This is a genomic window from Raoultibacter massiliensis, from assembly GCF_900199545.1.
GTDB lineage: Bacteria > Actinomycetota > Coriobacteriia > Coriobacteriales > Eggerthellaceae > Raoultibacter > Raoultibacter massiliensis.
This window is the reverse complement of the sequence record NZ_LT962671.1, coordinates 995,002-1,109,404: the sequence shown is the minus strand read 5'-3', so window position 1 is coordinate 1,109,404 and position 114,403 is coordinate 995,002. Positions and strand designations below refer to the sequence as shown.

General features: G+C 59.0%; 107 protein-coding genes and 5 tRNA genes (2 of these 112 running past the window's edge). 85 read left to right on the top strand and 27 right to left on the bottom strand.

All coding sequences use genetic code 11. From position 1 onward, the window contains the following. The 13 genes from rplS to C1719_RS08885 all read left to right on the top strand — a co-directional run. A protein-coding gene (gene rplS, locus C1719_RS08950) for a 50S ribosomal protein L19 (RefSeq protein ID WP_102374786.1) crosses the window boundary here: on the top strand, positions 1–13 show its end. The gene continues 335 nt to the left of window position 1, outside the view; 13 of the gene's 348 nt are visible here — the last part of the coding sequence; the start codon falls outside the window, past its left edge; it ends in the stop codon at positions 11–13. Positions 14–193: 180 nt separating this feature from the next. After that, the gene (locus C1719_RS08945; RefSeq protein WP_102374785.1) at positions 194–973 is read left to right on the top strand and encodes a ribonuclease HII; all 780 of its coding nucleotides are present in this window, start codon (positions 194–196) and stop codon (positions 971–973) included. Positions 974–1,284: 311 nt separating this feature from the next. After that, entirely contained in the window at positions 1,285–1,806 is a 522-nt protein-coding gene (locus C1719_RS08940; protein ID WP_102374784.1) for a YraN family protein, read from the top strand. A gap of 12 nt (positions 1,807–1,818) precedes the next feature. Beyond that, complete coding sequence (locus C1719_RS08935) at positions 1,819–3,309, top strand: YifB family Mg chelatase-like AAA ATPase (protein WP_102374783.1); 1,491 nt, start codon at positions 1,819–1,821, stop codon at positions 3,307–3,309. A gap of 15 nt (positions 3,310–3,324) precedes the next feature. Next, positions 3,325–4,398 (top strand): DNA-processing protein DprA, encoded by a 1,074-nt coding sequence (dprA, locus tag C1719_RS08930; protein ID WP_102374782.1) that lies wholly within the window; start codon positions 3,325–3,327, stop codon positions 4,396–4,398. Positions 4,399–4,426: 28 nt separating this feature from the next. Next, positions 4,427–5,785 (top strand): methylenetetrahydrofolate--tRNA-(uracil(54)-C(5))-methyltransferase (FADH(2)-oxidizing) TrmFO, encoded by a 1,359-nt coding sequence (trmFO, locus tag C1719_RS08925; protein ID WP_102376006.1) that lies wholly within the window; start codon positions 4,427–4,429, stop codon positions 5,783–5,785. Further along, entirely contained in the window at positions 5,778–6,719 is a 942-nt protein-coding gene (locus C1719_RS08920) for a tyrosine recombinase (RefSeq protein ID WP_102374781.1), read from the top strand. Before trmFO ends, C1719_RS08920 begins: the two co-directional genes overlap by 8 nt. A gap of 125 nt (positions 6,720–6,844) precedes the next feature. Then, positions 6,845–7,414, top strand: a complete 570-nt coding sequence (locus C1719_RS08915; protein WP_102374780.1) for a TetR/AcrR family transcriptional regulator — start codon at positions 6,845–6,847, stop codon at positions 7,412–7,414. A gap of 7 nt (positions 7,415–7,421) precedes the next feature. After that, entirely contained in the window at positions 7,422–7,910 is a 489-nt protein-coding gene (locus C1719_RS08910) for a hypothetical protein (protein WP_102374779.1), read from the top strand. 74 nt (positions 7,911–7,984) lie between these two features. Next, positions 7,985–8,650 carry a response regulator transcription factor gene (locus C1719_RS08905; protein ID WP_102374778.1) on the top strand — a complete coding sequence of 222 codons (666 nt, stop codon included), beginning with the start codon at positions 7,985–7,987 and terminating at the stop codon, positions 8,648–8,650. A gap of 9 nt (positions 8,651–8,659) precedes the next feature. Next, on the top strand, positions 8,660–9,697 hold the full coding sequence (locus C1719_RS08900; protein WP_102374777.1) for a sensor histidine kinase: 1,038 nt from the start codon (positions 8,660–8,662) through the stop codon (positions 9,695–9,697). A gap of 280 nt (positions 9,698–9,977) precedes the next feature. Continuing rightward, positions 9,978–10,817 (top strand): ABC transporter ATP-binding protein, encoded by an 840-nt coding sequence (locus tag C1719_RS08890; RefSeq protein WP_102374775.1) that lies wholly within the window; start codon positions 9,978–9,980, stop codon positions 10,815–10,817. Further along, the gene (locus C1719_RS08885; protein ID WP_102374774.1) at positions 10,807–12,957 is read left to right on the top strand and encodes an FtsX-like permease family protein; all 2,151 of its coding nucleotides are present in this window, start codon (positions 10,807–10,809) and stop codon (positions 12,955–12,957) included. Before C1719_RS08890 ends, C1719_RS08885 begins: the two co-directional genes overlap by 11 nt. Positions 12,958–13,101: 144 nt before the next feature. Here C1719_RS08885 and C1719_RS08880 read toward each other — a convergent pair whose 3' ends face one another. Beyond that, positions 13,102–13,446, bottom strand: coding sequence for a nitrous oxide-stimulated promoter family protein (locus C1719_RS08880; protein ID WP_102374773.1), 345 nt, complete (start codon positions 13,444–13,446; stop codon positions 13,102–13,104). Positions 13,447–13,783: 337 nt separating this feature from the next. Here C1719_RS08880 and uvrA point away from each other — a divergent pair, with 337 nt between their 5' ends. From uvrA to C1719_RS08855, 4 genes are all read left to right on the top strand, one after another. After that, on the top strand, positions 13,784–16,699 hold the full coding sequence (gene uvrA / locus C1719_RS08875; RefSeq protein ID WP_102374772.1) for an excinuclease ABC subunit UvrA: 2,916 nt from the start codon (positions 13,784–13,786) through the stop codon (positions 16,697–16,699). Between the two features lie 300 nt (positions 16,700–16,999). Continuing rightward, a complete protein-coding gene (locus tag C1719_RS08865) occupies positions 17,000–18,514 on the top strand; it encodes a GNAT family N-acetyltransferase (protein WP_342745910.1) in 1,515 nt (504 codons plus the stop codon). 141 nt (positions 18,515–18,655) lie between these two features. Next, entirely contained in the window at positions 18,656–19,240 is a 585-nt protein-coding gene (locus tag C1719_RS08860) for a GNAT family N-acetyltransferase (RefSeq protein ID WP_245874453.1), read from the top strand. Between the two features lie 95 nt (positions 19,241–19,335). Further along, positions 19,336–20,307 (top strand): metallophosphoesterase family protein, encoded by a 972-nt coding sequence (locus C1719_RS08855; RefSeq protein WP_102374769.1) that lies wholly within the window; start codon positions 19,336–19,338, stop codon positions 20,305–20,307. A 62-nt stretch (positions 20,308–20,369) separates the two neighbouring features. Here the strand turns inward: C1719_RS08855 and C1719_RS08850 are convergent, their stop codons facing one another. From C1719_RS08850 to gdhA, 3 genes are all read right to left on the bottom strand, one after another. Next, positions 20,370–21,017: a GNAT family N-acetyltransferase gene (locus tag C1719_RS08850; protein ID WP_102374768.1), complete on the bottom strand. Its 648-nt coding sequence runs from the start codon at positions 21,015–21,017 to the stop codon at positions 20,370–20,372. Between the two features lie 27 nt (positions 21,018–21,044). Beyond that, positions 21,045–21,845, bottom strand: coding sequence for a glycoside hydrolase family 25 protein (locus tag C1719_RS08845; RefSeq protein WP_102374767.1), 801 nt, complete (start codon positions 21,843–21,845; stop codon positions 21,045–21,047). A gap of 211 nt (positions 21,846–22,056) precedes the next feature. Then, positions 22,057–23,388 carry an NADP-specific glutamate dehydrogenase gene (gene gdhA, locus C1719_RS08840; RefSeq protein WP_102374766.1) on the bottom strand — a complete coding sequence of 444 codons (1,332 nt, stop codon included), beginning with the start codon at positions 23,386–23,388 and terminating at the stop codon, positions 22,057–22,059. Positions 23,389–23,680: 292 nt separating this feature from the next. Between gdhA and C1719_RS08835 the strand changes: the two genes are divergently transcribed. The 17 genes from C1719_RS08835 to C1719_RS08755 all read left to right on the top strand — a co-directional run bounded on the left by C1719_RS08835 (position 23,681) and on the right by C1719_RS08755 (position 41,951). Beyond that, positions 23,681–24,886 (top strand): Fic family protein, encoded by a 1,206-nt coding sequence (locus C1719_RS08835; RefSeq protein ID WP_102374765.1) that lies wholly within the window; start codon positions 23,681–23,683, stop codon positions 24,884–24,886. A gap of 228 nt (positions 24,887–25,114) precedes the next feature. Next, positions 25,115–27,625 (top strand): molybdopterin-dependent oxidoreductase, encoded by a 2,511-nt coding sequence (locus C1719_RS08830; protein ID WP_102374764.1) that lies wholly within the window; start codon positions 25,115–25,117, stop codon positions 27,623–27,625. Positions 27,626–27,635: 10 nt separating this feature from the next. Beyond that, complete coding sequence (locus C1719_RS08825) at positions 27,636–28,214, top strand: 4Fe-4S dicluster domain-containing protein (protein WP_102374763.1); 579 nt, start codon at positions 27,636–27,638, stop codon at positions 28,212–28,214. Positions 28,215–28,381: 167 nt separating this feature from the next. Continuing rightward, the gene (locus C1719_RS08820; RefSeq protein WP_102374762.1) at positions 28,382–29,047 is read left to right on the top strand and encodes a TorD/DmsD family molecular chaperone; all 666 of its coding nucleotides are present in this window, start codon (positions 28,382–28,384) and stop codon (positions 29,045–29,047) included. Between the two features lie 175 nt (positions 29,048–29,222). Continuing rightward, positions 29,223–31,244 carry an excinuclease ABC subunit UvrC gene (gene uvrC, locus C1719_RS08815; protein WP_102374761.1) on the top strand — a complete coding sequence of 674 codons (2,022 nt, stop codon included), beginning with the start codon at positions 29,223–29,225 and terminating at the stop codon, positions 31,242–31,244. Between the two features lie 42 nt (positions 31,245–31,286). Further along, positions 31,287–32,237 carry an RNase adapter RapZ gene (gene rapZ / locus C1719_RS08810; protein WP_102374760.1) on the top strand — a complete coding sequence of 317 codons (951 nt, stop codon included), beginning with the start codon at positions 31,287–31,289 and terminating at the stop codon, positions 32,235–32,237. Continuing rightward, the gene (locus tag C1719_RS08805) at positions 32,234–33,358 is read left to right on the top strand and encodes a gluconeogenesis factor YvcK family protein (protein ID WP_102374759.1); all 1,125 of its coding nucleotides are present in this window, start codon (positions 32,234–32,236) and stop codon (positions 33,356–33,358) included. The genes rapZ and C1719_RS08805 overlap by 4 nt, the downstream gene beginning before the upstream one ends. Next, positions 33,337–34,266 carry a DNA-binding protein WhiA gene (whiA, locus tag C1719_RS08800; protein WP_102374758.1) on the top strand — a complete coding sequence of 310 codons (930 nt, stop codon included), beginning with the start codon at positions 33,337–33,339 and terminating at the stop codon, positions 34,264–34,266. The genes C1719_RS08805 and whiA overlap by 22 nt, the downstream gene beginning before the upstream one ends. Before the next feature lie 165 nt (positions 34,267–34,431). After that, entirely contained in the window at positions 34,432–35,433 is a 1,002-nt protein-coding gene (gene gap, locus C1719_RS08795) for a type I glyceraldehyde-3-phosphate dehydrogenase (protein ID WP_102374757.1), read from the top strand. A 104-nt stretch (positions 35,434–35,537) separates the two neighbouring features. Beyond that, the gene (locus C1719_RS08790; RefSeq protein ID WP_102374756.1) at positions 35,538–36,722 is read left to right on the top strand and encodes a phosphoglycerate kinase; all 1,185 of its coding nucleotides are present in this window, start codon (positions 35,538–35,540) and stop codon (positions 36,720–36,722) included. Positions 36,723–36,750: 28 nt separating this feature from the next. Further along, on the top strand, positions 36,751–37,524 hold the full coding sequence (gene tpiA, locus C1719_RS08785) for a triose-phosphate isomerase (protein WP_102374755.1): 774 nt from the start codon (positions 36,751–36,753) through the stop codon (positions 37,522–37,524). Between the two features lie 8 nt (positions 37,525–37,532). Further along, positions 37,533–39,086: a 2,3-bisphosphoglycerate-independent phosphoglycerate mutase gene (gene gpmI / locus C1719_RS08780; protein ID WP_102374754.1), complete on the top strand. Its 1,554-nt coding sequence runs from the start codon at positions 37,533–37,535 to the stop codon at positions 39,084–39,086. A 72-nt stretch (positions 39,087–39,158) separates the two neighbouring features. Beyond that, complete coding sequence (gene secG / locus C1719_RS08775) at positions 39,159–39,413, top strand: preprotein translocase subunit SecG (protein ID WP_102374753.1); 255 nt, start codon at positions 39,159–39,161, stop codon at positions 39,411–39,413. A gap of 80 nt (positions 39,414–39,493) precedes the next feature. Beyond that, a tRNA-Leu gene (locus C1719_RS08770) sits at positions 39,494–39,582 on the top strand. 88 nt (positions 39,583–39,670) lie between these two features. Next, positions 39,671–40,579, top strand: coding sequence for a cation diffusion facilitator family transporter (locus C1719_RS08765; protein WP_102374752.1), 909 nt, complete (start codon positions 39,671–39,673; stop codon positions 40,577–40,579). 20 nt (positions 40,580–40,599) lie between these two features. Further along, positions 40,600–41,313, top strand: a complete 714-nt coding sequence (locus tag C1719_RS08760; RefSeq protein WP_102374751.1) for an HAD family hydrolase — start codon at positions 40,600–40,602, stop codon at positions 41,311–41,313. Between the two features lie 185 nt (positions 41,314–41,498). Beyond that, positions 41,499–41,951, top strand: a complete 453-nt coding sequence (locus C1719_RS08755; RefSeq protein ID WP_102374750.1) for an 8-oxo-dGTP diphosphatase — start codon at positions 41,499–41,501, stop codon at positions 41,949–41,951. A 67-nt stretch (positions 41,952–42,018) separates the two neighbouring features. Here C1719_RS08755 and C1719_RS08750 read toward each other — a convergent pair. Next, positions 42,019–42,093, bottom strand: a tRNA-Val gene (locus C1719_RS08750). A gap of 158 nt (positions 42,094–42,251) precedes the next feature. On the opposite strand from C1719_RS08750, the gene C1719_RS08745 reads away from it, so the two are divergent. The 4 genes from C1719_RS08745 (at position 42,252) to C1719_RS08730 (ending at position 44,483) form a co-directional block, all read left to right on the top strand. Further along, a tRNA-Gly gene (locus tag C1719_RS08745) sits at positions 42,252–42,327 on the top strand. A gap of 66 nt (positions 42,328–42,393) precedes the next feature. After that, positions 42,394–42,467 (top strand) — tRNA-Cys (locus C1719_RS08740). Between the two features lie 178 nt (positions 42,468–42,645). Beyond that, positions 42,646–43,836, top strand: a complete 1,191-nt coding sequence (locus C1719_RS08735; RefSeq protein WP_102374749.1) for a GAF domain-containing sensor histidine kinase — start codon at positions 42,646–42,648, stop codon at positions 43,834–43,836. Beyond that, complete coding sequence (locus C1719_RS08730; RefSeq protein WP_102374748.1) at positions 43,833–44,483, top strand: response regulator; 651 nt, start codon at positions 43,833–43,835, stop codon at positions 44,481–44,483. Before C1719_RS08735 ends, C1719_RS08730 begins: the two co-directional genes overlap by 4 nt. Before the next feature lies 1 nt (position 44,484). Here the strand turns inward: C1719_RS08730 and C1719_RS08725 are convergent, their stop codons facing one another. From C1719_RS08725 to C1719_RS08700, 6 genes are all read right to left on the bottom strand, one after another. Further along, on the bottom strand, positions 44,485–45,372 hold the full coding sequence (locus C1719_RS08725) for a 4Fe-4S binding protein (protein ID WP_102374747.1): 888 nt from the start codon (positions 45,370–45,372) through the stop codon (positions 44,485–44,487). Between the two features lie 3 nt (positions 45,373–45,375). Next, positions 45,376–45,630, bottom strand: coding sequence for a chaperone NapD (locus C1719_RS08720; protein ID WP_102374746.1), 255 nt, complete (start codon positions 45,628–45,630; stop codon positions 45,376–45,378). 22 nt (positions 45,631–45,652) lie between these two features. After that, complete coding sequence (locus C1719_RS08715; RefSeq protein WP_102374745.1) at positions 45,653–45,985, bottom strand: hypothetical protein; 333 nt, start codon at positions 45,983–45,985, stop codon at positions 45,653–45,655. Positions 45,986–45,994: 9 nt separating this feature from the next. Further along, a complete protein-coding gene (gene napA, locus C1719_RS08710; RefSeq protein ID WP_102374744.1) occupies positions 45,995–48,550 on the bottom strand; it encodes a nitrate reductase catalytic subunit NapA in 2,556 nt (851 codons plus the stop codon). Positions 48,551–48,622: 72 nt separating this feature from the next. Further along, on the bottom strand, positions 48,623–49,234 hold the full coding sequence (locus C1719_RS08705) for a 4Fe-4S dicluster domain-containing protein (protein WP_245874451.1): 612 nt from the start codon (positions 49,232–49,234) through the stop codon (positions 48,623–48,625). A gap of 249 nt (positions 49,235–49,483) precedes the next feature. Then, positions 49,484–50,263: a teichoic acid transporter gene (locus C1719_RS08700; protein WP_102374743.1), complete on the bottom strand. Its 780-nt coding sequence runs from the start codon at positions 50,261–50,263 to the stop codon at positions 49,484–49,486. 250 nt (positions 50,264–50,513) lie between these two features. Here C1719_RS08700 and C1719_RS08695 point away from each other — a divergent pair, with 250 nt between their 5' ends. Next, positions 50,514–51,629: a TerC family protein gene (locus tag C1719_RS08695; protein ID WP_102374742.1), complete on the top strand. Its 1,116-nt coding sequence runs from the start codon at positions 50,514–50,516 to the stop codon at positions 51,627–51,629. A gap of 453 nt (positions 51,630–52,082) precedes the next feature. Then, positions 52,083–53,087, top strand: a complete 1,005-nt coding sequence (locus tag C1719_RS08690) for a hypothetical protein (RefSeq protein ID WP_245874449.1) — start codon at positions 52,083–52,085, stop codon at positions 53,085–53,087. An 82-nt stretch (positions 53,088–53,169) separates the two neighbouring features. Here the strand turns inward: C1719_RS08690 and C1719_RS08685 are convergent, their stop codons facing one another. Next, the gene (locus C1719_RS08685) at positions 53,170–54,075 is read right to left on the bottom strand and encodes a diacylglycerol/lipid kinase family protein (RefSeq protein WP_102374741.1); all 906 of its coding nucleotides are present in this window, start codon (positions 54,073–54,075) and stop codon (positions 53,170–53,172) included. A gap of 63 nt (positions 54,076–54,138) precedes the next feature. Between C1719_RS08685 and rnd the strand changes: the two genes are divergently transcribed. The 6 genes from rnd to C1719_RS08655 all read left to right on the top strand — a co-directional run bounded on the left by rnd (position 54,139) and on the right by C1719_RS08655 (position 59,486). Next, positions 54,139–55,287 carry a ribonuclease D gene (gene rnd / locus C1719_RS08680; RefSeq protein ID WP_102374740.1) on the top strand — a complete coding sequence of 383 codons (1,149 nt, stop codon included), beginning with the start codon at positions 54,139–54,141 and terminating at the stop codon, positions 55,285–55,287. 106 nt (positions 55,288–55,393) lie between these two features. Continuing rightward, a complete protein-coding gene (locus tag C1719_RS08675) occupies positions 55,394–56,065 on the top strand; it encodes a zinc metallopeptidase (RefSeq protein WP_102374739.1) in 672 nt (223 codons plus the stop codon). 11 nt (positions 56,066–56,076) lie between these two features. Continuing rightward, positions 56,077–57,396, top strand: a complete 1,320-nt coding sequence (xseA, locus tag C1719_RS08670; protein WP_102374738.1) for an exodeoxyribonuclease VII large subunit — start codon at positions 56,077–56,079, stop codon at positions 57,394–57,396. Continuing rightward, complete coding sequence (gene xseB / locus C1719_RS08665; protein WP_102376002.1) at positions 57,386–57,637, top strand: exodeoxyribonuclease VII small subunit; 252 nt, start codon at positions 57,386–57,388, stop codon at positions 57,635–57,637. The genes xseA and xseB overlap by 11 nt, the downstream gene beginning before the upstream one ends. 74 nt (positions 57,638–57,711) lie before the next feature. Further along, entirely contained in the window at positions 57,712–58,059 is a 348-nt protein-coding gene (locus tag C1719_RS08660; protein WP_102376001.1) for a histidine triad nucleotide-binding protein, read from the top strand. Positions 58,060–58,256: 197 nt separating this feature from the next. Further along, positions 58,257–59,486, top strand: a complete 1,230-nt coding sequence (locus C1719_RS08655) for an acetate/propionate family kinase (RefSeq protein ID WP_102374737.1) — start codon at positions 58,257–58,259, stop codon at positions 59,484–59,486. Between the two features lie 159 nt (positions 59,487–59,645). Here C1719_RS08655 and C1719_RS08650 read toward each other — a convergent pair whose 3' ends face one another. Together C1719_RS08650 and C1719_RS08645 are read right to left on the bottom strand one after the other, a co-directional pair. After that, a complete protein-coding gene (locus C1719_RS08650; RefSeq protein WP_102374736.1) occupies positions 59,646–61,109 on the bottom strand; it encodes an FAD-binding protein in 1,464 nt (487 codons plus the stop codon). Between the two features lie 91 nt (positions 61,110–61,200). Beyond that, positions 61,201–61,650: an FMN-binding protein gene (locus tag C1719_RS08645; protein WP_245874447.1), complete on the bottom strand. Its 450-nt coding sequence runs from the start codon at positions 61,648–61,650 to the stop codon at positions 61,201–61,203. Positions 61,651–61,994: 344 nt separating this feature from the next. Between C1719_RS08645 and C1719_RS08640 the strand changes: the two genes are divergently transcribed. Then, positions 61,995–63,446 carry a helix-turn-helix transcriptional regulator gene (locus C1719_RS08640; RefSeq protein WP_102374735.1) on the top strand — a complete coding sequence of 484 codons (1,452 nt, stop codon included), beginning with the start codon at positions 61,995–61,997 and terminating at the stop codon, positions 63,444–63,446. A 56-nt stretch (positions 63,447–63,502) separates the two neighbouring features. Here C1719_RS08640 and pta read toward each other — a convergent pair whose 3' ends face one another. Next, positions 63,503–64,507, bottom strand: coding sequence for a phosphate acetyltransferase (gene pta / locus C1719_RS08635; RefSeq protein ID WP_102374734.1), 1,005 nt, complete (start codon positions 64,505–64,507; stop codon positions 63,503–63,505). Positions 64,508–64,686: 179 nt separating this feature from the next. On the opposite strand from pta, the gene glf reads away from it, so the two are divergent. Beyond that, positions 64,687–65,907 carry a UDP-galactopyranose mutase gene (gene glf / locus C1719_RS08630; protein ID WP_102374733.1) on the top strand — a complete coding sequence of 407 codons (1,221 nt, stop codon included), beginning with the start codon at positions 64,687–64,689 and terminating at the stop codon, positions 65,905–65,907. Between the two features lie 13 nt (positions 65,908–65,920). Further along, a complete protein-coding gene (locus C1719_RS08625) occupies positions 65,921–66,943 on the top strand; it encodes a glycosyltransferase family 2 protein (protein WP_102374732.1) in 1,023 nt (340 codons plus the stop codon). An 87-nt stretch (positions 66,944–67,030) separates the two neighbouring features. Here C1719_RS08625 and dinB read toward each other — a convergent pair whose 3' ends face one another. Beyond that, on the bottom strand, positions 67,031–68,356 hold the full coding sequence (gene dinB, locus C1719_RS08620) for a DNA polymerase IV (RefSeq protein ID WP_102374731.1): 1,326 nt from the start codon (positions 68,354–68,356) through the stop codon (positions 67,031–67,033). Between the two features lie 107 nt (positions 68,357–68,463). Here dinB and C1719_RS08615 point away from each other — a divergent pair, with 107 nt between their 5' ends. After that, on the top strand, positions 68,464–69,603 hold the full coding sequence (locus tag C1719_RS08615; RefSeq protein WP_102374730.1) for a pyridoxal phosphate-dependent aminotransferase: 1,140 nt from the start codon (positions 68,464–68,466) through the stop codon (positions 69,601–69,603). 111 nt (positions 69,604–69,714) lie between these two features. Here C1719_RS08615 and C1719_RS08610 read toward each other — a convergent pair whose 3' ends face one another. Next, positions 69,715–70,587 (bottom strand): DegV family protein, encoded by an 873-nt coding sequence (locus C1719_RS08610; RefSeq protein ID WP_102374729.1) that lies wholly within the window; start codon positions 70,585–70,587, stop codon positions 69,715–69,717. Positions 70,588–70,783: 196 nt separating this feature from the next. Here C1719_RS08610 and ileS point away from each other — a divergent pair, with 196 nt between their 5' ends. From ileS to C1719_RS08595, 3 genes are read left to right on the top strand one after another with little or no spacing between them, the layout of a single operon-like run. After that, positions 70,784–73,627, top strand: coding sequence for an isoleucine--tRNA ligase (ileS, locus tag C1719_RS08605; protein WP_102374728.1), 2,844 nt, complete (start codon positions 70,784–70,786; stop codon positions 73,625–73,627). A gap of 4 nt (positions 73,628–73,631) precedes the next feature. Beyond that, complete coding sequence (lspA, locus tag C1719_RS08600) at positions 73,632–74,321, top strand: signal peptidase II (protein ID WP_245874445.1); 690 nt, start codon at positions 73,632–73,634, stop codon at positions 74,319–74,321. Beyond that, positions 74,321–75,349: an RluA family pseudouridine synthase gene (locus C1719_RS08595; RefSeq protein WP_102374726.1), complete on the top strand. Its 1,029-nt coding sequence runs from the start codon at positions 74,321–74,323 to the stop codon at positions 75,347–75,349. The genes lspA and C1719_RS08595 overlap by 1 nt, the downstream gene beginning before the upstream one ends. A 33-nt stretch (positions 75,350–75,382) precedes the next feature. Here C1719_RS08595 and C1719_RS08590 read toward each other — a convergent pair whose 3' ends face one another. Beyond that, positions 75,383–76,225 (bottom strand): putative ABC transporter permease, encoded by an 843-nt coding sequence (locus C1719_RS08590; protein WP_102374725.1) that lies wholly within the window; start codon positions 76,223–76,225, stop codon positions 75,383–75,385. A 106-nt stretch (positions 76,226–76,331) separates the two neighbouring features. On the opposite strand from C1719_RS08590, the gene hemH reads away from it, so the two are divergent. From hemH to C1719_RS08575, 3 genes are all read left to right on the top strand, one after another. Then, entirely contained in the window at positions 76,332–77,360 is a 1,029-nt protein-coding gene (gene hemH / locus C1719_RS08585; RefSeq protein WP_102374724.1) for a ferrochelatase, read from the top strand. After that, the gene (gene coaBC, locus C1719_RS08580; RefSeq protein ID WP_102374723.1) at positions 77,353–78,555 is read left to right on the top strand and encodes a bifunctional phosphopantothenoylcysteine decarboxylase/phosphopantothenate--cysteine ligase CoaBC; all 1,203 of its coding nucleotides are present in this window, start codon (positions 77,353–77,355) and stop codon (positions 78,553–78,555) included. Before hemH ends, coaBC begins: the two co-directional genes overlap by 8 nt. 106 nt (positions 78,556–78,661) lie before the next feature. Then, positions 78,662–78,738, top strand: a tRNA-Pro gene (locus C1719_RS08575). A gap of 80 nt (positions 78,739–78,818) precedes the next feature. Here C1719_RS08575 and C1719_RS08570 read toward each other — a convergent pair. Then, positions 78,819–79,130 (bottom strand): GNAT family N-acetyltransferase, encoded by a 312-nt coding sequence (locus C1719_RS08570; protein WP_180963544.1) that lies wholly within the window; start codon positions 79,128–79,130, stop codon positions 78,819–78,821. Between the two features lie 250 nt (positions 79,131–79,380). On the opposite strand from C1719_RS08570, the gene C1719_RS08560 reads away from it, so the two are divergent. After that, positions 79,381–79,635 (top strand): GlsB/YeaQ/YmgE family stress response membrane protein, encoded by a 255-nt coding sequence (locus C1719_RS08560; RefSeq protein ID WP_102374721.1) that lies wholly within the window; start codon positions 79,381–79,383, stop codon positions 79,633–79,635. A 113-nt stretch (positions 79,636–79,748) separates the two neighbouring features. On the opposite strand, the gene C1719_RS08555 is transcribed toward C1719_RS08560, so the two are convergent. Together C1719_RS08555 and C1719_RS08550 are read right to left on the bottom strand one after the other, a co-directional pair. Continuing rightward, positions 79,749–79,952 (bottom strand): cold-shock protein, encoded by a 204-nt coding sequence (locus C1719_RS08555; RefSeq protein ID WP_102374720.1) that lies wholly within the window; start codon positions 79,950–79,952, stop codon positions 79,749–79,751. A 234-nt stretch (positions 79,953–80,186) separates the two neighbouring features. After that, complete coding sequence (locus C1719_RS08550; RefSeq protein ID WP_102374719.1) at positions 80,187–80,624, bottom strand: MOSC domain-containing protein; 438 nt, start codon at positions 80,622–80,624, stop codon at positions 80,187–80,189. A gap of 280 nt (positions 80,625–80,904) precedes the next feature. On the opposite strand from C1719_RS08550, the gene C1719_RS08545 reads away from it, so the two are divergent. The 17 genes from C1719_RS08545 (at position 80,905) to gluQRS (ending at position 98,142) form a co-directional block, all read left to right on the top strand. Then, entirely contained in the window at positions 80,905–82,845 is a 1,941-nt protein-coding gene (locus tag C1719_RS08545; protein WP_180963542.1) for an NADH-quinone oxidoreductase subunit 5 family protein, read from the top strand. Between the two features lie 13 nt (positions 82,846–82,858). Next, positions 82,859–83,728 (top strand): complex I subunit 1 family protein, encoded by an 870-nt coding sequence (locus C1719_RS08540; protein WP_102374717.1) that lies wholly within the window; start codon positions 82,859–82,861, stop codon positions 83,726–83,728. A 13-nt stretch (positions 83,729–83,741) separates the two neighbouring features. Beyond that, complete coding sequence (locus C1719_RS08535) at positions 83,742–84,185, top strand: NADH-quinone oxidoreductase subunit B family protein (protein WP_102374716.1); 444 nt, start codon at positions 83,742–83,744, stop codon at positions 84,183–84,185. Positions 84,186–84,187: 2 nt separating this feature from the next. Beyond that, on the top strand, positions 84,188–84,874 hold the full coding sequence (locus C1719_RS08530; protein WP_102374715.1) for an NADH-quinone oxidoreductase subunit C: 687 nt from the start codon (positions 84,188–84,190) through the stop codon (positions 84,872–84,874). Between the two features lies 1 nt (position 84,875). Further along, positions 84,876–85,964, top strand: coding sequence for a hydrogenase large subunit (locus C1719_RS08525; RefSeq protein ID WP_102374714.1), 1,089 nt, complete (start codon positions 84,876–84,878; stop codon positions 85,962–85,964). A gap of 6 nt (positions 85,965–85,970) precedes the next feature. Next, positions 85,971–86,348, top strand: a complete 378-nt coding sequence (locus tag C1719_RS08520; RefSeq protein WP_102374713.1) for a 4Fe-4S dicluster domain-containing protein — start codon at positions 85,971–85,973, stop codon at positions 86,346–86,348. 142 nt (positions 86,349–86,490) lie between these two features. Next, positions 86,491–87,153 carry a CDP-alcohol phosphatidyltransferase family protein gene (locus C1719_RS08515; protein ID WP_102374712.1) on the top strand — a complete coding sequence of 221 codons (663 nt, stop codon included), beginning with the start codon at positions 86,491–86,493 and terminating at the stop codon, positions 87,151–87,153. Positions 87,154–87,156: 3 nt separating this feature from the next. Further along, positions 87,157–89,391 (top strand): VanW family protein, encoded by a 2,235-nt coding sequence (locus C1719_RS08510; RefSeq protein WP_102374711.1) that lies wholly within the window; start codon positions 87,157–87,159, stop codon positions 89,389–89,391. Between the two features lie 20 nt (positions 89,392–89,411). Next, on the top strand, positions 89,412–90,722 hold the full coding sequence (locus C1719_RS08505; RefSeq protein ID WP_102374710.1) for a phenylacetate--CoA ligase family protein: 1,311 nt from the start codon (positions 89,412–89,414) through the stop codon (positions 90,720–90,722). Then, positions 90,719–91,144, top strand: a complete 426-nt coding sequence (locus C1719_RS08500) for an ACT domain-containing protein (RefSeq protein ID WP_102374709.1) — start codon at positions 90,719–90,721, stop codon at positions 91,142–91,144. Before C1719_RS08505 ends, C1719_RS08500 begins: the two co-directional genes overlap by 4 nt. Then, a complete protein-coding gene (locus tag C1719_RS08495) occupies positions 91,137–92,558 on the top strand; it encodes a D-alanyl-D-alanine carboxypeptidase family protein (protein WP_245874443.1) in 1,422 nt (473 codons plus the stop codon). The genes C1719_RS08500 and C1719_RS08495 overlap by 8 nt, the downstream gene beginning before the upstream one ends. A gap of 42 nt (positions 92,559–92,600) precedes the next feature. After that, positions 92,601–93,053, top strand: coding sequence for an FHA domain-containing protein (locus tag C1719_RS08490; RefSeq protein ID WP_102374707.1), 453 nt, complete (start codon positions 92,601–92,603; stop codon positions 93,051–93,053). Positions 93,054–93,115: 62 nt separating this feature from the next. After that, positions 93,116–94,882: a thiamine pyrophosphate-dependent enzyme gene (locus C1719_RS08485; protein ID WP_102374706.1), complete on the top strand. Its 1,767-nt coding sequence runs from the start codon at positions 93,116–93,118 to the stop codon at positions 94,880–94,882. Then, positions 94,869–95,468, top strand: coding sequence for an indolepyruvate oxidoreductase subunit beta (locus C1719_RS08480; protein ID WP_102374705.1), 600 nt, complete (start codon positions 94,869–94,871; stop codon positions 95,466–95,468). The genes C1719_RS08485 and C1719_RS08480 overlap by 14 nt, the downstream gene beginning before the upstream one ends. Further along, positions 95,465–95,902 (top strand): amino acid-binding protein, encoded by a 438-nt coding sequence (locus tag C1719_RS08475; RefSeq protein WP_102374704.1) that lies wholly within the window; start codon positions 95,465–95,467, stop codon positions 95,900–95,902. The genes C1719_RS08480 and C1719_RS08475 overlap by 4 nt, the downstream gene beginning before the upstream one ends. After that, complete coding sequence (locus C1719_RS08470; protein WP_102374703.1) at positions 95,896–97,221, top strand: phenylacetate--CoA ligase family protein; 1,326 nt, start codon at positions 95,896–95,898, stop codon at positions 97,219–97,221. Before C1719_RS08475 ends, C1719_RS08470 begins: the two co-directional genes overlap by 7 nt. Positions 97,222–97,224: 3 nt before the next feature. Beyond that, a complete protein-coding gene (gluQRS, locus tag C1719_RS08465) occupies positions 97,225–98,142 on the top strand; it encodes a tRNA glutamyl-Q(34) synthetase GluQRS (RefSeq protein ID WP_102374702.1) in 918 nt (305 codons plus the stop codon). Here gluQRS and C1719_RS08460 read toward each other — a convergent pair whose 3' ends face one another. Then, positions 98,143–99,108, bottom strand: coding sequence for a prenyltransferase (locus C1719_RS08460; protein WP_342745909.1), 966 nt, complete (start codon positions 99,106–99,108; stop codon positions 98,143–98,145). A gap of 15 nt (positions 99,109–99,123) precedes the next feature. After that, a complete protein-coding gene (locus C1719_RS08455) occupies positions 99,124–100,329 on the bottom strand; it encodes an Mbeg1-like protein (protein ID WP_245874441.1) in 1,206 nt (401 codons plus the stop codon). Here C1719_RS08455 and C1719_RS08450 point away from each other — a divergent pair, their 5' ends adjacent. From C1719_RS08450 to C1719_RS08440, 3 genes are read left to right on the top strand one after another with little or no spacing between them, the layout of a single operon-like run. After that, entirely contained in the window at positions 100,330–100,791 is a 462-nt protein-coding gene (locus C1719_RS08450) for an acyl-CoA thioesterase (protein WP_102374701.1), read from the top strand. After that, a complete protein-coding gene (locus C1719_RS08445) occupies positions 100,788–101,246 on the top strand; it encodes a low molecular weight protein-tyrosine-phosphatase (protein ID WP_245874439.1) in 459 nt (152 codons plus the stop codon). Before C1719_RS08450 ends, C1719_RS08445 begins: the two co-directional genes overlap by 4 nt. 42 nt (positions 101,247–101,288) lie before the next feature. Further along, on the top strand, positions 101,289–101,582 hold the full coding sequence (locus tag C1719_RS08440) for a GNAT family N-acetyltransferase (RefSeq protein WP_102374700.1): 294 nt from the start codon (positions 101,289–101,291) through the stop codon (positions 101,580–101,582). 31 nt (positions 101,583–101,613) lie between these two features. Here the strand turns inward: C1719_RS08440 and C1719_RS08435 are convergent, their stop codons facing one another. Next, positions 101,614–102,198, bottom strand: coding sequence for a TMEM175 family protein (locus tag C1719_RS08435; RefSeq protein ID WP_102374699.1), 585 nt, complete (start codon positions 102,196–102,198; stop codon positions 101,614–101,616). 291 nt (positions 102,199–102,489) lie between these two features. On the opposite strand from C1719_RS08435, the gene C1719_RS08430 reads away from it, so the two are divergent. Then, positions 102,490–104,589 carry a HelD family protein gene (locus C1719_RS08430; RefSeq protein WP_180963541.1) on the top strand — a complete coding sequence of 700 codons (2,100 nt, stop codon included), beginning with the start codon at positions 102,490–102,492 and terminating at the stop codon, positions 104,587–104,589. Positions 104,590–104,620: 31 nt separating this feature from the next. Here C1719_RS08430 and C1719_RS08425 read toward each other — a convergent pair whose 3' ends face one another. Both C1719_RS08425 and C1719_RS15725 read right to left on the bottom strand, forming a co-directional pair. Then, positions 104,621–105,253 (bottom strand): transglutaminase-like domain-containing protein, encoded by a 633-nt coding sequence (locus tag C1719_RS08425; RefSeq protein WP_102374697.1) that lies wholly within the window; start codon positions 105,251–105,253, stop codon positions 104,621–104,623. A gap of 179 nt (positions 105,254–105,432) precedes the next feature. Continuing rightward, entirely contained in the window at positions 105,433–105,600 is a 168-nt protein-coding gene (locus C1719_RS15725) for a hypothetical protein (RefSeq protein ID WP_180963540.1), read from the bottom strand. Between the two features lie 52 nt (positions 105,601–105,652). Between C1719_RS15725 and C1719_RS08415 the strand changes: the two genes are divergently transcribed. Further along, positions 105,653–106,399 (top strand): GGDEF domain-containing protein, encoded by a 747-nt coding sequence (locus C1719_RS08415; protein WP_146007873.1) that lies wholly within the window; start codon positions 105,653–105,655, stop codon positions 106,397–106,399. A 215-nt stretch (positions 106,400–106,614) separates the two neighbouring features. On the opposite strand, the gene C1719_RS08410 is transcribed toward C1719_RS08415, so the two are convergent. Further along, positions 106,615–108,087 carry a helix-turn-helix transcriptional regulator gene (locus tag C1719_RS08410; RefSeq protein WP_180963539.1) on the bottom strand — a complete coding sequence of 491 codons (1,473 nt, stop codon included), beginning with the start codon at positions 108,085–108,087 and terminating at the stop codon, positions 106,615–106,617. A 171-nt stretch (positions 108,088–108,258) separates the two neighbouring features. On the opposite strand from C1719_RS08410, the gene C1719_RS15720 reads away from it, so the two are divergent. The 6 genes from C1719_RS15720 to C1719_RS08380 form a co-directional block, all read left to right on the top strand. Then, entirely contained in the window at positions 108,259–108,975 is a 717-nt protein-coding gene (locus C1719_RS15720; protein ID WP_102374693.1) for a hypothetical protein, read from the top strand. Then, positions 108,960–111,908: a molybdopterin-containing oxidoreductase family protein gene (locus C1719_RS08400; protein WP_180963538.1), complete on the top strand. Its 2,949-nt coding sequence runs from the start codon at positions 108,960–108,962 to the stop codon at positions 111,906–111,908. The genes C1719_RS15720 and C1719_RS08400 overlap by 16 nt, the downstream gene beginning before the upstream one ends. Next, on the top strand, positions 111,905–112,543 hold the full coding sequence (locus C1719_RS08395) for a 4Fe-4S dicluster domain-containing protein (protein WP_102374691.1): 639 nt from the start codon (positions 111,905–111,907) through the stop codon (positions 112,541–112,543). Before C1719_RS08400 ends, C1719_RS08395 begins: the two co-directional genes overlap by 4 nt. Further along, positions 112,540–113,340, top strand: coding sequence for a dimethyl sulfoxide reductase anchor subunit family protein (locus tag C1719_RS08390; RefSeq protein WP_102374690.1), 801 nt, complete (start codon positions 112,540–112,542; stop codon positions 113,338–113,340). The genes C1719_RS08395 and C1719_RS08390 overlap by 4 nt, the downstream gene beginning before the upstream one ends. A gap of 102 nt (positions 113,341–113,442) precedes the next feature. Beyond that, the gene (locus C1719_RS08385) at positions 113,443–114,159 is read left to right on the top strand and encodes a TorD/DmsD family molecular chaperone (RefSeq protein ID WP_102374689.1); all 717 of its coding nucleotides are present in this window, start codon (positions 113,443–113,445) and stop codon (positions 114,157–114,159) included. A gap of 18 nt (positions 114,160–114,177) precedes the next feature. Beyond that, positions 114,178–114,403, top strand: the beginning of a protein-coding gene (locus C1719_RS08380) for a 4Fe-4S dicluster domain-containing protein (RefSeq protein ID WP_102374688.1). It continues 347 nt past the right edge of the window; only the first 226 of its 573 coding nucleotides appear in the window; the start codon lies at positions 114,178–114,180; its stop codon lies beyond the right edge, outside the window.

Sequence of the window (114,403 nt, the reverse complement as noted above, 5' to 3'; positions counted from 1 at the left end):
AGCCTACAACTAACCTTGCAGGATCCAAGGAATCGAAAAGACCCCGCAAGGGGTCTTTTTATCTTCGGAAAACGGGTTGCGCCCATGTGGCGGAAGAGCTGCGGTTTCAAAGAAGCCGCCCGAGGCGGGCAAAGTGCGCTCCTTTCCGTGGACGTCTGCCTCGCGCACCCGTGCTTCCGATATACTGAGACCTATGAACCAGACCGTAGCCGACATACGAAAACGACTTCAAGAAGCCGATGCAGCCGAATTCGCCGTGCTCGAGCGCTCGCTCGTCGCCGATACGAGGAAAGGCGTTCTGAGCGCCATTGAAACGGCGCGTCGCCGGCTTGAAGCCGAAGCGGCAGAAGCTGCGCGCATCGACGGGCTGTATTCGCTTGAGCGGGAGCTTGCCGGCGGAGGCATCGCGGTCGGTCTTGACGAGGTGGGCCGAGGACCTGTGGCCGGACCGCTCACCGTAGGGGCGGTTGTCCTGCCGCCCAAACCCCGGATACCCGGATTGAACGATTCCAAGCAGTTGACGGCGCAGCATCGCGAAGAGCTGGCCGCGCAAATAAAGGAAATCGCCCTCGCCTGGACGGTGCAGCATGTCGAACCCGAGTCCATCGATGCGGTGGGTATGACCGCTTCGCTGCGGTTCGCCTTCCTCAAAGCGATCGGAGCCATCGAGGGGCAGGGCGTATCCGTCGATGCGATTCTGCTCGACGGCAATCCGATGCATCTCGATTCGCGCGAGGTAAACGTGATCAAGGGAGATGCCAAGTGCGCGTCGATCGCCGCCGCATCGATCGTTGCGAAAGTCGAGCGCGATGGGATAATGCGCCGATGGGCCGAGACGTATCCTGCTTACGGATTCGATGCGAACAAGGGCTATGCCAGCAAGGATCACATCGATGCGATCAAAGAGCAGGGGTTGTGTCCGCTGCATAGAAAATCGTTCTGCACCGCTTTCACCCAGGAAACGCTCTTTTAGGAAACGCCGTCATCCAGAGCGGCTTCGCGCAAGGTTCTTCGGAATCTGCGCTTTATTTCTCGTATCGCCCCATTTTTCCGATCGGTGTCGGGGCGAGCCTTCGCTTGCGCCTGCCTCCGCTGCGGATCGGTCGCTCTGGGTTCCGGTTCCCGTATGAAAGATGCGGAAATCTTGCAAGGTTTACGGGGGGAGCGGCACGAAACGAGATCCCGAACCGGACGCTGCCGATGCTTCGATCAGCCCTCTTGGCTTCCCGATAGTGAAAGACGTGCGCGCTAGCATGGCTTTCCCGATAAAGGATAGGAGCCGAAATGGTGACCGAGACAATTGCGGAGAAACAGGTGTTTGGGAGTTCGGCCGAAGCGGCTGGCGAGGATGCGTTCGCAAAGGGGGAGGCGATCGTCGACGAGAGTGCGCTCGGCAACGAAGAGACGTTCAGGGACGAAGCATGCGAAGGAAGGAAGACGAGCCGTAACATCGAGCTCGGGAGGCGCGGGGAGGAGGCCGCCGCACGCTTCCTTGAAAAGAGGGGATTTGAAATACTCGAGCGCAATTGGACGTGTTCGGCCGGCGAAGCCGACATCATCGCCCAGGATGACGATGTGCTTGTCTTCGTCGAGGTTAAAACGCGCTCGAACATAGATAAGGGGCTTCCCGAAGAGGCGGTCGACAGGAAGAAGCGCGAACGCTACGAGCGCATTGCGGCATCGTATCTTGCCGCCTACGACGCCGTAGACATAGCGGTGAGATTCGATGTCGTGTCGATCCTTGCGATCGGAAGCGACCGTGCGTTTCTGCGCCACCACGCAAACGCGTTCTCTCTTGGCGAATAGCCGGGTTCGGCGATGCAGGCGCAGTACAGCGTATGGGGTGCGACGATCAGGGGCGTCGAGGCGGTTCCCGTTGCGGTCGAGGTGTTCGTAGGCAGCGGGATGCCTTCGTTTTCCATCGTCGGCATGCCCGACGCCGCCATCCAGGAGGCCCGCGAGCGGGTTCGGGCGGCAATCAGGGCCTGCGGGTTTCGCATGCCCGCCGAAAAGGTGGTTGTCAACCTTGCGCCCGGGTCGCTGAAGAAAGCGGGATCGGGATTCGATTTGCCGATTGCACTGGGGATACTCGTGGCGACGCGCCAGATCGATGCGACGCTTATCGACGGAAGCCTGTGCGTAGGGGAGCTTTCGCTCGAAGGCGATGTCCGCGCGGTCAAAGGCATGCTGGCATTCGAGCTTTGCGCGAAAAACCAGGGCCTCTCCCTCATATGCGCCCAGCCTGACGACGGACTCGTTTCGATGGAGAACCTCGAATGCAGGATTGTGGCCAGCCTATCGAGCTGTGCGAACGGCGTATTCGCGAAGCCGGTCATGCGGGGCCGTGCGTCCAAGGGATGTTCGTCGGACTATTCGGATGTGGCGGGACACGAGGCGGCGAAGCGCGCGTTGCAGATTGCGGCGGCGGGAGCCCATGGCGTGCTCATGATGGGGCCTCCCGGTTCGGGGAAAACCATGCTCGCGTCGCGGTTGCCCTCGATCCTTCCTCCCCTGTCTGAAGCCGAGCTGATCGAAACAGCGCTTGTCCATTCGGTTGCCGGCGAAGATATCGGACCGATACTTGCAGGCGAGCGCCCGTTTCGCAAGCCCCACCACTCGGCGAGCATGGCGGGCCTTGTCGGCGGCGGATCGCCGTTGCGACCTGGCGAGATCTCGCTTGCAACGGGGGGCGTGCTATTTCTCGACGAAGTGTCCGAATTCAAGCCTTCGGTTCTGCAGGCCATCCGCCAACCGATCGAATCGGGGCGGATCGCAGTGACGCGCGCCGAGGGCAGCGTCGTGTTCCCGGCGCGGTTCATGCTCGTTGCGGCGGCGAATCCCTGTCCCTGCGGGTACTTCGGGGATGTGGGAAACCGCTGTTCGTGTTCCGCAGCTCAGATCAGGAACTACCAGGGGCGCATCGGGGGACCGTTGATGGATCGCATCGACATCCATATCGACGTGTGGCGCGCTTCACCCGATATGGTGCTGGGTGCTAAGGGCGGGACCGATTCCGAAGCGCTTCGGGCGGGTGTTGCCGATGCGCGCTGCTTTGCGCAGGAAAGGAAACGTCGGGCCGAAGGCGCGCAGGCCGGGCAATCGGTGATCGCTGCATGTGGGCTTCGCAGCGAAGACGAAAGGTTTCTCAAAGACATGGCTGCGCTGCATCAGATGAGCGGAAGGAGCATCGTTAAAACGCTCTCCATTGCGCGCACGATCGCCGATATGGCTGCATGCCCCCGTGTGGGAAGGGAGCATCTGTGCGAAGCGCTCGGCCTGCGGCTGCGCGACGGAATAGGATCGATGTGAGCGAAAGGGGTTTTGATGAGAAAAGACGAGTTCGCCCGATATGCGGGACCGAAACTGCGCGGAGAGAGAACGGTGATCGAGCGCGAGCAGCAGGGCTATCCCGAGGCGCTTTGCGATATTGCCGATCCGCCCGATCGGCTCTTCGTTATCGGGAACGTCGCGGCGCTTCGCGAGGGCATCGCCATCGTGGGCGCGCGCAATGCGACGCCGTACGGAACGTCGTGTGCGAAGCGGTTCGCGCGAATTGCGGCTAGACGGCGCATCACGGTTATATCGGGAGGCGCGAGAGGATGCGATGCGGCCGCCCATCGCGCGGCGCTTGAAGCCAAGGGTCCCACCGTGGCGTTTCTGGGCGGGGGATGCGACGAGCTGTACCCCGCTTCGCATTTCGGGCTGTTTCAGGAGATCGTCGATGCAGGCGGGGCCGTGGTCTCCGAGCAGGAATGGTCGTTTCCTCCCATGCGGCACACCTTCAGAGCCCGAAACCGCCTGATCGCGGGATTGGCGAAGGCGACGCTCATCGTTGAGGCTGGATTGCCTTCGGGCACGTTTTCGACGGCGGACGAGGCCCTCGCCGCCAATCGCGAAGTGCTCGTGGTGCCCGGGTCGATCGCATCGAGCGCTTCGCGCGGTTCGAACAGGCTGCTTTACCAGGGGGCGACGCCTATTGTCGACGACGAGACGTTCTCAAGCGTTTTGGAGGCGTTGTTCGGCCAGCAGGAGCTGGCGGGCTTTGCAGTCGCTTGTTCCTGCAGCGGCGCCGTCGGGCGCGCAGGCGACGTTTCCGAAGTGCACGTTGACGGTTCGGGGGAGAGGCGGCGCGCAGGAAAGTCCAGCGGTCGAAACCGTGCAGGCGGGGTAATCGCAGATTCGGACGGGGGTGCAAAGGATGCCGTCTACGAGGCGATGTGCGCCAATCCCATGAGCATAGAAGAGATGCTCGGTTACGTTGAGTCCCAAGGACTCGACGAGGGATTCCGGATGCAGGGAAACGCGATAACGTTTCTCATGGTCCGATTGGCGGAGTTGCAGCGAAGCGGGAGGATCGTGCGCTATCCCGATGGACGATACGGTCCCGTCGTGGTATGAGCGGTCGACTTTTGCTAAGATCGTCGGCATGGAAAAACACGTTGATATAGTGGGTGCAGGTTTGGCGGGAAGCGAGGCGGCGCTGCAGCTTGCCGATAGGGGCATCCATGTCAGGCTCTTCGAGATGAGGCCGGATCGGCAAACTGCGGTGCATGCCACGGGACGTTGCGCCGAACTCGTCTGCTCGAACTCCCTCAAAAGCGAGAAGCCCGACAGTGCGGCAGGCATGCTCAAAGCCGAGCTGCACGCGCTCGGATCCCGACTTTTCGATGTCGCTCAGACGCATCGAGTGGCTGCGGGCGGAGCGCTGGCCGTCGACCGCGATGCGTTTTCGAAGGCGGTCACCGAAGGGATCGAAGCCCATCCGTTCATCGAGCTCGTGCGCGCCGAGGTTACCGAGATTCCGTTCGAGGCCGATGCGACCGTTCTGGCAAGCGGGCCTTTGACATCGGATGCGCTGGCGGCCTCGCTCGGGCGTTTGACCGGCCGCAGGCATCTTTCGTTCTACGATGCGGCCGCCCCGATCGTCATGGCCGATTCCCTCGATCACGGCAGGCTGTTTCGCCAAAGCCGTTACGAGGAAGGCGAGGGCGATTACCTCAACGCGCCGTTCTCGCGGGAAGAATACGAGGCGTTCGCTCACGAGCTTGTGAATGCGAAGCGCGTGGTAGCGAAGGATTTCGAAACGCGCGAGCTCTTCCAGGCATGCCAGCCTATCGAAGAGATTGCCCGCAAGGGCATCGACGCTCCGCGCTTCGGCACGCTCAAACCCGTCGGACTCACTGATCCGGCAACGGGCAGGCGACCGTGGGCTGCATTGCAGCTGCGTGCCGAGGACGCTCATGGCGAAAGCTACAACCTCGTCGGTTTTCAGACCAACCTCACCTTCGGCGAACAGGAACGGGTGTTTCGCATGATACCGGGGCTTGAAAGCGCCGAGTTCGCACGCTTCGGTGTTATGCACCGAAACACGTTCATCGACGCGCCGCATCTGCTCGATGCCGATTTGAGGCTCGCATCCGCATCCGAAGCGGCCGGCCGCCTTTTTGTGGCGGGGCAGCTCGCGGGTACTGAGGGGTACTGCGAAGCCATCCGATCGGGCCTTCACGTTGCGCTCGGCGTTTATGCGAGCCTTACGGGTGCGAAGGCGCCTGCGGTGCCGAGGCAGACCGTTTTCGGCGCCCTGCTCGCTTATGCGACCGATCCGAGCGTTGTCGACTACCAGCCCATGCACGTTAATTTTGGGATCATGGAGCCGCTTGCCGAACGGGTGAAGAACAAGCGGCTGCGCTATGCGGCATACGCCGAGCGCGGGGCGGGGGCGCTTGCCGCTTACGTCGACGATCTGCGCTCGCAGCATCTGATGGGGGAGCGCTGCGATGGATGAGCTTGCCGATGCCCGAGCCGCGGCGCTTGCGGAGGGCTATCTCGAAACGATGCGGGTCGAGCGCAGCGTTTCGCCCAACACGCTGCGGGCGTATCGCAACGACATCCTCGATTACCTCAGATGGGCCGAGCGCAACGGCGTGGACGCTCTCGCTACAACGCATCGTCAGCTCAGGCTCTATCTGGGAGAGCTCGATCGCGCTCAGTATTCGCGCACGACGATCAACCGTAAGATGAGCTCGCTGCGCGGCTACTTCGGTTGGATGTGCGCGACCGGGGCGATACCGGAAGACCCGGCGGGTGTTTTGCAGGGGCCGAAGCGGCCTAAAACGCTTCCCCATACCATCAAGCCGGCCGATATGGCGAAGATACTGACGATACACAGCGCAAAGGATCTTTCGGGCAATTCTCGCGAGCAATCACCATCCGATATGAGGGATCAGGCTCTTCTCGAGCTGCTCTACGCCTGCGGCGCCCGTATCTCCGAGGCATCGGGGCTGCTTATGATCAACGTCGACCTCGAAAACCTTCAGGTCAAGCTTTTCGGCAAGGGATCGAAAGAGCGCATCGTGCCGATTCACGAGCTTGCCGCCTCGTCCATGTCGCGCTATTTCCATTTCGGAAGGCCGAAGCTGCTCGACGGCAAGCAGTCCGAGTACTTCTTCGTCTCGACGCGGGGCAATCAGATGAAAACCGATGCGATGCGCAAGATGTTCAAGGCGACCCTGCGCGCAGCGGGCGTCGACGAGACGCTTTCGCCCCACGCCATGCGCCACACCTTCGCAACCGATCTTTTGGGCGGGGGAGCCGACCTTCGCAGCGTGCAGGAGATGCTCGGGCACTCGAATCTCTCCACGACGCAGATATACACCCACCTGTCGCCCGACCGTCTCAAAGAGGTCCACGGGCAGTCCCATCCGCGAAGCGGCCGCTGATCAAGGCTGCCCGTCTCAAATGTAGAGACGATATGAACGATGTTCAGAACGGAATGCGCTTCAGTCTCGCAGCGATATACTGAACGTAGTTCAAAAAGAAAAAGGCGGAACCGAGAGGGATCGCGGTGGCACGGCAGGCAATAGACAAGCAAGCGATAATCGACGCGGCGTACCTGATGGCATCGGAGAAGGGTCTGGCCTCTCTCGGCATCAGGGAGGTTGCGGCGGTTTGCAACGTGTCGGTCGGCACGATTTACAACCACGTCTCGTCCAAAGGCGGACTTGTCGCCGAAGTAGTGGCCTTGTTCTGGCGCAACTCCCTTTCCGAGGCTGCATGCAGTCCCCTTGCGGGAGAGGACTACGTCGAATACGTGTGCCGCGTATACGAGGCTATGCGCGTTGCGCTGGCAGCTTTCCGCTCCGATTGGCTTCCTGAAATCAGGGCGATGATGCTGCGGGGGGAAGCTGTGGGCCATGAGCGCGAAAAGCAGGTGTTCGCTCATATGGCGGCCGGTCTCAAGCGCGTGCTTCTCGCCGATGCGGGCGCCGATCTCGGAAGGCTCGTCGGCACGGATGCCGATGAGCTGTGCAGCTTCGTCTTGGAAACGATGCTCGCACAGCTCAGCGAAGGCTCGGCCGACTGCCGGGTCCTGGCAGCGCTTCTGCGAGCCGCTCTGTACGAATCGAAAGGTTAGGTGTTCTGTGGGCATTCTCAAGATAGCGACCGAAAAGCTCCTTCTGGTCGCGGGGATCGTCTGGATGATAGCGGGTCTCAACATCGCGAACATAGGAATCGGCGCTTACCTTCACGAAGCGGGCTGGATATTCTGGGTGCTGCTTGTGGGGACGATCGTCATATTCGTGGTGTTCCATATCTTCATCTTCACGAAGATGGTCGGCAAGCATGCTGCCCGGATCAGGGGATATGAAGACGATCGAACCCATATTTGGAAGTTCTTCGACAAGAAGGGCTACATCGTCATGGCTATCATGATGGGCGGAGGCATCGCGCTTCGCATGTCGGGGCTCGTGCCCGAATGGTTCATCGCCTTCTTCTACACGGGGCTCGGCCTGGCGCTTGTCGTTGCGGGCGTGAGCTTTCTCCTTCGGTACTTCAGGAGCTCCGCCCCCTCGTGCCCCGTTGTGCCGAACGGTACCGCAAAAACGGAAAAAACGTCAACGAAACAATGACGGGCTGCACGGCGGGATGCTCTTTTCGGCGGGTTCGTTTACTATGAAATCCAATATCCCGAAAGGAGTGTGCCGTGGCCAAGCTGTTCGTGGTCGAAGACGATGCGTCTCTGAGGACCGAATTGCTGCATGTGCTCGAGCTGCAAGGCTATGACTGCGCGTCGGCCGTATCGTTCGAGCGGGTTGTCGACGAGATCGTCGCCTACGCGCCGGATTGCGTGGTGCTCGATCTGAAACTTCCCGGAACGTCTGGTTTCGACGTATGCCGGGATGTGAGGACGAGAAGCCAGGTTCCCATCATCATGCTCACTTCGTCGGATAGCGAATTCGACGAGCTGATGAGCATGAACCTCGGCGCCGATGACTACGTGACGAAGCCGTACAACCCGGCGATCCTGCTTGCCCGCATACAGTCGGTGCTTCGTCGCACGCATCGCTCGGCCGCCGCATCGCGGATCACGCATAAGGGCTTGACGCTCGATCTGGCGAAAGGCGTCGCGTCGGCGGGGGGCAAGAGCCTTGACCTCACGAGAAACGAGCTGAAGATACTGGCGATCCTCATGGAGAACCACGATACGATCATTTCCCGGCAGGAGATCATGAACGAGCTGTGGCAATCCGACGAGTTCGTCGACGACAACACGCTTACCGTCAATATCAACCGCCTGAGGAAGAGCCTTGAGAAGCTGGGGGTTACCGACTATCTGGTCACGCGAAGGGGTCAAGGCTATCTTGTTTGAGGGGCTGTCATGAAGCTGTCCGAATACCTTGGCGACAACGTGCCCGTCATCGCCGCATGGATCGTGGCAATTGCGCTTGTGGCTTGGATGCTCACGGTGCTCGGGGTTGCAGTCGCGGCAATCGTGTTCATCGCCATGGTCATGGCGGCCTGCCTTGTTTTCGGCGTTGCGTACGGGTTCGGGCGGCGCAGGCGCTTCTACAACGAGCTTGAGACGATAGTCGACGCCCTGTCGTTGCAATCGGAAAGTCATCTGGCGGCCGAGCTCATCGATCGCCCTCAATTCATCGAGGGGCGCATCGCCTACGATGCGCTCGGGGCAGCGGGAAAATCTATGAACGACGAGGTTGCTCGGTACCGGGAGATGGTCGAATCGTACCGTGAATACGTCGAAGCGTGGATGCACGAGATAAAGACGCCCATCGCGGCGGCGAAGCTGATGACCGCCGATCTCCATGGGCCTTCGGCAGATAAGATCAAGGCGGAGATGGGAAGAGTGGAGGCGTATGTCGAGCAGGCTCTCTACTACGCGCGCTCGACATCGCTTCAAAAAGATTACTTCATTCGGGAAATCGTGCTTGCGCAGGCGGTGCGCGATGCGGTGAAGAAGAACGCCCAACTGCTGATCGAAAGCGGTATCGGCGTATCGGTTGACATCGCCGACGGGGCGACCGTCTTCGCGGACGGCAAGTGGCTGCAGTTCGTGATCGGCCAAATCCTCGCGAACGCAGCCAAGTACGACGCGCAGACGGTGTCCGTTGCGGCGCGGGCGGAAGGCGAGGGCACGACGGAATCGAGGACTGTGCTCGAGATCGCCGACGACGGATGCGGCATACCTGCATCGGACATCGACTCGGTGTTCGACAAGGGCTTCACTGGGCATAACGGCAGAACCCATGGCTCCTCGACGGGCATGGGGCTCTATCTGTGCGCGACCATGTGCGCAGAAATGGGGCTTGGTTTGGGCATCGCTTCGGAAGAGGGAGCCGGAACGAGGGTCATGATCGCGTTTCCGCACGATAGAAGAAGGCTTGACGCGTTGCGTTGAGCCGGGTGCGAATCTCCGGCATCTTGCGCGCCCTGCCTGCGCTTGCGACATCCAGGATGCGCCGCATCCGAAGCCGGGGCGCTTCGCCATCTTACAAAAGCGTAAGGATGCGGTAAGCGCGATCGATGGCATCCATGATGCGCCTCCTGTAGGATTTTCCCCGTCAGATAAGGAGACGATCATGAATGAAACGGCAGTACTGAGAATCCTCGAGGCCATCGACGCCATTCGGCGTCTCGTGGCACCGATGCACGCAGCGAAGAAAAGCGAGGGATAGACCATGGCAGAAGCATATGCGATACCGACCATCACGAACTCCGGTGCACCACGCGGCGCTTCGGACGCGAACGGGGCGCAGCCGATCCTCTCGGTTCGCCATATCGAGAAGATCTACGGAACCAAAGATTCCATCACCCATGCGCTTGCGGGCGTGAGCTTCGATGTGCTTCCCGGCGAATACATCGGCATCATGGGTCCTTCGGGTTCGGGCAAGACGACGCTTCTGAACTGCGTTGCCACCATCGACACGGTGACGAGCGGCCATATCGTCATCGGCGGGCGCGATATCACGAATCTGCGTTCTCGCGAGCTTGCCCGGTTCAGGCGCGATGAGCTGGGGTTCATCTTCCAGGATTCGAACCTTCTCGATACGCTGAACGGCTTCGAGAACATATCGCTCGCCCTTTCCATCAAAGGCGTTCCCGCGAATCAAATCGGCGCGAAGGTGAATGCGATAGCCGAGACGCTCGGCGTATCCGACGTGCTGAAAAAATACCCCTATCAGATGTCGGGCGGGCAGAAGCAGCGCATTGCCGCAGCGCGCGCCATGGCGACGGATCCGAAGCTCGTGCTCGCCGACGAGCCTACCGGCGCGCTCGATTCGCGCAGCGCGACGATCATGCTCGAAACCATGGAGATGATGAACGCCCGTCTCGGCGCCACCATCATGATGGTCACTCACGATTCGTATGCGGCCTCGTTCGCCAAACGCATCCTGTTCATCAAGGATGGCAAGGTGTTCAACGAAATCCGCAGGGGCGATACGTCGCGCAAGGATTTCTTCGGCAGGATCATGGAAGTGGTCACGTTTTTGGGAGGAGATGCGGGCGATGCGTGCTAAACTCGCCGTCCGCAACATCAAGCGGTCGATCAAGGATTACGCGATCTACTTCATAACGCTCGTTTTCGGCGTTGCGGTGTTCTACGCCTTCAACTCGATCCAGAGCCAATCGGTGCTGTTCGATCTCAAGGACGAGGCGACTGAGAGCATCTTCATCATGACGGGCCAGTTCCTCGGCATCTTTTCGGTGTTCATCGCCTGCGTGCTCGGGTTTCTCATCATCTACGCCAACCGGTTCCTCATACGGCGGCGCAAGCACGAGTTCGGCATCTACCTCACCCTGGGCATGAAGCCCTCGACGGTTTCCCAGATCGTGCTTTTGGAAACGCTTCTCGTGGGGGTCGTGTCGCTTGCGATAGGCCTTGCGGTCGGCATCGCGCTTTCGCAGGGCCTCTCGTTTGTGACGGCAGCGTTGTTCAGCATTCCCATGGAGCGGTACCAATTCGTGTTCTCGGGGGATGCCTGTGCGCTCACATTGATCTGCTTTGCGGTGATCTACCTGGTCGTGGCGTTGTTCAACACCTTCACGGTTGGCAGGTACAAGCTCATCGATCTGCTTTCGGCACGTTTCAAAAACGAGAAGCTGAAGATGCGCAATCCTTGGGTGAGCTTCGTGCTGTTCGTGGCGTCGGTAGTCATCCTCGCCGCTGCCTACGTGCTGCTTATCCAAAACGGGCTCGTCATGCTCGACGACCCGAAGTTCTTATGGGCGACCGTTCTCATGGTCGTCGGCACGACGCTGTTCTTCTATTCGCTCGCAGGGTTCGCCATTGCCATGCTCCAGCGCAGCAAGCGCCTGTACTACCGCGGGCTTGCCACGTTTACGGTGCGCCAGATCGCGAGCAAGATCAACACGGCGTTCGTTTCGCTTTCGGTTGTCTGCGTGATGCTGTTCTTCAGCATCACCGTGTTCTCGTGCGGCATGGGCATGGTCGAGGTTTTCACGAGCGGCGTGGAGACGGGCACCCGCTACGACGCGACGCTGACGGCGAACGTCTTCTGGGACAGCCAGGGCGTCGAGGATATGGATCCGGAGTTTCAAGAGGATGCGAAGCGCGTGATCGAGCTTGCCGAAAAGAACGATTTCGACATTCGCTCGTATTTGGCCTCGCTTGGCGTGGATTGGGATTCGTTCGCTGAGAAAACCATGCAGATCGACATCTACCAGGAGCCGCTGCTGACCTACGGGCAAATCGTCGACACCGACGCGCTCGGCCTTGCCCAGGATCGGGCGGCCATGGTGGCGGACACTCCCGTGCAGATCATCGGCGCTTCGCAGTTCAACGCGTTGCGCGAGGCGACGGGAGAGAAGCCGGTCGATGTGGGCGCGCACGGCTACGTCGTCAACAACCTCGCCCAGTCGGGAACGGAGCTTTCCGAGCAGCTTGCCGCTCTCGAGGGATCTGTGACGGTTGCGGGCGTTGAGCTTGCAAGCGCAAGCGACCGGGTGTATTCGCAGCCGCTCGACGTGCATGCGTTTTCAAGCGATGCCGCGCAGCTCGTCGTGCCCGACGAGATCGTCGATGCGCTGCGCAGCCAGGGAGCGGTGCCTTATATGAGCTACCTCGACATCGACTACGGCGTTGACCGCACTGCGGGCGATGCAGCGCTCATGGAGGCGCTCGGCAAGGCTTTGCCGCCTGATGAGAACCGTGCGCGATCGAGCTTTTCCTATCAGAGCGATTCGTGGCCGGTTTCGATGTCGTTTACGGCCAACGAGGTGCTGGCTCAATCGGGCGGCATGCGCATGCTCATCACCTACCTCGCCCTCTACATCGGGTTCGTCTTCCTCATCACGACGGCTGCGGTGCTTGCCATCCAGCAGCTTTCCGAGGCAAGCGACAGCCTTGAGCGCTATCGGCTGCTCTCGAAGCTCGGCTGCGACCGGAAGATGATGGGCCGCTCGCTGCTTACCCAGGTGCTCGTGTACTTCCTCGCGCCGCTCGGCCTTGCGATCTGCCATTCTGTATGCGCGATCGGAGTCATGAGCTCAGCGCTCTTCGACAGCATCGGGGTGTCGATTGCAGGGCCGACGGGCATGACGGTGCTGCTCGTGGTGGCTGTGTACGGATCGTATCTGCTTCTCACGTACGGTGCTGCGCGCGGCATTATCGGCCAAGCCGTCGATTCGCGCAGGTAATGCGAACGGGCGTCCGCCGACAGGCGGGCGCCCGACTGTCGGCGGGCGTTTTGGCGACGCGCTATGCCGATGGCCTGCTTGGATGGGAGGATGCCCGCTCAGATGCTACCGATGGGCGTTTCCCGGCAAGGGCGGATCCGGCGGCTATCTTCCGAGCAGGTGGCGGATGGCGGCTATGGGATGGGTCTTGAGCATGCGCGGGCCCGAATAGCGCATGACCGAACGGATGCGTTCGCGTTCTTCGGGTTTATAGCAGTGGTTCTCGCATTCATCGCACGACGTTTTCACGTCCATCTTGCGGCAGCGGCGTGTTCTGAGCACGGCGTAGTCATCGATGATCTTGCATTCCGAACAGATGCGCTCGCCGCAAAATGCGGTTTCCTCGCGGCGGCGATCCGGATGATTTTCGGCGCAGTACAAGGCTATCATCTGAGAAACGGTGCGCTCTTCGCGGGCGCGCCTGCGTTCTATTTCGGGTGTATCTTCCATAAGGCGAAGGATAGCACAGCGCGCGCGGAAGAGAAGATCGACAAGCGGAATGCGGGAAATCCCCTGAAAACGGCTTTGCGAAGGCGTTCGGAAGCCGCCTGGGCGGCCGTTTCCCGCCGTGCTTCGGAGGCGGATCGCCGCTCGGGTCCGGCTGCGTAAAACGAATATCGAACATAGTGTGCGAATCCTTTGAATAGGGAACGATTGTTCTGATCTCCTCCTGGTTTTGTGACTGTCTGCGTTACAATGAGCGTTTGCGTGATACGTACGATCGGACCTGAGGCCGCGTTCGCTCCCGGTTCGCGGCCAGGAAACGAAGCGAAAGAAGCAGACGAATATGGCACAGAACTCAATTGTCATCAAAGGTGCGCGCGAGCATAACCTTAAAGATATCGATTTGACCATCCCGCGAGACAAGCTCGTCGTTATCACGGGCTTGTCCGGTTCGGGCAAAAGCTCGCTTGCCTTCGACACCATGTACGCCGAAGGACAGCGCCGCTACGTCGAAAGCCTGTCGAGCTATGCGCGCCAGTTCCTCGGGCAGATGAACAAGCCCGACCTCGATAGCATCGACGGCCTGTCTCCGGCGGTGTCGATCGATCAGAAAACCACGAGCAAGAACCCGCGTTCCACGGTGGGGACCACGACCGAGATCTACGATTACCTGCGCTTGCTGTTCGCCCGCGTGGGCGTTCCCCATTGTCCGGAATGCGGCCGCGAGATCAAGAAGCAGACGACCGATCAGGTGGCCGACGAGATTCTCTCGATCGGCGAGGGCGCGAAAGCGCTTGTGATGGCACCGGTCGTCGTGGGGCGCAAGGGTGAATTCACGAAGCTGTTCCAGGATTTGCAGAAAGAGGGCTTCTCGCGCGTTCGCATCGACGGCGAGGTGCGAAAGCTCGAAGGCGAACCCATCGTGCTCAATAAGAAGATCAAGCACTTCGTCGATGTGGTCGTCGATCGCGTCGTGCTCAAGCGCGATGCGGTGAGCCGCATCGCAGAGGCCGTCGAAATGGCTACGAAGCTCGCCGATGGACGCGTGCTCGTGCAAGTGCTCGGCGAAGACGGCAAGCCGAAGGCGGCGGGCGGACCCACCTCGTCGGGCGCTACGGGCGGTCTGCAGGAGGGCGAGTACGTGTTCTCGCTTGCGCTTGCCTGCCCCGAGCATGGCCATTCCATGGACGAACTGCAGCCGCGCGACTTCTCGTTCAATGCCCCTTACGGCGCATGCCCCGATTGTCTGGGCATCGGCAGCAGGGAAGAGGTCGATGCGAGCCTGCTCGTTCCCGATCCGTCGCTCTCGCTCGATGAGGGCGTGATTGCGCCGTTCACTACGGGAAACTACTACCCGCAGGTGCTGCGCGCCGTGGCGAAGCATATGGGCGTATCATCCGACACCCCCTGGGAAGACATGCCGAAAAAGGTGCGCGACGCCCTTCTGTATGGGCTTCCCAAAGAGAAGGTGCGTGTCGATTACGTGACGGTTGACGGGCGCGAGACGTACTGGTACATCGATTGGGAGGGCGCATGCGCGGCCGTCATGCACCGCTATCAGGAATCGACGAGCGACAATCAGCGCGAGAAGTACTCCCAGTACTTCGCCATCGTGCCCTGTCAGACATGCGGAGGCAAGCGACTCAAACCCGAGATACTTGCGGTTACGGTCGGAGGCAGAAACATTCACGAAGTGACCGAGATGAGCGCCGTCGATTCGCTTGCCTTTTTCGAAGGGCTTTCCTTCACCGGATCGGACGAGCAGATCGCGGGGCCCATCGTCAAGGAGATCGCGGCGCGCCTGCGCTTTTTGGTGGACGTGGGCCTCGATTACCTCACGCTCGAGCGGGCGACGGCAACGCTTTCGGGCGGCGAGGCGCAGCGCATCAGACTCGCCACCCAGATCGGGGCCGGGCTCATGGGCGTGCTCTACATACTCGACGAGCCGTCGATCGGCCTGCATCAGCGCGATAACGAGCGTTTGATAGCAACGCTCGAGCGTCTGCGCGACCTGGGGAACACGGTTATCGTCGTCGAACATGACGAGGATACGATCAGGCATGCCGATTACGTTATCGACATGGGTCCCGGTGCGGGCGAAAATGGCGGCGAGGTGGTAGCTGAAGGCACACCCAAGCAGATCCTCAAGGCGAAGAACTCCTATACCGCCGATTACTTGAGCGGGCGGAGGAGGATAGAGGTGCCGCAAGAACGGCGCAGTCCCAAACGGGGCGCCATCAAGCTTTTGGGTGCGACGGAGAACAACCTGAAGAACGTCGACATCGAGATTCCGATCGGCGCCCTCACCGTGGTGACCGGCGTTTCCGGTTCAGGCAAAAGCTCGCTTATCACCGATACGCTTGCGCCTGCTCTCGCCAACCGCGTGAACCATGCGCGTCGGCGCACGGGAGCGTATCGCAAGATGACCGGGTGCGAGTTGCTCGACAAAGTGATCAACATCGATCAGAGCCCGATCGGCCGCACGCCGCGTTCGAACCCCGCCACCTACATCGGCCTGTGGGACGACATTCGCCAGCTCTTCGCATCGACGCAGGAGGCGAAGGCTCGCGGGTATTCGCCGGGCCGTTTCTCGTTCAACGTGAGCGGCGGTCGCTGCGAAGCTTGCAAGGGCGATGGGCAGATCAAGATCGAAATGCACTTTTTGCCCGATGTGTACGTGCCGTGCGAGGTATGCGGCGGCATGCGGTACAACCGAGAGACGTTGCAGGTCACGTATCGCGGGAAGAACGTCTACGACATCCTCGAGATGACGGTCGAGGAAGCTCTTGCATTCTTCGAGAACATACCGGGAATCAAGCGGAAGCTCCAGACTCTCCATGATGTGGGGCTCGGCTACATCAGGCTCGGCCAGCCTGCGACGACTCTTTCGGGCGGCGAGGCGCAGCGCGTCAAGCTCTCGAGCGAGCTGCAGCGCAGGCAGACGGGAAAGACCTTCTACATCCTCGACGAGCCGACGACCGGGTTGCATTTCGAAGATGTGCGGCAGCTGCTCGAGGTTTTGCAGAGGCTTGTCGAAGCCGGAAACACCGTGCTCGTCATCGAGCATAACCTCGACGTTATCAAATGCGCCGACAACATCATCGATCTCGGTCCCGAGGGGGGAGATCGCGGAGGCACGATCGTTGCGACGGGCACGCCCGAGAAGATCGCAGCGACTCCCGGAAGCCATACGGGCAGCTTCCTTGCCAAGGTGCTCGATGACGCTTCGGATGGCAAACCGAAGAGCAAAGCCTCGTAGCGGAAAGCGCATGCTGGAAAAGCTCCCGGAAGGTTTCCCTTCCGGGAGCTTCGAGTCGACCCGGATTCTTTCGAGTGTTTTTTTGGAATTCGGATCGACGCTGTCCGGTGCCATTGCCGCTTTTGGGCGGCCGACGACCGTTTTCATTGCGTTTGCCCGATCGGCTCGCGCAGCCGGATTGTGGCGATCATGAAAAGTTGCGCGAGCGGCTTTACCGCAGGGTTTCCGCGTGCGACAATGCTCGCTGCCGATTTTCGGGGCATGTCGGCTCCAGCGTGAAACAACATGAAAGGACGGGCGGTGGCCGTGCGGGGCAACCATGTGATGAGGGGCATCGTATGCGCTTTGCTCGGCGGCGTTCTCTGGGGGTTTTCGGGTACGTGCGCCCAGCTGCTCATGACGACCTACGAGGTTCCCGCCCTTTGGATAACCTGCATTCGCATGCTCATTGCGGGCGGGTTGTTCCTCTTGGCGACGGCGGTGAAAGATTGGGGCAGGCTCGTCGCGGTGTTCCGCGATTGGCGTTCGCTCATATCCATTGCAGCCTTCGCCTTGTTCGGCGTTCTCCTTACGCAGGTCAGCTATCTTCTTGTCATCGGATACACCGATGCGGGCACAGGAACCATGCTCGAGCAGATCGGACTCGTGTTCATCATGCTGTACGTGTGCCTGAGGACGCGGCGGCTTCCGCGTTTGCGTGAAGCGGCGGGCCTCGTGCTTGCGCTCATCGGCATGGTGGCGATATCGACGCAGGGCAACATCGGCAGCCTTGCCATACCGGCAGAGGGTTTGGCATGGGGTCTGGTCGCCGCGCTCGCGCTCGCGTTTTACACCCTCATGCCCGCGCATGTGCTCAAGAAGTGGGGCTCCCTTGTGGTAACCGGCCTCGCTATGACGTTCGGCGGCGTTGCCGCGACGTTGTTCGTGCGGCCATGGACGATACCGGTGCATGTCGAGGCGGGCATGGTTGCCGCTATGGCCGCCATCATCGTGGTCGGCACGCTCGGCGCCTACATGCTCTACCTGCAGGGGATCGCCGATGCGGGTCCGGTGAAGGCGAGTCTGCTCTGCTGCGTGGAGCCGGTTTCCGCCATGGTCATTTCGGCGGTTTGGCTCGGTACGCCCGTTACGGTGTTCGATATCATCGGATGCGCGCTCATCCTCGGCATGGTGTTCTTGGTAACCCAGCGCGAGGAGGATGCTCTGCCCTCATCGGAATCGGCGCACGAGAAGGAATCGGAGCCGCCTGTGTTTTTGGGTCCCGCCGCTGTGCTCGGATACTATTCGAGCCGCGTGGCCGGGCGGGAGGATTACCCGACGGCCATGCGGCTGCTTGACGAAGGCCACGATGCCTTCAAGAAGCTCGGCATCGCCGAAGGCCGCAAGAAGTACCCCTCGCCGCGCCGCCTCATGCACAGCATTAAAAACGGGACCACGCATATCATCGAGGATCGGAACGGGGTGCCGATCGGCATGTACGCCGTCTCCTTCAGCCCCGATGCTCAGTACGAGAAACCCTTTGCGGGAACGTGGCTCACATCGAAAGAATTCGGCGAAGCCGAATACGCGGTGCTCCACTGGGTCAACGTTGCCGCCGATGCTCGGCGCAGCGGCGTGGGACGTTTCATTCTTGACGATGCGGAGCGGTTGGCGCGCAAGCGGGGAAGGGCATCGCTGCGCGCGGACATCTACCCCGAGAACGAACCGATGCGGGCGCTGCTCGAGAAGTACGGTTATTCGGAGCGCGGCAGCATTGTTGTCAGAGACTACTTCGGGCGGGAAAAGCGTCGAATCGCCTTCGAGAAGCTGCTCTAGGTTGTTTTCCGAACGTTTTCCACATTGTCTGGTTAGCTTTTTTCGAAGAGAGCGCAAGATCTCGAAAAAAATCATTGTGTCCGCCTTCGCCGATTGCTATTGTTTCTGTTCGCTGGAATTATCAAGAGAAAGAGCACGGTATTGGAGCTGAGGAAAGCGGAGTTCTCCGATCTGGACCGCATCATGGATATACTTGCAGACGGCCGAAGCGCTCTAGCTGCTTTGGGAATCGACCAGTGGCGGGGAGGCTATCCTGCCCGCGAGGTCATTGAGAGCGATATCGCCCGCAGGGAGGGCGTCGTCGTGGCCGACGGCGATATGCTCGTTGCGACTGCGATGGTCGCCTGCCGTGACGAGTTCGACTACCGCTATATCGAAGGCGGGTCGTGGCTGACCGAATCACTTCCCGACGATCCGTGCTACGTCGTCGTCCACCGCGTTGCGGTGACCGGTGCGAAGAAGAACAACGGCATCGGCGCTTCGATACTCGATTACGCTTTACGGCTTGCCCGTGAACTCGGATGTGCGAGCGTGCGCATCGATACGCATCCCGGCAACGTCCCCATGCAGAGGCTTTTGGAAAAAAGCGGTTTCACGAAGTGCGGAACCATATACATCAGCCATGCCGAAGGTGCGACCCCGGAGCGCTATGCGTACGAGAAGACGGTGCGGGGGCGCAATGCCCCTGCTGCCGAGGCGCCGCTGCATTTCGCGGAACTGCGATAAGGGAAAGCGGGCGCATCTTCCGTTTGCTCTGAAATTGTGTCGCTTGCTCGGAAGCCGAAACCTGCGGTTTCGACGCAGGTATAATAAAGCGCACCATGTCGAACGTATCACGTGAAAAAATCGCACTCGTCGTATTCGTCGGGCTGATAGCCGTTTCCCTTTGCGGGCTCATCGGCTATTTGGCAATCGGCCATTCATGGAACGTCGCCGCCTCCAACATCGATGATGCGGCAGGACGCATGGATGGCTACACCGCCATCGTGTTCAAGGGAACGGTCGATCCCGAAGCTGCTGAAAAAAACGGCTCCGGCACGAAGCCGGGCAAGGGCGAAACAGGCGAATCCGATACAGCGGAAGAGATTGCCGATGACGTGGAGTCGGGCTTGTCGGGTCTCGAGCGGTCGAAGAAGGCGACCGATGCTTCGGGCGCGGACGGTCTTGGATCCGATCGCAAACCGATTTCCTCCGATCCCTTATCGGACGATGGGGATGGCGAGGATGCAGCCGATCCGGAGGAATCGGGTAGGAGGCATGCGGCAGGCGGCGATGGCCTGAAGGACGATGCGCGCGCGGATTCGGACTCGACGGGTTCGAATCCGAATCCAGGATCGGGTTCGAGCGGTTCCTCGTCGGCTGCCAAGAAGAAGATTCCGATCGATATCACCGAAGTCGAACAGAGCTACCTCGACAAAAATGCGACGGTGTTCACCATCGATTCCGAAAACCTCGGGAAATACCTGGAAGGGACGATCCTCAAGAAGGGCGACCATCGATTCGGGATATTCAGCGTGACTCCGCGTATGACCAAGAAGGCGATCGAGCAGCAGGTCGAGTACTTCGAGAAGTACAATGTCGACTTCATCGTGGCGCTCACGCCCGACAAAGAGATCTTGGAGGATATCGCCGGAATCGACATCGTCATATCGACGCAGGACGAGGGGCTGTTCGTCATGGGCGAGACGATCAACGGGACGTTTTACGTGAACGCCCCGCAGCTCGGGTCGGCTGGGATCATCCTCATATCGCCGAGCAACGTCGTTTCAGCCAAAGTCATGCAGTCGAGCTAAGGCGCGAAGCCCCGTTAGGCGGAATCGCGGACGCAGGCTGCCGGGTGAAAACGATAAGGCCCTTATTCGGCTTGACAGGTGTCGAGCCAGCGCTTTTTGGTGAGGATGTGGCAGAGGAAATCTTCCGGCACGCCGTCTTGGCCGATTTCCGCAAGGTGGCGGCATCCTTCGTATTCGAATCCGCATTTGTCGATCACGCGCTTCGAAGCTTTGTTCCAGGGGTAGCAGGTGCAGGAGACGGCAGCGAGCTCGAGTGCATCGAACCCATAGGCGAGGACCGCTATGGAGGCTTCGGTCGTGTAGCCCTTCCCCCAGAACTCTGCGCCGATCGCATAGCCGAGCATGAGAACCCTGTCGTATTCCCGTGCGGGATCGGCGATGAGCCCGATCGAGCCGATGGGCGTACCCTGAGGCGTTTCAGGGCGGATCGTCTCTTTGGGAACCAAAGCCCATACGTGCCCCTGCGAGGCTATGTCGCGGATGAAGAAGAGGGAATCGTCGAGCGAGCGATGCGCGGGCCATCCCGCATCGTGTCCGATTCGGGGGTCGCTTGAATAAGCGAAGACCGCTTCGGCGTCAGCGGGTGCGAACGCGCGCAGAAGCAGTCGATCGGTTTTGATCGGGGGAACGTCGCTGACCGGCTCGCCCGACTGGGCGCCGTCCTTGCCGCTTTGGTTGGTTGCGTGGGCGGCGGGGCTGGATTCTTCCATGTCGTTCGTCCTTTCGTGCCTTCGCGGCTACTGATCTTCTGCGATGAAGAGAATGTTCATATCGACGGGCGTGGCAATGCCTGCCACGGTGCCATCGCTTGCGTACTGCCAGATCGTGAAATCGAATTGTCCCGAGGGCGTTTCGACACCGTATTCGGCGAACCATACGTCGATGCCTTCGAGTCGGGACATGTCGAGCCAGGCTATATCGCGCTTGTTGCCGTAGATCATCGGCTCGTACCCTGCGGCGGATATCCTCTCGCAGAAGGCGACGGCGTTTTCGGTGCGCTCGGCGCGCGAAAGCTTGTCGGCGCGTCCCTCGATGCCGGAAACGGGTTCGTGATCGTAGACAACGGGAAAGGACAGCTCGGCGCCCCCAAGCGCGGAGAGGACGAAATCAGCTTCTTCCTCGGCTTCTTCGGGCGTGATCGCCTGCGAGAAAAAGTAGACGCCGAGGGGTATTCCCGCTTTTGCCGCCCCAGCCATGTTCTCCTCGTAATGCTTGTCAAGGTAGATCGAGCCTTCGGTTGCCCCGCGGTTGCCGATTCGCACGAAGGCGAAATCGATGTCGTCCGATGCGACGGCGTTCCAGTCGATGCTGCCTTGATGTTCGGAAACGTCGATGCCCGCAAGCGAGCGTATCTTTCCGCCTTCCGAATACGTGAAGCGGCTGTTCTCCTTGGCAAGCCCCGACCAGTCGTAGGGGCTGACGTAGGCCGGTTCTTCCGGCCGTTCGACCTCGGGGCCCGAACAGCCGGGCAGGGCGAGAAGCGCGAAGGCGAGGGCGCATGCTGCGGCGCAGAGCAGTCGGGTCGAAGTGCGGTGCATCCAGTACCTCCATCGTGCGGCGCCCCGTGCGGCATTCGGCCGAGAATGACTCGAAGCGGTAAAAGACAATCCTATCGAAAAAGCCGCAGTCCGAACCCCATTGCAGGATATGCACACAATCAGGGATTCGCAGCCGAGCCCGCGCTAACGAAAGCGCTCGGGCTGCCGTGGCGAGCCCGAGCGCTTCGGATGTGCGGAATGTGCCGTGAGTTTACACGATTCCCTGAGCCATCATGGCATCGGCGAGCTTCTTGAAGCCGGCGATGTTGGCGCCCATAACGTAGTTGCCTTCGTGGCCGTATTCCTTGGCGGCATCGTCGGCGGCGTGGTAGATGTTCTTCATGATACCTTGGAGCTTGGCATCCACTTCCTCGAACGTCCAGGAAAGGCGCTCGGAATTCTGACTCATCTCAAGGCCCGACGTTGCTACACCGCCGGCGTTTGCGGCCTTGCCGGGACAGAACACGACGCCGTTTTCCATGAGGTAATCGGTTGCATCCATGGTGGTGGGCATGTTCGCGCCCTCGGCGACGATCTTCACGCCGTTTGCGACGAGCGTCTTCGCATCGTCGATGAGGAGCTCGTTCTGCGTGGCGCAGGGCAAGGCGATGTCGACCGGAACCGACCATACGCCCTTGCCGTCATGGTATTCGACGCCCTCTTTGCGGTTGGCGTATTCTGAAATGCGCGCGCGTTCGACTTCCTTGATCTGCTTGACGAGTGCGAGGTCGATGCCCGCGGGGTCGTGGATCCAGCCGGTCGAATCGGACAGGGTGACCACCTTGGCGCCGAGCTGCTGGGCCTTTTCGGTTGCGTAGATGGCAACGTTGCCCGAACCGGACACGGCAACGGTCTTGCCTTCGAAGGAATCGTCATGGCAGTTGAGGTATTCCTGCACGAAGTACACAAGGCCGTAGCCGGTGGCTTCGGTGCGTACGAGCGAGCCGCCGTAGGAGAGGCCCTTGCCGGTGAGCACGCCCACCCACTCGTTGCGGATGCGCTTGTACTGGCCGAACATAAAGCCGATTTCGCGGGCTCCGGTTCCGATATCGCCTGCGGGAACGTCGGTGTCGGCGCCGATGTGGCGGCAGAGTTCGGTCATGAAGCTTTGGCAGAAGCGCATGATCTCCATGTCCGACTTGCCCTTCGGGTCGAAGTCGCTTCCGCCCTTGCCGCCGCCCATGGGAAGCGTTGTCAGGCTGTTCTTGAAAATCTGCTCGAAACCGAGGAACTTGATGATGCCGAGGTTTACGGAAGGATGGAGGCGAAGCCCGCCTTTGTAGGGTCCGAGGCAGCTGTTGTACTCGACGCGGTAACCGCGGTTCACATGCACGTTGTTATCGTCGTCAACCCAGGGCACGCGGAACATGACGACGCGCTCGGGCTCGACGATGCGCTCGAGAAGACCTGCTTTCTCGTAGGCGGGATTCGAATCGATGGCGGGCTTGAGCGACGTGAGTACCTCGGTTACGGCCTGGATGAACTCGGGCTCGTTCGGGTTCTTCTCCTTGACCTGCTCGATGACGTTATCGACATAACTCATCAAAGGACCTCCTTTATGGGGTTGTACGGATTTTTCCATTATACGGAGGTTCACAGGTGCGAAACCAAGATTTAAAGAAGACGAAACAATATGCCTGCCGGCGGACAGAGACTTCGATGCGATTGCCGTTTTACGCGGCTTCGGTGCCTTAAGCGGGCGATCCGGTCCGCCGCGCCTTCAGGGCGGTTTTGCACGATATCCGAAAAGCTGCAAAACCATTGCCCTCCGGCGCGGAAGAAGGTAGCCTTGCGTAAGGCATGCGATCCTCGGGATGGGATAAGGGGGAGCGATCGTGTATACGCCGGACGTCATGAGCAATCAGCGGTTTGCGATATCGCCGGAAACGCAGGCGAACACCGCACGGGCCGAGCGGGCTTTGGTCCGCATGGAAGACAGGGCGCTCCACGGGCACGTCGGCGGCTCGTTGAGGCGGGTCCTATCGCGGCTCGAAGCTATTTCGACGATTCGCATCGAAGGGAAGACGCCAAGGCTTGCGGCCCTGCTTCAGCTTGAAGCATGCGCGGCGGAGGGCGACGACGAGCCGATCCGTCGGGGGGACCCGTTCGATTTCTACGGATTCGGAAACGAGGAAGAACGTCAGGTGGCCGTCGAGGTTCTGTTCTTCGAGCGGGCTCTTGAGCACATCTACCGCACGGCTGAAGCGGAGCCTTTCAACGTGAGCTACCTGCTCGACATCCATTCGCTTGCCCGGTTCGGCTGCGTTGCGGCGAAGAGCGGTGTCGGGATCAGGCGGAAAGCGTGGGTGTCGGAGGAGGCCGTCGCCGCATCGAAGGTTTACGAGCCGCCCGCGCCCGCTGCCGTCGAAGCGCTCGTCGAGGACCTCATGGTATTCAACGGAAGAGAGGTCTACAGTCCGATCACACAGGCTGCGCTTGCCCATTTCCAATTCGAAAGCATCAAGCCCTTCAAATCGGGCATGGATAAAACCGGTCGGCTCATGTGCCATGCGATCCTGCATCGCCGAGGACTCACCAACAGCATCATCGCGCCGATCGGCCTCGAGCCCGCCATCGACACGCCGAGCCACGCGCGCTCTTTGCTCCCGTACAATTTCGGGTGCGCCATCACCGAAGAGAACCGGATGGAATTCATCGATCAATGGGTTGGTTTCTGCGCGCTTTCGGCGGAAGTGTCGGCGCGTGCGGCGGATATGTACCTCGACGCGATATTGCGGCTCAAAGAATCGTGGCTCGATGATTTCGGCAAGCCGAACAAAGGGTCGGCGCTCGAAGATCTGTTCAACGTGTTGCCGGGCACGCCGATTCTCACCGTCAAGCAGGCGGCGGCATTAACGGGCAAAAGCCTTTCGGCGGTTAACGATGCTTTGCTCCGGCTCGAGCGGGCTGGCGTTGTCAAAACGCTCGATCGCTTTCAGCGCGGGAGGCTGTTCGTGGCGCAGCGCGCGGTCGACGTGCTTGAGGGCATCGGGAAGCGCATAACGCCGGAAATAGCAGTCGATCGGGATTCTCTCGGGTAGTCGCCTTTTCCGATCGTCTTGCGGGTTTCGGAAGTTCCCGCAAAAGAAGTCCGCGTCTTTCTTCCCGCTCTATACTGACGGCAAGGGAAAAGCAATGCGACAACGCAATAAGGGATCGGAAACCGACGGGCATCGGTCCGAATCCGTGCGCTCGCATTCAGCTGGAAAGCTGCAGATTTCCAACGACCCCTGGAAAGCTTGACGATGCACTACGAGAGGAGTGGATCCATGTCGAAAACCAACCGAGAAAACAACGAGTGGCTCGCCATGAAAAGGCGAAGCTTCCTCAAGCTCGCCGCGGGCGTCGCGGTGGGCACGGCGAGCGTGCCGATGCTCGCTTCGTGCGCTCCGGAGGAAGAACAGCCTCAGCAAGATTCGAACGTGCCGAGCGGGACGGGCCAGCCCGATTACGACAAGATCGTCAGGACCGTATGCGCACCGAACTGCGTCGGGAGCTGCGGGATCAACGCGTTTGTCAAAGATGACACGATTGTGAAGGTGGAGCCGGCGGAATTTCCCGACAACGCATACCATCGCATATGCCTGCGCGGCATATCGAATGCGATGCAGCGCGTCTATTCCCCCGATCGGGTGAAGTATCCGATGAAGCGCGTAGGCGAGCGAGGATCAGGCGATTTCGAGCGCATCAGCTGGGAAGAGGCGATCGATCTCATCTACGAGAAAATGCAGTACAACATCGACACGTATGGGCCGACGGCGAACTCCTTTTTGGGGATGACCGGAAACTACGGAGTGTTCCCGCAGATCATGGCTTCGCTTTTGGCCATGACGTATGACGGAACGGCGTTCACGAACTTCGGCATCATGGGAGACAACGCCTGCAACATGGGATTTCTGCCGCCGCTCGGTGTGCAGCAGGATGCAAGTGCCTGGGAGGATCTGATCGGTTCGAAGGCCATAATCATGTTCGGCTGCAACTACGCGGAAACAAACATGCAGGAAATGCACTTCATTTTCGACGCGCAGGAAGCGGGAAGCAAGCTCGTTGTCGTCGATCCCCGCTTTTCCCGCACGGCGGCAAAAGCCGATCGGTGGATACCCATTCGACCTGGTACCGATGCGGCCATGGTGTTGGGCATGATGAACCACATCGTCGCAAATAAGAAGTACGACGAGGCTTATATTAGAACGTACACGAACGGCGCCTTCCTCGTCGATACGGAGACCGGAAAGCTCGTCAGGATCGGCGAGGATTACGCCGTCTGGGATGAATCAGCCGGAAAAGCCGTGCCGGTGGCCGCCGTGCCCGACGAGATGAAGCCCGCCTATCCGTCGGTGCAGGTGTCGGGAGACCTTCCGAAAGAGACGGAGGTGCCGAAGACGGCAGCCCTGCTGGGGGCGTTTACCGTCGAAGTCGACGGTCGAAGCGTCGAGGCCAAGCCGTCATTCCAGCTTCTCGTGGAATCCCTTGACGCGTATACGCCGGAAGCCGCGAGCGCGATCTGCGAAGTTCCCGCCGACGACATCGTTGCGCTCGCCGACCTGTATACCGATGAGACCCCGGCGTGCTTGCGGGTAAGTCAGGGGACGAACCGCTACTGGAACGGTCATCTGCCGACGCGTGCGCTCGTGCAGCTTGCAGCCATTACGGGCAACATCGGAAAACCCCATGCAAACATCAATTGGGCGGGCGGCAGCCTCATGCGCATTCTGTTCGCGCTGGGGCCGTCGGCCGTGACGCCGCGAGAGGGGCACGCTTCGACGCCGCAACCCGGCTCCCAGTGGTACGACATCGTCGCCTCGCAAAAACCTTATCCCGTAAAGCTTCTTTGGACGCAGAACTACGGTTGGGGGACGCAGGGGCCCGATCGCAACCGCATGATCGACGAGGTGCTGCCGCAACTCGATTTCATCATCGTATCGGATTCGATCATGACGCCTGGCGCCCAGTACGCCGATCTCGTGCTGCCGGTAACAAGCTATTACGAAGAGCCTTTCGAGATCGTGACGGCATGGTCGTCGATGTACGTGCAGGTGCGCGAACAAGCGATCAGCCCGATGTTCGAGGCGAAGACCGACTACCAGATTGCGCAGATGCTCGCCGAACGCTTCGGCATACTCGAGGAGACGGAGTGGAGGCTCGATATCGAGGAGTACGGGCGCGATCATATCCTCAAGGAAAGCGTTGCCCCCGAGTTCGCTTCCATCGATTTCGAAGAGCTGATGGAAAAGAAAGTCGTGAGGGCTAACTATCCGGAAAACTACGTGGCGTTCGAGAGCATGCGGTTCCAGACGCCGAGCGGCAAGATCGAGCTGTACGCGGAGGGTCTCACCGATTTCGGCGAGGAGCTCGCCTGCCACTACGAGCCGCTCGAGGGAAACCGCAATGAGCAGGCGGCCGTGTATCCGCTTACGTTCATGAACTGCCGTACTGTGTACACGACGCATTCCCAGCACGTACAGCTTCCTTGGATCCGCGAAGTCGCGCCCGAACCATGGCTTGAGATCTCGCCTGAAGACGCCGAGGCGCGCGGCATAGCGACCGATGATGTGGTGGAGGTGTTCAACGATCGCGGCTCGTACAAGGTCAAAGCGCTCGTGACCCCGGAGATCAAGCCCGGATGCCTCAATCAGCGGCAGGGATGGTGGCCGAAGGACTTCCCCGAGGAAACCCACTACAGCGCGCTCATTCAGATGACGCTCAATCCCGCACAGGATGCGATTTCGGAAACGAATTTCGCCCCCTACGATAACCTCGTCGAAGTAAGAAAGGCATAGGTGGTGAGCCATGACGAAATACGGGTTCGCAATCAACCTCCATCGATGCATCGGATGCCGCACCTGCTCGATCGGCTGCAAAATGGAGAACGGCGTTGCCGACGGGCTTCTGCGTATACGAGTGCTCAACGACGAGGAGAGGGCTGTCTACGATACTCCGATGGGAACGTATCCGAATCTCACGATGACCTGGACTCCTGTTCCTTGCCAGCACTGCGATGAGGCTCCATGCGTCGGCGTGTGCCCGACGGGTGCCACGGTGAAACGCGAAGACGGCATCGTGACGATCGACAAGGAAACCTGCATAGGATGCAAGTCGTGCATGGAGGCATGCCCTTACGATGCGCGCGTTTTCGACGGGGAATCGAACACGGTCGACAAGTGCACGTTGTGCGCGCACAGGATCGATGCCGGATTGGGTACCACCATGTGCCAGATCTCCTGTCCTGGACGTGCGATTACCGTCGGCGACATCGACGACCCCGATTCCGATATCGCGAAGATCATCGCCGAGCATGAAACGAAGCACATTCTTGAAACCGAAGGCACTGGGCCTCAGGTTTATTACTGGAATTCGATGGGCAGCTAGGGGCGAGCGGATCGGTTAAGCATGTTAAATCTTCTTCCCGGCTACCGGCCGATCAACCGATAGCCGGGAAGGCGTGGCGCGTCGAGCGGGTTCTGCAACGTCAGGAGGCCGTTTCGCCTGCCCAGGTGCTTGGCGCTCCGACGAGTCGACGCGAGGAAGGAAGAAGAATGCCAAAGAGTCATGAGAAAGCAGGGTTCGCACGTGCCGAAGCCGAGTTCTTCGGGCTATCCTGCCGATGCCTTCAGCGGCCCGACGAAACGCTCGCCGCCTTGCTGAAGGAGGGCGGGGTGTCGATCAGGCTGCGCGAATTGCTTTCATGCGAAACAGGAGACCGCGCATTCGATCCCGTCGGCGCGATCGAGGCATTCGAGGCGGAATGCGCGGAAATGCCCGTCGACGGCATCCGCCTGCGCCTCGAAGTCGATTACAATCGGCTGTTCGTCGGACCGGGGGCGTTGCTCGCGCCACCGTATGAAAGCTACTATGCGAGCGAGGCGAGGCAGGCCGGGGGAGGCAGGCTGCGAACCGAGGACGAGCGTGCGGTCGCTGCCGCGTATCGGAAAAGCGGGTTTGCCGTGCCCGAGCCCTTGGTCGAGCTTCCCGACCATATAGCCATCGAATTGGAATTCCTCGCGCGTCTTGCCGGTGCGGAAGCCGACTTTTGGGAGCGCGGGAGCGAAGAGGAGGCACTGGAGAGCCAGAGCGCCCAAGCGCGTTTCATCGAGGAGCACTTGGGCACATGGGCAAAAGCCTTCGCCGAGCGTGTAGGGGCGGGGTCTCGCACCGTGTTCTATCCCGCCATCGCCAACCTCGCAGCTGCATACTGTTCGTAACCCTCTCCCGCAGAATGAACGATGTTCTTACGCAGGGACGCTTTGCGGCGGCATCGGGGTGCGCGGAAGGCGCGAGTGCGGGTGAGACTTGCTGTGCGGGGCGCCGCCTTCGGCGCCCCGCGTTCCTATGATGGAAACGTGAACGCATGTTTGCGCGATATCGTATACTAGACGCATGGATAAACTCGACCGCATCAAAAACGAACTCAACAGCGTACCGACGCTTCCCGGCGTGTACCTCTGGAAGGACAAAGACGGGCAGGTCATCTACGTTGGCAAGGCGAAGCAGCTCCGCGCGCGCATGCGCCAGTACGTGAACTACCAGGATGATCGGGCGAAAATCCCGCTGCTCGTCGATCAAATCGAATCGTTCGACTATCTTGTCACCGAAAACGAACATGAGAGCCTGGTTCTTGAGAAAAACCTCATCAACCAGTACTCGCCGTATTTCAACGCCGATTTCAAAGACGATAAAAGCTATCCGTTCATAGCGTTGACCAAGGGAGATGTGTTTCCCGCCATCAAATACACCCGTGAAAAGCATCGTGCGGACACCAGGTATTTCGGCCCTTACACCGATAGCCGCGCCGCTCGCGAGATGGTCGATATAGCCCGGCGGGTCGTTCCCTTGTGCTCGACTTCATGCGCCGATTGGCGACGTATGAAGCGCAAGCTCGAAACCGAGGATCTGGCTGCGTTTCTCGGCTCCGACGGCGTGAAGCCCTGCTTTGACGCGCATGTGGGATTGGGGCCGGGCGCATGCTGCGGCGGCATCGCTCCCGAGGAGTACAAGAGCAACGTGAAGCGCATCGAGCGCTTCCTCGCGGGTTCCCATCGCGAGTTCGTCGAAGAGCTCGAGGAGGAAATGCGCGAAGCGGCGGAGGTGCTCGATTTCGAGAAGGCCGGTCGCATCAAATCCCGCATCGAGACCATCAACTCACTCACCGATCGGCAGCACGCGGTGTCCTCGCGCAACCTCAATGCCGATGTGGTCGGCGTGTTCCGCGAGGAGACGATAGCGGGGGTGAACGTGTTCATGATCCGCGAAGGCCGCATCATCAACAGCAACGAGTTCATCCTCAACAAGGGAAAAGACGTTCCCGACGAAGATCTCGTGCATGTTTTTCTGCTGCGCTACTACGATACGACGACCTCGATTCCCCATGAGGTGATCGTGCGCGAAGAACCCGACGATACGGCAGTCATGCAGGAATGGCTGACCGAGAAGCTCGCAAGCCCCCATGGCGCGAAGGTTCGCATTACGGCGCCGTTGAAGGGCGAGAAGGCCGATCTGCTCGACATGGCCGAAATGAACGCCAAACACGCGCTCATGCGCTACAAGGTGCGCACGAACTACGAGGACAAGCGCATCAACGAGGCGCTGCTGCAGCTCGAAAGCGCCCTCGCGCTCGACGAGCCCCCCATGCGCATCGAGTGCTTCGACATATCGACGATACATGGAAGCTACACGGTGGCCTCCATGGTCGTGTTCACCAACGGCAAGCCCGACAAGAACCAGTATCGACGCTTCAAGATCAAGACGCCCCTCGACGAGGCGAACGATTTCCTGTCAATGCAGGAGGTGCTCGGCCGTCGCTATGCTCCCGAGCGCATGGCCGACGAGCGATTCGGCAGCAAACCCGATCTCATCATTCTCGATGGCGGGAAGCCGCAGCTGTCGGCCGCGATCGAGATGTTCGGCGAGCTCGGCATCGACGATATCGCGCTCGCCGGCCTCGCGAAACGCGACGAGGAGCTGTTTGTGCCGTGGCAGGACACGGGCCCGGTGGTGCTCCCGAGCGGTTCGGCATCGCTTTACCTTGTGAAGCAGGTGCGCGACGAGGCCCATCGCTTCGCCATAACCTTTCATCGCGAGCTGCGCGGCAAGGGAATGACGGCCAGCGTGCTCGACGATGTGGTAGGGTTGGGACCGGTGCGCAAGAAGGCCCTCATGAAGGCGTTCAAATCGTTCAAGAACCTCAAAGCGGCAACGGTCGACGAAATCAAGGCGACGCGAACCGTTCCTGAAGAAGTTGCGGAAGAGCTGCATGCGGTCCTGCGGCAGTATAATGAGAAAGAGAACACCGAGCTCTCCGCCTCGCGGAGCGTCGAGGGCGATGCCGTGAGCGGCGATCGCGCCGTCGAGGGCGAAGCCGCACCGGGCGAGCCGCAAGGGGGCGCCCGAGAAAATGCGTGAAACAAAGAAGGCCAGGCCATTCGAGCATGTCAGGAGTGCGTTATGAGCAGCGAAACGGATATCGGACAACCCTGCGAAGATCAGAGCCCCGCGATGCCCGAGCTCGTCATCGTAACCGGTATGAGCGGGGCGGGGCGCACCGAGGCGATGCATGTATTCGAGGATCTGGGATACTTCTGCATCGACAATCTCCCGGCCAGCATGATCGGCACGCTGCTTGCGCTCGAGGGAATGCCGGGCCAGCCCGATGCCCAGCGCAAGCTCGCAGTGGTCTGCGATGCTCGGAACCGCGATTTCTTTTCGGATCTCATGTGCGAGATCGATGATCTCAAGCAGCGGGGCGTCGCCTATCGGCTCGTGTTTCTCGATGCCGACGACGACAAGCTGATCGCCCGTTACAAATCGAGCCGCCGCCGCCATCCCCTGTGCGGCGAGGGGATCACGATCGGAGGCGGCATTCAGCGGGAACGGGAGCTGCTCAGCTCTATCAAGGATTCGGCAAGCGAAATCATCGATACGACCGACATGCTTCCCCAGGAGCTGAAAAGCGCGATACGATCGCTTTTCTCGGGTGGCGACGAGCGGGCGGCGCTCACTGTGACGGTGTATTCCTTCGGCTTCAAGCACGGTGCGGCCCTCGATGCCGATATCGTGATGGACGTGCGCTTTTTGCCGAACCCGTACTACGAACCAGAACTCAAGGGCCTGACGGGCCTCGATGCCCCCGTGCGCGATTTCGTGATGTATCGTAGCGAAACCGAGGAATTCCAGAAGAAATGGCGCTCGCTGCTCGATTGCGTCATGCCCGGATACGTAGCCGAAGGCAAGCAGCAGCTCGCCATCGCGATCGGCTGCACCGGAGGCCAGCACAGAAGCGTCGCCCTCGCTGAGGCGACGGGCGAGTACCTGAAAGCCAAGGGCTACCGTGTGAGCATCGCGCACCGCGATCTGTCGCTCGCCGAGACGGGCAAGGCGGGACGGGGTCGGAAATGACCGGCCATCCCTTCAGCCAAGATCCCTCGAACACCGCGGCGTTCGCGGCGATCAGCGGTTCGGAGCCGTTCGTGCCGCAGGACAAACGCATTCGCGCCGTCGTCATCGGGGGAGGAACCGGTGCACCCGTTTCCATCCGAACGCTGCTTTCGATGGGGTTCGACACGAGCGCCGTCGTGGCCATGGCCGACGATGGCGGATCGACCGGCATCTTGCGCGAAGAGGCCAACGTAACGCCCCCCGGCGATGTGCGAAAGTGCCTGGCCGCGTTCGCGGCGGACGCGGACGATCCGATGACGCGCGCGTTCAAGTACCGTTTCGAATTCGCCCGGAACCACACGCTCGGCAACCTCATGCTGTCGGCCCTCGAGGATGCGACTGGATCGTTTCCCGAGGCCATATCGATTTGCGAGAAGCTTCTCGACGCACGGGGGCACGTGTATCCCTCGACGCTCGACCGCGTGACGCTGTGCGCCCAAACGCGCGACGGCGCACGGTTGGTGGGGCAGGCCAACGCCTGCCGATCCGCAACGGCGCTGCAATACGTGTGGCTGCAGGCGAGCAGGGAGCCCGAGCCCTATCATCCCGCGATCGAGGCCATCAAGGGAGCCGACCTGATCGTACTCGGCCCCGGCTCGCTTTTCACCTCGATCATACCGAACCTGCTCGTGCCGGGCATCGTGGATGCCATCCGCGCATCGAGGGGACGGACGCTGTTCGTGTGCTCGCTTGCCGACATGCAGGGCGAGACATGGGGCCTTTCTGCGAAAGAGCATGTGGAAGCCCTTATGGAACACGGCATGCAGGGCCTGCTCGACTACGTGCTGGTGCATGCTCCTGCGCCTTTGAGGCCCGAGGACGCCCTTTCGGAAAGCTACAACGCGGCGGTCGGCGAAAGCGACGGGTCGTCGTCGCTGTCCGATCTCGGCGACGCCCGGCTTTCAGGCCGCGTTCGCCCCGTATCGGTTTCGTATGCCGACATTCAGGTTATCCAGGAGCGGGGACCGGTGGTCGTCGCACGCAACCTCGTCGATCCGAACAGGCCCACGTGGCACGATCCCCGGGCGCTTCGGGCGGCGTTTGCGGGGGTGATGAGGCTGTGTCGTTCACCGCGGAGGTAAAAGACGAGCTCGCACGCGTGGCACCCATGTGCAGCCACTGCGACAAAGCGACCCTCGCCGCGCTCGTGCGCATCGAGGGCACGTTGTTCTTCAGCGGGCCGGGTCGCTACCGCATCGAGATCGCAACCGATGTGCCGAGCGTGGCCCGGCTGGTCATCAAGCTTCTCCATGGCATCTACGAGCTTAAGACGAACCTCACCGTGCGCCGCAGCGTTCTTCACAAGACGCCGAACTACCTTATCGAGGTGCCCACGCAGCCCAGGCTCGAACCGGCTTTGCGGGATATGGGCGTGCTGTCCGGCGAAGGGCTCGAGATGGGCATTGCAGACGAGCTTGTCGAGAAGCAGTGCTGCGCCGCCGCCTACCTTCGCGGCGCGTTCCTCGGAAGCGGCTTCATCTCCAACCCTCGGGGCGATTTCCACTTCGAGATCACGGTCGAATCGGAAAGCCTTGCCGATGGCCTTGTCGAACTCATGGCGAATAAGGGAATCTCCGCACGCGTCATGCAGCGCAGAAGCTCGTACATGGTCTATCTGAAGAGCGGAACCGCGATACTGGAGTTCCTCGCTTACGTGGGTGCGCACCACAGCGCGCTGTCGATGGAGAACGAGCGCGTCATTAAGAGCGTGCGCAACGATGTGAACCGCATCACGAACGCCGAGATCGCAAACCAGGCCAAGGCGGCGAACGCATCGGTCGACCAGATATTCGCCATCCGTAAGGTGGTGGACGCCTACGGGATGGAGAACCTTCCTCCCGCGCTGCAGGAGTTCATCAAGCTGCGCGTGACCAATCCCGACGCAACGCTTAAGGAACTCGGCGAGAAAGCGAACCCGCCCCTGTCCAAATCGGCGGTGTATCATCGCGTTCGCCGTATTGAGCAGATGGCCAAGGATCTGGGAGAGTAAACTGAATCAGGCGGCACGGAGGTGATCTCCCGGGCTGCGAAGCCTCCCTTTGCGGATGCTTTTTTTGTGGGAATGCCTGCGGTTATGGAGGCTCGGCAACCCGCAAGGGTACCATTGCTCCAAGACTGCTGGCTTGATGAGTATCTTTATTGAAAGGGGATACGAATGACAACCAAGGTAGGTATTAACGGATTCGGTCGCATCGGCCGTCTGGTGTTCCGCGCGATGGCGAACGATCCCGAGCTGGAAGTGGTCGCCGTGAACGACCTGGGCGACATTCCGACCATGGCTCACCTGCTGAAGTACGATTCCATCCACGGACGCGCATTCGATACCGTCGAAGTGACCGAAGACGGTTTCGTGGCCGACGGCCGCGCGGTCAAGGTCCTCTCGGAGCGCGAGCCCGCCAATCTTCCCTGGGGCGAGCTCGGCGTCGACATCGTCGTCGAGTCGACGGGTTTCTTCACCGATGGAACGAAGGCTGCGGCCCATCTCGAGGCCGGTGCGAAGAAGGTCATCATCTCGGCTCCCGCTAAAAACGAAGACATCACCATCGTCATGGGCGTGAACGACGGCGATTACGATAAGGAAAAGCACAACATCGTTTCGAACGCTTCCTGCACGACGAACTGCCTTGCGCCCTTCGCGAAGGTGCTGCTCGACAATTTCGGCATCAAGCGCGGCTACATGAACACGATCCATTCCTACACCAACGATCAGAAGATCCTCGATCTTCCCCACAAGGATCTGCGCCGTGCCCGCGCCGCAGCCCTCTCCATGATCCCGACCACTACTGGCGCTGCTCGCGCGGTGTCGCTCGTGCTTCCCGAACTCAAGGGCAAGCTCGACGGTTTCGCAACCCGCGTTCCCACGCCCGACGGATCGATGGTCGACCTCACGGTCGAGCTCGAGCGCGAGGCGACTATCGAAGAGATCAACGCCGCCATGAAGGCCGCGGCCGAAGGTCCGATGAAGGGCATCCTCGAGTACACCGAGGATCCGATCGTCTCGGTTGACATCGTGGGTGATTCCCATTCGTCGATCTTCGACAGCAAGCTCACGATGGTGATGGGCGGCCAGGGAACGTTTGCCAAGTGCATCTCCTGGTACGACAACGAGTGGGGCTATTCGAACCGTGTGAAGGATCTTGCCAAGATCATGCTCTAGCAGAATACGCGACCGCCCGGGGATTTCCCGGGCGGTCGTTCTATGTGCGGGCACTCAACACCGCAGTCCCGCAGTGGTATCGGTGCAGTATCGAAAGGATTTCCATGTCCGACATCAAAACCCTCGAATCGGCGGATGTCGCCGGCAAACGCGTGCTCGTGCGCGTTGATTTCAACGTTCCGCTCAAAGGCGGCGAAGTGACCGATGACACTCGCATCAGAGCCGCTCTGCCCACGATCGAGTATCTGATGGGGAAAGGGGCCCGTCTCATCCTCATGAGCCACCTCGGGCGTCCTTCCGGCGCGGGCTTCGAAGACGAATTCTCGCTTCGCCCCGCCGCGCGCCGCCTGAGCGAGCTTCTCGGCAAGCCGGTCGTGTTCGCAACCGATACCGTCGGACCCGACGCCCAGGCCAAAGCCGCCTCTCTTGAGGATGGACAGGTTTTGCTCGTGGAGAACCTCCGCTTCGACAAGCGTGAGAAGAAAAACGATCCTTCCTTTTGCGAAGAGCTCGCCGCGCTCGGCGACGTGTATGTAAACGATGCGTTCGGCACCGCCCATCGAGCCCATGCATCGACTGCGGGCATCGCCTCGCTTCTGCCCTCGTATGCGGGATATCTGCTCTCTGATGAGGTTTCGACGCTTACGGGAATGCTCGAGGATCCCAAGCGGCCCTTCGTCGCGATTCTCGGCGGCTCGAAGGTTTCCGACAAGATCAAGGTGATCGACGCGCTCATCGATAAATGCGATACGCTCATCATCGGCGGCGGCATGTGCTTCACCTTCCTGCTCGCCCAAGGCAAGCAAGTCGGCGCTTCGCTCAAGGAAGAGGACTGGATCGAGCGGGCCGCCGCAACGCTCGCGCGCGCCGAGGAGGCCGGCGTGAAGATCCTCTTGCCCGCCGACGTGGTCGCGGCCGACGCGTTCGCCGAAGATGCCAGGACGGAAACCGTTTCCGCCGACGCGATCCCCTCTGATATGATGGGCCTCGATATCGGCCCCGAGACGGCGAAGCTGTACGCTTGTGCGATCGCAGAGGCGAAAACCGTGTTTTGGAACGGACCCATGGGCGTTTTCGAGATGAAGGCGTTCGAGGCTGGAACGAAGGCGGTCGCCCAGGCGGTTGCCGGCAACATCGAGGCGGATACCATCATCGGCGGCGGCGACAGCGTGGCTGCCGTAAACAAATTCGATTTGGGAAGCGAAATGACCTTTATCTCGACAGGCGGCGGCGCTTCGATGGAGCTCGTGCAGGGCGAGGCCCTTCCCGGCGTCGAGGCTCTCAGATAAAGCGTATCAAGCGAAAGGAATGATGAATATGGCGCGCACCCCCATGATGGCCGGCAACTGGAAGATGAACAACACCATTGCAGAGGCCGTGGTTCTGACTCAGGAGATTTCCAACCAATACGAGAAGAAGGAATGGGACGAAGCCGTCGAGATCGTGCTGTGCACGCCGTTCACAGATCTCAAGCCCGCGAAAACCGTTCTCGATTTCGATAAGGTCAAGATCAAAGTGGCCGCCCAGAACGTGTACTGGGAGCCGTCGGGCGCGTTCACGGGAGAGATCTCGGTTCCCATGATCAAAGAGATCGGATGCGCCTATTCGATCGTCGGCCATTCAGAACGCCGCGAGCTGTTCGGCGAAACGGACGAGATGGTAAACAAGAAGGTCAAGGCGCTTGTGGCCGAGGGCATGGGTGCCATCGTGTGCTGCGGCGAATCGCTTGCCGTGCGCGACGAGGGCACGACGCTCGAATACGTGACCGCGCAGGTGCGGGCGGCGCTCGCCGGGCTCGATGCGGCTGAGATCGCGCAGTGCGTCATCGCCTACGAGCCCATCTGGGCGATCGGCACGGGCCGCACCGCAACGCCCGAGCAGGCAGACGAGGTGTGCGCCGCCATCAGGGAAACCGTGGCCGAGGCAGCCGATGCCGAAACTGCCGAGGGTATGCGCATCCTGTACGGGGGGTCGATGAACCCCGGCAATGTGGACGGCCTCATGGCCATGGAGAACATCGACGGCGGCCTCGTCGGCGGTGCGAGCCTCAAAGCCGAAACGTTCGTCCAGCTCATCAAAGCCTGCCTGTAGGAGCGCCGATGACTTTTGCGGACAAGGACGCGTGCACGCTGCCCGCGTGCCTCATCATCATGGATGGGTTCGGTCTTGCCGAGCCGGGAGACGGCAATGCGATAGCGCTTGCTGAAACGCCGATTCTCGACGCGGTGTTCGAAACCTGTTCGAAAACCGTGCTCGACGCGTCGGGCGAGCCTGTGGGGTTGCCCGACGGCCAGATGGGAAATTCGGAGGTCGGGCATCTCAACATCGGCGCCGGTCGCGTCGTATACCAGGAGCTCACAAGGATCAACCGCGCCTGTCGCGACGGATCGCTTGCCGAAAATCCCGTCATTCGGAAAGCGTACGAGCAGGCAAGCGAGCCGGGAGCCGTGCTTCACCTCATGGGCCTCCTCTCCGACGGGGGCGTGCATTCGAGCAACGAGCACCTTTACGCGCTTCTCGATCTCGCCGCTTCGATGGGGGTGCCCGAAGTGCGCGTCCACTGCTTCATGGACGGGCGCGACGTGCCGCCGAAGAGCGGGATCGGCTTCATCGAGGAGCTGCTCGATGAGATCGCGCGCGTTGAAACCGATGCGACTTCGATAGCGATCGGCTCCATCGACGGGCGCTATTATGCGATGGACCGCGATAACCGTTGGGAGCGCGTCGAGCGGGCGTACAGGGCGATTGTCGGGGGAGAGCCGCTCTCTTCGGTCGATCCCATCGAAGCGATGCGCGCGTCGTATGCAGCCGATGTGACCGACGAGTTCTTCGTCCCGCTTTCGTTCGACGAGCGCGGCGTGCGCGATGGCGATTCGGTCGTGTTCTTCAACTTCAGGCCCGATCGCGCGCGTGAGATCACCCGAGCATTCGTCGACGAGGCGTTTTCGGGATTCGAGCGGGCGATTCGTCCGCGCGTGTCGTTCGTGTGCCTGACCGAATACGATCCGACCATTGCGGCGCCGATAGCCTTCGCAAAGGAGTTTCCAGGCAACGTGCTCGCCGACGTGCTCGCCGATTCAGGCCTTTCCCAGTATCACATTGCCGAAACCGAGAAGTACGCGCATGTCACGTTTTTCCTGAACGGGGGCGTGGAAGAGCCGAAGGCGGGCGAGGTGCGCAAGCTCGTGCCGAGCCCGAAAGTGGCTACCTACGATCTGCAGCCCGAGATGAGCGAGCCGGAGGTCGCATCTTCGCTTGCCTATGCAATTGAAAACGACGAGGCGGATGTCTACATCGTCAACTTCGCAAACTGCGATATGGTGGGCCATACGGGCAGCATTCCCGCTGCCGTGAGCGCTGTCGAAGCCGTCGATGCGGGCGTCGGCAAAGTGTTGGAGGCGCTCAAAGGCAAGGGCGGCGTTGCGCTTTTGACCGCCGATCACGGGAACGCCGACAAAATGCTTGCCGAAGATGGAACGCCGTTTACCGCGCACACCACAGCGCTCGTTCCGCTCGTGCTGATCGACTATGCAGATACGGGGCGTGCGCTGCGCGATGAGCGGGGAGCCCTCTGCGACATCGCGCCGACGCTGCTCGAGCTTGTTGGGCTGCACGCGCCTTCGGAGATGACAGGAAAAAGTTTACTTGCGTAAAGGAGCAGGGTGCGGTTATAATCGATAACTTGTGAGCGCACACAGAAAAGTACGGTTGAGGAGTAGAGAACTTTGAATCCCTTGTTGATTGTCACGCTGATTCTGCTGGTTGTTTCCGGTATCGGCTTGATCATATTCATTTTGCTGCATTCGGGTAAGGGCACGGGCATTTCCGATGCCATCGCCAGCTCGGTGTATTCGACGCAGACAGGTACGAGCATCGTCGAGAAGAACCTGGATCGCATCACGATTATCTTCGCTGCGATCTTCCTGCTGTCGTTGCTGGTTCTCATGATCATCTATCCTCACGGCACGATCTCGAAATAGTTCTAAATAGTTTAAAAAAATCCTGTACAAACGCGTTGGTTTTGGTAGAATATCCAACGTTGCTTTTGAGCAATACATATGTCGGAGTGGTGGAACGGCAGACACGCTAGCTTGAGGTGCTAGTGCCCACATTACGGGTGTGCGGGTTCAAATCCCGCCTCCGACACCAGAAAATCGAAGGGAGTCCATGCGGCTCCCTTTTTCGCATACGCCCGCGAAGCGGACGGCTCGAACGTCTCGGACGGAAAGGATCGGACATGGCGAAAACGGCGATGCTTGCAAAGCCGCCCGTTTCCGACCGCATGCGGTCGATAAAGCGGGTGTTGTGGGTCATCCTGTTTCTGAACCTCGGCGTTGCGGCGGCGAAGTACTTTTACGGCATGGCGACGGGTTCTGCCGCCATGCAGGCAGATGGCATCCATTCGGTCTTCGATTCGGCGGGCAACGTCATCGGGCTGATCGGGATCGCCCTCGCTTCGCGTCCGGCCGACGAGAGCCATCCTTACGGGCATGCGAAATTCGAGACCTATGCGAGCTTGGCAATCGGCATCCTGCTTTTGCTTGCGGCTTTCGAAGTCGGCTCGAGCGCGGCGGGCAAGCTCATCTCGCAAAATTACACGGCTGAGGTGACACCGTTCTCGTTTATCGTGATGATCGCGACGCTGTGCGTGAATCTGGGCGTTACGTTCTACGAGCGCAGGCGTGGAAAGGAGCTCAGAAGCGAGGTCCTTTCCGCCGATGCGAGCCACACCCTTTCCGATGCGCTCGTCTCGATCGGCGTTATCGTAGGGCTCGTTTTCGTTTCGTTCGGTTTTCCGGCTGCCGATCCCATCGTCGCACTCATCGTGACCGTCGCCATATTGGCGACCGCCTACGACGTCTTCAAGCATGCGTTCGCGACGCTGTCGGATCATGCGCGCATTCCCGACGAAGAGCTCAACGCCTTCGTCATGGGAATCCCCGGCGTGAAGGAGGCCCATCGCATCAGAACGCGGGGAACCGAAGGCGAGGTGTACGTCGATCTTCACGTATGCGTCGACGAGGACATGACGGTGGGCGCGGCCCACGATTTGAGCGAGCAGGTCGAGGATGCGATCAAGCTCAAATATCCGCAGGTAATCGAAGTGCTTGTCCATATCGAACCCGACGACGGCCACCGAGACTGAGTCGAGGGCGAGGAGGCTGTATGGTCAAAGCGGTGTTTTTCGATGTGGGTTCCACGCTCATCGATGCTGACCCCGAAATCGACGGAACGTTTTGCGAGGTTGCGGCTGCGCGTGGGCACGAGGTTGATCCCGCCGAGGTGAGCGCCTGCCTTCCCGCCGTGAATCGCTTCTACGAGGAGGAGTATCTGCGCGACGGTGATTTCTGGTGCTCGCCGGAAGGTTCGGTGGAGATGTATCTCGATATGTACCGGTATCTGAGCCACCTGACGGGGCTTGCCCACGACGCCGAGGGCATCGCCGCCGATGTGAACGAGGCGTATTGCCGGCCATCGTATTGGAGGATACACGATGACGTGCTCCCGTGCCTCAAGGAGCTGAAGAGAAGTCATCTGAGGCTCGCTATCGTATCGAACTGGTCTCCCAACCTCGAAAATCTGATACGGGGGCTTAGAATGGCTCCTTACTTTGATGAGATCGTATCATCGGCCGATGTGGGGTACCGCAAACCGAATCCGATGATCTTCACGATTGCCCTCGAACGCATGGGCCTTGCGCCGTCGGAGGTCATGCATGTGGGCGATCGACCCGATGCTGACGGAGCGGGCGCGGCTGATGCCGGCATTGCGCCGGTGATCCTCGATCGAGCCGAAACGCTGGGCGACTGCGGGTTTGCGACGGTGCGATCGCTTTTCGAGTTACCCGCGCTGGTCCGAGCCGCCCAATCAGGGCGGTAGCCGACATCGGTTTCAACTGCAAGACGAGATCGGTTCTCTCCCGAAGTCGTGAGGCGCGCCGCCCATGTAAGGTTGGTATCGGTTTCTCTACCGTTTTTCGGGATTGGGACCCGACCATTCGGGCGATGGTATAGTGGTGCAATCAGGGCGAAAAGCCGCCGCGTACCCGATGAAAGCGTGTTGCCATGGCCAGCGAGCAAGCGATCGTGACCGTGCTTTGCATGGTTTACAAAGATGACGAGATCCTCCTTCAAGACCGCGTTGCCGAAAACTGGCCCGGCGTGACGTTTCCAGGCGGGCACGTCGAGCGCGGAGAATCGTTCGTCGAGGCCGTCAAGCGCGAGATATGGGAGGAAACGGGACTCACCATAGAGCATCCCCGCCTGTGCGGCGTCAAGCAGTTTCAATCGGAAGAAGACGAGCGCTACATCGCGCTTCTGTTCAAGACCTCCGAGTTCTCAGGCGAGCTTTCTTCTTCCGCCGAGGGCAAGATGCGGTGGATAAAGAGGGGAGACATCGATTCGTATCCGCTCGTTCCCGATTTCCGAGAGCTCCTTGCGGTATTCGATTCCGATGAGCTGCAGGAGTTCATGTACCGCACCGGCAAAGAGGGCAACAGCTGGTTCGAGTTGCATTGACGGGAGCTTCCGCATCGGACGAAAAGAAAAAGCCGGAAATCGATTCGACTTCCGGCTTGCTTTTAAATGGTGGGCGATAGAAGATTTGAACTTCTGACCCCTACCGTGTCAAGGTAGTGCTCTCCCCCTGAGCTAATCGCCCGCTTTGACGCAGCGCAGATGCATTGCGCGCCAGCGAATGGATATACTACCAGATTGAGCGCTTCTGGCAAAGGATATTTTAAAAAAACTTCTCTAGGATTTTTTCAAAAAAAGGGCTTGCGCTCACCCCTGGGTTTCAGTATCATATCTCCTTGCGTTGCGGACGTGGCTCAGCTGGTAGAGCACGACCTTGCCAAGGTCGGGGTCGCGGGTTCGAACCCCGTCGTCCGCTCCATCGTAGATTCGGGCCGGTCATTCATAACTGTGTATGGCCGGCCTTTTTCGATGAAGATGCACGCATGGCGACGTGGCCAAGTGGTAAGGCAGAGGCCTGCAAAGCCTTCACCCCCGGTTCGAATCCGGGCGTCGCCTCCAAAAATCCTTCAAACGCCTTCGGGCGTTTTTTATTTGTCCGCTCCGAAAACGCAGATGCGCTTGGATTGCTGCGCTATGCCGTCGAGCACCGTCTAGACCAGCCCATATGGTTCCGCACGGTCAAGCTCCAAATGGTATCATGGGAAGAGATCGTTGATCGGACGTTGGAGGCAGGGGTATGACCGCATCGAATTTTCCGGAAGAAACGCTTGCCGGCGGGTATGCCGTGTACACGGATGCGGTCGGAGAGCTGCGCAGGCGCTACAGCTTCGATTTCGTTGCCATCGGCTTGACCGCTTTCGTCGGAGCGCCTCTCAAGTGGATATACAGCGCCGGCGCCACGGGCGAGCGACACAAGCGCATCGTGCTCGCTCCCGGCCACGGCATCGGCGGCATCGTGATCAAATCGGGGAAGCCGATGCTCTTCACCGATATCGACGAGGAGATCGATCCCCAGGAGTACTCGTCGTATCCCATCGTGTTCGCCGAGGATTTGAGGAGCTTCTGCGCTTTGCCGCTCAAAAAGAACGGGCGGGTGGTCGGATCGCTGCTCGCTGCGTTTCGCTCGGTCGAACCAAACCACGTTGCTGTATACCAGCAGATGATAGACGATTTGGGCGACGCGCTGTGCGATCTCGAAGTCGTTTCCGAAGGCTTCATGAATTTCGAGAAGATCGTGGAGGAGAAAAGGCCGGCGAAGAGCGGCGCTCCGATTCCCCATTCTGAAATCACGCGTATCATCGGCGCGCAAGAAGACGAGCGCAAGCGGATATCGCGCGAGCTTCATGACGGGATCGCGCAGGAGCTGTGGTCGGTTTCGTTTTCCCTCAAGCGCCTTCGCGATATGAGCATGGGCGCCGAGGAAAGAGCGCTTATCGACGAGGCGGGGGCGAACATCGAGAGGATCCTCGACGAGTTGCATAACATCACCGTGGAGTTGCGGCCCTCCGCGCTCGATCATCTGGGGTTCGCGTCGGCTCTGCGTTCGCAAGCGGCGATCTTCGAGAGGACCTACGGCGCCGAAATCGTGTTCGAAGGCGAGCTGTCAACCGAGCGGTTTCCGCAGGCCCTGGAAACGCAGGCGTACCGCATATGCCAGGAAGCGATGCTCAACGCATGCAAGTATTCCGATTCCGACCGGATCGGCGTTTCGATAGAAAGCGCAGGGGGATGGCTTCGCGTGTCGGTTTCCGATGCCGGCTGCGGTTTCGACGTCGAGGAGCCGGAGATACGCGGATCGGGTTGCGGACTTCCGGGGATGAAGGAGCGCGCGCTTCTGATCGGAGCCACGCTGACGATAGAATCAGGTGAAGAGGGTACGACGGTTACGCTTGTCGCGCCTATGGGAACGGATGAGGGGGCGTTGTGATCCGCATAGCATTGGCAGACGATCACGAGATCGTTCGAACGGGATTCAAGATGCTCATCGAGCAGGATCCCGAGATGGCGGTCGTCGGCGAGGCTGCCGATGGCATGCAAGCCTACGAAGTCGTCGGAAAGGAAAAGCCCGATGTGCTCTTGATGGACATCTCGATGCCTCCGGGGCAAAGCGGGCTCGTGGCCTGCGAGCGCATTGCCAAGGACCATCCTGCGACGCGCATCGTCATCGTCACCATGTTCGCCGAGCCCGAATACCTTTACTTCACCTTGCGGGGCGGCGCATCGGGTTACGTGCTCAAGAACTCGAGTTCGGAAGAGCTTCTCGGCGCTATCAGATCGGTTGTGCGAGGCGGAACCTACATCCACCCCAAAATGGCTGCAAACTTGACGAAACAGCTGTTCGCGGGTGAAGGGGAAGAGGGAAGCGACGTTTCGTACAAGAAGCTTTCCGCTCGGGAGCTTGAAATACTCCAGCTGCTTGCGAAGGGTTACACGAACAAGGAGATATCGGAGCTGATCTTCCTTTCGGTGAAAACGGTCGAGGCGCATCGGAGCAAGATCTACGCGAAGCTCGGGCTCAAAACGCGCGCTGATCTCGTGGCCTACGCGATGGCTCACAAATTGCTCGACGTGTAGATCAGCGGTTCGCCCTGTAGTGGTCGAACCCTGCCTTGATCGAGAGCGCTTCGGTCGGGCACGCGTCGACGCATCGGCCGCATGCCATGCAGTCGCCTGCGCAGACGAAGTCCGCCTGGTTGGCGAGCGCGGGATGGAGTATCTCGGGATCGGCCAGGCAAGCCTCTTTGCAGGCGTCGCAGTGGATGCAGGCTTCATGGTCGACGCGAACGTTGACGAGGCCGAATCTGCCGAGGGCCTCGTAGAATCCTCCGAGCGGACACAGCGCGCGGCACCAGACGCGATGTGTCCAGAACAGCTCGAGGGCGATTACCGCGACAAGCGTCCATAGGCCCGTAACGCTTCCGAGCAGAATCCCCTTGTTGACGGCACTGATCGGCGAGAACGCTTCGAATACGGGTATCGAGGTTGCGGCCGAAGCGACGATGACGCCGAGCGCCACCCAGAGCTTCGCATGGCGGGGAACGCTTCGCTCGGCCACCTCCAGGCCGGCCTTCTTGCGCAGCCAATCGACGCCTTCAAGCAAGAGGTTGACCGGGCATATCCATCCGCAAAATGCCCGTCCGCGCACGGCTGCATACAGGATGACGACGGGAAGAGCGAGCAGAAGCCAATCGGGCGAGAGGGATTTCGATGCGGCGGCTACCTGAAGCATGGCGAAGGGGTCGAGGAGATCGAGTCCGACTACATGGGATGACGAGAGCGTTCCGTACAGCGGCGTTTCGCTTGGGGTCGGGAGGGGATCGTCAGTGCCCTGCACAAGCCCGAACAGGCCCCATCCGCTCGCGAGAACCGCCGCGGCGAACGCGAGCAGCATCGAGAGCTGCACGATTCTGCGGGCGGCAAGCCAGCGCTTGCGAGGGAGCCTGTTCGGTGCTTGCGTGCTCATGGTTTAGCCCTGTACCTTTCTGAGGCTCGGATCGTCTTCGAAGTTGGCATAGACGAGATTGATGTTCATGACGCCTTCGATCTCGATGAAGCTGCTGGCGATGGCGTGCGACGCGTCGACCGTTTCCGCCTCGATGGTCACGACGAGGCGGTTTTCTTCCTGGCTGTGCACTTCGACGCCTTCGATTGCGAAGAGTCGCTCGGTGATGGAATGTTCGGTTCCCGGGGCGGCATCGACGACAAGGCTTGAGATAACCATGATTGCTCCTTTCTTGGCGGCCTTACGAAACCGGGTGGCAGGTGAGGCATTGGTCGCGCGCGGGGTCGAGCGCCTTGGAATCGTAGCTGCCATCGGCGTAGTGGTCTTCGGGAATGATCGTTGCACCGGTAAGCTGGGGATTTGCAAGCGATCCGTTTCCGTGGCATCCGTAGCACATGCTGGAGCCTCCGCGCTCGAACTTTCCGTCATGATCGGCGGGTTGCAGTGCGGGCGCTCCTTCGGCTGCTGAAGCCGAAGGCGATGCGGGGGAAGACTGCTCCGAGCAGCCTGCGAAAACGCCCAGCGATCCGACTACTGCAAGGCATACGCAAGCCGTGATGACTCTCTTCTTCATGGTATCTCCTTACGCCTTCTCGATGGATACGCAGGTTTTCTTGTAGTCGGGCTCTTTCGACAGCGGGCAGTAGTAATCGTGGACGGCAAGGTTGATCAGGGTTTCCTGTGCGAAGAACGGCGCGAACACGACGCCGGGAGCAGGTTCGGTTCTGCCGGATGTGGAAACCCGAATCTCGAATTCGCCATGGCGCGATTTCACGCGGACGAGATCGCCGTCGGACACGCCGATCTTCGCGCAGTCGTCAGGGTGGACGTTGAGCTGTGCTTCGGGAAGCGCGCGATCGAGTTCGGGGATGCGGCGGGTCATCGTGCCGGTGTGCCAGTGCTCGAGCAGCCGTCCCGTGCAGAACCAGAAGGGATATTCGTCATCGGGTTCTTCCGCCGGTGGTTCGTAGGGACGAAACACAACGGAGGGCTTTCCCTTGGCCGTCTTGTAGAAACTGATGCCGCCCGCAAGGCCCTCTTCGCCGTATTGGGCGATGCCGACCTCGTCGAAGCCTTCTTCCTGCGATCCGTTGGCGAAGCGCCACATGGTTGGAAGCCATTTGCCGTCGACTTCGCGCACAGGCCAGGTAAGGCCGTGGTTCGTCAGATACTCTTCATAGGGTGCGAGCTGCTTCGCTTCCATCTTGAGCTTTCCTTCGAACTCCCCGGAGGCATTGTCGTTGATGGCCTTTGCCTTCTCGTTGAGATCGGGGTTCGAGAAGGTGCGGTACTCCTCCCAGATGTCTGCGTTTGTTTGGCGGGAGTCTCCCTTGAAATCGCCTGCGGTTTTATCCCAGACGAAGCCGAACAGGCGATCGAACGCATCTTCGCCGTCGATTTTCTCGCCTTCGAGCACGCGGCTTGCCACCTGCAGAATGATCCAGAGATCCCACTTCGCCTCCCCCGGAGGATCGACGGCCTTCTCGAAGATTGCCGTGCGTCGTTCGGCGTTGCCGAACTGGCCTTCGCGTTCGACCCAGAGGGCGGCGGGCAGCACGACATCGGCGTACTGCGTCGAGAGGGTAGGATAGACTTCGTTGACGACGATGAACGTGTCGAAGATGCCCGTTTGCTCGCCCTTACCGAGGAATCTCGTGAGGTTCGGCATCGATTGGGCCCAGTTGTTGTGGGCAGACCAAAGGAAGTCCATGTTGCCCTTCGACATCTCGCGGAAAATCTTAACCGTGTGGAATCCGGGTTTCTGGATCTCGTCGAGATAGCCTTCGGGAAGGTTCCAGATGGCTTCCGAGTAGCGGCGATGCTGCGCGTTGGCCACAAGAAGATCGGCGGGCAGGCGGTGGGAGAACGTTCCGACCTCGCGCGCCGTGCCGCATGCCGTCGGCTGCCCGGTAAGCGAGAACGGACCGCAGCCGGGTTGGGCGATCTTGCCCGAGAGCAAGTGGATGTTGTAGATGTTGTGGTTCATCCAGGTGCCTCGGTTGTGCTGGTTAACGCCCATGGTCCAAAGCGACATGACCTTCTTGTTTGGATCGGCGAAGACTTCGGCAAGCTCCTTGAGGTCTTCGACGGCTACGCCGGAAAGCTCGGAGACGTACTCGAAGGTGTAGGGCTTGAGCATTTCGGCGTATTCGGAGAATTCGATGTTCCACACCTTGTCGACCGATTGACCCACGTCGCTTGCGTCGTAGCCGTCCTCGTAGGCGTTCCCGATGTTTTCGGTGCCTGCCTTGAACTGGAGGTGGTCTTCGATGAAATCGGCATCGTAGAGCTCGTTTTCAACGAGGTAGTTCGCTATGCAGTTCGCGATGGCGAGGTCGGTGCCGGGTTTGAAGATCAGCGTCTTGTCGGCGCTCGTCGACGTGCGGGTTTTCAGCGTGCCGAGGTCGTAGTGCTGCACGCCCGGATCGTTGAGCTTGCGGGCGGTGAGGCGCGAATAGAGCACCGGATGGGCCTCTGCCATGTTTGCACCCCAGGTGACGAAGACGTCTGCGTAATCGAGATCGGTGTAGCAGCCTGCCGGCTCGTCGGTTTGGAATACGTTCATGAAACCGACGACGGCGCTTGCCATGCACAGGCGGGCGTTCGGGTCGATGTTGTTGGAGAGCAGCCCCGCTTTCCACAGCTTCGCGGTGATGTAGCCTTCGGTGATGGGCTGTTGTCCCGAACCCCAGAAGGCAAGGCGCGATTTGTCGTTTTTCCAGGTTTCCTTAAGCTTTGCGGCCACGAGGTCGAGCGCTTCGTCCCATGTCGCCTCGCGCAGCCCCGCTTCGGTTCCCTTTGTCGAGGAATCGTCGCGGATGAGGGGCGTAGTCAGGCGATCCTCGCCGTAGAGCACCTTGGCGAGATAGTAGCCCTTGACGCAGTTGAGCCCCTTGTTCGATTGGTTGTCGGGATCTCCGGTCACCGAGATGAGCCGGCCGTCCTTCACTTCGCAGATCACGCCGCATCCGCATCCGCAGAAGCGGCAGACCGCGCTGTATTTATGAGTGTCGCCTCCTGCTGCGGTGCCCCCGTCTTGGCCCGAGCATGCCACGAGCATGGACAGCGAGCCGCCGGCTGCTGCGGTCGCTAGGGCAACGGCTGTCGCCTTCACGAATTCTCGTCTGGAAATTTCCATACCGCTTATCCTCCCACTTGTCTTGTTTGCACTGCCTGTATACTTGCCCCGCCTAGCGGGGGAGATACCCTGTCAAGCGTCTCGCGCATCTTCGCCGCACACGACTTTGATGGCGACCTCCGGCTCGTCGACCACGCATCTCTCGACGCACAGGCCGCAGCCGACGCATTGATCCTGGTCGATGATCGGTGCGAACACCGAATGGATGGAGTCGCCTTCGCGAAGGCGGTAATCTATGGTGATTGCACGGTCTATCAGGGGGCATGCGCGGTAGCACACTTCGCAGCGCATGCCTTGAAGCGCTATGCAGAGATCCTCGTTCACGACTGCGTAGCCCATGTCGACATCTTCGATGGCGGAAACGTCGCGCAGGGCGTCGGTGGGACATGCTTCGATGCAGGGGAAATCGCGGCAGAGCCTGCACGCTTGGTTGCGCAGGTCGAGTGTCGGTGAGCCGACCGCCGATCCTGCGTTTTGGCCTGCGGGCACGATTGCCGCATACGGGCAGGCTTGCACGCATCTGCCGCACTTGACGCAGCGAGACGAAAAATCTCGCTCGCCCTGTGCACCGGGCGGCCTGACGATTTCGTCGGTCGGGCGGACGATAAGGGATACGGCTTGCACGCCAAACAGCGCTGCTGCGGCATATGGCACGTATTTCGAGAAATTCATGATCACCCCCATTTCGTCTCCTGCAATCGTGCATCCAGAGGAAACGGCAGGCAATCGGGGGGATTACGGGACTTGCAAGGTAAAATACCCTTCATCGGGTAGGGTTTATTACTATACTTAAAATTGAATAAAAACGGTCAGGCAAAACGATAGCGGCATTGCCCGAATGCACGGACGAGCGCTTTCTTGCGGCTATGGGATTTCCAGGCCGAAGCGTCGATCGACGCTTCGTTGGCAGGGAGGCCTGGCGAAGCGGGGTTCCTAGCTGTACAGGCGGACGCCGACGTAGACGGCTGTATCGGGCAGGCCGTCGACCGAATAGACGCCAGAGAGCTCGCAGGCGGAAACTTGCCAGTTGTACGTGTATCCATCGATATCGACGGTACCTGCTTGGAAGGTGTTTCCCGAACCGTCAACGCCCGAATCTCCGTACGTCGAGGAGTCGAGTCCTTCGGCGATGATCGCGTTTTGAACGGCCGCATCGACCGAGCCCGAGGCGAAATCAGCGTATTTGACGCGGAAATCGGTTCCCGACGAGCGGTCGGCGGTCATCTCCCATGACCCGTTGAGCACCTTCGCCGCATCGGCTGCGGAAAGATTCTGGATGCCCTGCAGATACAGAAGCCCCGCTTCTTCGAGGCTGACGTCGCTTGGGAGCTTGATGAGGTCGAAGCCGACGCCCGCCGCAGCGATCTCCTCCTCGGTCTTGTCGTAAATCGTGTAGCCCGCATCGCTGAAGGTTGCGCGGATGTCCTCGTCGCTGTACGAAACGAGCGCCGGAAGAGAGGGGAGGTCGAGCGCGACATCGCGATTGAGGTTTTCTTCGACGCTCGCAGCTGCCCGGGCCGGAGCATTGACCACTTCGTCGATCACCTTGAATCCGAGATAGGCGCCGATCCCGAGCGCGACGACGAGAAAACCGGCGGCAATGAGTCGCTGGGGGGCGGGCATGGAAAACGGCCGGGACAATCTGCTTCCGTCGAGGTATCGGACGGCTTCGTCTGTATCGACGTATTCGGGCTTGTTGACATGCATTGCCATGGCTGTTTTCTCCTGAGGCCTTTTTGTACTTCGGGCATTATAGCATTGCGCGGCGGTATCGCTCATGGTAGGATACTCCGCACCGTGAGGGAGTAGTTGGCATAAAATATATGCGGCACGTCAACATCCTGGTTGAAAAACCTGGCGTGTCTGAAATAACGAGACTCATGGCGCAGCGTGGTAGCTGTGCCATGAGTCTTTTTTATGATCAGGTGCTCTCTGGCGAGAACGGACGAGAAAAGGAGAACTTGTGGATCTATCGATCTTTACGACGCCCGAAGCATGGATCAGCCTCATTACGCTGATCTTCCTTGAGATCGTGCTCGGCGTTGACAACCTGGTGTTCATATCGATCACCACGAATCGCCTTCCGGAAGAAAAACGGCACATAGGGCGCAAGCTCGGCTTAGCGGGCGCGCTTATCATGCGCATCCTGTTTTTATGTTTCGCATCGTTTCTGGTGCATATGACCGAGCCTTTGTTCACAATCGACCTCGGCGCGTACGCCCATGGGTTCTCGGTTCGCGATCTTGTGCTCTTGATCGGCGGCGCCTACCTGATCTACAAGGGAATCTCCGAGCTTCGCGACACCCTCAAGCTCACTGAAATCAAGGCGGAGCATTGCGAAGAGCACAAGGCGCTCCACATGATATCGCTGCCGCAGGCGATCGGCACCATCATGGTGATGGACCTTGTGTTCTCGATCGATTCCGTTATCACGGCGGTCGGCATGGCCGATCACCTCATCATCATGATCATTGCCGTCATGCTCGCCGTGTTCATGATGATGATATTCATCGATCCCATATCGAACTTCATCAACGGGCATCCCGAGATGAAGATGCTTGCCCTTACGTTCATCATCGCCATCGGCGCGCTGCTTGTTATCGATAGCGCGGGTTTCCATACCGGCATCGAGCTTCTTCACATGCCGCTTGAAAAGCTGATCGTGTACTTCGCCATGGTGTTCTGCATCGTCCTCGAACTTATCCAGATGCGCTACAACAAGAACTACGCCGCATGGCGCAAGGAGCGCTGGATCGCCGATACGGCTCGTCAGGTCGAGCGCGTGCGCGAGGAGCTGCTCGAAAAGATGGAAGCGGATAAGAAAGCTGTTGACGAGGGCGGCGCCCCGACGTCTCCCTCTGTCATCACGCCTGTCTTCATCGGCGGAAACGTATATATCATGATGCCGGTTGACGGAGAAGACGCGACTGCGTTCAAATCGCTCATGGAGGCTTCTGGCCAATCGAATGCTCCCCTGGGCGCGCCGCTCGAGATTGAGGCCGAATACGTTGAAGTAGAAGATGCGGACGACGATGACGGCGGGCCTGCGGCTTCCGCGAATGGTTTCGGCAAAAAGTAGCTGCTCGAAAACGCATGCGGGAGACCTCGGCTTGCTTTCGAGTCGGTGAAGGCGGAAAACCATTTTCCGTACGCACGTAAGCCCATGCAACCGATTTTTTGCAACGGCCACCCCCTGGTGGCCGTTTTGCTTGGTGGGCGCATATGCGCCCATATCGAACCGCTTTGCGGACGAGCGCCGTTTCGGGGCGCAGAGCCTGGGGCAGGTGTCGAAACCGAGTGAAAGAGTCCGTTCTGGTTGGTTGGAAAATCGAAGTTCCATGGCAGAGGTTTCAGCGAATCTGGTAGAAAAATGGACTTTGGGCAATCTTGCTAGTCGATAAGCCGCCATTTTTCGGACGTTGAAAAAAACTGACCTGCATATATTCGTTCAGCAGCGCTTGGAGGATGGCGTTTCGAGGAAAAACTAGTGCCCAAACCGAATATTTCATCCAGATTTGTTAGACTGTCTGTCATGTATAAGTTGATAGGTTATAAAACGGCGCTTGAGTATTGGAACACCGTCGGCGCGCGGTTCTTGCGCGATGCCTCGATGCGCAGAAAAGCGACGAGGAAGGCCCGCGCTGCGTTGCGCTCGACCGAAAGCCCTTCGCTTGACGGGAGCACGGTTCGACCCGGCGGATGCGTTCTGCCTTTGTTCGTTTTGGTGGGAACGCAAGAGGCGCGTACGAGAACAGACTGCATTCTCAGCAGATCGTGGTTGACTGACCTTCCCGAGGGAGCGTTTGCGGATGCCGGCTCGGGGTTCTTGATAAGTACTCCCGAATTCTGTTTCCTGCAGATGGCTCGCGATCTCAGCTTGGCGCAGCTGATCATGCTCGGCTACGAGCTTTGCGGATCATATGCGATGGTCGAGGGGACTGCGTGGGACGGAGCCGGCGCGGAAGGTAAAGCCGTGATGAGGAAGCGCTCGCCGCTCACTTCGGCCGAAAAGCTCGGCGCGTTCGTTGCGAAGGCGGATGGCGCATATGGTAGAAAGAAGGCTCTTCGTGCCGTCAAGTACGTTCTCGACGGGTCCGCCTCGCCGCGCGAAACGGCTCTTGCGATGTTGCTGTGCCTGCCGTACGGCCTTGGAGGATTCGGCCTTCCGGCGCCGAAGCTCAACTACCGGATCGACATCGGCAAACGCGCGGCCCCAATGGCCGATCGGGAATACTGCGTGTGCGACCTGTACTGGCCGCAGCAGAAAATCGCCGTCGAATACGATTCGGATTTGCATCACACGGGATCGTTCCGTATAGCCAGTGATACAAAACGGCGCAATACGCTCGCGGCTCGCAACGTAACCGTTATCGGGGTTACCCGAGTGCAGATCGACGACGTGATTCAGCTTCGAAAGACAGCGAAAACGTTGGCAAAGCTTATGGGGAAGCGTCTGCGCTGCGATTCGCCGAAACTCGTTGAAAAGCACTACGCCCTCCGTGCGGAACTCGGGATCGCCTTGGCGGTTGATGGCTAGCGGGAAGCGAACGGAGGTTCACCGGCCAAAGGCTCGCCTGCGGACGAGGGATCGGCAGACGGCGAGGTGTCTTCGCAGCGCCCTACGAGAACAGGCTGTGCCCCTCGTCGGAGACGAACAGCTTCGTGGCGCCCTTGAGTATTCGGGCGGTAAACGGTGTGGTGAGCTCAGTGGCCTCCCCGTCGTACTGAACATGCATGGGGGGATCCGCTGAAACCTCGATGCTCGATCCGCGATGTATTTCGAGCGCATCGCTGCGGTCGGGGAAATCGCCGCCGCGATCGAGCAGTCCCGCCACAACGGCGGGAATGAGGCCGAACGCGTTTTCCGCTTTGAGGACGACAACCTCGAATTGGCCGTCGCGCGGTTCGTTTTCGTGGGTAACCGAGATGTCGAACTGTATCTTCGAGAAGTTGACTATGAGGATGCCGAGACCTTCGCGCTCGATCGTTTCGCCGTCGATCGTGATCGAGAGCTTGGAAACCTCGGGAAGGGGATTGGTTATTGCAGCCGAGAAATAAGCCATGGGGCCGAGAAGCCGCTTGTTCGGCTTGGCATCGTGCATGATGGCGGCATCGTAGCCTGCGCCAGCCATGATGGCGAATCCGAACGTCTTATCGGCCACTTCGATCTCGCCGAGGTCGAAGTCGAGCGTTTGCCCCGATTTGACCAGCTTGGCAAGCGCGTGGGGCTCGAGGGGTGACGCAAGGTTGAGCGTAAGGATGTTGGCTGTGCCGGCGGGGAAGGGCAATACGGGTATGTTCGAGTAGCGAAGCTCGTAGCATACAGCCGCTACCGTGCCGTCGCCCCCGCTTGCGATGACGGCATCGTAGGCCGATGCGTTGTCGAGCAAGCTTGCCAAGTCGGTTGTGCCGTCGGTCGACCGGATGCACACTTCGTCACCGTCGGACACGAACGATCTGACGAAGTCGTAGATCGCGCCTTCGCCGAACCCGGATGCGAGATTGTTAACGATAAGCAGTTTCACAGATTCCCTTTCTGTTGCTATGATAGTACAACATACGGAATGAGAAAACACGAAGGACGTCCCTTGTACATAGCAAACCAAGATGAACTGGATTCGTTTGCCGCGCGCGCGAAGCAATCGAGCGTTTTGGCCATCGATACCGAATTTCTCCGCGAGAAAACATATTATGCCCGCCTGTGCCTGCTTCAAATGGCAACCGACGATGAGACGGTGATCGTCGATCCTTTCGAGGTAGACGACCTTTCGGTGCTCGCGCCGCTGCTCGAAGACGAATCCATCGTGAAGCTTTTCCACGCCGGCGGGCAGGATCTCGAAATACTCTACCGCGAGATGGGCATTCTTCCCAAGCCGATATTCGATACGCAGATCGCCGCCGCCTTGCTCGGCCACACTCAGCAGATCGGTTACGCGGCGCTCGTGTATTCGGAGTGCGGCGTTCAGCTGAAGAAGATAGACTCCTTCACCGATTGGTCGCGGCGCCCTCTTTCCCAATCTCAGCTCAGCTATGCGGCGGAAGACGTGATCTACCTGCCGAAGCTCTACGCCTCGATGCATGCGGCACTTGAGGAGAAGGGGCGTCTCCACTGGCTCGACCAAGATTTCGAAGCGCTTTCCGATCCGAGCCGCTACGAGGTAAACGAGCGCGAACGGTATCGCCGTCTCAAGCGCGTTTCGCAACTGTCGCGCAAGCAGCTTTCCGCAGCGCGGGAGGTGGCATCGTGGCGCGAGGTAGAAGCGCAGCGGCGCGATGTGCCGCGCAAGTGGATCGTGACCGACGAGCAGATCGTCGAGGCATGCAAGCGCGAAGCCCGCACGATCGACGAACTGTTCATGGTACGGGGGCTGAGCGATCGCTTGGGAACCAAAGACGCGCGCAGCGTAGTCGCCCTCATTGCCAAAGGCCTCGACGCCCCGAAGGAAACCTGGCCCGAAACCGATCGAACGAGCAAGAACGAGAGAAACGTCGATGCGGAACTCGATCTCATGACGGCGCTCGTCCGCTTGCGGGCGAAGGAGAACGGCGTGGCGTTTCCGACGCTCGCCTCGCACGACGACCTTGCGCGCGTGGCTCGCGGCTATACCGATGGAATCGATCTGCTGCGGGGCTGGCGCCGCGCTTTGGTGGGAAAAGAGCTGCTCGATCTTCTGGCGGGCAACATAGCGCTCAGTCTTGAAAAAGGTGGGCTTAAGGTTACGAAAACTTCACAGTAATCGTGTGATGTTTTCGAACGGATGGCCGATTCCCGTATACTGTTCCCGACACATGAAAACATAGGCGCGCGCATTGGCGCCACCAGGTAAGGAGTCTGAGAGCGCTATGGTAATTAGCCCCCTCTACATTGCATTGATCGTCGTTACGCTTGCCATCGGCGGGCTCGCGACCTTTTACGTCAATTCGCAGCTGAAGAAATTCAAGAAGGTACCCGCATCCCTCGGCATCACCGGTGCCGAGATGGCCCGTCGCATGCTTGCGGCCAACGGCGTGAGCGGCGTTTCGATACATCAGGGCGCTGCCGGGCAGGATCACTTCGACCCTCGCAACAATTCCATTTCGCTCGGGCCCGACGAGTACAACGGCACGAGCATCACGGCGATCGCAACGGCCTGTCATGAGGTGGGACATGCGGTGCAGTTCGCGCAAGGGTATTCGCCCATGAAGGTTCGCAGCGCACTGGTGCCTGTGGTCAACCTCGCGTCGAACGCTTGGATGTTCTTGCTGCTGATCGGCATCTTCATGAACCTTGCTGGGCTGATCGACATTGCGATTATCATGTATGCGGCGGCCGTCGTCTTCCAGATCGTCACGCTGCCCGTCGAGTTCAATGCGAGCCGCCGCGCCATGGCGTATCTCGGCACGACGGGTATCTCGCAGGGCGAGCAGTCGGGAGCGTTCTCGGTTTTGCGCGCGTGCGCATTCACCTATGTCGCAGCTGCGCTGACCTCCATCCTGCAGCTGCTGTACCTGTTGACCCTTCGTGACAACAACTAGGCCGATAGCGCATGCAGGGAGGCGTCGAGGAGCGTACTGACGAGCCGCTGAGCGTATCGGCTGCGCTCGCGCTTGCGAAGAGATCGCTCGAATCGTTCACGGTCAAATTGATCGGCGAAGTGTCCGAGGTGTCGAACAAACCTGGATACAAGGCCGTGTACTTCTCGGTCAAGGATTCGGGTGCGAGCATGCCCTGCATGATGTGGCTCAACCGCTACAAGGCTGCTGGGGTCGAACTGCGTGTCGGCATGCTGGTTGAATTGACCGGGCGCTTTACACTTTACGCTCCGAAGGGGCGCATGAACTTCGATGTGTTCGGCCTCTCGATTGCAGGCGAGGGCAACCTGAGGCTTCAGGTTGCCAACCTTGCGAAGAAGCTTGAAGCCGAAGGGTTGATGCGGCCCGAGCGGAAAAAGCAGATTCCGCGACTGCCCGAGAAGGTGGGGCTTGTCACCTCGCCGCGTGGGGCGGCCGTCCACGATGTGCTGCGGACGCTGCGAAGGCGCTTTCCCCTTGCGACCGTGCTTCTGGCGGGTGTGGCCGTCGAGGGGGAGAGCGCCCCCCTTGGTTTGATTGCAGGCCTGGAAGCCGTTCGCGACGCGGGGGCCGAGGTCGTACTGCTCGTTCGCGGTGGCGGTTCGTTCGAGGATCTGATGCCGTTCAACGACGAGGGCCTGGCGCGCGCCATCGCGACGCTTGGCGTGCCTGTCGTGACGGGTATCGGCCATGAACCCGATACGAGCATCGCCGATATGGTCGCTGATGTAAGGGCTTCGACGCCGACTGCTGCTGCGGAGGCCGTCAGCCCTTCGCTTGAGGGGCTCGAATCGGAGCTGGGTGTTCGCGGAGCGGCGCTTTCGGGTGCCCTTTCGAGGCGCATCGAGCGTGCGTTTTCGGTTGTCGAGCGTATAGCCGAGCGACCCGTGTTCGCCGATCCGAATATGTTGTTCGCCGTCGAAGCGCAGAGCCTCGATCTCTTCGAAGACCGCTTGCAGCGGGCGATACCGCTGAACCTCGAACGCGACCGCGTGAAGCTGCGTCATCTTGAGGATCAGGTTCGCTCTGTCGGTGCAACCTTGCTGCCGCGTTTCGAAAACCAACTCGCCATGGGCGCTTCGCGCTTGCACGATCTCTCTCCGCTCACCATCCTTTCGCGCGGTTATGCGATCGCGAAAGACGAAGAGGGGAGCATCGTGAAAAGCGTCGATGGCATCGAAGCGAACGAAGCCGTGTGCGTTGAGGTAGCCGACGGCAGGCTCGACTGCACCGTCAATGCGGTGCATAAGATTACGATTGAAACGATTTCGTTTGGAGGCGATGATGAGCGATAATGCACAACCCATCGAAGATATGACGTTTCGCCAAGCCATGTCCGAACTCGAGGGCATCGTGGGCGTGCTTGAGGGAAACACCCTCGAACTCGAGGATAGCTTGAAAAGCTACGAACGGGGCGTCGCGCTGCTCGGTGCTTTGAAAAAGCGGTTAAACGATGCCCAGCAAAAGGTAGATGTGCTGATGGGCGAATTGGAAACGAGCGCCAACGATGCGGCAACCGATACGACTTTGTCGTAGAATGGCATTGGAGCCCGGTTGCCTTCATGTCGATTCGGTCGGGCCTTGCGTACAGCGATGAGAAAGGAAGCGTCATGCAAGACTGCATTTTCTGCAAAATCGCAGCGGGAGAGATCCCCTCGACTATCGTCTACGAAGACGACCGCGTGCTCGCGTTCGAGGATCTGAATCCTCAGATGCCCGTTCATACGCTCATCATCCCGAAGGAGCACTATGCGAACATCGGAGACGGCATTTCCGACGAGCTTCTCGGCTACGTGTTCAATACGGTGAAGAAAGTCGCCGAAATCAAGGGAATCGCCGATTCGGGGTATCGGGTTATCGTCAACACGGGATCCGACGCGCAGCAGTCGGTTCACCATCTGCACGTTCACGTACTCGGTGGCGCCCCTATGAATTCCGGATCGCCGGCTCTATCGTAGGGGGTTTGGCAACCTAAAGCGCTACCGCTGAAAAGCACCTTCCTCGCGAGGGTGCTTTTTTCGTCTGCTTTGCATCCTAATCTGTGTATTTTCTATAACATGCTGCCGTTTGCCGAGATCCTTGACCACTCAATCGGACAGAAGGGCTGATAACCCCTAAAATTAATAGCTTACCGAGTGCATGAGGAGGCGGAATTTTGAACGTATTGGTAGTCAACGCAGGTTCATCGTCCCTGAAATATCAACTGGTCAACGTCGAGCAGCAGAAGCTGCTTGCCAAGGGCATCTGCGAACGAGTGGGATCGAGCGGGGCGTTCCACAAGCACGGCCTCGATGAGAACGAGCATGTGCTTGACGCGGAAATGAAGGATCATGACGCCGCGATGGCGCTTGTCATCGATGCGCTTCTCGACGGGCCGACCAAAGCGATCGACTCGCTCGACGAGATAGATGCGATCGGACACCGCGTGGTGCAGGGCGGCAAGTACTTCGATAAGTCGGCCTTGATCGACGATGACGTGATTGCGAAGATCGACGAGCTTGCCGAACTTGCGCCGCTTCACAACAAGGCTGCGCTCATGGGAATCCATGCATGCCAGAAGCTTATGCCGAACGTGCCCATGGTGGCGGTCTTCGATACGTCGTTCTTCCAAACGCTTCCGCCGAAAGCCTACATGTATCCGCTGCCCTACGAAATGTACGAAAAGCATTCGATTCGCAAATACGGTGCACACGGAACATCCCATCGTTACGTTGCCGAACGGGCTGCGGTGGTGCTCAACGAGCCTCTCGACGAGCTTAAGCTCATTACCTGCCACCTTGGAAACGGCTGCTCGGCTTCGGCTATCGACCACGGCGTCGCCGTCGACACCTCGATGGGCCTTACGCCGCTCGACGGTCTGATGATGGGCACCCGCTGCGGCGCGATCGATCCGGCGATCGTTCCGTTCATCATGGAACACGAGGGCCTTTCGACCTCTGAAGTCAACGAACTCATGAACAAGAAATCGGGATTGCTGGGCATTTCTGGAATCAGCAACGACTTGCGCAGCGTCAAAGACGCCTCGGAGCAGGGCCACGAGCGTGCACAGCTCGCCTACGACATGTACTCGAACTCGGTGAAGAAGTACATCGGCCAGTACATCGCCGTCATGGGCGGCGTCGACGCCATCGTGATGACTGCGGGCGTCGGAGAAAATTGCGAGAAGATGCGCCGCATGATCTTTTCAGGGTTGCAGCCCTTGGGGATCGTGCTCGACGAGGAAAAGAATCGCCAGCGCGGCTTCGAGCGCGAGATTTCCACCGACGATTCGAAAGTCAAGATCATCATCATTCCCACCAACGAGGAATACATGATCGCCCGCGACACCTACGAGATCGTCTACGCCAAAAGCCAGCTGATCGAAGCGGGATCCGAAACGGCGTAGGGAAAGACCTGGAGCATGCCTCGCGGGGCGAAGCGAGCCGCTGCTGCGGCGCGCTTCGCGCAAAAGGCGATAGAGAACGGCAAGGAGCTGCATCGAAAACGGTGCAGCTCCTTTTTTCCAAGGGAAGGCGGCGCCATGCGCTGTCGAAAATCCCTTTCGCTATGCGAGGTCCTCGGCTAGCACCGAACCGAGCAGCAAACCTGATCCGGCGGCGGGAACGATATCCTCGGTTCCGGCAGTGCATCCGGCGGCGTACAGGTTGGGGATTGGGTTGCCGTCTTTGTCGACGACCTCCATGCGATCGCTTACCGCAAGGCCGCCGCAGCTCTTATAACGCACGGGGACGTTGCGGATGAAGTAATACGGGGGAACGAGTTTCTGAAGGAAGAGCGTTTTTCCGAACTCCGGGTCGGACTGGTTGTCGCAGATGGCATCCCAATCATCGAAGGCCGCTTGCACGGTTTCAAGTGCCATGCCCATCTTCTCCGCGAGTTCTTCGATGGAGCCGGCCGTTTGGATGGCATCGCCGGCATGGGCGATTACCTCTTGGTCGATGCCGTTTTGGGCTGTGTCGTCCCAGATGCTGTACCATTCGTTGTACCCTGCGGCGAGGCATCCGGTGGCGGCGTTGTGCACGGCGGTTTCGGCGTAGAAGCGCTTGCCGTTCGGGAGCAGGCCGATCAGCGGATAGAAGGTGCCGAGCATGTGGCCGGCTTCGTAACGGGGATTGAGGTTGCCCGAAGCCATCATGCCGGAAAGGGTGCCGCCTGCAGCAACGCCTGCGGCGATGGTGTCTCCTTTACGTCCGGCGACGATGTTGCCGATGAAAGCCCATTCGGGTGCGTATTTGACCATCCACTCCTGGTTGGAAATGTATCCGCCACCCGCAAGAACCACAGCCTTCGCCTTGATGTCGACGATGGAGCCGTCCTTGGAGGTGAACCGTCCGCCTGCGATGGCGCCCGTCTCATCGGTTATAAGGGTCTTGAAGGTTGTTTCGAACAGGTATTGCGCGCCGGCTTCGACGACTTTCTCGTTCATCAGCTCGAATTCGTCCTTCATTGTGCACAGACCGTTTTTCGGAAAGAACGCCTGATGATAGGGGCTTTCGCGAAGTTCCTGGAACTCGTATCCCCAATCGTAGTGCATGGTGTCGATGAACTTGCCGCCCCATTTCTGAAGCAAAACGGTACGTTCGAGGCCCGCTTCGTTCCCTTCGTAATACGGCGCGAACTTTTCGCGGATCTCGTCTTCGCTCATGTACTTATCGGGGCGTTCTTCCTTCGTAAGCTCGGCTGTCGTGCACATTTGACAGGCTGCCGAGTAGATGGCGTCTCCGCCATAGGTCGAATTCTGCTCGACGATAAGCACGCTGCGCCCGGCAGATGCGGGATCGATTGAGGCGAGCATGCCGGAGATGCCGGCGCCCACGATGAGGATATCGACTTCTTGGCTGAAGTTGACGTTGGCGTCCCCGATTGCCATGGCAGTCGCTGCAGGTTCGGATTGGCTCGATTCCCCGGAAGCGGTGGTGGAGGAGCACCCCAAGCTCACCCCACCGGCGATCGCTGCCATCGCGCCGGCAGTGCCGAGTGCGCAGAATTGACGACGGTTCATATTCATCCTGTTCTCCTTCTTCTCTTTTGTCTTTCTTCGATCTCCGTTCGCCTTGCCCGACGGTGCACCGAATGGGGATCGAAAGTTTTGCAGGGATCTATTTCGCCTGGGCAAGCGCTGCCTCAACGGCTTTCATAACGCCACCCGAGGTCATGGTTGCACCCGAAACGCCGTCGATTTCGGCTGATTGGGCCTCTTCGATTTGAGCCTTGAAGGTACCGTCTTCGATGGCTTCTTTACCCCCGATGCCGGCGGTTTCCCCCGACTCGGTTATCTCGTCGACGGTTATCACTCCATCCGTTATCGTGAGGGATACGGTGATGGGGCCTCCCATTCCTTTTCCCTCGCCTTGGTACGTACCGTCTTCGTAGTCGTTTTTGACGGCCTTCTCGTCGGCGGCGGGCGCTGGCGCGCCGGAGCTTTGGCTCGCCTCGGCGTTCGCTTCCGGCTGCTCGGTCTTCGCGTCGGCGTTGGAGCTGCATCCGGCAAGCAGGGGGCTCACCGACATCGCCAGGCACCATGCCGCAACGGCGATCTGCCTTCTCATGGTCATCATCCTTTCCGTGTTCTTTGCAGTTGGTCTCTTTGCGTCGCCGTTCGTATCGGCTCGACCGCATGCATTAAAGCGAGCGGGTTCGGATAACGTCAAACCTTTCGATGGGGTATTGTTGAAAACAATCAGGTAATCGTGAGGTATCGGTGAGGTATTTTTAAAGCCGTACCAGGTATTTTGCTCTCGGCCTCCGAAAGTGGACTTTTCGATTCGAGGTATTGTGTAGTATGGTTCGTTAGATGATGCTTTCTGCGGCGCAACGCGAAACGGGTAGGGGGCGCCGCTGAAGCCGATGCTCCTTCGGGCTTTCTGCCGGGCATCTTGGGAATGGGAGGAATATGAGCTGCGAAGCCACAGTGCGGGGAACCGCTTCTTCTGAGGCCTTGCCGGCCCCTACACTCGCATTGCTGATATGCGGACTCGGGTTCTATGTGGGGTGGCAGACGGTCGGTATCTCCCCAACGCTGTTTCCCCAGCCGCACAGCGGAGCCTCGGATGTCCTCGAGCCAATGAGCTATCTGCAAACCGCCCTGTTCCTCGTGATGCTTCTTGCGACGGGATGGTACGCGCACCGAAGGAGAAATCTTCTCTCGAGCAGGCTGATCGTGATCTTGGCTGCCGTTCTGGTCTTCGCATCCACTGCGGGCATGTACCTATGCGGTTGGGTGCTCGACGTTCCCGTCGGGGCGGCGGTTTTTTCACTGCTTGCCGCATCGAAAGCCATTATGCTGCTTCTCTGGGCCGAATGCCTGTGCCGAGTGCGGTTTCGCGATGCGCTTCTATGCGTTTCCTCGTCGTATGTGATCGTTTTCGCCCTGTGCCTTCTGGTCGCAGGACTGCAACCGGTTCCCGCTTTGGTCGTGCACTCCCTGTTTCCCCTGATTTCTGGAGCAGCGCTGCTCATCTTGCGGAGCGACCGGCCGTTTTACGCTTTGCAGGGCGTACCTGTCCGCGAGGGAAGGCCCTTCGCCCATCTTCCCCTGCGCCTTTTCATCGGCATCGGTCTTTTCGGAGCCGCCCATCTGCTTGTCAACATGCTTTCGGAAACGAAGTATCCCGCTGCCGAAGAGCTGCAGACGCTGATCGCGGGACTCGCCTTGTCGATCTGCATCGCCCTGTTGGCAACGCGGCGAAGCGATAAATTCAATTTCACCATTTTGTATCGCATGCTCACGCCGCTTATCATCGTCAGCGTGATCCTGGTTTTGACGCTCGAAGCCGGCAATCAGCAGTACGAAGCGTTTATCATAGGACTCAGCTGGGCGTTCTTCAGGATATTCACCTGGACGCTCTGGTGCAGCATCGCCATGCGAACCCGTGCTCCCGCGGCGTGCGTTTTTGCCGTGGGCCAGTTCACCCTGACGCTTTGCAGCACGCTGGCCCAGTTGGCCTGCGACACTTTTCTGCCCGTTGCGACCATTCCGCTTCCCATTATGATATCGGCGATCATCGTGCTGACCGTGGGAACGTCCGCCTTCGTTATGAGCGAAGGCGATGTGAGGCGTTTCTTCGAGAAGCGCTCGATCGCCAAAAACAAACTCGATGAAGCGGGCGAATCGGTCGCTCAGAGCGTGCAGTGCGCTGCACGGGAATACGGCCTTTCGAAGCGGGAATCGGAAATCGCCGAACTTGTTATGCGGGGCAAGAACAACGTTGCCATTCAGGAGAGCCTCTACATAACGGAAAGCACGCTTCGAACGCATCTGCGCAACATCTACGGCAAGACATCGGTGCATAGCCGCCAGGAGCTCATCAGTCTGCTGCTCTCCTATATCGACGACGGGGAATGAAAAAACGGCGCGCCTTTCGAGGCAGCGCCGTCAGATCGGGTATGCAAGGCGAAATCTTAGCTCTGGGCCTTTTTCGCCTGCGACTGCACGCATGTGATGCCGATGACGCCCACGATGTCTTCTGCCGAGCAACCGCGCGACAGGTCGTTCACAGGGGCGGCGAGACCCTGTGTGATCGGGCCGTACGCTTCAGCTTTCGCAAGGCGCTGCACGAGCTTGTAGCCGATGTTCCCGGCATCGAGATCGGGGAAGATGAGCACGTTGGCCTTGCCGGCAACCGGCGATTCGGGTGCCTTCGATGCGCCGACCGAGGGCACGATGGCGGCGTCGAGTTGAAGCTCGCCGTCGATGCGGATGCCGGGAGCGAGCTCCTGGGCGATCTCGGTTGCCTCGATGACTTTATCCCGATCGGCGTTCGCCGAGGCGGAGCCGTAGGTGGAGTGGGAGAGCATTGCGACGACCGGCTCGGTTCCGATAAGCGTCTTCCACGATCCGGCCGAGCTCACGGCGATGTTGGCGAGCCGCTCGGAATCGGGTTGGATTTCGAGCCCCGAGTCGGCGAAAAGGAACACGCCGTCATCGCCGTACTCGCAATCGGGCACGATCATGATGAAAAACGCGCTCACGAGACGCACGCCGGGAGCGGTTTTGAGAATCTGCAGCGAAGCTCGCAACACGTCAGAGGTCGAGTGGCAGGCGCCGCACACCATGCCGTCGGCGCGTCCGAGCTTAACCATCATGTTTCCGAAGTACAGCACGTTATCCATGAGATCGAGCGCTTGTTCTTCGCTCATGCCTTTGGCTTTTCTCAGCTCGAACAGGGCATGTGCGAACTCTTCGCGCTCTGCCGCGGTGCGCGGGTCGATGACGGTTGCTCCTTCGAGGTTGTACGAACTTGCCGTAATCGCATCGGCATCCCCGAGAATCACCAAATCGGCGATATCGTCGGCCAAAATAGCTTCGGCTGCCTTAAGCGTGCGCTCGTCGTCTCCCTCGGGCAACACGATGGTCTGCTTATCGGATGCAGCCTTCGCAAGGATGGTGTCGATGAATGATCCCATGTTGGTAGTCCGTCCTTTCTCGATTTGTCCAAATTATATGATAATGGGACGCGGTGCAATGTCTCACGGTAAAATGGATTCTCGGCAGAATATGCAGGACGATAGTCCGCTGCGCGACATCGGCAAACAGAGGCCGGGGTGTCGCTTTGTCTCATACGTTTCCAAAAGGAAGGGTTCACATGGGTGTACAGGTGCGCAGTTTCAAGGAGCTCGACGTGGCCGATTACGACGCGGTCGTCGTGGGAAGCGGCTTCGCGGGCGCCGTTGTCGCTCGGGAGCTTGCCGAGCGAGCGAACAAGCGCGTGCTGATTATCGAGAAGAGGGCCCATATCGGCGGCAACATGTACGACGAGCTCGACGAAAACGGGATTCTCGTCCATCGCTACGGGCCGCATATCTTCCATACCAACGACAAGCGCGCGTTCGATTACGTGAGGCGTTTTACCGAATGGCGCGATTACGAGCACGAGGTGCTTGCCGATTGGTACGGCACCTACATGCCCGTCCCTTTCAATAAGAACTCGATGGAGATCGTCTACGGGGAAGAGAAGGCCGCGCATCTGATCGACAAGCTCATCGAAACGTTCGGCGACGAACGCAAGGTGACCATCAACGAGCTGCGCGCCCAGGACGACCCTGAGCTTTCGGAGATCGCCGACTTCATCTACAAGAACGTTTTCCTGTACTACACGCAGAAGCAATGGGGGCTCACGCCCGAAGAGGTCGATCCGAGCGTGACGGCGCGCGTGCCCGTGTTCGTCTCGCGCGACAACCGCTATTTCCAAGATGCCTTTCAGGGCATGCCGGCGAATGGCTACACGCCGCTTTTCGAGAGCATGCTCGATCACGATCTCATCGACGTATGCCTGGAGACCGAGGCGGAGAGCATCTTCGACCTCGAATTCGAAAGCGATGACGAGAACGCCCCGCTTGCGGCCATATCGATAAAGGACGTACCGATCGACGGGCCCATCGTATACACCGGCCCGCTCGACGAGCTTTTCCTGTCTCGGTTCGGCAGGTTGCCGTACCGAAGCCTCGATTTCGCCTATGAGACGCACGACGTCGAGCACGTGCTTCCCTGCGGAACGGTCAACTTCACGGTCACCGAAGATTACACGCGCATCACCGAGTTCAAGTACCTGACGGGGCAGGAGAGCGCGAAGACCACGATCATGAAAGAGTATTCGCATTCATACGATGATCCGAAGACCCAGATTCCGTACTACGCCATCATCAACGACGAGAACGCCGCCCATTACGATCGTTACCTCAAGTTGACGAGCGGACTTGCGAACTTCCACCCGCTCGGGCGCCTTGCAGAGTACCGGTATTACAACATGGACGTTATCATCGGACGCGCGCTCGCGCTCGCCGACGAACTCGTCGGCGAAGAATAGTCGGGCGGCATCTATGAAAACCGTCTCATTCGCCGTTCCGTGCTTCAATTCGGCGTCGTACATGGACGCATGCATCGAATCCATCCTCAAATGCGGGGATGATATCGAAATCCTCATCGTCGACGACGGGTCCACGAAAGACGATACGGCAGAGAAGGCCGACGAGTGGGCCTCGCGCCATCCTGGCATCATCAAGGCGATTCATAAGGAAAACGGCGGCCACGGTTCGGCGGTCAATGCCGGCCTCGCCGAAGCAAGCGGCCTGTACTACAAGGTGGTCGATTCCGACGACTGGCTCGACGAAGCAGCCATGCACGACATCATGAAGTACCTGCGCAAGCAGGTGGAGCGGGAAAGCCCGACCGATCTCGTGATCGGCAACTACGTGTACGAAAAGGTGCATGAGGGGAAGCGGACCATCATGCACTACCGCAACGTGTTTCCCGAAGGCAGGGAGTTCGGATGGGAAGACGTCGGACATTTCTCTCAGAGCCAGTACCTGCTCATGCACTCGGTCATTTATCGCACCGAGCTTCTGCGCGACATGAACCTGCAGCTTCCCGAGCACACGTTTTACGTGGATAACATATTCGTGTACGTCCCGCTGCCGCATGTGAGAACCATGTATTACCGCGATGTGGACATGTACCGATACTACATCGGGCGTGAAGATCAGAGCGTGAACGAAAGCGTCATGATGTCGCGCATCGACCAGCAGCTTCGCGTGACGCGCATTATGATCGATTCGGTTCGGCTGCCCGACGACGTGCCCGACAAGCGGCTCGAGCATTACATGGAGAACTATCTTTCCATGATGATGTGCATCTGCTCGATCTTTTTGCGCATGCAGAACACCGACGAATCGGAAGACAAGCGCGAGGATATCTGGATGTACCTCAAAAATCGAAACGATGCGCTCTACCGGCGTATTCGGCGCAGCGTCTTGAACATGGGCACGAATCTTCCGACTGCGGTGGGCAGGCGCATCGGCCTTACGGGCTATCGTGTGGCTCAGAAGATATTCAAGTTCAACTGACGCTCGCCGCGTCTCAAGCGCGGGCAGAGCGCCGCGCGATCGAGCGGATGGGAATGCGGGGGCCGGTTCAGCCGGCCCTTTTTCGCCCTACTTGTAATCGGATGAGTTCTTCGATCCCGAACCGGTGGTTCGCCGTTCCATGGAAAGCTCGCGCCCGAATTTCACTGCCGCATCGCCGAATCGGTCTTTCACCTTGTCGGTTGCGGCGAGAAGCCCGCTTCTCTTCTCGTCGTCTTCGATGATGGGCTTGACGTCGTTTTCGCTCGGCGCCTCCTGCAGCACATCGAACAAAGCATCCTGCGTCGGTTCGTCATCGTCGAATCCGGCCATGCCGACGCCGATGAGCCTTACCGGGATACCCGGCTCCCATATCTCGCGGGCCATACGGTAGAGCAAAGGGGTGAAAAGCAAGTCGTCGTCGGTCGCCTCGTCGAGCCGTTTCTGCACGCTTCGGATGCTTCGATCGGAAAACCTCAATTTGAGACTGATCGTGTGGCCCCGCATGCCCTTCTTGCGAAGCCGCCTGCCGACCTTTGACGCCATGGTCGCGATGCCCGCTTCCACCTCTTCGGCACTTGAAAGATCCTCGGCGAAACTCGTCTCGTTCGAGACCGATTTGACGGGATCGTCGTCGGCGACCGGCGTGAGGTCGCCTCCGTTCGCACGGGCCATGATCACCTCGGCGTTCTTGCCGAAGATATGCTTGAGCAGCGCTTCGTCGGCCGCGGCAAGCTCGCCGAGCGTGCGGATGCCGTGCGAGGTGAGCGCGCGCTCGGCAGCAGGTCCGACGCCGCTCATGGTGCGAATGGGCAAAGGGCTCAGGAAATCTTTCTCGCGGCCGGGATAAACGATGGTCAAACCTTGCGGCTTGTCCATATCCGAGGCTATCTTGGCAATGGTCTTCGTAGTGCCGAGTCCGATGGAGCAGGTTACGCCGAGATCGGCAACCCTCTTCTGAATGCGCTGCGCAATGAGGATGGGGTGTTCGTTCACGTGGGCCGTGGGGGATACGTCGAGAAACGCCTCATCGATGCTTACCTGCTGGATTCGAGGGCTTTCATCGAGCAATATGCCCATGATCTTCCTCGACATCTCGCGGTAACGGCCGTAGTGCCCGTGCGTCCAGATGGCGTCGGGGCAGAGGCGTGCCGCCTGCGAGGAGGGCATGGCGCTTCTCACCCCGAAGACGCGCGCCTCGTACGATGCGGTCGATACCACGCCGCGCTTGTCGGGATCGCCGCCCACGATGACGGGTTTGCCCCGCCAGCCAGGGTGGTCGAGCTGTTCGACCGAAGCGAAGAACGCATCGAGGTCGACGAGCAGGATTGCAGGACCGCGCCATGCGGGAAGCCGTCCTGCGGCGTCGATGCCAGGTTCTTCGCGATCATTCGTATGTCCGTGTGTGCCATACATGGTGTTGATAGTCTAACATGTCGGGCATAAGGGGCTTGAATTGTGCTAGGATTGGTTTCCCCGTAGCGGCAAGAGCGTTACGGGAGGTGAAAAAAGGAGGGAAGGACATGTCGGCATTGTTTGGGTTCAACGCTCGCTCGAGCGTTCGCGATGCCATGGCGGCGCAACCTGAAAAGCCGTTGTCTCTTCCTTACGAGCTGCGTACCGAAATGAATTGGCTTGATTTTTCGGGAACGGCCAACCCCCTCGGCACGCCGAAATCGTTCATACGCGCCATGCATACCGGCTTGGTCGATGGGGAGCTGAGCTATATGCCCGATCGCAGCGCCCATACGTTTCGCGCTGCTCTTGCGCGTAAATTCGGCATCGCACCCGAGTCGTTTCTCTGCGGAACATCGGTGAGCGATATGGTGCGGTCGGTGGCGCAGACCTATAGGCCGTGTTCGGTAGGCATCGTGTCTCCGGCGGCTGCAGAATTCATGCTTGCCGTGGCGAACGCGGGCCATGATGTGGTCGAGCTTTCCACTCCTCACGCGTTCGTTGTTCCCGATGTGCACGCAGCCCACGATATCGGACTGAGGTTCGATGCTGCGGTTCTCGCGAACCCGACGTATCCGACAAGCCGCTTGCTTCCCAAGCAGACCCTCGTCAACTATCTCGAGGCGTGCTCATGGGTGGTGGTGGACGAAAGCCTCATAGAATTGACGCTCGGCGGAGAAAGCATGATTCCGCTTATCGATCGGTACCGGAACCTGATCATCGTCAGATCGCTCAGCTCCGCCTTCGCTATGCCGGGCATTCCCATAAGCTACTGCATTGCTCATCCCGATACCATTATGCAGATAGAGCAGTTCTTCGACAATTCGGGGCTTTCGATGTTCGCGGAGGTCGTCGGCGCGCACGTGTACACCGAATCCGCCGATTACCTTGAGAAGACCCGGGAGTTCCTCGATACTGAAATTCCCTGGATGCAATGTATGCTCAACCTCATTCCCGGCATCCAGATTTTCCCCGCAGAGGCGAATTTCGTCATGTGCTCGTTCGACAATGCGGCTCCGATGGATCTGGCTGTGGCGAATACCTCGGAGCTGGTCTTGCGTCTGCAGCTTGCAGGGTTTCTCGTAAGGAAGCTTGAAGGAATGCCCGGCATAACGGGTGGAAAGTACTTCTGCGTGGGCGTGAGAAGCCGTGAAGACAACGAGAAGCTTTTATCCGCGCTGCGCGAAATCATCATCGGCAGACGTTGAAATTCAGCCGTTTGCGAAGCTTCGTGCGGTAAGCAGAAAGCCCCGCATCCCGCCGCGGCCGTTTCGGGCGCGCGCAGGATGCGGGGCTTCATCGTTTCGGTCGGATAGCGCTTATCGCTTGTCGGCCAGAAAGAAGAGGGCCATCGTTCCCGGACCCGAGTGGGCTCCGATAACCGGGTCGACGTAGTTGATGTACACATCGGATACGCCGAACTCTTCGCGGACCTTGCCCGCCACGTATTCCGCATCTTCGATGCAATCGCCGTGCGTGATGAAGACGACCTGTTCGGAAACCGGCTCGATCGCCGATTTCCTCATATGGTCGACCAGCGCATTGAGGGATTTCTTGCGTCCGCGAACCTTCTCCATGGGAATGAGGTGCCCCTCGTCGTCCACATGCATGACGGGCTTGATGTTGAGCATGGTGCCGGCCCATGCGCTCGTCTTCGAAACGCGGCCGCCGCGGAACAGGAACATGAGATCGTCGACGGTGAACCAATGCGCCAGGTGCAGGCGGTTCTCTTTCACCCAGTCCGCAATCTCGTCGATGCCGAGGCCCTCGCGTTTCTTCTGCACCGCGTAATACACAAGGAGACCTTCGCCGCCCGAAGCGGCAAGCGTTTCAACCGAACGGATCGTCCGATCGGGAAACTCGGCCTTTAAATCCTTCAGCAGCAAATCGATGGCCTCGTAGGTTCCGGAAAGCCCGCTGGAGAAGCCCAGGTACAGAATATCCTGGCCGTCTTCGAGCAGTTTTCTGAAGAGCTTTTCGGAATCGGCGAGGTTCGGAAGGGATGTGGTTATGACCTTGCCTTCGCGCATCATCGTATAGAATTGCTTCAGATCGGTTCTCTCGCCTTTGAGATAGCTCTGGTACTGTTCGCCATCGATCATGAACGTGAGCGGAAGGATGTGAAGACCGAAGTCATCGATCATATCCTCCAAAAGATTGCTGCTCGAATCGGTAACGATTTCAAAGCCCATGGGTCACCTCGTATCATGCTTGTCGTTAAATTGTGTCCTGAGCCAGTATAAACATTATGATACGACCGCGTATGTCACAATTTTGAAAAGTATTGCAAGGCAAGGGGTAAATGCGGAAATTCCCCTATAATGTTCAAGTTTGATGCGATTATCCAGGCTTTGCGCCTGAGCGGTAACGATAACCTGAGGAGACGGCGTGGGAAACAGCTACAAGGAAACGATGAATCTGCCCAAGACCGATTTCGCCATGCGCGCGAACCTGCCCGAAAACGAGCCGAAGCGCCTTGCGAAGTGGGAAGAGGAAAAGCTTTACTGGAAGGTGCTCGAGAAAAACAAGGATGGCAAGCCCTTCGTTTTGCATGACGGCCCCCCGTATGCAAACGGTCCGATCCATATCGGACATGCGTTCAACAAGATCCTCAAGGATTTCGTGATAAAAAGCCATGCGCAGCGCGGGTACTATACGCCCTACATCCCCGGTTGGGATTGCCACGGCCAGCCGATCGAGCATATGGTCGAAGTGACCCTGGGACCCGATAAGATGGCCGCTATCGAGCAGCCGACCCTGCGCAGGCTTTGCCGCGAATGGGCCGAAAAGTACGTCGACGTGCAGCGCGAGGGCTTCAAGCGCCTCGGCGTCAACGCCGATTGGGAGCATCCCTATCTCACGTTCACGCCCGGCTACGAGGCGGGCAACGTCGAGATATTCAAAAAGATGTATCTCGACGGCGCGATCTATCGCGGCCGCAAGCCCATTCACTGGTGCAAAAGCTGCCATACCGCGCTTGCTGAAGCCGAAATCGAGTACAGCGATGAGACGTCGCCCTCGATCTTTGTGAAATTCAAGCTCGATTCCATTCCCGGCGTTTTCGAAGCCGCAGGGGTCGATGGCAGCGCCTACGTGCTCATCTGGACCACCACGCCCTGGACGCTTCCTGCGAACACGGCGGTAAGCCTTGCTCCCGATGCCCCCTACGTCATGGTCGAGGTGGACGGAAGCTATCTGCTCATGGCTGAAGAGCTTGTCGAGCAAGTTGCCGAAACGGCAGGTTGGGAGGCCTATCGCGTCGTTTCGGCTGCAAATGGCGAGCCCGTCTCGCTGAAAGGCCGCGAGCTCTACGGCCTCACCTACACCGCGCCTATTCGCCAGGATCTCAAGGGTACGGTAATCTACGGCGATCACGTGACGCTCGATACCGGCACGGGGGCGGTGCATACCGCTCCGGGACACGGCCAGGACGACTATCTCGTGGCCCTCGAGTTCGATATCCCGTTGCTCATGCCCGTCGACGACAACGGCCGTTTCACCGACGAGGCGGGGCAGTTCTCGGGCCTCGATACCGACGAGGCGAACCCCGTCATCATCGAATGGCTGCGCGAACAGGGCACGTTGGTTGCCGAGAAGGCGATCACGCACAGCTATCCCCATTGCTGGCGCTGTCACAAACCCGTCATCTTCCGCGCGACCGACCAGTGGTTCGTGTCGATGGACAAGACCGGGCTGCGCGAGAACACCTTGCGCGTCATCGAGAACGATGTGCAGTGGATACCCGAATGGGCTGTCAACCGCATCGGGTCGATGGTTGCCGACCGTCCCGACTGGTGCATCTCGCGCCAGCGTTCCTGGGGTGTTCCGATCCCCGTGTTCAAGTGTGCGAAATGCGGCAACACCGTGGCCACCGAAGCGACGTTCGATGCGGTGATCGAGCTGTTCCGCAGCGAAGGCGCCGATGCGTGGTTCACGAAGGATCCGAGCGAGTACCTGCCGAAGGGCATCGCCTGCGAGGTGTGCGGCTCCCACGAGCTCGTTCCCGAGAAAGACATCCTCGACGTATGGTGGGAGAGCGGCGTGAGCCATACGAGCGTGTGCCGCTACCGTGCCGATGAGGGGCTCACGTTCCCGGCCGACATGTACCTCGAGGGCTCCGATCAGCATCGCGGCTGGTTCCAGTCATCCGTCCTTACGAGTGTAGGGGCCTATGGGGTCGCTCCGTACAAATCGGTCATGCACTGCGGGTTCACGATGGATGCCGAAGGCAAGAAGATGTCCAAATCGGCCGGCAACGGAATCGACCCTGCCGACGTCATGGCCAAAAGCGGTGCCGATGTGCTGCGCTTGTGGGTGTCGAGCGTCGATTACTCGCAGGATGTCAATATCGGCGACGAGATTCTCGAGCGCACGAGCGAGGCGTACCGGCGCATTCGCAACACCTTCAGGTTCCTGCTCGGCAACCTCAGCGATTTCGATTACCGATGCGATGCGGTCGCCTCATGGGACGACCTTTCTCCGCTCGACCAGTGGGCGCTTGTGCGCGTACGGCATCTGCTGCACGATGTCGAGGCGGCCTACGACGCCTACAAGTACCATCTGGTGTACCGCGCCGTGTACGACTACATCGTAAGCGACCTATCGGCCGTCTACATGGATGCGCTCAAGGATCGCCTGTATTCCGAAGCGCCCGATTCCCTTCTGCGCCGCGGCGCTCAGACCGTGCTCATGAACATCCTCGAGGTTCTCGTGCGCATTCTCGCCCCCATCCTGTCCTTCACAACCGATGAAGTGTGGGAGAGCTATCCCGAGGGCCTTCGCTATGATGGCGGCCATCCGCAGAGCGTGCAGCTTGCCGGATGGCCCGAGGACAGCGACTTCATGCCGGCCATTCCCGAGGCGGGATCCGAGAAGATCGCCGAGGCGTTCGGCGTCGTGCTCGACGTGCGCGAAGTGGTCATGAAAGCGCTTGAAGAGGCGCGCGGCGCAAAGACGATCAACAAGAGCCAGGAGGCTTCCATCGAGATCTCTGCACCGCGTTCGGTGCTCGACGCGGTCGAGCAGTTCGCACCCGAGGTGTTCGAAGAGCTCTTTATCGTGTCGGAGGTCGCATTCGTCGAAGGCGACGAGCTCGGTGTCCGCATTGGCCAAGCCCGCGGCGAGAAGTGCCCGCGCTGCTGGAATTATCGGGAGCTCGGCGGCAATCCGAACCACCCCAGCGTATGCATGCGCTGCGGCGATGCGCTCGATGCCATCGGCTACAAGGAATAGCAACGTGGAGCAACCTCGGACAGAACTTCAGGCCGAAGCGCCCGCGAACCCCTCGAAGCGAGGCAAGCGCGTTCGCGCGGCTCTGGTATTCGCCTGCCTGGCGGCCGTGTGGCTCGCCTTCGATATGGCAACCAAGAACTACTTCAACGGCTCCTTCGCACCTGGCGATGTGATCACCGATCCGATCGCGGGCCTGTTCCGCTTTCGCCTCGTCCACAATACCGGCGCCGCATGGGGCATGTTCGGCGATTCCACGTTTGCGCTTGGAATCATGTCGGTTCTCGTATGCGCCGCATTGCTGGTGTATCTGTTCGCTGCATCGAAGGATATGAACGAGGGCCAGATCATCGGGCTCGCGCTTGTCTTCGCGGGTGGCATCGGCAATGCGCTCGACCGTTTCACGCTCGGGTACGTTGTCGACTTCATCGATTTCACGTTCATCGATTTCCCCGTGTTCAACATTGCGGATATCGGCGTTACGTGCGGTTTCGTCGTTTTTATCGCGAGCATGCTCTACGCATGGAGAAAAGCGGATCGGGAAGCCGCGCTCGAAGCGCAGAACGTCGATCGCGGCGATGCGGAACCTTGCGCGGAAAAGGCAGCCGAGGGGAAGGCGCGCGACGCGGCGCCTGAGGATGACGAGAGCGCCAAGCCCGCCCATGGGGCGGGCGAGGACAAGGAGATCGTTGCCTGATGGCGCGTTCTCTTGTCCATATCGTTGCCGCCCAAGACGGCGGCATGCGCCTCGATGCGCTTGCCGCCGCACGCGAGCTCTATGCGAGCCGGTCGGCCGCCGTCAAGGCGATCGAGGATGGTCGCGTGTTCGTCAACGGCGAAACGGTGGCGAAGAAGGCGGTCGTCTCAGCGGGCGATACGATCGTCTACGAGGTGGCCGAGGAGGCTCCGAAGACGCATTTGCTCGGCCAGCCGATCGATCTCGACATCAGATACGAAGACGACTATCTTATCGTGCTCTCGAAGCAGGTAGGGCTTGTGTGCCATCCTTCTCCCGATCATTTCGACGGAACGCTCGTCAACGCGCTCATCTATCACTGCGGGGCCGACAATTTGTGCAATGTACAAGGCGATCGGGATAGGCTCGGCATCGTGCACCGCCTCGATCGGGATACGAGCGGGCTTATGCTTGCGGCGAAAACCGACGATGCGGGACAGGCGCTCATGGATGATATCCGCGATCGAATCGTCGACCGTCATTACCTGACGCTTGTGCAGGGTGTGATTCCCCATGATACCGGGATGATCGACGCGCCCATCGCTCGCGCCGATCGCGAACGGACGCGCATGGCCGTAAGCGATTCCCCGTCGGCGCGCGACTCCATAACCACGTTCACGGTGCTCGAGCGGTTCGACGCCGGATCGAAGGATGACGGCTACACGTTGCTCGACTGCAAGCTTTTCACGGGCAGGACGCATCAGATCCGCGTGCATATGAACTACATCAAGCATGCCTGTGTAGGAGATCCGTCTTACGGAACCGGCAGCCCCGCCGCACAGCTTGGCTTGACGCGGCAGTTCCTTCATTCGTATCGGCTCGCGTTCACGCATCCTGTCACGGGGGAGGACCTTGAGTTCGTTGACGGCTTGCCTGAGGATTTGAGCTGTGCCCTCGAATCGATCGCCGAGAGGACGCAGGGCCGTACCGAAGCGGGCGAAGCGGTGCTTTCCGCCATCGAGGCGGCGCGGATGCGAGAAATGCCGTAGACGCATCGGACGCCGATGCGCATGTGCGCGGAGCTATTTCTTTGCCGTAACCGTCATGTTCTGAAAGCGCGCCTGCAGGTAGCTGTCGGGGAACACGTCGTCGCAGAACTTCTGGATCGGATCGGTTGCGGGAATGTTCGCCATGCGCTGGCTTTCGCGATCGAGCGCCAAGCAGGTGCATACGATGTTCGCAGCCATGAACAGCGTCATGAGGACCGTCAGGACGCGCGCTACTTTGTTCTTGGAATCGACATGGGAGAACACGCGCTTCACCACGGGCATGATGATGCGCACCCAGACGAGTCCGAGCATGCCCCACATCATGCCGAAGAAGAAGTTCGTCCTGCCCTGAATGCTTCCGAACGTCCCGGTGTAATCCCAAGCGATCGCTCCCCAAAACGTTTCCATTCCCCAACTGGTTACATATTCAATTGCCGAACCGACGACCATCGACACGAGGAAGATGACGAGGTTGTGGGAATGGTAATAGCGGTTGAGGAACAGCGTAAGAAGCACGGCGCCCGATCCGTATATGGGGGAGAACGGCCCCCAAACGAGGCCCGCACGGCTTTCCCATCCCCCGAACACGATGGCGTGATAAATGGTTTCAACGGTAAGCCCGATAACCGATCCGGCCACAAACAGCCAGAACATGGTGAAGTAGTCGATCTTCAAGAACCCTTGGTTGTGGAAGATCTGGGCTTTGAGCTCGGTGGCGAATTCCACGAAGGGGTTTTCTTTCGGGTTTTCCTCGCAGGCGGCTTTTGCATCATGCGGGGAAGACGGATCAACAGACGGGTTCGATGCGGACGATTCGCCCCGACCTTCATCTGCCTCGATTTGGTCGGATCCCGTTTTTTCCGTTTGCTTTCCCATCCATGCGCTCCTCTTGCCTTGATATGAGGCTAGAGTATACTAGATTGTTCGTGAACCTGAATGACAGTTTCATTTCAACTTACCGAATGGCAGGAGTGATGGACATATGCCGGCGCATACTCGTTGCGGCGTGTTATTGGTGAACACGGGTACGCCCGCCGCGCCAACCCCGAAAGAGGTTCGGAAGTATCTCGGAAAGTTCCTCATAGACAAGCGCATAGCGCCTATGAACAGGGCGGCTTGGTGGCTGATCCTCCATCTGTTCATCCTGCCCTCGCGGGGGAGGAAAAGCGCTGCGAAGTACGAAGCCATCTGGACCGACGAAGGATCGCCCCTGAACGTGGGCCACGAGAAGCTCGTATCGGGGCTGTCTGCGGCATTCGGCGAAGCGGGGTTCGGAAACACGGTCGAAGTCCGTTACGCGATGAGCTACAGCGAGCCGACGATATCCGCGTCGATGCGCGAGCTCAAAGATTGCGGATGCAAGCACCTCATCGTGCTTCCCCTGTATCCGCAAAGCGCGTATTCCACCACCGGTGCGGTGCATGATGGAGTCGAGCGGGCGGTACGCAAAATCAAGTGGGATGGCACCTACGAGCTCATCGACAACTACCACGACAACCTCACCTATATCAAAGCGCTTGCCGCCTCTATCAAGCATGCGGGGTTCGATCCCGAATCCGATGACGTGATCCTGTTCTCGTTCCACTCCATCCCCTTGGTCGACATCGAAGCGGGGGACACCTACGAGCTTCAGACCGGCGCATCGAGCCTGCAGATAGCAAGCGAGCTCGGCATCGATCGGAAGCGGTGGACGATCGGCTACCAATGCCGCTTCGACAAGGGCAGAGAATGGCTTTCCCCCTACTCGAAGGACGTTTTGGCGCGCTGGGCCGAATCGGGTGTCGGCAGGGTGTTTTTCGTATGCCCCGGATTCGCCGTTGACTGTCTGGAGACGCTTCATGACGTAGGCGATGAATTCAAGCCGCTGTACTTCGAGAAGGCGCGCGCGGCTGGAAGGCCTGTTTCGGACGACCATTTCGTCTACGTGCCGTGCCTCGATCGCAGCAAGGCGCACGCGAAGGTGCTCTACGAAGTGACCTCCCCCTACGTAGGAGCGTGGCTCGATGACTGACGTTTGTCGGAAAACCGTGGTGCTCGGCGTTACGGGATGCATCGCCGCCTACAAATCGGCGGAGATCGTCAGGGGTCTCCAGAAGGCCGAGGTACGGGTCAAAGTGGTTATGACCGAGCATGCCTGCGAGTTCGTCGGCCCGACGACGTTTCGCGCGCTGACACGTGAGCCGGTAGCGGTGCGCCTCTTCGACGAGCCGGGGGATCCCATCCATCACATCTCGCTTGCTCAGGAAGCCGACGCGATGCTCATCGCTCCGTGTACGGCCAACGTGCTGGCAAAGCTCGCGTGCGGCATAGCCGACGATCTTTTGACTACGACCGCGCTCGCTTTGACGGCTCCGCTGATAATCGCACCCGCCATGAACGTTCATATGTACGACAACCCCGCCACGCGCAACAACATGGGCGTGCTCCATACGAGGGGAGCGCATTTCATCGAAGCGGGGGATGGGTACCTTGCTTGCGGCGATGTGGGCAAAGGACGCCTTGCCGATGTTGACGAGATCGTGCGGCAGACGCTGGACGTCTTGGGCGTGAAGAGGGATCTTGAGGGAAGATCGATCATGGTGACGGCGGGTCCGACCGTCGAGGCGATAGATCCTGTCCGCTTCATCTCGAACCATTCGTCGGGCAAGATGGGCTATGCGATCGCCCGTGCCGCGGCACGGCGCGGTGCCGACGTGACGCTCGTATCCGGACCGACCGCCCTTGACGCGCCCGATGGGGTGCGCATGGTGCCCGTGCAGAGCGCCCGGGAGATGCTCGCCGAGGCCGAGGAGGCGTTCACCGACTGCGATATCGCGGTGTTCGCTGCGGCGGTCAGCGACATGCGGCCGAAGAACCCTGCAGGCCGCAAGCTCAAGAAGGGCGTATCCGATAGCGAGCTTGCATCGATCGAGCTGGTTGAGAACCCCGACATACTCGCGACGCTGGGAGCTTCGAAGGCCCATCAGGTCGTGGTCGGCTTCGCCGCGGAAACCAACGACGTCATCGAAAACGCCCAGGCGAAGCTTCATCGTAAGAACGCCGATATGATCGTTGCAAACGATGTGGGCAGTGACGTGGGGTTCGGAACCGATGACAACAAGGTGTGGCTCGTGGAGGAAGCGGGCATCATCGATGTGCCTCGGATGTCGAAGCCGGAACTCGCCGATATCATTCTCGACAACGCGATCCGCCGTCTTTCCGAATAGCATGTGAAAAAACTCCCGCAATCGTGAAATCGGCTCTTGAAATGGACGGGGATTACCACTAAGATAGACAACGCTGCTTTTGAGGATGATCGAAAGCATGCACGAACGGGTTGTGGCGCAGTTTGGTAGCGCACTTGACTGGGGGTCAAGGGGTCGCAGGTTCAAATCCTGTCAACCCGACCAGATTAACCAATGGGCAGCCGATCATCGGCTGCCCATTTTTCTTTCATCTTCCGATTGCGGGGGCGAATCCGAACCGACCTTCAGTCGGATGAAGCCGGCTGAAGGTCTTCGATGAAGTGAACGGGATGCATATCCCAGTATCCCCTGAAAACCCGCATGTCGTTGCCATCGAGATTCATCTGATACATCCTGAACGTAACCAGCAGGTTCTTCGGCTGCCTTCGTTCGAACAGCGCAAGCGCCTGCTCCATCGACTCCAGGGGAAACCATGGCAAATACTCGTTGGCTTCCTTGTCGCTGAAGATATCGAATATCGCAGGCAGATCGCCTATTGAGAATTTCCGCAGAATCAAGCGGTTCGTTTCGAGGGGAGGTGCGTTCATGGTCTCCATCCAGCGATCGTTCGACATATGCCTTGATTATAAGGGATTGGCTGCACGTTGCATGTTCATGCAAGCAGTTCAGAACGAAGCGCAAGCTGATTCCGAATCCCTGCTTGCGGTAACGAAACGCAATCCGCTCGGTTTCCTTTGGAAACGCAGCGTATACGGTGCGCTCACGATCGACGTTTCCCGAATGGATTACTCGGATGCTCATCTATGGTGAACCCAAGCACCTATAACAGAGGAAAGGAGCACGACCATGAGCATCGTAGTTTGGATTATCATAGGCGGCCTGGCGGGCTGGATTGGAAACATGATCATGAAAACCGAGGGAGGCCTTTTGAAAAACATCGTGACGGGCATCGTCGGTGCGCTTATCGGCGGATTCGTCATGAGCTTTTTCGGTGCATCGGGCTTCACCGGCTTCAATGTCTGGTCGTTCGTCGTAGCGCTGGTCGGATCGATCATCCTGATCGCCATAATCAACCTGCTGACCGGCAGGCGCACGGCTTAGCAAGCGCATTGCACGGTTAAGAAGAGCGGGGCGGTTCGGTTGTGTGTCAAACCGAACCGCCCCACGAAAAAGCGGCCCTTTCGGGCCGCTTCAAGGTGTACTTCGTTTTTTATTTAAAGAACGCGAACCTGAGTGGCCTGGTTCTTACCGTTGGAGCCTTTGGCAATGACGAACTCAACCTGGTCATGCTCTTCGAGGTTCTTGAAGCCCTCTCCCTGGATTTCGCTGAAGTGGACGAAGAGATCTTCGCCGCCTTCCTGAGAGATGAAGCCGTAACCTTTTTCAGAGCTGAACCACTTGACTGTACCTGTAGACATGTAAAACCTAACTTCCTACCCCGCAGGGCAAATGCTGGCGACGCTTGCAACCATGTTGAACGCGTTGCCGATAATAAAGCGACTGTATGCCGCACCTATGAGTCTAGGGGGTCACGCCCCGAATCGGCTCCGCAATGCGAAATAGATGTGGGCTGCACATGATATCAACACGTAGAGCGAGCCTTGTGCGACGAAATCGACAAAAACATAAGAGGGAACGCGAAGGAGGCCGCCTTAGTCTTCGCCGCAAACCTCGATCGAATCGCCCTTGCTGACCGTGCCACCCGAAAGCACTCGGGCGAACACGCCTTCCCGGGGCATGATGCAATCGCCCATGCGATGGTAGATCGCGCAGTGGCTGTGGCACTCTTTTCCGATCTGCGTGATCTCCATGCGCACGTCGTTGCAGGCAAGCTTGGTGCCGATGGGGAGTGCCTTTACGTCGATGCCCTCTATGATGAGGTTCTCGCCGAACGAGCCGTCGACCACTTCGGCGCCGCGGGCCTTGAAATCCTCGATGCTCTCGAAAGACAGCAGGCTTACCTGGCGATGCCATTTGCCCGCATGGGCATCGCCGACGATCCCGAAATCGGCTTCGATGGCAGCCGAACCCACGTCGGACTTCTGCACGCCCTTCGCCTCGCTTACGCATACAGCCTTCACAGTTCCCATTCCTGATCCTTTCTCGTCTGAAATAATCTTGCATCAGGATATATTATAATCCTAGCATATCAGTATGATTTATAGAAGAAAAAAGATGCTCTGCCGCCTGCCTTCCGTATTCGACCGATCGTTTCTCGTTTGGTTGCGAATCGTCCCGCTGACCGAATAAAAAACCCACGTCTGAGCCGCTGGGCAGGCAGGAGGCCTTTCTTTGCTAGAGTTTATTCGGCGGCTCGTGCCGCCATTACTGTAAGAATGCACTTTATTCGAAGGGGGAAGCCACGTGGGTATGCTTGGATTTCTAATCCTTTTCCCGCTGGTTGTTGCGGCGGTTTTGTTCGTCGTGAAGAACAACCAAGCGAGAAAAGTGATTGTCAGCGTTTCGGCCCTTGTCATCGGCCTCGCATCCGTGCTGCTAGCGGGAACCTATCTCGGTGCCGGGGGAGTGTACTTCGAGTACATGTCGCCGGTGATCGACTACGTATGTACGGGCATCAGCATTCTGATCGCCGTCGTCATACTCGCCTACGGCGTGAAGTACAGAAACGTTCTCGCCTCGGTGCTTGCGATCATCCAAGTCGTCGGCACGCTTGTGCTCGAGTTCGGGTTCGCGCATCACGTCACGGTCCAGTACGGCCTTTATCTCGATTCGCTTTCCCTTTTGATGGCGCTCGTCATCGGCATCATCGGATCGGGCATCTGCGTGTACGCGATCGGCTACATGGAGGATTTCCAGGCGCACCACGCCGACGAGCCCGACCGCAGGCCGACGTTTTTTGCGCTCATGTTCCTGTTCCTTTCGGCCATGTTCGGCATCGTGTTCTCGAACAACATGATGTGGCTGTTCGCGGCCTGGGAGGTTACCACGGTCTGTTCGTTCTTGCTCATCGGCTACACGAAGACCGACGAGGCTATTAAGAACGCCTTCCGCCAGATCATCATGAACATACTCGGCGGGCTCGGTTTTTTGGGCGCGCTGTACTTCATGGTCATCGGCTTGGGAACGCTCTCGTTCGTCGATTTCATCGTGTACGGCATCCAGAACCCCGTCGTCGTCGTGCTTCCGGTTACCTGCCTTGCCTTCGCGGGCATCACGAAAGCGGCGCAGATGCCGTTTCATATGTGGCTTCTGGGCGCCATGGTCGCCCCGACCCCCACAAGCGCGCTGCTGCATTCGTCCACCATGGTGAAGGCAGGCGTCTTCCTGCTCGTCAAGCTCGCACCCATCTTCTATGCGGGCACTGCATCGTTCTCGGGCAACTTCATGACCGTCGTGCCGAGCCTCATGGTCGTGCTCGTGGGCGGCATCACGTTCACGCTGTGCTCGTTCATGGCCATCTCCCAGAGCAACGCCAAGCGCGTGCTCGCGTATTCGACCATTGCGAACCTCGGCCTCATCGTGGCATGCGCCGGTGTCGGCACGCCTGAGGCGGTTTGGGCCGCGACGTTCCTCGTTTTGTTCCACGCGATCGCCAAATCGCTGCTGTTTTTGTGCGTCGGCACGGCCGAGCACCATATCGGCAGCCGCGACATCGAGGACATGGATCTTCTGTTCGAACGCATGCCGCGTCTCGCTCGCTTCATGATGCTCGGCATCATGTGCATGTTCATCGCCCCGTTCGGCATGCTGATCGCCAAATGGGCGACGCTCGTTTCCTTCGTCGAGACGGGCAACATCGCGCTCATCATCCTGCTTGCGTTCGGCTCCGCCGCAACGTTCATGTTCTGGGGCAAATGGCTCGGCAAGCTTTCGGGCATCGCCGCCGAGCCGAAGAACGACGAGATAACCGTGCATCGCAGCGAATGGGTGTCGATCTCGCTCATGGCCGTTCTGGTCATCGCATGCTGCATCTGCATCCCTGCGATCTCGTGGGCGATCGTCGAGCCGTACGTGTACAGCGTCTACGGAACCGTTGCAGCGGGCATTGCGGCCGACAACCTGTGGATAGCGAGCGTGGCCGTCATCTTCATCGTCATCGTGCTGTTCGCCGGCCTCGGCAAGAGCAAGGCGCGCAAGGTCGACGTGTACCTGTCGGGCGTGAGCATCGACAACAGCGAGCGCACGTTCCAAAACTCGCTTTCGCAGGAGACCAAGGCAACTGCGCGCAACTGGTATCTGGAATCGGTATTCGGCGAGAAGCTCATTGCGCCCGTCGGCACGATCATGTGCACCATTTTGATCGTCGCGGCCTTCGCGGTCGCCGCCGTCGGCCTGCCGGGCTTGCTGTAGAAAGGGGGCAGACATGAACATCATCGCCATCATCATAGCCACAATCGTTTTCGCCATCGTCGCCCCCGTGCTGGGCTGCCTGCTTGCAGGCGTCGATCGCATCATCTCCGCACGCATGCAGGGCAGGGTAGGGCCTCCTCTGCTACAGCCGTACTACGACGTGCGCAAGCTTCTCGGCAAAGAGAACGTAAGCGTCAATTCGTCTGAGAGCGTCTACATCACCTGCGCTCTCGTGTTCACGATCCTTGCAGGCGGCATCTTCTTCAGCGGCGGCAACCTGCTCATGAGCGTGTTCGTCATCACGCTGTCGGCCCTGTTCTTCATCGTGGCCGCATACTCGACGCGCTCTCCCTACGCCGAGATCGGTGCGGGACGCGAAACGCTCCAGGTCATGGCTTACGAGCCTATGGTGCTGTTCATGGCCGTCGGGTTCTTCATGGCGGCTGGCACCTTCGATGTGGCAGGCGTGCTTTCGCTCGACGCTCCGATCATCACGAACATCTGGCTCGTGTTCCTCGGATTCCTGTTCATCTTGACGATCAAGCTGCGTAAATCGCCGTTTGACCTGTCATATTCGCACCACGCCCATCAAGAGCTCGTCAAGGGCATCACCACCGAGATGAGCGGACCGACGCTCGCCAAGGTCGAGATCATGCACTGGTGTGAGAACATCTTGTTTCTCGGGTGGACGGGCATGTTCTTCATCTGGGGCAATCCGCTTTCGTTCGCAATCGCGATCGTGGCCGTCGTCCTCATCTACTTCCTCGAGATCTGGATCGACAACAACTTCGCCCGCGTCAAGTGGCAGGCCATGCTGAAATCGGCATGGGTCGTCGCACTCGTGGCGGGCGGAGTCAACATAGCCGTCCTCGCGTATCTGTAAAGGGGGTATGCATATGTCTTACGCAACGAAATCGCCGTGGGTCATCCACTACGACGGGTCGAGCTGCAACGGCTGCGACATCGAAGTGCTCGCGGCGCTGTGCCCCGGCTACGATGTCGAGCGCTTCGGCATCATCAACACCGGCAACCCGAAGCACGCCGACATCTTCCTCGTCACCGGAAGCGTGAACGAGCAGAACATAAAGGTCGTCCAAGAGATATACAACCAGATGGTCGAGCCGAAGGTCGTTATCGCATGCGGCATCTGCGCATGCTCGGCCGGCATCTTCCACGATTGCTACAACGTCATCGGGGGCGTGGACAAGGCGATCCCGGTCGACGTGTACGCGCCGGGGTGCGCGGTGAGGCCCGAGGCCATCATCGACGCCGTCGTCCAGGGTCTCGGGATCCTCGACGAGAAGGCGAAGGCCCTCGAAGCCCAAAAGAAAGGAGCGTGAGCATGAGCTTGCAAACGGAGTTCCTTCCGCTTGAGCTTTCGAACGTTAAGCAGTGCGCGGCCGACATGAAAGAGCGCGGCTACCGCTACGTGCAGATGCTCGCCGTCAATACCGAAAACGGCATCGACCTGCAGTACGCCTACATGCTCGGCGCAGATCTGAAGATGTTCACGATCGAAGGTGTGAAGAAGGGCACAAAGGTGCCGTCCATCACCGATATATTCCTCGAGGCATTCGTGTTCGAGAACGAAGCACATGATCTGTTCGGGGTTGAAATCGAAGGAATCGCCATCGATTTCGGCGGGAAATTCTACCATGTGGCCCAGGCAGAGCCCATGACGGTCATCTCTCCCGCCCAGAAGGCGGCACGCGAGAAAGCGGAAAAGCTTGCTGCGGCGAAAGCAGCCAAGGCGGCCAAGGCCGACGGTGCGAGCGCGGCGGACGATATGGAAGCGAAGCTCGCGGGTATGGATCCCGAGAAGGCCGCAAAGGTTCGCGCTGCCATGGAGGCGAAAGCCAAGAAGGAAGCCGCCGCAGCAGAAGCTGCAAAAGCCGACAAGATCGCCAACCTCGATCCCGAGAAAGCGGCGAAGCTCAAGGCCGCCATGGAGGCGAAAGCAGCTCGCGAGGCGGCGAAGAAAGAAGCAGCCGAGGCATCTGCCGAAGCCGATCAGAAAGAAGGTGAGTAGCATGGGAAAAGCGACCGTCATTCCCTTCGGGCCCCAGCACCCGGTGTTGCCCGAGCCGCTTCACCTCGACCTGGTCGTCGAGGACGAGAAGGTCATCGAGGCGATTCCTCAGATCGGGTTCATCCACCGCGGTCTTGAAAAACTCGTGGAGACGCGCGATTACAACCAGTTCATCTACGTTGCCGAACGCATCTGCGGCATCTGCGCGTTCGGCCACTCGCTCGGCTACGCCGAGACCGTCGAGCGCCTCATGGGCGTCGAGATTCCCAAACGCGCCGAGTACCTGCGCGTCATCTGGCACGAGCTTTCCCGTATCCATTCGCACATCTTGTGGATGGGCCTTGCGGCCGATGCGTTCGGATTCGAGAGTCTGTTCATGCATTGCTGGAGGCTTCGCGAGCGCGTGCTCGACGTGTTCGAGGCGACCACGGGCGGCCGCGTCATCTTCTCGGTCGTCAAAGTAGGCGGCGTGGTGCGCGACATCGATCCGTCCCAGTTCGAACTCATGAAGTCGACGCTTGAGGGCATCAAAGACGAATACCGCCAGATCTGCAATGCGTTCCTGAAAGATAGCTCGGTCAAGAACCGCACGGTCGGCGTCGGCTACATCAGCGAGCAGGATGCCGTCAACCTGTGCATGGTCGGGCCGTTCGCCCGCGCTTCGAACGTCAACAACGACGTGCGCTCGATCGGCAACGGAGGCTACGGCGATCTATCCGACTTCCAGCCGATCCTCGATACGCAAGGCGATTGCTACGCCCGCGTCAAGGTTCGTGCTCTCGAGGTGCTCCAGTCGATCGACGTCATCGAAGAGATGATCGCGAAGATTCCCGCCGGCGATATCGACGTGCCGGTCAAGGGGTCGCCTGCAGCAGGGGCGGAAGCGGCCAACGTGGTCGAGCAACCGCGCGGCGAATGCTACTACTACGCGCGCGGCAACGGGACCAAGTATCTCGAGCGCATGCGCATGAGAACGCCCACCTCCCAGAACCTCGCCGGTATGACAACCGCTCTTGCAGGATGCGATCTCGCTGATGTGAACATGATCGTGCTGACGATCGATCCTTGCATCAGCTGCACGGAAAGGTAAGGGGCCATGGGAAGCTTCAAACTGGGCAAAATGACGCTCGGATCGATTTTCAAGAAACCTGAGACCATCCAATACCCGGCGCAGACGCGCTATGCGCCTCCGGGGCTCAAGGGGCACATTGTCAACGACATCGACGCGTGCATCCTGTGCGGCATATGCATGAAGCGATGCCCGACTGGCGCGCTCGTCGTTGACAAACCGGCTGGCACCTGGTCGATCGACCGCTTCCGCTGCGTGCAGTGCGGAAGCTGCGTTCGCGAGTGCCCCAAGCACTGCTTGAGCATGGATCCGGCCTATGCGCCTCCTGCAACGAAAAAATCGATCGACGTCGTTTCCAAAGAAATGGCAACAGATGGTAGAAATGACGCGAAGGAAGCCGAGTAATCTCGGAAACCTGATAGAATAGACGGCTGTGAGCGAAGGCTGCACGAGCATCCGATGGAATCCATCGGGACGTAAACCACATCCGTCATCGAACCGGGCTCGTGAAATGCGGGCCCGGTTTTTTGTTTAAGGAAGAAGAGGAATGTCGAAGGCAACAGACAAGCGGGAACAGCGCGCCGCAGCGGCGGAAGAGCCGGTTTCCAACAAGATCCTGACGGTACCGAACGTCATTTCCGCAATCCGCCTGTGCATGATTCCCGTGTTCCTCGTTCTTCTGATCGAGGGCTACGATATTTTGGCAACCTTCATATTCGCCCTAGCCGCGGGAACCGATTGGATCGACGGGCAGATCGCGCGGCGCACCCACACCGTTTCGAAGCTCGGGCAGCTGCTCGATCCCGCTGTGGACCGCTTGCTGATGATATCCGGCGTTCTCGGCCTGCTTCTGGTCGGCAGGCTTCCCCTTTGGATCATCGTCGTCGTGCTGTTGCGCGACGGCCTGCTTCTTGTGGGCGGCGCGATCCTTCTCAGCAAATACCGCATTCGCGTTGCAGTCATCTATGCGGGGAAGGTCACTACGACGCTGCTGTTCGTCGGCTTCGCCGGGCTTTTGCTCAACTGGCCGCTTATCGCGGGCCTTAACGTGATAGACGTTTCCTGGCTGCCCGGTTTTAACGGGGTGGACGTCTCGTGGGGCATATGGTTCGTGTATGCGGGTCTCGTTCTCGGCATCATCACGACGGGCTACTACATAGCCGCCGCGCTCAAGGAGCTGAAGGCGGCTCGAAGCAAGGAATCCTCGTAGCCCGTGGGAGCCGATCGAAGCACATATCCCGGGAAACCGGAACGAAAGAAACCTACGGTTCGGAAGGGCTCGGCCTCGCATGCGCGTCGTGCGGCTGAGGCGAAAGGCAACCGTGCGCCTGCAACGCCTGTGCGCCAAGCCGGTTCGAGCCATGCTCGCAAAGCGCCGCCGAAGGCTGCGGGCGCTCGGCAAAACCCTCTTGGCCAGACGACGCTGTGGACCAAGGAGCCGACGAGGGGCGCACGTGATTCGGGATTCGGCGCCGCGCTGAAGGCGGGGCTGTTCGGGATCGGCGCCGTGCTCGTTGCCATCGGTCGCTTCTTCGGTTTTCTGGCCAGAGCGATCAGTCGAAGCAAGCTTGCCGTCGCAGCCGTGGCCGCACTTGTGATCATCGGGGGCGCCGCGGCGATCGACCTCGGTATGAACTGGGGAAAGATATATCCTGGCGTCCACGTCGGTTCCCTTGATCTCGGGGGGAAGACCGCCGATGAGGCTCAGGCGCTCATAGAGGGCGAATACGCCGTGCGCCTCGAGGGGAAAGAAGTGCTCGTCTTTGCCAATGAAGATGCGAGCAAGAACATTGAATCCGTTCTCGAGCAGAACCAGAACAACGCCTTGGCCGAGCAGCAGTCGGTTGAGGAGGCGAAGGCGAACAAGGTTCTCTGGACGGCCGACCAAGAAAGCCTTGCGGCGTCTTTCGATACCGCGGCGCTTGTCGAACAGGCCTTAGCCTATGGTCGCGAGGACGGTGGGATTCCCGCCCGTATTCAGGCGCTTGCATTCGGCTACGACATAAAGCCCGCCGTCGACTTCGACGAGGATGCCATCGAAAGCCTTGCCGCCGAAGTCGATGCGGCAATAGGCGATCCGCGCGTCAACTTCGACATTGCGGTTGCAGACGGCATAGCGCAGGTGACCGAAGGACATGACGGCGATATGGTCGAGCGACGAAAATTCGCGGCCGAGATCAGCGACGCGTTCCTTACCGAAGACAACGCCCGCCCGTATTTCGTCGCCGAAACAGAATATGCTCCCATCCAGATTACACGGGAAGAGGCCCAGCGCACGTGCGATCTCGTGAATGCGGCCCTATCGTCGGGCGCCGAGTTTTCGTTCGAGGGCACGACGTGGGCGGCTTCGGCAACCGATATCGGCAACTGGGTGAAAACGCGCATCGTCGAAACGGATGGCGGTTTTTCGCTCGAGCCGTACCTTGATCAAGACATCGCGAAGGGCATCGTGATCAACCACCTCAACAGCTCCTTCGAAGGCGATTCGATCCAGGTCAGATTCGAGGTGAAGGATGGCGAGAGGATCGTGCATACCGAAACCGACGAGACCATACCCGTTGCCGGCGATGCCGTCTCCCAGCTTGAATCCGTGCTCTTCGGATCAAAGGAAGGTCCTTCGGGCTCCGCTCCTCTGGTCGAGGTCGCTTCGAAGCGCGTGCCCGACACGATGACGTTCGACGAGGCGCTCGAAAACGGCATTATCAGCTCGATTGCATCGTTCACCACCGAATACACCATCCAGCCCGTATCGCGCCAGCACAACATCCATCTAGGCGCCGATCTGCTCAACAACTCGATCATCGAAGCCGGGGGAGGAAGATGGTCGTTCAACGACATATCGGGCGATTACAACGAGGAAGCGGGTTTCCAAGGTGCGGGTGCCATTCTCGACGGAGAATTCGTCGACGCGATCGGCGGGGGAATCTGCCAGGTGGCTACGACCGTGTTCAATGCGGTCTACGAATCGGGGTTTCCGGTTGTCACGCGCCATAACCACTCGCTCTACATCGCAAGCTACCCCGTCGGTCGCGACGCAGCCGTCGCATATCCCGACCTCAACCTGGTTTGGGAAAACGACAGCGCATCCGATGTTTTGCTCGATATGAGCTATACCGATACGACCGTAACCGCCACATTGTACGGCGTCAATCCCGAATATCAGGTGAGCACGCAGGTTGGGGAGTGGCAAGAAGGCGAGAAGTACAAAACCAAGACGACGGTCGATGAGAACCTCGCTCCTGGGACCAGTTATGTGAAAACCGTCGGGTCAGACGGAAGAAAGATATCGATTGTGCGTACGGTCAAGGATAAAAATGGCACAATACTTCATGAGGATCTTTTCTCCTCGACGTACGACCCCTTAAACGAAGTGAAGGTCGAAGGGCCTCCGGTCAAGGAATCGGAATCCGAAAGCCGAAACGAGAACGGTGCTCAAACGGGCGAATAGAACGAAAGAAGGTAGCTTCAGTGTATTTCCAGCCAGATATCGAAACCATGCCGGTGGAGCAGCTCCGGCAGCTTCAGCTTGAGCGGATGCAGTGGTCAGTGCGACACGCGTACGAGAACGTCGACTTCTACCGCGCATCTTTCCAGGAAGCGGGCGTCGAGCCCGGCGACCTCAAAACGCTTGACGATCTGGCCGGCTTTCCCTTCGTCGTCAAGCAGGACATGCGCGACGCGTATCCGTTCGGCCTGTTCGCCGTGCCGCAGAAGGACGTTGCGCGCATCCATGCGTCGAGCGGAACGACCGGTCAGGCGACGGTTGTCGGGCACACCGCGAACGATTTGAAGAACTGGGGCGATTGCTTCGCCCGCGGCATCTACATGGTGGGCGGCAGCGAGAACTCGACCATACAGGTCTCTTACGGTTACGGCCTGTTCACCGGCGGATTGGGCGCCCATGCGGGCGGCGAGGCCGTGGGCTGCTCGGTCATCCCCACGTCATCGGGCAATACCAAGCGCCAGATCCAGATGATGAAAGACCTTGGAACCGACATCCTGGCCTGCACGCCGTCCTATGCGCTGCTCATTGCCGATACCGCCATTGAAATGGGATACGATCCCGCGAAGGATTTCAAGGTGTCGGGCGTCATTTTGGGTGCCGAGCCGGCATCCGAGAGCATGCGCCAGGACATCCGTGAGAAGCTCGGCGTGCAGTACTGCGATGTGTACGGTCTGTCCGAGGTCATGGGACCGGGCGTTGCGATGGAATGCGCCGCGGCGAACGGGCTCCATGTCGCCGAAGATCAGTTTTACGCCGAAATCGTCGATCCCGAAACCCTGAAGCCTCTTCCCGATGGGGAATGGGGGGAGCTCGTGTTCACCACGCTCACCCGCGAGTGCTGCCCGCTTGTGCGCTACCGGACCCGCGACGTCACCCGCATCATCGCCGAAGAATGCAGCTGCGGGCGCACGCATCGCAAGATCGATCGCATCGTGGGCCGCACCGACGACATGCTCATCATCCGCGGCGTCAACGTGTTCCCCTCGCAGATCGAGCAGGTCATCGTCGGATTCCCCGAGATCGCCGCACAATACCAGATCATCCTCACGAACAAAGGGCCGCTCGATCGCGTCGAACTCGACGTTGAAACCGTTCCCGATTTCCCGTTCGACGAGATTCGCAAGCTCGAGGAGCTCAAGGCGCGTCTGGCCACCGAGCTCAAGAGCAATCTGCAGATCGCCGTCGACATCAAGATCGTGGAGCCGAAGACGATCGAGCGCAGCGAAGGGAAAGCGAAGCGCATTGTTGACCTGAGAGAAGGGACGCGAGCATGATTTCACAACTGACGGTCTTCCTGGAAAACGAGAAGGGACGCCTGGCAAGCGCCTGCCGCACGATCGCCGACGAAGGCATCAACATGAGCGCCCTTTTCCTTGCCGACACTGCCGATTTCGGCGTTGCCCGCATCTTCTGCGATACGCCGGAGGCTGCCGCCGAAGCGCTGAAGGCTGCGGGGTACCGCGCTACGCTCACCCCCGTGCTCGGCGTGCGCGTTCCCAACGAGCCGGGCGGGTTGGCCGGCCTGCTTGAATTCTTCAACGAACATGACGTGAACATAGAGTACGGCTATTGTTTTTCCGTTAACCGAGAGTACGCCATTGACGTGCTCAAGGTGAGCGACCATAGTATTGAGGACGCATTGAAGGAAGCGGGCTTCGAGCCCGTGGCACCGGAGGAAATTTATCACGTTGATTAAGACATCCGCCAAACAAAGGGCGTTTTCCTGGTACGCGAGCCTCATGGCTTGCGTACTTGTATTGGCTCTCGGCTTCGGTCTTGCCGTACCGCCCGCATACGCCGACGTCAGAAAAGCGGACGTCGTGTACGGGCTTACCGTCGATTCGCGCGGTCTGTCGGTTGCGCAGTGCCCGAGCATCGATGCCGAATACGCGCTCGTCATGGATTCCGAGGGAACGGTTTACTTCGAGAGAAATGCGGATTCTCCTACGCAGATCGCTTCCATCACCAAGATCATGACGGCGCTCGTCGCGCTTGAGAGCGCTCCTCTCGATACCCTCATCACAACGAGCTCGCGTGCGGCAACGGTCGGCGAGTCGAGCGCTTCTCTGCTCGAAGGCGATACCATGACTCTCGAGATCGCGCTCAAGGCGCTCCTTTTGTCATCGGGCAACGATGCGGCCATCGCCATAGCGGAGAACGTGGGCCGCCTTCTGTACGAGCAGGGCGGCGGGGATGCTTCGGGGCTCTCCGAGACCGAAGCCGAAGCCGTGTTTCTCGAACGCATGAACGGGCGGGCGGCAGAACTCGGGTGCACCGATACGGTGTTCGAAAATCCCCATGGACTCGACGACGGCATATGGCAGGGCGATCAGCACAGCTGCGCCGCCGATGTCGCCATCATGGCCCAGGCTGCGATGAAAAACGAGGTGTTTCGCACTATCGTCGCAACTCCGAACGAAACCATCGAGGTGACGAGAGCCGACGGAACCAAAGCGAGCCTGTATCTCGAAAGCACCGACGAGATGCTGAAAAACGGCTTCGAAGGTGCTTGCGGCATCAAGACCGGTTTCACGGCGCTTGCCGGACCGTCGTTCGCCGGCGCTGCGAACCGCAACGGCGTGGAGATGTACGCCATCGTCATCCATTCCACGTCGGAAGCACAGCGTTTCACCGATGCGCAGACGCTGCTCGATTGGGTTTTTGATCATACTACCGAATACCGGCTGGTGAACACCTCGCAAACCGCATCTTCGAACGCGGGGGGCTCTTCCGACGAGGTTCCGGTTCTTGCCGAAGTCGCCCATACCGGATGGATCGACCGCACGGTGAAGGCGACGGTGGCGGATCCCGATCAGGTCATCGACATTTTCGATCTGAACGGGAACATCAGCCAGTCGGTCGAGTACGAAGAACTCGAGGGAAACGTTCATGCGGGAGATAAGATCGGCACGCTGACGTTCAAGCAGCGCAACAACGTCATGGCGACAGTTGATCTGATCGCCGCCGAGGATGTTGACGCGCCCGACCTGCTCGAGGGCATCGGGGTTTGGTGGGATCGCCTGTTCAGGGGATTCTCGGGACAGCCTTCGGTCGCAGAAAACGTGCTGTACAACGAGACGCCGCTTGTCATAGATAAAGCGAACGCCTAAGCTTTCAGCCTAGGCGAGCAACGATACGAACGAGGTAAAGCTATGAGCGAAAACTGCCCGATCTGCAACAGCCCACTGCCCGAGGGGGCTGGGGCTTGCCCCATGTGCGGTTTCAAACTGCTCGGTTCGACGCAGAGCTTCAAGCCGCTGGAATTCGTCGGCGGCGAGGTTGTTCCCGCGGCGATCGAGACACCCGCCGATGCCATTCTTCGGGTGGTCAGAGGCCCTCAGATCGAAACGGTCTTCAAGCTCGGCACCGATGAGGTCTGCGTGGGCAGGAGCCCGCACTGCGACATATTCCTCAACGATATGACGGTATCCCGCGAGCATGCGTCGATCGTTCCCGATGGAAAAAGCTATCGCATCTCCGACTCCAATTCGTACAACGGGGTCTGGATCAACAACAAGAACGTTGATTCGTCGCTGCTTCACGATGGCGACATCATTCAGATCGGGGTCTTCTGCCTGCTGTATCAGGAAAGCCCCGAAGTTTAAAGCCAGTTAGACGAGAAGCCGCCCGCCGACAGCGCAGGGCGGCGAAGATGGAGGATCGCACAATGGAACTGCTTTCCGGCAACGAGGCGATAGCCCAGGGAGCGTGGGAGGCGGGCGTATCGATCGGCGTCGCATACCCCGGGACCCCCTCAACCGAAACCATGGAATCCTTCGCCGAGAAGGACGGCGTGTATGCCGAATGGTGCCCAAACGAGAAAGTGGCGCTCGAAGTGGGAATCGGCGCATCCGCAGCAGGCGCGCGCGTGCTTGCGACCATGAAGCATGTGGGGGTCAACGTCGCTGCCGACCCGCTTTTCACGGCCGCCTACACCGGCGTTGGGGGCGGCCTCGTCATCTTGGCCGCCGATGATCCGGGCATGCATTCGTCCCAAAACGAGCAGGACTCGCGGTTCTATGCCCTCGCCGCGCGCATCCCGATGCTCGAGCCATCCGATTCTGCCGAGGCGCTTGCCTTCACGCGCGAAGCCTACGACCTTTCCGAGCGCTTCGACGTGCCGTTCCTCATCCGATCGACCGTGCGCATCTCCCACACGAAGACGCCCGTCGAAACGGGATCACGTGCCGAGCACCGGCTTGTTCCCTATGAAAAGGATGCGGGCAAGTGGGTCATGATGCCCGCATTCGCCAAGCCGCGCAGGAAGGTGCAGGATGCGCGCGTTGCGGCATTGAAGGAGTGGGTCGAGGATTGCCCGTACAACATAATTTCACGCGGCTCCTCGGAAATCGGCATCGTGTGTTCGGGCGCAGCATACCAGCACGTTGCGGAAGCGATGCCCGAAGCGAGCATTTTCAAGCTCGGCATTACCTGGCCGCTCCCCGAACAGGCGCTCAAAGATTTTGCAGGCACCGTCGATGCCCTCTATGTGGTCGAGGAGGCTTCCGATTACCTTTCGACTCAGATCAAATCGTTCGGAATCGCGATCGATCAGGTTCCCGGAAAAGCGCTTCCCCTCGACGGCGAGCTGACGCCGAGCTTGGTCGGCGCAGCGTTCGGCGTGCAGGAGGCACCGCATGTTACCCAGCAAAGCGACATCCCCGGGCGTCCGCCGGCGCTCTGCGCCGGATGTCCGCACAGGCTCGTGTTCAAGGAGCTCACGCGCATCCGTGCCATTGTAACGGGAGATATCGGCTGCTACACCCTCGGGGCCCTGCCGCCTCTCTCCGCGATGGATACCTGCGTCGATATGGGCGCATCCATCTCGATGGCGCACGGGTTCGAGCTCGCCCTTGCCGAAACCGAACATCGCCCCGTGGTTGCCGTGATAGGTGATTCGACGTTCGGCCATTCGGGGTTGAGCTCGCTGCTCAACACGGTGTACAACCAAGGCTCGGGAACGGTTTGCATCCTCGACAATCGCACGACGGCCATGACCGGTCAGCAGGGCAACCCCTTCAACGGGATCACGCTGCAAAAACGACTGACCCGCGAGCTCGATTTAGAAGGCATTATCGCCGCCCTCGGCATCGAGGATATTGCAACGGTCAATCCCCATGACATGAAGGCGGTGCGATCTGCACTCAAAGCCGCGACCGGCTCGGACGGGCTTTCCGTCATCGTGTTCAGGGCGCCTTGCGTTCTCGTCGATCGTGCACGCAAGCCCGCTTTCGAGGTGACCGACGATTGCCGCGCGTGCGGCGTCTGCCCGACGCTCGGATGCCCGGCCATTTCCAAAGAGCCCGAAACGGGACGCGCGAGCATCGATGACGCGATGTGCATAGGCTGCGGGCAGTGTGCGCAGTACTGTGCGTTCTCGGCAATCGTTTCGACTGCCGATGCGGTGAAAGGAGAGTCCAGTGTCCGCTTGTAAAGCAGAAACAACCACGGTATTGCTCTGCGGCGTTGGAGGACAGGGAACCATCCTCGCCGCCGATCTTTTGGCGAAAACGGCCATTGCAGCCGGGTGCAAGGTGAAGCTTTCGGAAGTTCATGGCATGTCCCAGCGCGGAGGCGCCGTGACGACGGTCGTGCGGTTCGGCGAGGACGTGTCTTCCATGGTGACCGATCTCGGCTGCGCGGATTACATCATCGCATTCGAGACGACCGAAGCTCTGCGCAACGCACCGTACTTGAAGGAAGGCGGCATGCTGCTCGTGAACGACGAGTCGATCAAGCCCCTGCCTGTGCTCACGGGCTCTGCATCCATGCCTGAAAATGCGCGTGAGCGGCTTTCCGAGCTCGGTGCCGTTCTGGTGCCCGCAGGCACCATCGCAAGCGGGGCGGGCAGCTCGAAATCAACCAACGTCGTGCTGCTCGGCGCCTTGGCCTCGGGCATGGGATTCGACTTATCGTTGTGGGAAGAGCAGATTGCCAAGCGCGTTCCGCCTAAAACCGTCGACGTCAACATCGAAGCGTTTCGCGCGGGGGCGGCTGCTGCGCAAGGGGTGAGGGCATGAGCGTTTCGCAGATCAGCGTTTTCCTTGAAAGCCAGCCGGGGCATCTCAAGCGCGTGCTCGAGATGTTCGAAGATGAGAACATCAGCGTCCGGGGTTACAGCGCTTCCGACACCGGCGATTACGGCATCGTCCGCTTCATCGTCGACGACCCCGAGCGGGCGCTCGCCGCACTTGAGAAGTCGGGTGCGGCGGCGACGACGGCAGAGGTGCTCTGCGCGAAGCTTGCCGACAAGCCCGGTGAGCTTGCACGGCTCATCGGGGTCATGGCGGAATGCGAGATCAACGTCATATACAGCTATTCGCTCATATCGACCTACATCGCGCTCAGCGTCAAGGACATCGCCGTGGCCGAAAAGCTGCTTGCCGACCAGCCGATCGAGCTTATCACCCAAGACGATCTGCGAAAGCCCGTCGGAGGTGATTGCGCATGTTAGATTTTTCGTCCATGCCTATCTTCGATCGCGATATCGAGACCGCTTCACGGGAGCGCATTCGCGAGATCCAGCTGGCGAAGCTGAAGGACCAGGTGGCATGGACCTACGAGAGAGTCGCTTGGTATCGCGACAAGCTCGACGAGCGCGGCGTAAAGCCTAGCGACATCAAGACGCTCGAAGATGTGAGGCTGCTTCCCTTCACCGATAAGGCGGTTCTGCGCGAAACGTTTCCATACGGCTTGTTCGCCGTGCCCCTTGACGAGGTCATCGAGCTTCACTCCTCTTCGGGCACAACCGGCAAACCCATCGTAGTCGGCTACAACACCCATGATATGGACGTATGGAGCGATTGCATCGCCCGATTGGCCCAAATGGCCGGCGTTGTGCCGGGCGACCGCGCGCAGATGGCCTTCGGCTACGGCATGTTCACAGGCGGATTCGGCCTGCACTACGGACTGCAAAAACTCGGATGCATGCTGATTCCTGCCGGTTCGGGCAATACCGAGCGGCATCTCACCATGATCGAGGATTACGGAACCACGGTGCTCATCGCCACGCCTTCGTATGCCATGCATATGTGCGAGGTGGGAGAGGGGCTCGGCTTCGACTGGGAGGCAAGTACGCTGCGCGTGGGCCTGTTCGGCGGAGAGCCGTGCCCCCCGAAGCTCAAAGAGGAAATCGAATCGCGCATGCACATCGTGTGCACCGACAACTACGGCCTCACCGAGGTCATGGGACCCGGCGTTTCGGGCGAATGTCTTGCGTCGCGCGACATGCAGCATATCGCCGAGGACCACTTCCTTTGGGAAGTCGTCGATCCCGAAACCGGCGAACCGGTGCCCGACGGCTGCGAAGGCGAGCTTGTTTTGACGCCGCTCGACAAACAGGCGATTCCCGTACTGCGTTACCGCACGCACGACCTGACGCGCGTGATATGCGAGCCTTGCGCATGCGGCCGCACGCATGCCCGCATGCAGAAGGTGCGCGTGCGCTCAGACGACATGCTCATCATCCGGGGCACCAACGTGTTCCCGAGCCAGGTCGAAGACGTGCTTGCGGGCATCGAGGGTGTAACGACCCATTATCGCATCGTGGTCGATACCGAAGGAGGCCTTGACCGCATGACGGTCATGGTCGAACTCAAGCCGTCGGCCTTCAGCGATTCATTCGAGGAGATGAGCGCGTTCACCAAGCGCATTGCGGAACGGATCAAGGCCGTTCTGCTCGTCGGCGTAACCGTTAAGCTCGTCGAGCCCGGCGGTATCGAGAGGAGCTTCGGGAAGACGAAGCACGTCGAAGACAGGCGGGCGAAGCTGTAGGGTATGCTGACGGGCCGATTCGCACCGAGCCCGACAGGGCGGATGCATGCAGGAAACATATATGCCGCGCTCATGGCATGGCTCGTTGCCAAACAGGGCGGGGGAGATGTCGTCTTGCGCATAGAGGACCTTGACGCGGAGCGCTCGAAGCCCGAGTACATCGAAGCCATCATGAGGGATTTCGAGTATCTCGGCCTGACGTGGGATCGAGGACCGTATTATCAGAGCGATCGCAGGGATGTTTACGAGGAAGCCTGCCGCGATCTCGAATCACGCGGGCTTCTGTATCCTTGCTTCTGCACGCGTGCGGATCTCCATGCATCCTCGGCGCCCCATCGCGGAGAAAAGGCCGTGTATGCGGGCACCTGCCGCCATCTGACGGCGGAAGAACGCGAGAAGCGCGCCCAGGTTCGCAATCCGGCTACGCGACTCGCAGTGCCCCCTGAAACATACGAGGTCGCCGACGCAGTGCAGGGGGTCTACCGTCAGAACCTGGCTGAGGGGTGCGGTGATTTCCTCGTCCGCCGATCCGACGGAGCCCATGCGTATCAGCTTGCGGTCGTTATCGACGATGCGGAGCAGGGCATCACTTCGGTCGTGCGCGGCGTCGATTTGCTCTGCTCCACGCCGCAACAGCTCTACCTGCAGGATCTTCTCGGATTCGACCATCCCGCCTACGCGCATATCCCGCTTTTGGTAGCCGAGTCGAATCGTCGGCTCTCGAAGCGCGACCGCGATGCATCCATCGAATCGCTTATCTGCAGGTTCAAAACGCCTGCGGCCATTATCGGGCATATTGCGGGGCTTACGGGAATCGCACGATGCGACGACCCGGCAGAGCCCGAAGATCTTCTCGCACAGTTCGACCTGGCCGAATACCGTGCAAGATTGGCCGATCCCGTGCAGATTCGGTGGGAATAGCTACAGCGCGATGCGAGCGACTCCACCCATGAGGATAGCCGCCGCGTAGAACGCGCCCAGGGCGATGTTGAGGTTCAGGCATTGCGGCATCGCCTGGAGCCTCGTTGCGGGCGTGAGAGGGTTCTTGAAGAGCGCGCTTACGGCGGGGTAGAGTGCGATGAGCATGAAAGGGGCGACAACGAGCCCCGAGGGGAAGAACAACGCCGAGAACACGATGATGCTCGCCATCCAAACGATGATCACACCATGGTAGGCTTTGCGTGCGCGGTCGCGTCCGAGCAGAACGGAAAGCGTTTTGCGTTCTGCTTCGATGTCCTTTTCTATATCGCAGGTGTTGTTGGTGAACATGATGAGCCCGATGCCGCATATCAACGGAACGGAGAGCAGGAAAACGATCCATGAGAGCGTGCCGGTGAGCGCTTGGTAGCAGGCGAGCGGAATGAGGCCGCCCATGGTGATTCCGCTGACGAATTCTCCGACCGGAAGATACGACAAGGGGCTTTTCCCTGCAGAGTACAGCACGATGATGCCCGCGCCGACGAGCCCGAGCGCAAGCGGTATCCAGCCCGCAACAGCGATAACGTACACGCCGAGCGCGAAGGCAAACACGAGAAAGCCGATCGCCAGCTTCAGGGCCGATTTAGGGTTGACGTTGTTGTAGACAAGCACGGCATCGGTGGGGTCGAGCTGGTTTTCGATGCTGTCGGCTCCCTTGACGAAGTCGTAATAATCGTTGAGCGTGTTGACCGATGCCTGCATGAGGATGCAGATGGCAAGCAGCGCCAGAACCAAAGTGATCGAAACGTCTCCATGCCAAATACCTGCGAGGGAGGTGGCGAACAGGACGGGGAGGATGGCGGCGGGCCATGTGTGGGGTGCCGCCAGCTGCATGGCCATGGTCGGGGTCAACCGAGCGTACTCCGTTGCCGTCTCGCCGAGTTTCGAGGTTTTTGTCGCGTGCTCCACGTTTATCCGCCTTGCCTAGCTTTGGTTCCGATTGTTCGAAGAGGTATTGTACCGTTCTTTTCTCAAAGGTCGCCACGTCAAAGGCGAAGGGCGAAATCTTTTTATCGTTTCGCGCTTGAGGATGCCCCCGAGCGAAGCGATGGTCGAAAGGATGAACTTTCTCGTTTCGGGGTCAAGCCTTCCGCCTTTCCCGACGATCTTTTTCGTATTAGCAAGCAGCTTGCTTTGGAATTCCGCCCAGCTCGATGCTTCGGTGGAAACGAACAGCTCGTAAATCGTATCGATGAAGCGCTCGCGCTCTTCTGCACTCTTGCTTCTTAGCCATTCATCGAGTGCCGCATCGAAAAACACCGCGCTTTTGTTGAGCGTCTCTTGGCATGCGAAATCGCCGTTTTCGACTTCCCAGCTGAAGGGGTTGTGCTGAAAAACCGAAAGAGCAGATGAGCGAACGACTCGGTAGCCGCTTCTGCGCTCGAGGATCATCCCGAATGCAGACGATTCGGGTACGGTCTTATCGAGTTTCTCGTCGAACGAAGCTTCGTCTATCCTTGGGGAGGGATTGTCTAAAAACGAGGGGCCGTCGTGGTTGTATACGGCTGCCACGCGCGCGTAGACCTCTTCGGGGCAGACGAGCGCCGCGTATTCGGCAAGGTTGCCTCCCTTTGAATGGCCGCCGATCACAAGCGGTCCCTCGGTGGCGGAGGCGACGCCCGAAAGGTACGCTTCCGCGGATCTTTGCGAAGGTATCACGCGCTTGAAGCAGAGGTTGAAATCCTCCTTCCAACCCGCAAAGCTCCCATCGGTGCCTCGAAACGCAAGGTAGGCTGCGCCTTGTCCGAGAAAAAGGGTTGTTGCGCTGAACTGCTTCTCGACAACGTTGGAGAATTCGTTTGCATAAAACGCAACCGACATGTCCCGATAGCGCCTGCTGGCCATCAGAGCCTGCATGAAGTCCTTCGTTTCCTTTGCGTCTTCGAGCCAGCTGGCTGCGCAAAGGGTGCTCCAGTCGCTTAGCGCAACGATGTCGTGCAAGCGGGTTTTAGCCCCGTTCGATGCCACAGGTGGAAAGGATCGGTCGAAATTGAAGTAGCAGATAACCGAGCACACGAGACTGTCTACCGCCTGAAACGGTAATTCCGAGAAAGTGCGCTGCTCTTCCTGCATATACGTTACGATATTGCCCATAGCGCCATTGTAGCCGATCGGAAGAAGAAAGAGCATATGCAGGCAACCACAACCATACATGTTCGCTATGGAGAAACCGATATGATGGGCATCGTCTACCATGCGAACTACCTTCTGTATTTCGAAGATGCCCGAACTGATTTTCTCGAGACCATCGGATACCCCTACGCACGGCTCGAGGAGGCTGGATACCTCTCGCCTGTGGTCAACGTCGACGTCTCGTACGGAGCCCCGCTCACCTATGGCGATACGGCCATCGTGAAAACGCGCGTCATCGAATCAAGGCCGACCAAGACGGTCTATGCATACGAGGTCTACAAGCAAGGGCAGGAAATAGGCATCGACAAACCGTGCTGCACGGCCACGAGCACCCACTGCGTTGTCGATGCGAAGACGTTTCGGCCCAAGAGCATAAAAAAGGTCGCCCCCGAACTCTATGAACGATATCGGGAGGTCATGGAACCTGTCGTTCGGGATGAAGCGCAGGTGACGTCGTGAGCCCCATTCGAATCCTGTTCGTATGCCACGGCAACATCTGCCGATCTCCCATGGCCGAGTTCGTTATGAAAGACATTGCGGATCGCCATCGGGAGGGCGCGTTTTTCGATATCGCATCAGCGGCTACAAGCGACGAGGAAACCGGCAACCCTGTGCATCCGGGAACGGTCGATATGCTTTCGAAGGCGGGGATCTCGTGCGAGGGGAAGTTTGCGCGGAGACTGCGCAGCACCGACTACGCCGCATGGGATCTTCTCATCGGCATGGACGAGGCGAACGTAAAGGGCATGCGCCGGATGTTCGGCGGTGATCCCGATAGCAAGATAAAGAAGCTTCTCGAATTCGCGGGGGAAACGGGCGATATCGCCGACCCATGGTATACCGGCGATTTCGGGGCCACCTACGACGATGTGGTTGCCGGCTGTACCGGTCTTTACCATTACCTGCGCGGCTGAATGCGCTAAGCGAACCGAATCCCGTTTTCGGAAAGGATCCCCATGAAGATAGAGCATGATGAGGAAGCCTCCCGGTTTCTTGCGAAGAACGACGAGGGTAAACAGCTCGGGTTGCTCGAATACATTCGAGCCGAAGGAAACGAGCTCTACGCTACGCATACCGAAGTACGTCCGCAACACGAGGGCAAGGGAATCGCCTCTTCCCTGGTAGACGCCCTTGTCGAATATGCCGAGAAAACCGGTGCGACCATCGTGCCGATGTGTCCTTACGTGCTCGCCCGCTTTCGCAAGAACCCTGAGAAATACGCCAATGTAATGAAGCATCGAGGCGAATGACGCGGCGGCAGACTGGAAGACGGATGCTGCGTTATCGATGCTGTTGGAAAACCCGTTCGATGCGCCGTTCGGGAACCACCCAAAGGGCGAGCATGAGCGCATTGAGAATGAATATCAACTCGGGCCTGATCAGCATGCCAAGCAGGAGTGCGACGACGTTGACCCCGATCGATATCCATGATTTGTAGTATTTGTTGAAGAATATCGAAACGGTCTCGTTGTCGTCGGTTGCCTTCTTGAGGTTGAAGGCAACCGCAAAAAACATTACGTCGGCCATCATGATCGCAATGCCAAACGAAAGCTGCGGCGCCAGATCCGAAAAATAATCGCCCATCCACGAAGTGACGAACGGGAAGACGGACAGGCTTAGTATGAAGAGGTTGTTAGCCCACAGCACTTTTCCATTAATGGCTTTCGCCGCCTGGAACATGTGATGATGGTTGTTCCAGTATATGGCCAGCATGAGGAAGCTCACGACATAGATTACAAGGCGATGCCATTCTTCGAACAAAGCGGCAAAGCTTCCTGCTGTCGGCTCATGCAGCTCCAAAACGAGGATGGTCATCACGATGGCGATGACGGCATCGGTAAACGCCTCCAACCTTGACTTCGACATGGTGTTCCTTTCGCGCAACAGCTCCGATCTTCAGTTTAAAGCAGCACGGCGCGGGTTCCGAAATCTGGAATCGAATCGGTATCATTTAGAGACGCATTCGTTGTCCGGAACGCACATGCCGCCTATCTGGGTCGACAAAAAGCTGCATTCCGAATGAGGGGATTTTCCAAACGCTTCTTGCCCAGTCGGTATCTCTCTGCTATGATAACCCATCCATTTATCCAAGCCTATCCGCACGACGCCCGACGCGAAAAACGCGGCCGCCGATCCTTGCGGACCCGAGGAGCACCCATGAACGAACACCAGCGGTCCGGTGCCGATCCGGATCCACAGCCGCGCGCTCAGAACACCGTTTTCCGTGAGGAAGAGGAGCATCTTGAAAGCACGCTCGAAAAAGTGTCGACAGATCTCTCTCGCGCTTCCGAGCTGTTCGAGCGGACCAACGGCGCATACCGATCGACGAAGTTTTACATGTCCGAGAACAGGGGAGAGATCGACCCGCAGGAAATGTATCAAAACGAGCTGTACCTCAAGGAGGTCGATCGCAACGCCGAGGCCGCCTGCCTTTCGCGCGATCGTCTCGCGCAGCTCTACGAGTCTCCCTATTTCGCGCGGGTAGCGTTTGCCCCCGAAGGCGAGACAGAGCCGAAAATCAGCTACATAGGCAAGTTCGCTTTCAGCCATAACGGTTCGATCGAGGTATCTGATTGGCGTTCGCCGGTTGCGGGACTCTTCTACGATTTCGATATCGGGCGCGCGCACTACGATGCGCCTTCCGGCCCCGTGAGCGGTATGCTGAAGGCGAAAAGGCAGATCAAGGTTGAAAGCAGCAAACTTGTGTACGCGGTTGACGATTCCTCTGGTATTCGCGACGAAGTGATGCAGCGCGAGCTCAGCAAAACCTCCGACAGCAAGATGCGATCCATCATATCGTCAATCCAGCGGGAGCAGAACGAGATCATCCGGGACGAGACCGGCGAAACGCTGATCATCCAAGGTGTCGCGGGATCGGGAAAAACCTCCATCGCACTGCATAGGATCGCGTATCTGCTCTACCGTCGAAAGGGGACGCTGTCCTCGAAATCGGTAGCGATTCTTTCCCCGAACAAAGTGTTCGGAGACTACATATCGAGCGTGTTGCCCGAACTTGGGGAAGAGCCCATCTGCGAGCTGGGCCTCGCTTCCATCGCCGCATCGGCCATCGGTTCGAGTGTGGAAATCGAGGCGCAGCGCTATCCCGTCGACGATGCGGATGATGCTTGGCTCGCAAGGGCGCAGTACAAGGGAACGCTTGAATTTGCAGAATCGCTTCGGGCGTACGCCGAGGATGCCCGGTTCGAAGTGTTTTCGGGGAAAGACCTTTCGTTCGGAACACGCACTTTCAAGGGCGACTGGCTGACCGAACGTTATCGAAGCTACGGCAGGCTTGCGATACGGGAGCGCATCGATCTTCTGGCAGGCGAGGTGCTGACGGATCTTGCCGCACGAAGCATCGGCAGCAGGACCGCTCAACCGAAGCGCTTCGAAGTGAGGCAGAAGCTCACCGCCATGCTCGCGGCGAAGGATGCGTTGGGGCTGTACAGAAGATTCTTTGCGGAACGCGGAAGGAAGCATATGCTCCACATGCCAAAGAAAGGCGTGGTGGAATGGGAGGATGCCTGCCCGCTTGCCTTTCTGCAATCGGCATTCGACGGGTTCGAAGAGCTTGCCGATTACAGGCATCTGCTTATCGACGAGATGCAGGACATGACGCCCATCCAGCATCTGCTCATTGCACGTTTGTTTCCCTGCGAGAAAACCATCCTCGGTGATTTCAACCAGATGGTCGATCCCGTCAACGGCATGACGCTCGCCGCGATGGCGACACTGTACGGTGCTTCTCGGGTGTTTCACCTCAAGCAAAGCTACCGCTCGACGCTCGAGATCAACGAGCTCGCTCTGCGGGTGAGACCGGTCTCCGAGCTTGTGGCGATGAAACGGCACGGAAAGGCGGTCCGCTTCGAACGCTGCGGCGATACGCAGGGGGTTCTTGCCCAGATCGGTCGCATCATCGAGAAGTTCGAGAAGGGCGATTCGAAAACGCTTGGCATCATCCACAAATCGGACAAGATTGCTCGCGTCTACCACGAGCTTCTTTCGCAGGATCATCGCGTTCACCTGATCTCCGACGAGAGCGCAACGTTTTCCGACGGCGCAACCATCGCTTCGGTAAAAATGGCGAAGGGCCTTGAGTTCGACGAGGTTGTCATACTTGACGCAGATGCCGGTCAATACGAAAGCGAATACGAGCGCAGCCTGCTCTACGTTGCCATCACGCGCGCCATGCACGAGCTAACGGTTCTGTACCGAATCAAACCCGCAGAGATGCTCGGTTGGGGCCAGCGCGCTTGAGCATGCATTGGCGATGGCGATTCGACGCTGTCTACGCCGAGGTGTCGAGCATAGTGGGAAGGTCCTGCTCTATCATTCTTATGCAGTTGCTGCTTACCTCGAGAATCGCAAGCACCTGATCGGGATGACGAGGAAGCACGGTAAGATAATCCACTTCGCCAATCGATTCGTCTATGCGAAAGACAAGGTAATCGCGGGAAACAAGATCCGCATCAACCCGCGGCGCATCGACCTCCTTCGAGCCGCCACGGGGATCGAGCCTTATCCACGAGTTTTGGTCTGCCGAGCAATAAGCCGTCAATCCATGGAGAAAGAAATGCGGATCGTCGTCAGAGTTCTCGAAAAGCCGCTGATAGCAGAAACCGGCAGGGATCTCCAAGCTCCTGAGCAGGGCAACCAAGAGCATGCCTTTCGTGTAGCACGTGCCATGCTCTTGGAAGAGCGCGTCTTCGGCCGTTCTGATGACGGTGCTTTCGCCGATATCGACCGTATGAGCCACGTCGTCTCGGACGTAAGCGAAGCAGGCGGCAACCTTCTCCGGCTCGCTTACGAGTCCCTTGCAGAGCTCCTGCGCCTTTTGGATGATGGCATCCGATCTGCTTCCCACGTAAGCCGTGCTTTCAAGGTATTCATCGATGCTTGCAACGGGTTCTACCATCTCCATGAGACACTCCAAAGTCGTTATGGCAAATGCTTCCTAATGCATGATAATTGAAGAAATGGGGAAGAGGTGAAATTCTTTGGATTTCCTCTTTTCCCCATGCCGATCCGCTCACCGACACCGCCTCGTCGGAGGATGGCAGACTGCTCTGAATGCGCGGCAGAGGCTCTTCTCGTGCGTGTTTACCGTTCGCTTGGCGACTTCCCTTTGCTCATCTCGATTTGGTTGTGCGCTTCGATCACGCCGTTTTTGACCGCTTTCTTTACGATCAGGTAGAAGACGAAGATCACCAAGGCGTACAGTGCAAGCACGATAATTATTTCAGGAATCCCCATTCCGAGCATTTTCATCTTCACTCCTTCGACGGATAACGACGAAACAAGCATACCATGGCGCCGCTCGGTGCGAACGGGCATTCGGCATCGAGATTCCCTTTCCGACATCGAAACGTACGACATGCTGTACGCCAACGACGCCGTGCGTCGGCTTATCGGAGGGCCTTACGAAGGACGAAAATGCTACGAAGCGATCACGGGCGTCGATGCCCCCTGCGAGTTTTGCACGAATAACCTCTTGAAGCGGGATTCTTATTACGCATGGACTCGCTACAACGAGAACCTAGGCGGCTATTATGCACTGAAAGATCGGCTCAAGGTCATGAGCTTCACTGATTCGCTCACAGGTTTGAAAAACCGCAACCGGTTCATCGCCGACATGGAGACGTTGGACGCGCAGGGGCCGCGAAAGGGATTTGGCGTGGCTTACCTCGACCTGAACGGTTTGAAGGAGGCAAACGACAGCGAAGGGCATGCACAGGGGGACTCGATGCTTTCGATGGTTGCAGACGTGCTCAGAAGCGCCTTCGATGGGTCATCGGTTTATCGCCTCGGCGGGGACGAGTTCTTGGCGATAAACTCAAGTACAAGCGAATCGGCCTTCATGCGGCAGGCGCGCGATGCGTGCGAGCGCCTGGACGAACGCTCCTGTCCTGTTGCCGCGGGACTTTTCTATGCCGTGGAACCTTGCCTTGTCGATTATGCCGTTTCCTGTGCGGATCGGCGAATGTATAAGCAGAAACAAAACTACTACGAGAAGCACCCTGCGCTCGATCCCAGGCGAGCTGCACGCAATGGCTTCAAGATCAAATAGAAAAGCGTTGCATTTTGCGCCATACGATAGCCCGCTTCGATCAGCTTCTTGCAGGTAAAACCAATCCAGCAACAACTCGGACCATGGATTAACAATATCCGCAGACTCTTAATCCCCCCGAGGCATGCCTGTAATTGAATTCGAGCGTGCGCTTCTCGAGGCGTATTCGCAAGGCAGGCAAGGCCTCTAATCTAAGATCCCTTGTCGAGGGAGTGCTAGGGCAATGGTTGGCTGGCGTTTATCTGCTTGTCGACGTAGTCGTTTAACTCGTTGCGAGAATGGATGTCGAGTTTGGCGTAGATGTTTCGCGTATGCGCCTTCACGGTATAAGGCGAGAGAAAAAGCTTGTCGGCGATCTGTTGCGTGCTTTTACCGCGAACCAGCAAGAAAAAGACCTCTTTCTCTCTTTCGGAAAGCCGTCCTTGCCGGGCGGCTCGCTCGGCCGCCTCCATCCACCATTTTACAGGGCGCTCTTTGTTTTCAAGGGCATCGAGGGCGGGTTCGTCAACAGGGAGTAGCAGCGCCTTCATCTTCGATTCGGGGAAAATCAAAAACGCAGCAATGATGCAAAGAAAGACCATTGCGAAAGACAGAAGGTAAAGAAGCTCAAGCTCCGAGGCGACGCGAATGAGCAACGCACCCGCTACGTTGCCGATGAGACTTCCTAGCGATATCGCCGCCATGCCGAATCCGAAAAGCTTCATTGGGTTCATGCCAGATTGGAAAACGATATAGGCAAGAATGCAACGGTATAGCATGGTAAGGAAATGAACAATGGCGAGGCAAAGGATGCTGAGCATCACAGGCGACGAGTTGAATACCGACGGCGACAAGACGGTTACCAGAAGCAATGCGATCGCCAAGTGGTATATCCGCCCGAAAGGGAAGGCTCCTTTAACGGTGACAACTGCGCAGACGAGGGCGATCGTCACTATGAGCAAAAGGCAGATCGAGAAGGACGATACGAACATACTCGAATCCCTTGGAAGCACGGAGGCGACGTAGGGCTCGAATATCCTCATGGCTATTGCGTAGATGGTCATAGCGACAAACAGACCGATGAAGGGGCGGTTGAATTGGGAGGTAGATTTAGCTGAAGGCTTTGCCGTGCTGCTTCTCGTTGGTATTTGCAGGATGACGATAAGCAACGGCGTCAAGCAGAATAGGACGAGAGAGAAAATGCGCGGGGATCCGACGACGAGGAAATAGTACAAGCCGGACTGGAAAAGCGTTTGCGCGAATCGCAGGGTTGCGCGTTTGGGAGCTTGGGAACAAAACGGAACGATGCATTTCAGGAACAGAGGAACAAGGCTCGCTCCCGTCAGGATGCTTGCGATCGCGTAGATGGCGGCATAGGAGCTGGAGCCGATTGCCCCCTCGTCGGCCAGCTCGAATAAAGCGATGGTTGAGACGATGCAGAGCGTCGCAACGCCTGCCGAAGCGAAAAGCGCCGAAGGGGATAGAAGCCGTGACGATACCTGCTCGGGCAAAACCGCAGCAAGCAGGAAGACGACGATCGATCCGATCTGGATAAAAGTGAAGAGTCCGAATACGTTCGACGCCGAAATGAAATCGTAGAACTCGAAAGCCCGCGAAAAGGCAACTGCCGACCATCCAAGCCACAACGCAAGCCCAACATAGTTAAGGCTGGGATATTGAGCAAAAAGCTTCCCAAGTACGTTTTTCATAATCCCCCCAGTAAGCGACCTATCTCCTCGTGACATAAAGCATAACCGATCATGGTTCTACGGGATTAGTTCGAAAAGAACTAATCGAGCGAGAACGTTTAGTCCGCGCCTCTCTATGCGATCCGTTTCGCCCCTCGGTATGGTTGGTGCGGATTGAGAGAAGGGAGACGAATGAATCACGATAGCCAAGCCAGCGTTGAGGGGACTGCCGAGAACGGCCTGGATCGCGATCGCGAAGCGGATGCCGCTCGCGAGGGAGCGGCCCGAGTCGCGTCAGCTCTCGAGCGCAACCGCAAGCACCAAGAGATGCTCTACAGGACGCTTTTGCACTGTGGCGAACCCCGTCGATTCGAAGAAGTCGAGGCCTTTATAGCCCGCCAACCGGAAATGACGTACGGGCAGATTCTTCAGGCACCGAGAACACTCATCGGGTTTTTAGTCGATGCGGGCGGTATCGAAGCAACGGCCGCCCCATCCGAACCTCAGGGATTGATTGACGGCGAAGAGCAGGTGCTCGTCACTACGGCGGCGGGGTCTTTGGCCGCAGAAGCATTCCACCCTCTGATTCGACTCGAATCGCTGCTGCGCGCGAAGCCGTTGCGCAGCGAGGCGTTCCTCTTCTTTCTGGAACTATGCGTCAAGCCGCAATCGTACGCGCAAATAGAACGCTCCTATAAAAGCGAAAGGAAAACGCTCTGCATCGCTTCCGATGCAAGCGTTTTGGAGGCCGATTATTTTGTGTCGCAGCTCGAGAGGGCTGGTGGCTTGGTTTGGAAGAAAGCATGGACGACAACGGAGGAAGGGAGGCAGTTTGCCGAGCGTATGAGACGAGAGGGAGAAATGCAACCAGGGAGCACAAAGGAGGATTGTGCATGTCGTATAGCATAACAAGACGCGGCTTCACGAAGCTCGCGGCGCTTGCGGGCGTCGCTGCTGCAAGCGGTCTTACAGTGAACAACATGGTTGAAACGCAGAGGGCATGGGCCGAAGACGAGGTGGAGGAGATCCATACCTGTTGTCGCGCCTGCATCAACAACTGCGGAATTATCGCGACCGTGCGCAACGGGCGCGTTGTCGAGCTCAAAGGAGATCCCATCGACGTTCTGACCGAGGGAAGGATCTGCCCAAAGGGCCTTGCGGGCATCCAGGCCCTGTACCATCCGAACAGGCTTAAGTACCCCATGGTTCGCGTGGGTGCAAAGCCCGGAAACGATTGGGAGCGCGTATCGTGGGACGACGCAGCCGAAAAGGTTGCCCGAGCTCTGATCGAGATGAGGGACAAAACGGGTCGGCGCGGTCTTCTGTGCACCACAGGCGGCGGTGGAAACCCGCAGTTCTTCTCCATCAACCGATTCCGCAACTTCTGGGGTGCTGGAGATCTGTTCGAGCCAGGGCAGGCTCAATGCTGGCTCCCCCGATTCTGGGCGACCGACAAGGTAAGCGGATGCGCCGCTCCGTCGATGGCGGACATGAACACCGTCGAGCTCTTCAAGCCCGCAAAATACGAAGACCAGGCCGAGGTAGTGGTGCTGTGGGGAACCAACCCCGCATGGCACTCCCCGGCAGCTTCCGGCATGGTTATGACGAAGCTGCGCAAGATGGGCTGCAAGACAATAGTCATCGATCCGCGATTGACGCCCGATGCCTCGAAGGCGGACGTATGGCTGCCCATCAAGCCCGGCACCGACATAGCGATGATGCTCGGATGGATGAACTACATCATCGAGAACAAGCTGTACGAGAAGATTCCCGGATACGAGACGTTCACCGAGAAGTTCACCAACCTCCCGTTCCTCGTCGACGCGCGCGACGGCGTCAAGCTCCCGCCTGTAGCCCAGGATCTGACGACCGACGGCATGCTTCTCAGGGCCTCGGATGTGTTCGAAGATTGCGATGTCGAAAACGAAGGTTACGTTTATTACGACAAGGAGAAGGGTCTGACGAAGGCGTTCGCCCTTGGCCCCGACAACGAGGCGGAGTATCAGCCCGAGCTGTTCGGTACGTTCGACGTCACGCTCAAGGACGGATCGGTCATCCAATGCAAGACGGCCTTCCAGGCGTATAAAGACCGCTGCGCTGAGTGGACGCTCGAGAAAACCGCCGAGGTTACCGGATGTAATGCCGACCAGATAAAGCAGGCTATCGAGATCTATTGCTCGAGCGGCCATGGTGGAATCGTGATCGGCGTGGCGACTGACCAGCAGCCGAACTCCGTTCAGGCGGCTCTCGGCGTAGCCGCGCTCGATTCGATGACAGCGCACCTCGGTCACTACGGCTGCCCCTCGATTGACCTGGGCGTCGACCCGCTCGGATCGATCATCAACCCGCCGGCGCTGTTCGGACCGACCAACTACCCGTTCTACCCGCAAGAAGAGATCGTCCACCGTCTCGGCTACACCGAGCATAAGGCGTTGGGCAAATGGCAGCATTCCCATACGCCCACCTGCCTTTCCGCGGCGTTGACGGGCGAGCCCCATCAGCCGAAAGTTTGGATCGAGCGTTCGGGAAATAAGATGGTCGCGCTTGCAAACGCGTCGTCGTGGCTCGAGGCGATTCCCAATTTCGATTGCATCGTGCAGGGCTTTATGTATCCCACCTCGTTTACGACGGAAGCCGCCGATATCGTGTTTCCGACATGCGAGTGGCTCGAGACGTTCTTCTTGCAACCCCGCATGAACTACATGCTTATCAGGCAGCCTGTGGCGCGGTTGTTCGAAGCGGCAGACGAGATCATGATGTGGTCGAAGATCGCCGAGGCGATGTCGCATCCGGGCACCGATCTGTACGACGAGAACATGGAAGCATCGTTTGACCAGGAGAAGATCGGCGAGGGCGTGCTTCCTTGGTTCAAGTCTGTGGAAGAGTACTACGATAAAGCTTCCGGCCTTGTCGGCTACAGCAGCTTCGAAGAAGCCAAGAAGTCCCTTCCCGCTGCAACGACTCCCGATGACGAGTTCTATCTGGACGGGCCGTACGATGAGCGCAACTACATGGCCGTCGGCGAGGACGGTTTGTACAAGGGGTTCACGACCGCGCCTCGGGATATCGTCGATTCGCCGAGAAAGAGCGGGCCGTATGCCGACCAGCTGCTCTACATCGGTCGTCATGGCGAAGAGGCGTTCGAGATGCCGTCGTCGTCGGTCGATTACAACCCGATGCCGTATTACTACGAACCCGAGGACGGCGTCTTGTACGGCGATCAGTATCCGCTGATCCTCACGCAAGGCAGGCTTCCGCACAACCACCATGGCACCTTGCGTAACAATCCGTACCTGCGCGAGCTCTATCCCGCGCCGGAACTTTGGATCACTCCCGCCGATGCCGAGAAGTACGGTATCGAAAACGGGGATTGGGTCAACATCAAGTCTCCCCGTACCGACGGTCTCGATGTGTTCCGCGATATCTCTACGGGCATCGATCCTGAAACCGGACAGGCAATCGAAGGTCGATCCACCGAGTTCAATCCGGGAGACGAGTTGACGGCCGAGGGGCAGAAAGCTGCTGCCGACGGCATCTATGCGCAGGCGACCGTTACGCTGGGCATTCCCGAAGGGTGCGTGTACATGGAGCGATTCTGGAATCCGGAATTTCTCGAGGACGGCTCCGACGGACGCAAGTCGTGGACGCTTATGAACGTGAACATGCTGACGAAAAACACCGGCTACTACAATCCCGAAATTGGTTCGTATTCTCTGCGAGCCGTAAACGTGAAGATCGAAAAGGCAAGCAAACCCGAGGGTATTTGGTACGAGCCGACAGACTTCGAGCCGTGGATGCCTGTTCCCTCTGATTCGACTGGAGGAGGTTGTTCTCAATCATGAGTCGCTATGCATTAGTGGTAAACGTTGACCGCTGTATCGGCTGCCATGCGTGCGAGATGGCATGCAAAGTTGAAAACGGGGTCGCTTTGGGAAGCTATTGGAACAAGGTCGTGCAGGTTGGGCCTATGGGGCAGTTCCCCGATTTGCATGTGTACTGGCTGCCCGTCCAGTGCCAGCAATGCGAAGACGCTCCTTGCGTTCACGTGTGTCCGACGGGCGCGAGTTACCGAAACGAAGAGGGGATCGTTCTCGTCGACAAGGACAAGTGCATCGGATGCAAGTACTGCATGATGGCGTGCCCCTACGGCGTGCGGTCGTGGAACGTCAAGGAAAACGTCGTCGAGAAGTGCACGCTCTGCGCGCAGCGTACCGGGTCGGGCGGACTCCCCAAATGCGTTGAGGATTGCTGCGCCGACGCCCGTTTCTACGGGGATCTCGATGATCCGGAGTCTCCTGCCGCGAAGGCCATTGCCGAAGCCGAGGCTGATTCGGTTCATTGCCTGACCGATGTCGGGAATCGACCGGCTACGCGCTACATCTTATCGGAACGCATAGCCCCGTGGATCGAAAGTGGGAATCTGCAGCCGATAACGCCTGATTGGCCGGAAAGCAGTTGGAAGGAGAAGGTGCAATGAGCATACAGTGGTCCCTTGTTCTGTTTACGGCGTTGACCGGGCTCGCTGGCTGGCTGTTTGCATGCGTGCTGATCTCGGAATGGACGAATCGGGCGGAGCGGACGAGATTTATCGCGATGCTTTCGGGCCTTGTCCTGATGGCTGTCGGCGGCTTTGCCTCGGTGCTGCATCTCTCGCATCCCGAGAACATGCTTGCAGCTTTGAGCCATCCGACTTCAGGTATTTTCATCGAAGCGGTTTTGGTCGGAATCTCGGCTCTGTGCGCCATCGTGTATCTGGTTTTGCATGCAAGGAAGGCTTCCGATACGGTTCGCAAAGTGTTTCTGGTCATCTCGGCTATAGCCGGCGTCGCCTTGTCGTTCATGGCTGGCTCGTCGTACATGATGAGCTCGTGCCCGGCGCGGGATACCCCCTTGCTGCCTCTCGGGTATCTGGGAACCGCTTTGGCGATGGGCTCCCTTGCCTACCTCGCGCTCGTCGGTGCTCGCGGTTCGAAAGAAGATGCGTCCTTTTTCGCGAAAGTCGCTCTTGCGGGATCGCTCGTCGGGGTTGTGCTTGCGGCGCTGTACGTTTTCATGGTCCCCGAGGTTCTTAATGCGGCTGGATCGTGGGCGATAGCAGCGGTTGTCGGCAACCTTGCAGCTGCGGTTTGCGCCGGCGTTGCGATGAAGAAGCCTGAAAGCGCAACCGCGCTCGCCGCAGTGGGATGCGTTCTCGCCCTGGGTGCGGGGATGGCGTTTCGTTGTGCGATGTGGCTTTCGATGGTGCCGATTAACGATTTCTTCAACATGATTTAGTTTTCGAAACACCTTTGCCGCCGATTTGCTGCTAATCGATGCCGTCCGCCCCGATGGGCGGACGGCCGGCAAAGGTCTTCGGATTGGAAAGGACGAAGCGATATGGCTTCTGAGCGCAAACAGCATACCGAAGAGATAACGACATTGAACCAGAGCAGGGCGGCGCTGTATCGATTGCTGTCATCGCTGTATTGGCAAGAGCTGACGAGCGAACAGATCGAGCGGATCCGATGCTCGGATGTCGGCTCGCTCGATCTTGGCGATCGGGATATGGATGACGGATGGGCGGATATCAAGTCGTATCTTGCGAAATGCAACTCGGGAACACGTCAGGAACTGGCCGTCGATTACGCCCATACGTTTCTTGCCGCTGGGAACAACGACGATAGGATGGCTATCCCCTTCGAGTCCGTCTTTATGTCCGAGACGGGCTTGCTTATGCAGGGGCCGCGCGACGAGGTGTGCAAGGTATACTACGACGAGCATGTTTCCCCTATGGACGATCTTCGTACGCCTGAAGATCATATTGCGTTTGAACTGGAGTTTCTTGCCGTTATGGCAGAGCGCCAAAACGAGGCGATCGAAGCGGGCGATTGCGATGAAGCGCTTCGGATCGCCGATGTGCAGGCGTCGTTCCACGAGCAGCATCTTTTGAACTGGATCGATGTTTTTTGCGATGCCATCGAAGAGAATTGCAGAACGCCGTTTTACCAAGGCGTTGCCAAGTTTACGCGAGGATGGGTGAAGCTTGACGGTTCAATCATGAACGACGTCGGCATTGAGCTGCGCGGCGGATGCGAGCAGGCTCTTTCGCACTAGCTGCAGGCGGCGATCCTTATGTCTATTACGCGTCGTGCGATGATCTCGGGAGCGTGCTCGATCGGCATCCTATCGGCTTTCGGGTGGGCGGTGAGCGCTTTTGCAGGCGAGCGCAAGTTGCTGAGACCTCCGAGTGGCCAAAGCGAAGAAGCGTTCATCGGTGCCTGCATCAAGTGCGGAAAATGCTTGTCGAGCTGTCCGCTCGATTGCATCCAGCCAGCGGGCCTCTCGGACGGCATCGTCA

What these genes read in the sequence shown, in the direction of transcription:
- C1719_RS08945 (WP_102374785.1), top strand. Translation starts at nt 194, where the DNA reads ATGAACCAGACCGTAGCCGACATACGAAAACGACTTCAAGAAGCCGAT.
- C1719_RS08940 (WP_102374784.1), top strand. Translation starts at nt 1,285, where the DNA reads ATGGTGACCGAGACAATTGCGGAGAAACAGGTGTTTGGGAGTTCGGCC.
- C1719_RS08935 (WP_102374783.1), top strand. Translation starts at nt 1,819, where the DNA reads ATGCAGGCGCAGTACAGCGTATGGGGTGCGACGATCAGGGGCGTCGAG.
- dprA (WP_102374782.1), top strand. Translation starts at nt 3,325, where the DNA reads ATGAGAAAAGACGAGTTCGCCCGATATGCGGGACCGAAACTGCGCGGA.
- trmFO (WP_102376006.1), top strand. Translation starts at nt 4,427, where the DNA reads ATGGAAAAACACGTTGATATAGTGGGTGCAGGTTTGGCGGGAAGCGAG.
- C1719_RS08920 (WP_102374781.1), top strand. Translation starts at nt 5,778, where the DNA reads ATGGATGAGCTTGCCGATGCCCGAGCCGCGGCGCTTGCGGAGGGCTAT.
- C1719_RS08900 (WP_102374777.1), top strand. Translation starts at nt 8,660, where the DNA reads ATGAAGCTGTCCGAATACCTTGGCGACAACGTGCCCGTCATCGCCGCA.
- C1719_RS08890 (WP_102374775.1), top strand. Translation starts at nt 9,978, where the DNA reads ATGGCAGAAGCATATGCGATACCGACCATCACGAACTCCGGTGCACCA.
- C1719_RS08885 (WP_102374774.1), top strand. Translation starts at nt 10,807, where the DNA reads ATGCGTGCTAAACTCGCCGTCCGCAACATCAAGCGGTCGATCAAGGAT.
- C1719_RS08880 (WP_102374773.1), bottom strand. Translation starts at nt 13,446, where the DNA reads ATGGAAGATACACCCGAAATAGAACGCAGGCGCGCCCGCGAAGAGCGC.
- uvrA (WP_102374772.1), top strand. Translation starts at nt 13,784, where the DNA reads ATGGCACAGAACTCAATTGTCATCAAAGGTGCGCGCGAGCATAACCTT.
- C1719_RS08855 (WP_102374769.1), top strand. Translation starts at nt 19,336, where the DNA reads ATGTCGAACGTATCACGTGAAAAAATCGCACTCGTCGTATTCGTCGGG.
- C1719_RS08850 (WP_102374768.1), bottom strand. Translation starts at nt 21,017, where the DNA reads ATGGAAGAATCCAGCCCCGCCGCCCACGCAACCAACCAAAGCGGCAAG.
- C1719_RS08845 (WP_102374767.1), bottom strand. Translation starts at nt 21,845, where the DNA reads ATGCACCGCACTTCGACCCGACTGCTCTGCGCCGCAGCATGCGCCCTC.
- gdhA (WP_102374766.1), bottom strand. Translation starts at nt 23,388, where the DNA reads ATGAGTTATGTCGATAACGTCATCGAGCAGGTCAAGGAGAAGAACCCG.
- C1719_RS08830 (WP_102374764.1), top strand. Translation starts at nt 25,115, where the DNA reads ATGTCGAAAACCAACCGAGAAAACAACGAGTGGCTCGCCATGAAAAGG.
- C1719_RS08825 (WP_102374763.1), top strand. Translation starts at nt 27,636, where the DNA reads ATGACGAAATACGGGTTCGCAATCAACCTCCATCGATGCATCGGATGC.
- C1719_RS08820 (WP_102374762.1), top strand. Translation starts at nt 28,382, where the DNA reads ATGCCAAAGAGTCATGAGAAAGCAGGGTTCGCACGTGCCGAAGCCGAG.
- uvrC (WP_102374761.1), top strand. Translation starts at nt 29,223, where the DNA reads ATGGATAAACTCGACCGCATCAAAAACGAACTCAACAGCGTACCGACG.
- rapZ (WP_102374760.1), top strand. Translation starts at nt 31,287, where the DNA reads ATGAGCAGCGAAACGGATATCGGACAACCCTGCGAAGATCAGAGCCCC.
- C1719_RS08805 (WP_102374759.1), top strand. Translation starts at nt 32,234, where the DNA reads ATGACCGGCCATCCCTTCAGCCAAGATCCCTCGAACACCGCGGCGTTC.
- gap (WP_102374757.1), top strand. Translation starts at nt 34,432, where the DNA reads ATGACAACCAAGGTAGGTATTAACGGATTCGGTCGCATCGGCCGTCTG.
- C1719_RS08790 (WP_102374756.1), top strand. Translation starts at nt 35,538, where the DNA reads ATGTCCGACATCAAAACCCTCGAATCGGCGGATGTCGCCGGCAAACGC.
- tpiA (WP_102374755.1), top strand. Translation starts at nt 36,751, where the DNA reads ATGGCGCGCACCCCCATGATGGCCGGCAACTGGAAGATGAACAACACC.
- gpmI (WP_102374754.1), top strand. Translation starts at nt 37,533, where the DNA reads ATGACTTTTGCGGACAAGGACGCGTGCACGCTGCCCGCGTGCCTCATC.
- C1719_RS08765 (WP_102374752.1), top strand. Translation starts at nt 39,671, where the DNA reads ATGGCGAAAACGGCGATGCTTGCAAAGCCGCCCGTTTCCGACCGCATG.
- C1719_RS08760 (WP_102374751.1), top strand. Translation starts at nt 40,600, where the DNA reads ATGGTCAAAGCGGTGTTTTTCGATGTGGGTTCCACGCTCATCGATGCT.
- C1719_RS08755 (WP_102374750.1), top strand. Translation starts at nt 41,499, where the DNA reads ATGGCCAGCGAGCAAGCGATCGTGACCGTGCTTTGCATGGTTTACAAA.
- C1719_RS08735 (WP_102374749.1), top strand. Translation starts at nt 42,646, where the DNA reads ATGACCGCATCGAATTTTCCGGAAGAAACGCTTGCCGGCGGGTATGCC.
- C1719_RS08725 (WP_102374747.1), bottom strand. Translation starts at nt 45,372, where the DNA reads ATGAGCACGCAAGCACCGAACAGGCTCCCTCGCAAGCGCTGGCTTGCC.
- C1719_RS08720 (WP_102374746.1), bottom strand. Translation starts at nt 45,630, where the DNA reads ATGGTTATCTCAAGCCTTGTCGTCGATGCCGCCCCGGGAACCGAACAT.
- C1719_RS08715 (WP_102374745.1), bottom strand. Translation starts at nt 45,985, where the DNA reads ATGAAGAAGAGAGTCATCACGGCTTGCGTATGCCTTGCAGTAGTCGGA.
- napA (WP_102374744.1), bottom strand. Translation starts at nt 48,550, where the DNA reads ATGGAAATTTCCAGACGAGAATTCGTGAAGGCGACAGCCGTTGCCCTA.
- C1719_RS08705 (WP_245874451.1), bottom strand. Translation starts at nt 49,234, where the DNA reads ATGGGGGTGATCATGAATTTCTCGAAATACGTGCCATATGCCGCAGCA.
- C1719_RS08700 (WP_102374743.1), bottom strand. Translation starts at nt 50,263, where the DNA reads ATGGCAATGCATGTCAACAAGCCCGAATACGTCGATACAGACGAAGCC.
- C1719_RS08690 (WP_245874449.1), top strand. Translation starts at nt 52,083, where the DNA reads ATGTATAAGTTGATAGGTTATAAAACGGCGCTTGAGTATTGGAACACC.
- C1719_RS08675 (WP_102374739.1), top strand. Translation starts at nt 55,394, where the DNA reads ATGGTAATTAGCCCCCTCTACATTGCATTGATCGTCGTTACGCTTGCC.
- xseA (WP_102374738.1), top strand. Translation starts at nt 56,077, where the DNA reads ATGCAGGGAGGCGTCGAGGAGCGTACTGACGAGCCGCTGAGCGTATCG.
- xseB (WP_102376002.1), top strand. Translation starts at nt 57,386, where the DNA reads ATGAGCGATAATGCACAACCCATCGAAGATATGACGTTTCGCCAAGCC.
- C1719_RS08660 (WP_102376001.1), top strand. Translation starts at nt 57,712, where the DNA reads ATGCAAGACTGCATTTTCTGCAAAATCGCAGCGGGAGAGATCCCCTCG.
- C1719_RS08650 (WP_102374736.1), bottom strand. Translation starts at nt 61,109, where the DNA reads ATGAATATGAACCGTCGTCAATTCTGCGCACTCGGCACTGCCGGCGCG.
- C1719_RS08645 (WP_245874447.1), bottom strand. Translation starts at nt 61,650, where the DNA reads ATGAGAAGGCAGATCGCCGTTGCGGCATGGTGCCTGGCGATGTCGGTG.
- C1719_RS08640 (WP_102374735.1), top strand. Translation starts at nt 61,995, where the DNA reads ATGAGCTGCGAAGCCACAGTGCGGGGAACCGCTTCTTCTGAGGCCTTG.
- pta (WP_102374734.1), bottom strand. Translation starts at nt 64,507, where the DNA reads ATGGGATCATTCATCGACACCATCCTTGCGAAGGCTGCATCCGATAAG.
- glf (WP_102374733.1), top strand. Translation starts at nt 64,687, where the DNA reads ATGGGTGTACAGGTGCGCAGTTTCAAGGAGCTCGACGTGGCCGATTAC.
- C1719_RS08625 (WP_102374732.1), top strand. Translation starts at nt 65,921, where the DNA reads ATGAAAACCGTCTCATTCGCCGTTCCGTGCTTCAATTCGGCGTCGTAC.
- dinB (WP_102374731.1), bottom strand. Translation starts at nt 68,356, where the DNA reads ATGTATGGCACACACGGACATACGAATGATCGCGAAGAACCTGGCATC.
- C1719_RS08615 (WP_102374730.1), top strand. Translation starts at nt 68,464, where the DNA reads ATGTCGGCATTGTTTGGGTTCAACGCTCGCTCGAGCGTTCGCGATGCC.
- C1719_RS08610 (WP_102374729.1), bottom strand. Translation starts at nt 70,587, where the DNA reads ATGGGCTTTGAAATCGTTACCGATTCGAGCAGCAATCTTTTGGAGGAT.
- C1719_RS08595 (WP_102374726.1), top strand. Translation starts at nt 74,321, where the DNA reads ATGGCGCGTTCTCTTGTCCATATCGTTGCCGCCCAAGACGGCGGCATG.
- C1719_RS08590 (WP_102374725.1), bottom strand. Translation starts at nt 76,225, where the DNA reads ATGGGAAAGCAAACGGAAAAAACGGGATCCGACCAAATCGAGGCAGAT.
- hemH (WP_102374724.1), top strand. Translation starts at nt 76,332, where the DNA reads ATGCCGGCGCATACTCGTTGCGGCGTGTTATTGGTGAACACGGGTACG.
- coaBC (WP_102374723.1), top strand. Translation starts at nt 77,353, where the DNA reads ATGACTGACGTTTGTCGGAAAACCGTGGTGCTCGGCGTTACGGGATGC.
- C1719_RS08570 (WP_180963544.1), bottom strand. Translation starts at nt 79,130, where the DNA reads ATGGAGACCATGAACGCACCTCCCCTCGAAACGAACCGCTTGATTCTG.
- C1719_RS08560 (WP_102374721.1), top strand. Translation starts at nt 79,381, where the DNA reads ATGAGCATCGTAGTTTGGATTATCATAGGCGGCCTGGCGGGCTGGATT.
- C1719_RS08555 (WP_102374720.1), bottom strand. Translation starts at nt 79,952, where the DNA reads ATGTCTACAGGTACAGTCAAGTGGTTCAGCTCTGAAAAAGGTTACGGC.
- C1719_RS08550 (WP_102374719.1), bottom strand. Translation starts at nt 80,624, where the DNA reads ATGGGAACTGTGAAGGCTGTATGCGTAAGCGAGGCGAAGGGCGTGCAG.
- C1719_RS08545 (WP_180963542.1), top strand. Translation starts at nt 80,905, where the DNA reads ATGCTTGGATTTCTAATCCTTTTCCCGCTGGTTGTTGCGGCGGTTTTG.
- C1719_RS08540 (WP_102374717.1), top strand. Translation starts at nt 82,859, where the DNA reads ATGAACATCATCGCCATCATCATAGCCACAATCGTTTTCGCCATCGTC.
- C1719_RS08535 (WP_102374716.1), top strand. Translation starts at nt 83,742, where the DNA reads ATGTCTTACGCAACGAAATCGCCGTGGGTCATCCACTACGACGGGTCG.
- C1719_RS08530 (WP_102374715.1), top strand. Translation starts at nt 84,188, where the DNA reads ATGAGCTTGCAAACGGAGTTCCTTCCGCTTGAGCTTTCGAACGTTAAG.
- C1719_RS08525 (WP_102374714.1), top strand. Translation starts at nt 84,876, where the DNA reads ATGGGAAAAGCGACCGTCATTCCCTTCGGGCCCCAGCACCCGGTGTTG.
- C1719_RS08520 (WP_102374713.1), top strand. Translation starts at nt 85,971, where the DNA reads ATGGGAAGCTTCAAACTGGGCAAAATGACGCTCGGATCGATTTTCAAG.
- C1719_RS08515 (WP_102374712.1), top strand. Translation starts at nt 86,491, where the DNA reads ATGTCGAAGGCAACAGACAAGCGGGAACAGCGCGCCGCAGCGGCGGAA.
- C1719_RS08500 (WP_102374709.1), top strand. Translation starts at nt 90,719, where the DNA reads ATGATTTCACAACTGACGGTCTTCCTGGAAAACGAGAAGGGACGCCTG.
- C1719_RS08490 (WP_102374707.1), top strand. Translation starts at nt 92,601, where the DNA reads ATGAGCGAAAACTGCCCGATCTGCAACAGCCCACTGCCCGAGGGGGCT.
- C1719_RS08485 (WP_102374706.1), top strand. Translation starts at nt 93,116, where the DNA reads ATGGAACTGCTTTCCGGCAACGAGGCGATAGCCCAGGGAGCGTGGGAG.
- C1719_RS08475 (WP_102374704.1), top strand. Translation starts at nt 95,465, where the DNA reads ATGAGCGTTTCGCAGATCAGCGTTTTCCTTGAAAGCCAGCCGGGGCAT.
- C1719_RS08470 (WP_102374703.1), top strand. Translation starts at nt 95,896, where the DNA reads ATGTTAGATTTTTCGTCCATGCCTATCTTCGATCGCGATATCGAGACC.
- gluQRS (WP_102374702.1), top strand. Translation starts at nt 97,225, where the DNA reads ATGCTGACGGGCCGATTCGCACCGAGCCCGACAGGGCGGATGCATGCA.
- C1719_RS08455 (WP_245874441.1), bottom strand. Translation starts at nt 100,329, where the DNA reads ATGCTCTTTCTTCTTCCGATCGGCTACAATGGCGCTATGGGCAATATC.
- C1719_RS08450 (WP_102374701.1), top strand. Translation starts at nt 100,330, where the DNA reads ATGCAGGCAACCACAACCATACATGTTCGCTATGGAGAAACCGATATG.
- C1719_RS08440 (WP_102374700.1), top strand. Translation starts at nt 101,289, where the DNA reads ATGAAGATAGAGCATGATGAGGAAGCCTCCCGGTTTCTTGCGAAGAAC.
- C1719_RS08435 (WP_102374699.1), bottom strand. Translation starts at nt 102,198, where the DNA reads ATGTCGAAGTCAAGGTTGGAGGCGTTTACCGATGCCGTCATCGCCATC.
- C1719_RS08430 (WP_180963541.1), top strand. Translation starts at nt 102,490, where the DNA reads ATGAACGAACACCAGCGGTCCGGTGCCGATCCGGATCCACAGCCGCGC.
- C1719_RS08425 (WP_102374697.1), bottom strand. Translation starts at nt 105,253, where the DNA reads ATGGAGATGGTAGAACCCGTTGCAAGCATCGATGAATACCTTGAAAGC.
- C1719_RS15725 (WP_180963540.1), bottom strand. Translation starts at nt 105,600, where the DNA reads ATGAAAATGCTCGGAATGGGGATTCCTGAAATAATTATCGTGCTTGCA.
- C1719_RS08410 (WP_180963539.1), bottom strand. Translation starts at nt 108,087, where the DNA reads ATGAAAAACGTACTTGGGAAGCTTTTTGCTCAATATCCCAGCCTTAAC.
- C1719_RS15720 (WP_102374693.1), top strand. Translation starts at nt 108,259, where the DNA reads ATGAATCACGATAGCCAAGCCAGCGTTGAGGGGACTGCCGAGAACGGC.
- C1719_RS08400 (WP_180963538.1), top strand. Translation starts at nt 108,960, where the DNA reads ATGTCGTATAGCATAACAAGACGCGGCTTCACGAAGCTCGCGGCGCTT.
- C1719_RS08395 (WP_102374691.1), top strand. Translation starts at nt 111,905, where the DNA reads ATGAGTCGCTATGCATTAGTGGTAAACGTTGACCGCTGTATCGGCTGC.
- C1719_RS08390 (WP_102374690.1), top strand. Translation starts at nt 112,540, where the DNA reads ATGAGCATACAGTGGTCCCTTGTTCTGTTTACGGCGTTGACCGGGCTC.
- C1719_RS08385 (WP_102374689.1), top strand. Translation starts at nt 113,443, where the DNA reads ATGGCTTCTGAGCGCAAACAGCATACCGAAGAGATAACGACATTGAAC.